121 protein-coding genes, 3 tRNA genes and 1 pseudogene (2 of these 125 only partly in view) are annotated in these 110979 nt (G+C 51.7%); 66 read left to right on the plus strand and 59 right to left on the minus strand.

The window, feature by feature from the left end; genetic code table 11:
* On the plus strand, window positions 1-977 hold the 3' portion of the coding sequence (locus ACMYUL_RS10475) for a leucyl aminopeptidase (RefSeq protein ID WP_415770421.1). Its footprint begins 433 nt before the window's first position; the window shows 977 of its 1410 coding nt (coding positions 434-1410); its start codon lies beyond the left edge, outside the window; its stop codon occupies window positions 975-977.
* 107 nt (window positions 978-1084) lie between these two features.
* Here the strand turns inward: ACMYUL_RS10475 and ACMYUL_RS10480 are convergent, their stop codons facing one another.
* On the minus strand, window positions 1085-1447 hold the full coding sequence (locus ACMYUL_RS10480; RefSeq protein ID WP_070514012.1) for a nuclear transport factor 2 family protein: 363 nt from the start codon (window positions 1445-1447) through the stop codon (window positions 1085-1087).
* 154 nt (window positions 1448-1601) lie between these two features.
* Between ACMYUL_RS10480 and ACMYUL_RS10485 the strand changes: the two genes are divergently transcribed.
* Together ACMYUL_RS10485 and znuD are read left to right on the plus strand one after the other, a co-directional pair.
* Window positions 1602-2078: a cupin domain-containing protein gene (locus ACMYUL_RS10485; RefSeq protein ID WP_070602951.1), complete on the plus strand. Its 477-nt coding sequence runs from the start codon at window positions 1602-1604 to the stop codon at window positions 2076-2078.
* Between the two features lie 303 nt (window positions 2079-2381).
* Window positions 2382-4670: a TonB-dependent zinc receptor ZnuD gene (gene znuD, locus ACMYUL_RS10490; RefSeq protein WP_415770423.1), complete on the plus strand. Its 2289-nt coding sequence runs from the start codon at window positions 2382-2384 to the stop codon at window positions 4668-4670.
* A 172-nt stretch (window positions 4671-4842) separates the two neighbouring features.
* Here znuD and ACMYUL_RS10495 read toward each other — a convergent pair whose 3' ends face one another.
* The 8 genes from ACMYUL_RS10495 to ACMYUL_RS10530 form a co-directional block, all read right to left on the minus strand.
* On the minus strand, window positions 4843-6099 hold the full coding sequence (locus tag ACMYUL_RS10495; RefSeq protein WP_415770425.1) for a D-amino acid dehydrogenase: 1257 nt from the start codon (window positions 6097-6099) through the stop codon (window positions 4843-4845).
* Window positions 6100-6176: 77 nt separating this feature from the next.
* Window positions 6177-7568, minus strand: a complete 1392-nt coding sequence (locus ACMYUL_RS10500) for an alanine/glycine:cation symporter family protein (protein WP_415770427.1) — start codon at window positions 7566-7568, stop codon at window positions 6177-6179.
* A 440-nt stretch (window positions 7569-8008) separates the two neighbouring features.
* Window positions 8009-8677 (minus strand): DUF3108 domain-containing protein, encoded by a 669-nt coding sequence (locus ACMYUL_RS10505; RefSeq protein WP_415770429.1) that lies wholly within the window; start codon window positions 8675-8677, stop codon window positions 8009-8011.
* Between the two features lie 50 nt (window positions 8678-8727).
* Window positions 8728-9765: a tetratricopeptide repeat protein gene (locus ACMYUL_RS10510; protein WP_415770430.1), complete on the minus strand. Its 1038-nt coding sequence runs from the start codon at window positions 9763-9765 to the stop codon at window positions 8728-8730.
* Between the two features lie 37 nt (window positions 9766-9802).
* Entirely contained in the window at window positions 9803-10429 is a 627-nt protein-coding gene (purN, locus tag ACMYUL_RS10515) for a phosphoribosylglycinamide formyltransferase (protein WP_415770432.1), read from the minus strand.
* A gap of 294 nt (window positions 10430-10723) precedes the next feature.
* Window positions 10724-11557: an FKBP-type peptidyl-prolyl cis-trans isomerase gene (locus tag ACMYUL_RS10520; protein WP_415770434.1), complete on the minus strand. Its 834-nt coding sequence runs from the start codon at window positions 11555-11557 to the stop codon at window positions 10724-10726.
* A gap of 130 nt (window positions 11558-11687) precedes the next feature.
* A complete protein-coding gene (locus tag ACMYUL_RS10525) occupies window positions 11688-12128 on the minus strand; it encodes a DNA polymerase III subunit chi (protein WP_342030934.1) in 441 nt (146 codons plus the stop codon).
* A gap of 222 nt (window positions 12129-12350) precedes the next feature.
* Window positions 12351-13010, minus strand: a complete 660-nt coding sequence (locus ACMYUL_RS10530) for a DUF1287 domain-containing protein (RefSeq protein WP_342030935.1) — start codon at window positions 13008-13010, stop codon at window positions 12351-12353.
* A gap of 459 nt (window positions 13011-13469) precedes the next feature.
* On the opposite strand from ACMYUL_RS10530, the gene htpX reads away from it, so the two are divergent.
* The 4 genes from htpX (at window position 13470) to rlmB (ending at window position 16622) form a co-directional block, all read left to right on the plus strand.
* The gene (htpX, locus tag ACMYUL_RS10535; RefSeq protein ID WP_009312191.1) at window positions 13470-14309 is read left to right on the plus strand and encodes a protease HtpX; all 840 of its coding nucleotides are present in this window, start codon (window positions 13470-13472) and stop codon (window positions 14307-14309) included.
* Between the two features lie 419 nt (window positions 14310-14728).
* Window positions 14729-15439, plus strand: coding sequence for an AzlC family ABC transporter permease (locus ACMYUL_RS10540; protein ID WP_070513304.1), 711 nt, complete (start codon window positions 14729-14731; stop codon window positions 15437-15439).
* On the plus strand, window positions 15436-15744 hold the full coding sequence (locus ACMYUL_RS10545; RefSeq protein WP_070498831.1) for an AzlD family protein: 309 nt from the start codon (window positions 15436-15438) through the stop codon (window positions 15742-15744). The genes ACMYUL_RS10540 and ACMYUL_RS10545 overlap by 4 nt, the downstream gene beginning before the upstream one ends.
* A gap of 128 nt (window positions 15745-15872) precedes the next feature.
* Entirely contained in the window at window positions 15873-16622 is a 750-nt protein-coding gene (rlmB, locus tag ACMYUL_RS10550; RefSeq protein ID WP_070513302.1) for a 23S rRNA (guanosine(2251)-2'-O)-methyltransferase RlmB, read from the plus strand.
* Between the two features lie 372 nt (window positions 16623-16994).
* Here the strand turns inward: rlmB and ACMYUL_RS10555 are convergent, their stop codons facing one another.
* Together ACMYUL_RS10555 and ACMYUL_RS10560 are read right to left on the minus strand one after the other, a co-directional pair.
* Window positions 16995-17948, minus strand: coding sequence for an L-lactate dehydrogenase (locus tag ACMYUL_RS10555; RefSeq protein ID WP_070498829.1), 954 nt, complete (start codon window positions 17946-17948; stop codon window positions 16995-16997).
* A gap of 64 nt (window positions 17949-18012) precedes the next feature.
* Window positions 18013-18171 carry a LysR family transcriptional regulator gene (locus ACMYUL_RS10560; protein WP_070498828.1) on the minus strand — a complete coding sequence of 53 codons (159 nt, stop codon included), beginning with the start codon at window positions 18169-18171 and terminating at the stop codon, window positions 18013-18015.
* A 238-nt stretch (window positions 18172-18409) separates the two neighbouring features.
* Here ACMYUL_RS10560 and ACMYUL_RS10565 point away from each other — a divergent pair, with 238 nt between their 5' ends.
* The 5 genes from ACMYUL_RS10565 to ACMYUL_RS10585 all read left to right on the plus strand — a co-directional run bounded on the left by ACMYUL_RS10565 (window position 18410) and on the right by ACMYUL_RS10585 (window position 22751).
* Window positions 18410-19639: an AAA family ATPase gene (locus ACMYUL_RS10565; protein WP_070498827.1), complete on the plus strand. Its 1230-nt coding sequence runs from the start codon at window positions 18410-18412 to the stop codon at window positions 19637-19639.
* The gene (locus tag ACMYUL_RS10570; RefSeq protein ID WP_070498826.1) at window positions 19633-20205 is read left to right on the plus strand and encodes a DUF4276 family protein; all 573 of its coding nucleotides are present in this window, start codon (window positions 19633-19635) and stop codon (window positions 20203-20205) included. Before ACMYUL_RS10565 ends, ACMYUL_RS10570 begins: the two co-directional genes overlap by 7 nt.
* Before the next feature lie 391 nt (window positions 20206-20596).
* Window positions 20597-21382: a 4,5-DOPA dioxygenase extradiol gene (gene ygiD, locus ACMYUL_RS10575; protein ID WP_070498825.1), complete on the plus strand. Its 786-nt coding sequence runs from the start codon at window positions 20597-20599 to the stop codon at window positions 21380-21382.
* A 218-nt stretch (window positions 21383-21600) separates the two neighbouring features.
* Window positions 21601-21951: a helix-turn-helix domain-containing protein gene (locus tag ACMYUL_RS10580; protein ID WP_415770440.1), complete on the plus strand. Its 351-nt coding sequence runs from the start codon at window positions 21601-21603 to the stop codon at window positions 21949-21951.
* Window positions 21855-22751 (plus strand): IS3 family transposase, encoded by an 897-nt coding sequence (locus ACMYUL_RS10585; protein WP_415770442.1) that lies wholly within the window; start codon window positions 21855-21857, stop codon window positions 22749-22751. The genes ACMYUL_RS10580 and ACMYUL_RS10585 overlap by 97 nt, the downstream gene beginning before the upstream one ends.
* Before the next feature lie 83 nt (window positions 22752-22834).
* On the opposite strand, the gene ACMYUL_RS10590 is transcribed toward ACMYUL_RS10585, so the two are convergent.
* The 5 genes from ACMYUL_RS10590 to pdxH form a co-directional block, all read right to left on the minus strand.
* Complete coding sequence (locus ACMYUL_RS10590; protein WP_415770444.1) at window positions 22835-23761, minus strand: aldose 1-epimerase; 927 nt, start codon at window positions 23759-23761, stop codon at window positions 22835-22837.
* Window positions 23762-23838: 77 nt separating this feature from the next.
* Entirely contained in the window at window positions 23839-24252 is a 414-nt protein-coding gene (locus ACMYUL_RS10595; protein ID WP_070498823.1) for a hypothetical protein, read from the minus strand.
* 281 nt (window positions 24253-24533) lie between these two features.
* Window positions 24534-26126 (minus strand): vWA domain-containing protein, encoded by a 1593-nt coding sequence (locus ACMYUL_RS10600; RefSeq protein WP_415770446.1) that lies wholly within the window; start codon window positions 26124-26126, stop codon window positions 24534-24536.
* Between the two features lie 408 nt (window positions 26127-26534).
* Window positions 26535-27584, minus strand: coding sequence for a pseudouridine synthase (locus ACMYUL_RS10605; protein WP_342030939.1), 1050 nt, complete (start codon window positions 27582-27584; stop codon window positions 26535-26537).
* 234 nt (window positions 27585-27818) lie between these two features.
* A complete protein-coding gene (gene pdxH / locus ACMYUL_RS10610; RefSeq protein ID WP_107842909.1) occupies window positions 27819-28451 on the minus strand; it encodes a pyridoxamine 5'-phosphate oxidase in 633 nt (210 codons plus the stop codon).
* A gap of 123 nt (window positions 28452-28574) precedes the next feature.
* Between pdxH and dut the strand changes: the two genes are divergently transcribed.
* On the plus strand, window positions 28575-29027 hold the full coding sequence (gene dut, locus ACMYUL_RS10615; RefSeq protein WP_342030940.1) for a dUTP diphosphatase: 453 nt from the start codon (window positions 28575-28577) through the stop codon (window positions 29025-29027).
* A 136-nt stretch (window positions 29028-29163) separates the two neighbouring features.
* Here the strand turns inward: dut and ACMYUL_RS10620 are convergent, their stop codons facing one another.
* From ACMYUL_RS10620 to ACMYUL_RS10675, 12 genes are all read right to left on the minus strand, one after another.
* Window positions 29164-30102: a glycosyl transferase family 2 gene (locus ACMYUL_RS10620; RefSeq protein ID WP_070513273.1), complete on the minus strand. Its 939-nt coding sequence runs from the start codon at window positions 30100-30102 to the stop codon at window positions 29164-29166.
* The gene (locus ACMYUL_RS10625) at window positions 30099-30833 is read right to left on the minus strand and encodes a glycosyltransferase family 2 protein (RefSeq protein WP_070513271.1); all 735 of its coding nucleotides are present in this window, start codon (window positions 30831-30833) and stop codon (window positions 30099-30101) included. The genes ACMYUL_RS10620 and ACMYUL_RS10625 overlap by 4 nt, the downstream gene beginning before the upstream one ends.
* Window positions 30834-30847: 14 nt before the next feature.
* Complete coding sequence (locus ACMYUL_RS10630; protein WP_415770450.1) at window positions 30848-31936, minus strand: class I SAM-dependent methyltransferase; 1089 nt, start codon at window positions 31934-31936, stop codon at window positions 30848-30850.
* Window positions 31937-32091: 155 nt separating this feature from the next.
* Complete coding sequence (locus ACMYUL_RS10635) at window positions 32092-33849, minus strand: AMP-binding protein (protein ID WP_415770452.1); 1758 nt, start codon at window positions 33847-33849, stop codon at window positions 32092-32094.
* A gap of 42 nt (window positions 33850-33891) precedes the next feature.
* Window positions 33892-34851, minus strand: a complete 960-nt coding sequence (locus ACMYUL_RS10640; protein WP_415770454.1) for a hypothetical protein — start codon at window positions 34849-34851, stop codon at window positions 33892-33894.
* A gap of 64 nt (window positions 34852-34915) precedes the next feature.
* The gene (locus ACMYUL_RS10645; RefSeq protein WP_415770456.1) at window positions 34916-35749 is read right to left on the minus strand and encodes a Fic family protein; all 834 of its coding nucleotides are present in this window, start codon (window positions 35747-35749) and stop codon (window positions 34916-34918) included.
* Window positions 35718-35912 (minus strand): hypothetical protein, encoded by a 195-nt coding sequence (locus ACMYUL_RS10650; protein ID WP_415770458.1) that lies wholly within the window; start codon window positions 35910-35912, stop codon window positions 35718-35720. Before ACMYUL_RS10650 ends, ACMYUL_RS10645 begins: the two co-directional genes overlap by 32 nt.
* A 13-nt stretch (window positions 35913-35925) precedes the next feature.
* Window positions 35926-36465, minus strand: coding sequence for a hypothetical protein (locus ACMYUL_RS10655; protein ID WP_415770460.1), 540 nt, complete (start codon window positions 36463-36465; stop codon window positions 35926-35928).
* Between the two features lie 72 nt (window positions 36466-36537).
* Complete coding sequence (locus ACMYUL_RS10660; protein WP_003685738.1) at window positions 36538-36789, minus strand: acyl carrier protein; 252 nt, start codon at window positions 36787-36789, stop codon at window positions 36538-36540.
* Window positions 36790-36801: 12 nt separating this feature from the next.
* Window positions 36802-37062: a phosphopantetheine-binding protein gene (locus ACMYUL_RS10665; RefSeq protein WP_003779133.1), complete on the minus strand. Its 261-nt coding sequence runs from the start codon at window positions 37060-37062 to the stop codon at window positions 36802-36804.
* A complete protein-coding gene (locus ACMYUL_RS10670) occupies window positions 37059-37817 on the minus strand; it encodes a lysophospholipid acyltransferase family protein (RefSeq protein ID WP_415772955.1) in 759 nt (252 codons plus the stop codon). Before ACMYUL_RS10670 ends, ACMYUL_RS10665 begins: the two co-directional genes overlap by 4 nt.
* Window positions 37814-38572 (minus strand): beta-ketoacyl synthase chain length factor, encoded by a 759-nt coding sequence (locus ACMYUL_RS10675; RefSeq protein ID WP_415770462.1) that lies wholly within the window; start codon window positions 38570-38572, stop codon window positions 37814-37816. The genes ACMYUL_RS10670 and ACMYUL_RS10675 overlap by 4 nt, the downstream gene beginning before the upstream one ends.
* Before the next feature lie 111 nt (window positions 38573-38683).
* Here ACMYUL_RS10675 and ACMYUL_RS10680 point away from each other — a divergent pair, with 111 nt between their 5' ends.
* The 3 genes from ACMYUL_RS10680 to ACMYUL_RS10690 all read left to right on the plus strand — a co-directional run bounded on the left by ACMYUL_RS10680 (window position 38684) and on the right by ACMYUL_RS10690 (window position 41202).
* Window positions 38684-39172 (plus strand): hypothetical protein, encoded by a 489-nt coding sequence (locus ACMYUL_RS10680; protein ID WP_003764606.1) that lies wholly within the window; start codon window positions 38684-38686, stop codon window positions 39170-39172.
* 63 nt (window positions 39173-39235) lie between these two features.
* Entirely contained in the window at window positions 39236-39964 is a 729-nt protein-coding gene (gene fabG / locus ACMYUL_RS10685; RefSeq protein WP_003757552.1) for a 3-oxoacyl-ACP reductase FabG, read from the plus strand.
* Window positions 39958-41202 carry a beta-ketoacyl-ACP synthase gene (locus ACMYUL_RS10690; protein ID WP_415770465.1) on the plus strand — a complete coding sequence of 415 codons (1245 nt, stop codon included), beginning with the start codon at window positions 39958-39960 and terminating at the stop codon, window positions 41200-41202. Before fabG ends, ACMYUL_RS10690 begins: the two co-directional genes overlap by 7 nt.
* 87 nt (window positions 41203-41289) lie before the next feature.
* Here the strand turns inward: ACMYUL_RS10690 and ACMYUL_RS10695 are convergent, their stop codons facing one another.
* From ACMYUL_RS10695 to ACMYUL_RS10715, 5 genes are all read right to left on the minus strand, one after another.
* Window positions 41290-41460, minus strand: a complete 171-nt coding sequence (locus ACMYUL_RS10695) for a rubredoxin (RefSeq protein WP_003757556.1) — start codon at window positions 41458-41460, stop codon at window positions 41290-41292.
* 85 nt (window positions 41461-41545) lie between these two features.
* Window positions 41546-42634: an acyl-CoA dehydrogenase family protein gene (locus ACMYUL_RS10700; RefSeq protein ID WP_415770467.1), complete on the minus strand. Its 1089-nt coding sequence runs from the start codon at window positions 42632-42634 to the stop codon at window positions 41546-41548.
* Between the two features lie 151 nt (window positions 42635-42785).
* Window positions 42786-43334 carry a carboxymuconolactone decarboxylase family protein gene (locus ACMYUL_RS10705; RefSeq protein WP_415770469.1) on the minus strand — a complete coding sequence of 183 codons (549 nt, stop codon included), beginning with the start codon at window positions 43332-43334 and terminating at the stop codon, window positions 42786-42788.
* A gap of 261 nt (window positions 43335-43595) precedes the next feature.
* Entirely contained in the window at window positions 43596-44534 is a 939-nt protein-coding gene (gene hemC / locus ACMYUL_RS10710) for a hydroxymethylbilane synthase (RefSeq protein ID WP_415770471.1), read from the minus strand.
* 46 nt (window positions 44535-44580) lie between these two features.
* Complete coding sequence (locus ACMYUL_RS10715) at window positions 44581-44958, minus strand: hypothetical protein (protein ID WP_415770473.1); 378 nt, start codon at window positions 44956-44958, stop codon at window positions 44581-44583.
* 174 nt (window positions 44959-45132) lie between these two features.
* Between ACMYUL_RS10715 and ybeY the strand changes: the two genes are divergently transcribed.
* Window positions 45133-45648: an rRNA maturation RNase YbeY gene (gene ybeY / locus ACMYUL_RS10720; RefSeq protein ID WP_203026471.1), complete on the plus strand. Its 516-nt coding sequence runs from the start codon at window positions 45133-45135 to the stop codon at window positions 45646-45648.
* A gap of 1 nt (window position 45649) precedes the next feature.
* A complete protein-coding gene (locus ACMYUL_RS10725) occupies window positions 45650-46474 on the plus strand; it encodes an HlyC/CorC family transporter (RefSeq protein WP_003757575.1) in 825 nt (274 codons plus the stop codon).
* Window positions 46475-46661: 187 nt separating this feature from the next.
* Here the strand turns inward: ACMYUL_RS10725 and rnr are convergent, their stop codons facing one another.
* Window positions 46662-49151, minus strand: coding sequence for a ribonuclease R (rnr, locus tag ACMYUL_RS10730; protein ID WP_415770476.1), 2490 nt, complete (start codon window positions 49149-49151; stop codon window positions 46662-46664).
* Between the two features lie 93 nt (window positions 49152-49244).
* On the opposite strand from rnr, the gene ACMYUL_RS10735 reads away from it, so the two are divergent.
* The 4 genes from ACMYUL_RS10735 to dnrN all read left to right on the plus strand — a co-directional run bounded on the left by ACMYUL_RS10735 (window position 49245) and on the right by dnrN (window position 50368).
* Window positions 49245-49331, plus strand: a tRNA-Leu gene (locus ACMYUL_RS10735).
* Between the two features lie 41 nt (window positions 49332-49372).
* A tRNA-Leu gene (locus ACMYUL_RS10740) sits at window positions 49373-49459 on the plus strand.
* Window positions 49460-49553: 94 nt separating this feature from the next.
* Window positions 49554-49644, plus strand: a tRNA-Ser gene (locus tag ACMYUL_RS10745).
* Between the two features lie 250 nt (window positions 49645-49894).
* A complete protein-coding gene (dnrN, locus tag ACMYUL_RS10750; protein WP_415770477.1) occupies window positions 49895-50368 on the plus strand; it encodes an iron-sulfur cluster repair protein DnrN in 474 nt (157 codons plus the stop codon).
* Window positions 50369-50463: 95 nt separating this feature from the next.
* On the opposite strand, the gene ACMYUL_RS10755 is transcribed toward dnrN, so the two are convergent.
* From ACMYUL_RS10755 to ACMYUL_RS10765, 3 genes are all read right to left on the minus strand, one after another.
* Window positions 50464-53862 carry a TonB-dependent receptor domain-containing protein gene (locus ACMYUL_RS10755; protein ID WP_415770479.1) on the minus strand — a complete coding sequence of 1133 codons (3399 nt, stop codon included), beginning with the start codon at window positions 53860-53862 and terminating at the stop codon, window positions 50464-50466.
* A gap of 643 nt (window positions 53863-54505) precedes the next feature.
* A complete protein-coding gene (locus ACMYUL_RS10760) occupies window positions 54506-55267 on the minus strand; it encodes an endonuclease/exonuclease/phosphatase family protein (RefSeq protein WP_039405542.1) in 762 nt (253 codons plus the stop codon).
* 163 nt (window positions 55268-55430) lie between these two features.
* Window positions 55431-56984, minus strand: a complete 1554-nt coding sequence (locus ACMYUL_RS10765; RefSeq protein ID WP_415770481.1) for a glycosyltransferase family 2 protein — start codon at window positions 56982-56984, stop codon at window positions 55431-55433.
* 431 nt (window positions 56985-57415) lie between these two features.
* Here ACMYUL_RS10765 and ACMYUL_RS10770 point away from each other — a divergent pair, with 431 nt between their 5' ends.
* Window positions 57416-57610: a hypothetical protein gene (locus ACMYUL_RS10770; RefSeq protein WP_311152551.1), complete on the plus strand. Its 195-nt coding sequence runs from the start codon at window positions 57416-57418 to the stop codon at window positions 57608-57610.
* Window positions 57573-58388 carry a hypothetical protein gene (locus ACMYUL_RS10775; RefSeq protein ID WP_311152550.1) on the plus strand — a complete coding sequence of 272 codons (816 nt, stop codon included), beginning with the start codon at window positions 57573-57575 and terminating at the stop codon, window positions 58386-58388. Before ACMYUL_RS10770 ends, ACMYUL_RS10775 begins: the two co-directional genes overlap by 38 nt.
* 50 nt (window positions 58389-58438) lie before the next feature.
* On the opposite strand, the gene ACMYUL_RS10780 is transcribed toward ACMYUL_RS10775, so the two are convergent.
* The 9 genes from ACMYUL_RS10780 to ACMYUL_RS10820 form a co-directional block, all read right to left on the minus strand.
* Window positions 58439-58705, minus strand: coding sequence for a pyocin activator PrtN family protein (locus tag ACMYUL_RS10780; RefSeq protein ID WP_415770484.1), 267 nt, complete (start codon window positions 58703-58705; stop codon window positions 58439-58441).
* 2 nt (window positions 58706-58707) lie between these two features.
* The gene (locus ACMYUL_RS10785) at window positions 58708-58947 is read right to left on the minus strand and encodes a hypothetical protein (protein ID WP_003757614.1); all 240 of its coding nucleotides are present in this window, start codon (window positions 58945-58947) and stop codon (window positions 58708-58710) included.
* A 106-nt stretch (window positions 58948-59053) separates the two neighbouring features.
* A complete protein-coding gene (locus tag ACMYUL_RS10790; protein WP_003757615.1) occupies window positions 59054-59194 on the minus strand; it encodes a hypothetical protein in 141 nt (46 codons plus the stop codon).
* A gap of 2 nt (window positions 59195-59196) precedes the next feature.
* Window positions 59197-59394 carry a hypothetical protein gene (locus ACMYUL_RS10795; protein ID WP_049224627.1) on the minus strand — a complete coding sequence of 66 codons (198 nt, stop codon included), beginning with the start codon at window positions 59392-59394 and terminating at the stop codon, window positions 59197-59199.
* Between the two features lie 11 nt (window positions 59395-59405).
* Window positions 59406-59621, minus strand: coding sequence for a hypothetical protein (locus ACMYUL_RS10800; RefSeq protein ID WP_070656654.1), 216 nt, complete (start codon window positions 59619-59621; stop codon window positions 59406-59408).
* A 125-nt stretch (window positions 59622-59746) separates the two neighbouring features.
* Window positions 59747-59947, minus strand: a complete 201-nt coding sequence (locus ACMYUL_RS10805; protein WP_070656653.1) for a hypothetical protein — start codon at window positions 59945-59947, stop codon at window positions 59747-59749.
* Window positions 59948-60173: 226 nt separating this feature from the next.
* Window positions 60174-60662 carry a hypothetical protein gene (locus ACMYUL_RS10810; RefSeq protein ID WP_070656652.1) on the minus strand — a complete coding sequence of 163 codons (489 nt, stop codon included), beginning with the start codon at window positions 60660-60662 and terminating at the stop codon, window positions 60174-60176.
* On the minus strand, window positions 60655-61797 hold the full coding sequence (locus tag ACMYUL_RS10815) for a HigA family addiction module antitoxin (protein WP_070656651.1): 1143 nt from the start codon (window positions 61795-61797) through the stop codon (window positions 60655-60657). The genes ACMYUL_RS10810 and ACMYUL_RS10815 overlap by 8 nt, the downstream gene beginning before the upstream one ends.
* A 395-nt stretch (window positions 61798-62192) precedes the next feature.
* The gene (locus ACMYUL_RS10820; protein ID WP_070656649.1) at window positions 62193-62834 is read right to left on the minus strand and encodes a helix-turn-helix transcriptional regulator; all 642 of its coding nucleotides are present in this window, start codon (window positions 62832-62834) and stop codon (window positions 62193-62195) included.
* Window positions 62835-63287: 453 nt separating this feature from the next.
* Here ACMYUL_RS10820 and ACMYUL_RS10825 point away from each other — a divergent pair, with 453 nt between their 5' ends.
* Complete coding sequence (locus ACMYUL_RS10825) at window positions 63288-66128, plus strand: DUF5906 domain-containing protein (RefSeq protein WP_415770489.1); 2841 nt, start codon at window positions 63288-63290, stop codon at window positions 66126-66128.
* 398 nt (window positions 66129-66526) lie between these two features.
* Here the strand turns inward: ACMYUL_RS10825 and ACMYUL_RS10830 are convergent, their stop codons facing one another.
* Complete coding sequence (locus ACMYUL_RS10830) at window positions 66527-66943, minus strand: type II toxin-antitoxin system HicB family antitoxin (protein WP_415770491.1); 417 nt, start codon at window positions 66941-66943, stop codon at window positions 66527-66529.
* Window positions 66944-66978: 35 nt separating this feature from the next.
* The gene (locus ACMYUL_RS10835; RefSeq protein WP_009174526.1) at window positions 66979-67155 is read right to left on the minus strand and encodes a type II toxin-antitoxin system HicA family toxin; all 177 of its coding nucleotides are present in this window, start codon (window positions 67153-67155) and stop codon (window positions 66979-66981) included.
* 441 nt (window positions 67156-67596) lie between these two features.
* On the opposite strand from ACMYUL_RS10835, the gene ACMYUL_RS10840 reads away from it, so the two are divergent.
* The 28 genes from ACMYUL_RS10840 to ACMYUL_RS10975 all read left to right on the plus strand — a co-directional run bounded on the left by ACMYUL_RS10840 (window position 67597) and on the right by ACMYUL_RS10975 (window position 93255).
* On the plus strand, window positions 67597-68580 hold the full coding sequence (locus ACMYUL_RS10840; RefSeq protein ID WP_415770493.1) for a phage antirepressor N-terminal domain-containing protein: 984 nt from the start codon (window positions 67597-67599) through the stop codon (window positions 68578-68580).
* 133 nt (window positions 68581-68713) lie between these two features.
* Window positions 68714-69094 (plus strand): hypothetical protein, encoded by a 381-nt coding sequence (locus ACMYUL_RS10845; RefSeq protein ID WP_049224640.1) that lies wholly within the window; start codon window positions 68714-68716, stop codon window positions 69092-69094.
* 189 nt (window positions 69095-69283) lie between these two features.
* Window positions 69284-69946, plus strand: coding sequence for a hypothetical protein (locus ACMYUL_RS10850; RefSeq protein ID WP_415770495.1), 663 nt, complete (start codon window positions 69284-69286; stop codon window positions 69944-69946).
* Window positions 69947-70042: 96 nt separating this feature from the next.
* Entirely contained in the window at window positions 70043-70534 is a 492-nt protein-coding gene (locus ACMYUL_RS10855) for a terminase small subunit (protein WP_415770497.1), read from the plus strand.
* Window positions 70494-72521 (plus strand): phage terminase large subunit family protein, encoded by a 2028-nt coding sequence (locus tag ACMYUL_RS10860; RefSeq protein WP_415770499.1) that lies wholly within the window; start codon window positions 70494-70496, stop codon window positions 72519-72521. Before ACMYUL_RS10855 ends, ACMYUL_RS10860 begins: the two co-directional genes overlap by 41 nt.
* A 211-nt stretch (window positions 72522-72732) precedes the next feature.
* The gene (locus tag ACMYUL_RS10865) at window positions 72733-72939 is read left to right on the plus strand and encodes a hypothetical protein (RefSeq protein WP_415770501.1); all 207 of its coding nucleotides are present in this window, start codon (window positions 72733-72735) and stop codon (window positions 72937-72939) included.
* A gap of 2 nt (window positions 72940-72941) precedes the next feature.
* Entirely contained in the window at window positions 72942-73196 is a 255-nt protein-coding gene (locus ACMYUL_RS10870; protein ID WP_070656639.1) for a hypothetical protein, read from the plus strand.
* 8 nt (window positions 73197-73204) lie between these two features.
* Window positions 73205-74767, plus strand: a complete 1563-nt coding sequence (locus ACMYUL_RS10875) for a phage portal protein (protein WP_415770503.1) — start codon at window positions 73205-73207, stop codon at window positions 74765-74767.
* A complete protein-coding gene (locus ACMYUL_RS10880) occupies window positions 74748-76640 on the plus strand; it encodes a phage major capsid protein (RefSeq protein ID WP_415770505.1) in 1893 nt (630 codons plus the stop codon). The genes ACMYUL_RS10875 and ACMYUL_RS10880 overlap by 20 nt, the downstream gene beginning before the upstream one ends.
* Before the next feature lie 57 nt (window positions 76641-76697).
* Window positions 76698-76925, plus strand: coding sequence for a hypothetical protein (locus ACMYUL_RS10885; protein WP_049224990.1), 228 nt, complete (start codon window positions 76698-76700; stop codon window positions 76923-76925).
* On the plus strand, window positions 76918-77220 hold the full coding sequence (locus tag ACMYUL_RS10890; RefSeq protein WP_415770507.1) for a hypothetical protein: 303 nt from the start codon (window positions 76918-76920) through the stop codon (window positions 77218-77220). The genes ACMYUL_RS10885 and ACMYUL_RS10890 overlap by 8 nt, the downstream gene beginning before the upstream one ends.
* Window positions 77201-77620, plus strand: coding sequence for a hypothetical protein (locus tag ACMYUL_RS10895; RefSeq protein WP_003757674.1), 420 nt, complete (start codon window positions 77201-77203; stop codon window positions 77618-77620). The genes ACMYUL_RS10890 and ACMYUL_RS10895 overlap by 20 nt, the downstream gene beginning before the upstream one ends.
* 31 nt (window positions 77621-77651) lie before the next feature.
* A complete protein-coding gene (locus ACMYUL_RS10900; protein ID WP_003757676.1) occupies window positions 77652-78293 on the plus strand; it encodes a phage tail protein in 642 nt (213 codons plus the stop codon).
* Between the two features lie 63 nt (window positions 78294-78356).
* On the plus strand, window positions 78357-78668 hold the full coding sequence (locus ACMYUL_RS10905) for a phage tail assembly chaperone (RefSeq protein WP_003757678.1): 312 nt from the start codon (window positions 78357-78359) through the stop codon (window positions 78666-78668).
* Window positions 78669-78715: 47 nt separating this feature from the next.
* The gene (locus ACMYUL_RS10910) at window positions 78716-78988 is read left to right on the plus strand and encodes a DUF1799 domain-containing protein (RefSeq protein ID WP_003757680.1); all 273 of its coding nucleotides are present in this window, start codon (window positions 78716-78718) and stop codon (window positions 78986-78988) included.
* Window positions 78981-82178, plus strand: coding sequence for a phage tail length tape measure family protein (locus tag ACMYUL_RS10915; RefSeq protein ID WP_415770510.1), 3198 nt, complete (start codon window positions 78981-78983; stop codon window positions 82176-82178). Before ACMYUL_RS10910 ends, ACMYUL_RS10915 begins: the two co-directional genes overlap by 8 nt.
* A 21-nt stretch (window positions 82179-82199) precedes the next feature.
* The gene (locus tag ACMYUL_RS10920; protein ID WP_003757683.1) at window positions 82200-82532 is read left to right on the plus strand and encodes a phage tail protein; all 333 of its coding nucleotides are present in this window, start codon (window positions 82200-82202) and stop codon (window positions 82530-82532) included.
* The gene (locus ACMYUL_RS10925) at window positions 82529-83251 is read left to right on the plus strand and encodes a phage minor tail protein L (RefSeq protein ID WP_002217456.1); all 723 of its coding nucleotides are present in this window, start codon (window positions 82529-82531) and stop codon (window positions 83249-83251) included. The genes ACMYUL_RS10920 and ACMYUL_RS10925 overlap by 4 nt, the downstream gene beginning before the upstream one ends.
* On the plus strand, window positions 83248-84003 hold the full coding sequence (locus ACMYUL_RS10930) for a C40 family peptidase (RefSeq protein WP_415770513.1): 756 nt from the start codon (window positions 83248-83250) through the stop codon (window positions 84001-84003). The genes ACMYUL_RS10925 and ACMYUL_RS10930 overlap by 4 nt, the downstream gene beginning before the upstream one ends.
* The gene (locus tag ACMYUL_RS10935) at window positions 84000-84722 is read left to right on the plus strand and encodes a tail assembly protein (protein ID WP_070857234.1); all 723 of its coding nucleotides are present in this window, start codon (window positions 84000-84002) and stop codon (window positions 84720-84722) included. Before ACMYUL_RS10930 ends, ACMYUL_RS10935 begins: the two co-directional genes overlap by 4 nt.
* A gap of 135 nt (window positions 84723-84857) precedes the next feature.
* Window positions 84858-90182 (plus strand): phage tail protein, encoded by a 5325-nt coding sequence (locus tag ACMYUL_RS10940; RefSeq protein ID WP_415770515.1) that lies wholly within the window; start codon window positions 84858-84860, stop codon window positions 90180-90182.
* A 70-nt stretch (window positions 90183-90252) separates the two neighbouring features.
* The gene (locus ACMYUL_RS10945) at window positions 90253-90699 is read left to right on the plus strand and encodes a hypothetical protein (RefSeq protein ID WP_415770517.1); all 447 of its coding nucleotides are present in this window, start codon (window positions 90253-90255) and stop codon (window positions 90697-90699) included.
* 16 nt (window positions 90700-90715) lie between these two features.
* Entirely contained in the window at window positions 90716-90922 is a 207-nt protein-coding gene (locus ACMYUL_RS10950; RefSeq protein ID WP_049224973.1) for a hypothetical protein, read from the plus strand.
* Between the two features lie 67 nt (window positions 90923-90989).
* Window positions 90990-91361 (plus strand): hypothetical protein, encoded by a 372-nt coding sequence (locus ACMYUL_RS10955; RefSeq protein WP_240600288.1) that lies wholly within the window; start codon window positions 90990-90992, stop codon window positions 91359-91361.
* Between the two features lie 63 nt (window positions 91362-91424).
* Window positions 91425-91850 (plus strand): hypothetical protein, encoded by a 426-nt coding sequence (locus ACMYUL_RS10960; protein WP_003757696.1) that lies wholly within the window; start codon window positions 91425-91427, stop codon window positions 91848-91850.
* Entirely contained in the window at window positions 91847-92122 is a 276-nt protein-coding gene (locus tag ACMYUL_RS10965; RefSeq protein ID WP_003757700.1) for a hypothetical protein, read from the plus strand. The genes ACMYUL_RS10960 and ACMYUL_RS10965 overlap by 4 nt, the downstream gene beginning before the upstream one ends.
* 138 nt (window positions 92123-92260) lie before the next feature.
* Window positions 92261-92734, plus strand: coding sequence for a D-Ala-D-Ala carboxypeptidase family metallohydrolase (locus ACMYUL_RS10970; RefSeq protein ID WP_003757702.1), 474 nt, complete (start codon window positions 92261-92263; stop codon window positions 92732-92734).
* A gap of 11 nt (window positions 92735-92745) precedes the next feature.
* Window positions 92746-93255 carry a hypothetical protein gene (locus ACMYUL_RS10975; protein WP_415770521.1) on the plus strand — a complete coding sequence of 170 codons (510 nt, stop codon included), beginning with the start codon at window positions 92746-92748 and terminating at the stop codon, window positions 93253-93255.
* An 82-nt stretch (window positions 93256-93337) separates the two neighbouring features.
* On the opposite strand, the gene xerC is transcribed toward ACMYUL_RS10975, so the two are convergent.
* On the minus strand, window positions 93338-94492 hold the full coding sequence (gene xerC / locus ACMYUL_RS10980) for a site-specific integrase (RefSeq protein ID WP_415770522.1): 1155 nt from the start codon (window positions 94490-94492) through the stop codon (window positions 93338-93340).
* Between the two features lie 137 nt (window positions 94493-94629).
* Between xerC and ACMYUL_RS10985 the strand changes: the two genes are divergently transcribed.
* Entirely contained in the window at window positions 94630-95616 is a 987-nt protein-coding gene (locus tag ACMYUL_RS10985) for a tRNA dihydrouridine synthase (RefSeq protein WP_415770524.1), read from the plus strand.
* 103 nt (window positions 95617-95719) lie between these two features.
* Here ACMYUL_RS10985 and ACMYUL_RS10990 read toward each other — a convergent pair whose 3' ends face one another.
* The gene (locus tag ACMYUL_RS10990; protein WP_003779169.1) at window positions 95720-96892 is read right to left on the minus strand and encodes an alpha-hydroxy acid oxidase; all 1173 of its coding nucleotides are present in this window, start codon (window positions 96890-96892) and stop codon (window positions 95720-95722) included.
* 352 nt (window positions 96893-97244) lie between these two features.
* Between ACMYUL_RS10990 and iscR the strand changes: the two genes are divergently transcribed.
* The 10 genes from iscR (at window position 97245) to iscA (ending at window position 102688) form a co-directional block, all read left to right on the plus strand.
* On the plus strand, window positions 97245-97691 hold the full coding sequence (gene iscR / locus ACMYUL_RS10995; protein ID WP_003764827.1) for a Fe-S cluster assembly transcriptional regulator IscR: 447 nt from the start codon (window positions 97245-97247) through the stop codon (window positions 97689-97691).
* A gap of 29 nt (window positions 97692-97720) precedes the next feature.
* Window positions 97721-98935 (plus strand): IscS subfamily cysteine desulfurase, encoded by a 1215-nt coding sequence (locus tag ACMYUL_RS11000; RefSeq protein WP_415770526.1) that lies wholly within the window; start codon window positions 97721-97723, stop codon window positions 98933-98935.
* The gene (locus ACMYUL_RS11005; RefSeq protein ID WP_415770528.1) at window positions 98920-99612 is read left to right on the plus strand and encodes a hypothetical protein; all 693 of its coding nucleotides are present in this window, start codon (window positions 98920-98922) and stop codon (window positions 99610-99612) included. The genes ACMYUL_RS11000 and ACMYUL_RS11005 overlap by 16 nt, the downstream gene beginning before the upstream one ends.
* Before the next feature lie 179 nt (window positions 99613-99791).
* Window positions 99792-99920, plus strand: a complete 129-nt coding sequence (locus ACMYUL_RS11010) for a hypothetical protein (RefSeq protein WP_002234986.1) — start codon at window positions 99792-99794, stop codon at window positions 99918-99920.
* 50 nt (window positions 99921-99970) lie between these two features.
* Window positions 99971-100156 carry an antitoxin VbhA family protein gene (locus tag ACMYUL_RS11015; protein WP_415770530.1) on the plus strand — a complete coding sequence of 62 codons (186 nt, stop codon included), beginning with the start codon at window positions 99971-99973 and terminating at the stop codon, window positions 100154-100156.
* Window positions 100153-100755, plus strand: a complete 603-nt coding sequence (locus ACMYUL_RS11020) for a Fic/DOC family protein (protein WP_415770532.1) — start codon at window positions 100153-100155, stop codon at window positions 100753-100755. Before ACMYUL_RS11015 ends, ACMYUL_RS11020 begins: the two co-directional genes overlap by 4 nt.
* Before the next feature lie 38 nt (window positions 100756-100793).
* Window positions 100794-101180 carry a Fe-S cluster assembly scaffold IscU gene (iscU, locus tag ACMYUL_RS11025; protein WP_415770534.1) on the plus strand — a complete coding sequence of 129 codons (387 nt, stop codon included), beginning with the start codon at window positions 100794-100796 and terminating at the stop codon, window positions 101178-101180.
* A gap of 267 nt (window positions 101181-101447) precedes the next feature.
* Window positions 101448-101696, plus strand: coding sequence for a recombinase RecA (locus ACMYUL_RS11030; protein ID WP_415770536.1), 249 nt, complete (start codon window positions 101448-101450; stop codon window positions 101694-101696).
* A gap of 14 nt (window positions 101697-101710) precedes the next feature.
* On the plus strand, window positions 101711-102307 hold the full coding sequence (locus tag ACMYUL_RS11035) for a hypothetical protein (RefSeq protein ID WP_415770538.1): 597 nt from the start codon (window positions 101711-101713) through the stop codon (window positions 102305-102307).
* 60 nt (window positions 102308-102367) lie between these two features.
* A complete protein-coding gene (iscA, locus tag ACMYUL_RS11040) occupies window positions 102368-102688 on the plus strand; it encodes an iron-sulfur cluster assembly protein IscA (protein WP_009312130.1) in 321 nt (106 codons plus the stop codon).
* Here the strand turns inward: iscA and ACMYUL_RS11045 are convergent.
* A complete protein-coding gene (locus ACMYUL_RS11045) occupies window positions 102648-102869 on the minus strand; it encodes an alternative ribosome-rescue factor A (protein WP_049223989.1) in 222 nt (73 codons plus the stop codon). The two genes, iscA and ACMYUL_RS11045, sit on opposite strands and share 41 nt — an antisense overlap.
* A gap of 82 nt (window positions 102870-102951) precedes the next feature.
* Here ACMYUL_RS11045 and hscB point away from each other — a divergent pair, with 82 nt between their 5' ends.
* Complete coding sequence (hscB, locus tag ACMYUL_RS11050) at window positions 102952-103458, plus strand: Fe-S protein assembly co-chaperone HscB (RefSeq protein ID WP_415770540.1); 507 nt, start codon at window positions 102952-102954, stop codon at window positions 103456-103458.
* Window positions 103459-103657: 199 nt separating this feature from the next.
* Here the strand turns inward: hscB and ACMYUL_RS11055 are convergent.
* Window positions 103658-103813, minus strand: a pseudogene (locus tag ACMYUL_RS11055) (IS5/IS1182 family transposase); the annotation flags it as partial.
* Between the two features lie 18 nt (window positions 103814-103831).
* Window positions 103832-104857 (minus strand): lipopolysaccharide heptosyltransferase II, encoded by a 1026-nt coding sequence (gene waaF / locus ACMYUL_RS11060; RefSeq protein ID WP_415770542.1) that lies wholly within the window; start codon window positions 104855-104857, stop codon window positions 103832-103834.
* 224 nt (window positions 104858-105081) lie between these two features.
* Between waaF and ACMYUL_RS11065 the strand changes: the two genes are divergently transcribed.
* Window positions 105082-105510 carry a hypothetical protein gene (locus tag ACMYUL_RS11065; protein ID WP_415770544.1) on the plus strand — a complete coding sequence of 143 codons (429 nt, stop codon included), beginning with the start codon at window positions 105082-105084 and terminating at the stop codon, window positions 105508-105510.
* 109 nt (window positions 105511-105619) lie between these two features.
* Here the strand turns inward: ACMYUL_RS11065 and ACMYUL_RS11070 are convergent, their stop codons facing one another.
* From ACMYUL_RS11070 to ACMYUL_RS11095, 6 genes are all read right to left on the minus strand, one after another.
* Window positions 105620-106084, minus strand: a complete 465-nt coding sequence (locus ACMYUL_RS11070) for a low molecular weight protein-tyrosine-phosphatase (protein ID WP_415770546.1) — start codon at window positions 106082-106084, stop codon at window positions 105620-105622.
* Between the two features lie 7 nt (window positions 106085-106091).
* On the minus strand, window positions 106092-107192 hold the full coding sequence (locus ACMYUL_RS11075; RefSeq protein WP_415770547.1) for a conjugal transfer protein: 1101 nt from the start codon (window positions 107190-107192) through the stop codon (window positions 106092-106094).
* A 154-nt stretch (window positions 107193-107346) separates the two neighbouring features.
* Window positions 107347-108204 (minus strand): ABC transporter ATP-binding protein, encoded by an 858-nt coding sequence (locus tag ACMYUL_RS11080; RefSeq protein ID WP_415770549.1) that lies wholly within the window; start codon window positions 108202-108204, stop codon window positions 107347-107349.
* A gap of 207 nt (window positions 108205-108411) precedes the next feature.
* Complete coding sequence (locus ACMYUL_RS11085; protein ID WP_415770551.1) at window positions 108412-109392, minus strand: alpha/beta hydrolase-fold protein; 981 nt, start codon at window positions 109390-109392, stop codon at window positions 108412-108414.
* 30 nt (window positions 109393-109422) lie between these two features.
* The gene (locus ACMYUL_RS11090) at window positions 109423-109869 is read right to left on the minus strand and encodes a sel1 repeat family protein (protein ID WP_415770553.1); all 447 of its coding nucleotides are present in this window, start codon (window positions 109867-109869) and stop codon (window positions 109423-109425) included.
* Between the two features lie 134 nt (window positions 109870-110003).
* Window positions 110004-110979, minus strand: partial view of a GlxA family transcriptional regulator gene (locus tag ACMYUL_RS11095; protein ID WP_415770555.1) — the 3' portion only. Its footprint extends 11 nt past the window's final position; the window shows 976 of its 987 coding nt (coding positions 12-987); the start codon falls outside the window, past its right edge; its stop codon occupies window positions 110004-110006.

Below are 110979 nucleotides of genomic sequence, written 5' to 3' on the forward strand. Positions count from 1 at the left end.
TCAAAGAAGCCCTGCGCGTCGCCGAAGCGCAGGTTTACGGACAAAGCCTCTGCCGCGATTTGGGCAACGCCGCGCCCAACGAATGCACGCCCGAATTTTTAGCGCGCACCGCCAAAGCCGAAGCCGAAAAACTGGGCGCACACGCCAAAATCATCGAAAAAGACTACATCAAAGAAAACATGGGTTCGTTTTGGTCGGTCGCCAAAGGCAGCGTGGAAGACCCCTATCTGATTGAATTGAGCTATTTCGGCGCTGCCGACAAAGAAGCCGCACCCGTCGTCTTGGTCGGCAAAGGCATTACCTTTGACACCGGCGGCATCTCCCTCAAGCCCGGTCTGAACATGGACGAAATGAAGTTTGACATGTGCGGCGCGGCAACCGTCATCAGCACCTTCTGCGCCGCCGTCAAACTGCAACTACCGATCAACCTCATCGCCGTCGTCGCCACCTGCGAAAACATGCCTTCCGGCGCGGCAAACAAACCGGGCGACGTCGTGAAAAGCATGAAAGGTCTGACGATTGAAGTGTTGAACACCGATGCCGAAGGTCGTCTGATTTTGTGCGACGCGCTCACTTACGCCGAGCAGTTCAAACCCAAAGCCGTCATCGACGTCGCCACCCTGACCGGCGCGTGCATCATCGCCTTGGGTCATGACGTCAGCGGCGTGATGGGCAACAATCAGGATTTGGTCGACAGCTTGCTCGCCGCCTCCCGCAACGTGGACGACAAAGCATGGCAACTGCCGCTCTTTGAAACCTACAAAGACCAGCTCAAATCCAATTTCGCCGACATCCCCAACATCGGCACGCCCGGCGCAGGGACGATTACCGCCGCCACCTTCCTGTCTTACTTCACCGAAGACTACCCGTGGGCGCACCTCGACATCGCGGGTACGGCATGGAAATCCGGCAGCGAAAAAGGCGCGACCGGCCGCCCCGTTCCCTTGTTGCTGAACTATCTGCGCAATGTGAAATAAGCCTTGACGCCTGCGGGGCGAAGCAACCTACCCCGCAGGTCGTCTGAAAACGGGACTGTATCAACTAATGCAGGCTGTCCGAAAACAAATAGAGTTTGGTAATTCAATTATGCAGCGTTGTTGTTCATCGTCCAGCAGTCGGTAATCTTACCGTCTTTGATTTTCAAGAAATCCGTACCGACTTTGACGGCGGTTTGGTTGCCGAACGTAGCGGTTACACGCCAATAGGCGGAAATTATGTCGCCGTCGCGGAACGGACCAAGCACAATTTCATAATGCAGATCTGCTTTAGCACGAATGGTGGTTATCCAAGCCTTTGCGCTGGCTATGTCAGTTACGGGCGTTGGTGGTGGAGTGGAATCAGCGGTCAGATGTGCTTTGAAGTTGTTTGACAGCAGTTCATCAGCAATGTTGAGATCGCCATTCCACATCTGTGTCCATGCAGTATAGATTTTTTGTGTTTCGGTCATGCTTTTGTCTCTTAATGATGTTGGGTAATAGGGAACATCCTGTGCTGAAAAGCTAGGAAATGATGCTATGTAATATTACCTATCGTCAATATCAGAATCTACCTGAATGCAGCCTACGATTTATCCGACACAACCCAACAAACGGAGAACCATGATGAAACCGCTATTTGCCGCATTGTCCGTCGCCTTTCTGCTCGGCACGACCGTCAGCGTCCACGCTGCGGAACAGACAAAACCTACCGACCGCAGCGTCCAAGTGTACAAAAAAGCCGACTTGGCGGAGTGGAACCGCGAAAATGCAGCCGGAGGCAAAGGCCCGCTGCTCGGCCGTTTCGCCTTCAACCGCCACCAAACCGCCGCCCAAGACGCGTTTAGAGAAATTGGCTGGCTGACCCTGCCGCCGGGCGCATCCATCGGCGAACACAAACACACCGACAACGAAGACGTTTACATCATCGTATCGGGCAAAGGCGTGTTCACCGACAGCACGGGCAAACAGACACCAGTCGGCGCCGGCGACATTACCATCGCCCGCCCCGGTCAGTCCCATGCGCTGAAAAATATCGGCAAAGAGCCGCTGGTCTTCCTTGACTTGATTGCCGAAACCGCCGCAGTCAAAGCTGCCAAATAGCAGTCATCAAACCGACAAGGTCGTCTGAAAACGGAATCTGGTTTTCAGACGACCTTTTTGTTGTTTAAGCAACATGATTCCTTCCAAGCAAACAGGTGGGGTGGCGAGTCGCCGCTGCTTTCGCCTTTCTTATCATTTTCAATATTTTGGGTTTCAGACGACCTTTGGTTTTTCGCTGTTTGTATAGGCTTTGGCTTGGCTGTTTTGCTGCGTCAAATCCAAGTCGTTTTTCAAATTCTTGTCATATTAATGATGTGATGTTATATAATAACAATCTATTTGAAATATGACGGGAAACCAAAAATGACACATACCACACTCAAACCCATTGTTTTAGCATTACTGATCATCAATCTTCCAGCCGTCGCACAAGCGCATGAAACCGAGCAGACGGTGGACTTGGAAACGGTCAACGTCGTCGGCAAAAACCGTCCGCGCGCCACTTCGGGGCTGCTGCACAGTTCGACTGCCTCCGACAAAATCATCAGCGGCGATACGTTGCGGCAAAAAGCCGTCAATCTCGGCGACGCGCTCAACGGCGTGCCGGGCGTCCATGCTTCGCAATACGGCGGCGGCGCGTCTGCGCCTGTGATACGCGGGCAGACGGGCAGGCGGATTAAAGTATTGAACCATCACGGCGAAACCGGCGACATGGCAAATTTCTCGCCCGACCATGCCCTGATGGTGGACACCGCCTTGTCGCAACAGGTCGAAATCCTGCGCGGACCGGTAACGCTGTTGTACAGCTCGGGCAATGTGGCGGGTTTGGTGGATGTTGCCGACGGAAAAATCCCCGAAAAAATGCCTGAAAACGGCGTATCGGGCGAACTGGGGCTGCGCTTGAGCAGCGGCAATCTGGAAAAACTCACGTCAGGCGGCATCAATGTCGGACTGGGCAAAAACTTCGTGTTGCACACGGAAGGGCTGTACCGCAAGTCGGGCGACTATGCCGTACCGCGTTACCGCAAGGAAGAAGGTCGTCTGAAACGCCTGCCCGACAGCCACGCCGATTCGCAAACGGGCAGCATCGGGCTGTCTTGGGTTGGCGAGAAAGGCTTTATCGGCGCGGCGTACAGCGACCGTCGCGACCGCTACGGTCTGCCTGCCCACAGCCATCTCTACGACGACTGCCACGCCGACATCATCTGGCAGAAGAGCTTGATTAACAAACGCTATTTGCAGCTTTATCCGCACCTGTTGACCGAAGAAGACGTCGATTACGACAATCCGGGCTTAAGCTGCGGCTTCCACGACGACGATAATGCACACGCGCATACCCACAGCGGCAGACCGTGGATAGACCTGCGCAACAAACGCTACGAAATCCGCGCCGAATGGAAGCAGCCGCTCCCCGGTTTCGAAGCCCTGCGCGTGCATCTGAACCGCAACGACTACCGCCACGATGAAAAAGCGGGCGATGCGGTGGAAAACTTCTTCAAAAACAAAACGCAAAACGCCCGCATCGAATTGCGCCACCTGCCCATAGGTCGTCTGAAAGGCAGTTGGGGCGTGCAATACCTGACCCAAAAATCCAGCGCGCTTTCCGCCATTCCCGAAACCGTCCAACAACCGATGCTGATCGACAACGATGTGCATCATTACAGCTTTTTCGGCGTAGAACAGGCAAATTGGGACAATTTCTCGCTTGAAGGCGGCGTGCGCGTGGAAAAACAAAAAGCCGCCATCCAGTACGACAAAGCCCTGATTGATCGGGAAAACTACTACAACCAACCCTTGCCCGACCTCGGCGCGCACCGCCAAACCGCCCGCTCGTTCGCGCTTTCCGGCAACTGGTATTTCTCGCCCCAACACAAACTCAGCCTGACCGCCTCCCATCAGGAACGCCTGCCGTCAACGCAAGAGCTGTACGCACACGGCAAACACGTCGCCACCAACACCTTTGAAGTCGGCAACAAACACCTCAACAAAGAGCGTTCCAACAATATCGAACTTGCGCTGGGCTATGAAGGCGACCGCTGGCAATACAATCTGGCACTCTACCGCAACCGCTTCGGCAACTACATCTACGCCCAAACCTTAAACGACGGACGCGGTCCCAAATCTATCGAAGACGACAGTGAAATGAAGCTCGTGCGCTACAACCAATCCGGCGCAGACTTCTACGGCGCGGAAGGAGAAATCTTCTTCAAACCCACGCCGCGCTACCGCATCGGACTGTCCGGCGACTACGTCAGAGGTCGTCTGAAAAACCTTCCGTCGCTGCCCGGCAGGGAAGACGCCTACGGCAACCGCCCACTCATTGCCCAAGCCGACCAAAACGCCCCGCGCGTTCCCGCCGCACGGCTCGGCCTCCACCTGAATGCCGCGCTGACCGACCGCATCGATGCCCATCTCGACTACTACCGCGTGTTTGCCCAAAACAAACTCGCCCGCTACGAAACGCGTACGCCCGGACACCATATGCTTAACCTCGGTGCAAACTACCGCCGCCGCACCGGCTACGGCGAGTGGAATTGGTATGTCAAAGCAGACAACCTGTTCAACCAATCCGTTTACGCCCACAGCAGCTTCCTGTCCGACACCCCGCAAATGGGACGCAGCTTCACCGGCGGCGTGAACTTTAAGTTTTAAACGAGACAGATTTCTTGCGAAACCTTAAATGTTTCCAAAGGCTGAAAGTCAAGTTTGCTTTTGGGGATGTCGGGTTTCGTGGGGATGTGAGAAAGGTCGTCTGAAAAACCATATTGGGTTTTCAGACGACCTTTAAGTTTGTAGTGCCGCTCAAACCTTGTCGGTTTAAAGCTCAAGACTGATAGCGCGACAGGCTCAAGTCGTCGCTGCGGATTTCGGTGTCTTTGCCGCACACGATATCGGCAGTTAATTTTGCCGAGCCTAGCGACATGGTCCAGCCCAAAGTGCCGTGACCCGTATTCAGGAACAGGTTGTCAAAGCGGGTGCGGCCGATTAGCGGCGTGCTGTCGGGCGTCATCGGTCTGAGGCCGCTCCAGAACAATGCCTGATTCAAGTCGCCGCCTTCGGGGAACAAATCGTTGACGACCAAAGCCAGCGTTTCGCGGCGTTTTTCGGACAGTTTGATTTCGTAGCCGGACAATTCCGCCATGCCACCGACGCGGATTCTGTTGTCGAATCGCGTGATGGCGACTTTGTAGCTTTCGTCCAAAACGGTGGAAACCGGCGCGCCGTCGGAATTTGTAACCGGCAGGGTCAAGGAATAGCCTTTGACGGGGTAAATGGGCAGATTGAGATCCAACTGCGCCAAAACCGTCCTGCTGAAGCAGCCGAGCGCGCAGACGAAGGCATCTGCTTCAAACCGTTCTTTTTCGGTTTCGACTGCGCTGATGCGCTGTCCGTTGTGTTCGATGCGGCGGATGGTTTGGTTGAATTGGAACTGTACGCCTTTTTCCAGACACAGTTGGTACAGGTTTTGGGTGAAGAGGTGGCAGTCGCCGGTCGCATCCGCAGGCAGGTGCAGTCCGCCGGCAATTTTGGCAGTAACGCGTGCAAGTGCGGGCTCGAATTCTGCGCATTCTTCAGATTTCAGACGACGGTAGGGCACACCGTATCGTTCCAAAACGGTAATGTCTTGTTCTGCCGCTTCGACTTCTTTGGCTTGGCGGAAAATCTGCAAAGTCCCTTTTTTGCGTCCTTCAAAATTCATGCCGGTTTGAGCTTCAAAACGGCGGAACATCTCGCGGCTGTATTCGGAAATCCTGACCATGCGCTCTTTGTTGGTTTGATAGCTGGCGGCGTTGCAGTTTTGCAGCATTTGCCAGAGCCATTCGATTTGATACAGGCTGCCGTCGGGGCGGAACAGCAGGGGAGGATGGCTTTTAAACAGCCATTTCAGTGCTTTGGTCGGAATGCCGGGTGCCGCCCAAGGCGTGGTATAGCCGTAAGAGAGCTGTCCGGCATTGGCGAAACTGGTTTCCATTGCCACGCCTTCGGCGCGGTCGATTACGGTTACCTCATGTCCGGCTTCCGCCAAATACCACGCGCAGGACACACCGGCAACACCAGCACCTAAAACAAGCACTTTCATCTTGTTCCTCCTCTGACTTTTTTCAAAAATACAGATATCAGGTCGTCTGAAACACATTTTTCAGACGACCTCAGGCATCAATGCGGCAACTCTCCGTTTCTGACTTTCTGTTTGAAGTCACGCGTTTCATTGACGATTACTTTAGCCATTAAAAGGAGTGCGATCAGGTTGGGCAGCGCCATCAGACCGTTGAAGGTATCTGAAGCCAGCCATACCAAATCAAGGCTCAAGACTGTACCCAGCATAACGGAAGAAACATAACCGATGCGGTACAGACCGGCAAATTTCTCGCCGAATACATAAACCGCGCATTTCTCGCCGTAATAGCACCAGCCCAGAATGGTTGAGTAGGCGAAGAAAATCAGACCGATGGTGACAATCCAACCGCCGATACCGGGCAGCATTTTTTGGAAGGTGACGGTGGTCAGTGCCGCGCCGCTCAATTCAGGTTTGACAAACTCGCCGCCTGCGCCGAGCAGGCCCATCACCAAAATGATACCGGTAATCGAACAAACGACGATGGTGTCCAAAAACGTGCCGGTCATGGAAACCAAGGCTTGACGGACGGGGTGGTCGGTTTTAGCGGCTGCGGCGGCAATTGGTGCAGAACCCATCCCCGCCTCATTGGAGAACACGCCGCGCGCCACGCCGTAGCGGATAACGGTACCGATAGCACCGCCGGCGACTGCTTTCGCGCTGAACGCGTCGGAGAAAATCAGGTTGACGGCAGGCATCAGTGCATCAGAATTAATCACGATAATGGAGATACCGCCCACCACATAAAACACTGCCATGGCAGGTACGATGAAAGAAGCGGCTTTGGCGATGCCTTTAATTCCGCCCAAAACGACGATGGCAGTCAGAACCGTCAACGTAATGCCGGTATAGACAGGATTAATACCAAAGCTCGTCTGAACCGCTTGAGCGACCGAGTTGGACTGTACGGAGCTGCCGATGCCGAACGAAGCGAATGTGCCGAATAAAGCGAACGCCAACGCCATCCATTTCCAGTTTTTACCCAAACCGTTTTCGATGTAATACATAGGTCCGCCGGACATTTCGCCTTTGGAGTTGGTCACGCGGTATTTCACCGCCAATACGCCCTCACCGTATTTGGTTGCCATGCCGAAAATGGCGGTCATCCACATCCAAAATACCGCGCCCGGACCGCCAGTTACTACGGCAGTCGCCACACCGGCAATATTACCCGTACCGATGGTGGCGGACAGGGCGGTCATCAAAGCGGCGAAATGGGAAATATCGCCTTCGTGGTCTTCGCCGTCTTCATGCTTCTTTGACGGAACGAAAGCCTGCTTCAGCGCATAGCCCAACATGGTGAATTGCAAGCCTTTCAGCATGACGGTCAGCAAAATGCCCGTGCCGACCAGCAGCACCAGCATGACAGGCCCCCAGACCCAGCCGCTGATGGTTTCAAAAAAGGCTTTGAGATTGTCTAAAAACCATTGCATGAGTTTCTCCTTTGTCTGTTTTATATTTTTTACGCACTACTATTTTTTGTAGTGTCATGTAATTTCAGCACAGAATGTTCAAGAATACAATATCTCTCTTTTTGAAAAGATTTTCGATGTCATACCTTAAACGGCGGCTAAATCAGTTAGAACATATTGTTTACAATCTGAAAAATAATGTGAATACAGCTTAAGCCTGCCAGTCTGTAAACGCATATCTTTCAACTAAAAAATCGCAGGTTGTCTGAAAAATGGCGGTCGCTTTTTGAGAAAAATACGCCATAGGCGAATCGCTATGGCGTGAGGGTTGAAAAGTCATGTGTGCGGCAATAAAAAACTGCACCTTAACGGGTTGGAAGGAATATCCAACTTTTTAGGTGCAGTTCAGTTTTCAGACGACCTTTGGGAAACGGTCGGTCATTTGGGATGGTGTGTCGCCGTTATGGTTTGACGGCTTTGCCGTCGATGGTGACGGATGTGAGTTTGAGGTCGTAAGTTTTGCCGTCGTCGGTGTATTTGATTTCGGCAGGGATGTTGTTGAAGGCGGGGGCGAACGAATAGGTGACGGTGTCGTCGCCGCGCTTGACACGGTATTTGTTGACTGTGGTGGTGCCGCCGCCGATTTTGTAGTTTTCGCTGCCGACTTTGTTCATGCCGCTGACGGGGTAGAGTTTTTTGCCGTTGGTGATGCTCAGGCCGGAAGGCAGGCGGGCATCGTTGGCGGCAAGCTGCCAAGCCAGCGTAAAGAGGTCGAGTGTCGTGCCGCCGGTTTTGGCGGTTTCGCTGGAGCCGACTTTGCCGTAAGTGATGCTGTTGCCGCTGAATTTGGCTTCGGCATAGAGTTTGCCGCCGCGGACGTCTTTATAGTATTTGGGACGGAGGGTGTTGCCGCTGATGGTGCCGCCGGATTCGAAGCGGATGCTGTACATCGGGACTTTGATTCTGGAAACGATGGTGTATTGATTGCCGCTGCGGGTGAAGGTCATGGTGGCGGGGATGCCGTAGCTGCCGGAATATTTCAGGGTGGCTGATTTTGGCAGCTCTGCGGCATAGACGCTTGTGGCGCTCAGGACGAGACCGGCGGCGATAAGCAAGGCTGGTGTTTTCATGATATTTCCTCCTGTTTGGGTCGTCTGAAAGGGTTTCAGACGAGCTTGGTTTATTGGAGATTGCCCGAACCGAACATAAATTCTATCTGGCTTTGGTAATGGCTGTTGCCGTTGCGTTTGTCGAAGTCGGCGGCAAGTTCGCGGGCATGTTGCGCCGCATCTTCGTCAAAGGGGTAGAGTGCGATGAGGTAGTCTAAATAGAGCATATTGTCGTTTGGGGCATATCGAATGATGGTGTCGCCGTGCCGGTTCATCAAATCGAGGGCGCGTTGCGACTGTCCGAGTTTGTACGCCAGTTGGGAAAAGAGGGGGATCAGGCGGACGAACTCTTCGTCTTCTTCGACGTTGATTTTGTCTATGGCTTCGTCCAAAAGGCGTTCCGCCTCCTCGTATTTGCCCAGCCTTATCATGCTGTCGATGACGGGGTAGTAGGTGAGGTGCGGCACTTCGGCGCAGGTCATTTCGCCCGTTAAGATGGGCTGGGCGGCGTCGATGGCTTTTTGGTACTGTCCGATAAAATGGTAGAAATTGACCTGCTCGGACTGTTCGCACGCGGGGCAGTCGGAAAATTCATCTGCGGCGGTTTGCTGCCATTTTTGGAAATTTTCTTTGGCGGCGGCGTGGTCTCCGGTCAGGATGTTTTGCAGCATCAGGGTTTTATAAAATGATGAAAGACTGAACCGCATGTTTTCATAGTGGTAGCGCATTGTTTCGTTCGCTTCCTCGATTTCCTTTTTGTCGAGAAAGAGGTCGCGGGCAAGAGTGGGAATGATCCATTTGAATTTCCACTGGCAATCGATTAAATCGTAGAAGCCTTCGGGAAAGCCGTTGTCTTCAGGATGCTGCTCGTAGCTTTCGTCACAGCGGTCCAAGTGATGGTCGATCAGCCAGTTTAGGCAGTGCAGCTTGAAACCGGGTGAAAAGGAATGGTTGCTGAGTACGTCGCCGACAACAAAATTGCACAATGCCAACGTTGTTTCAGGGTTGTTTTTGAGGCTTTGGTTGAATAAATCGATAGCTTTGCTTTGGCGTTGACGGTAGTCGGATTCGGAAATGATATCCAAAAGGGTCAACTGGTTTTGGCTCATGGTTTTTCCTTATGTGGTACTGCTGCTTAGGCGGGGATTACGCGAGCAGGGTTTGTCCTTCGGCGTTGCGTTCTGAATTGAACACGCGGTTGCCTTCGATTTTCAGACGACCTGCGACGAAATCGGCAACGGCTTGCGGGAATAGGCGGTGTTCGACGGTAAGGACGCGGGCGGCAACGTCGTCGGGCGTGTCGCCGTCAAGTATCGGCACGATGCCTTGCGAAATAATCGGGCCGCAGTCCAGCTCGGGTGTAACAAAATGGATGGTGCAGCCAGCAACACGGCAGCCGGCTTCAAGGGCGCGTTCGTGGGTATGCAGGCCGGTGAAGGCGGGGAGGATGGACGGGTGGATGTTGATCAGGCGGTTTTGGTAATGGGCGCAGAATTCGGGCGTGAGGATGCGCATAAAGCCTGCGAGGACGACCAAATCAGGTTGATAGGCATCGATTTTCTCCATCATGGCTTGGTCGAAAGCAAGGCGGCTGGGGAAGTCTTTGTGGTTGAGGCTGTCGGTAACGATGCCGCGCTCGGCTGCCCAAGCCAGACCGGCAGCGGTTTCGCTGTTGCTGAGGACGGCGGCGATGCGGGCGTCGGGAATGGCGGCATTGACGATGGCCTGCATATTGCTGCCGCGGCCGGAGATAAGGATAACGATGTTTTTCATGGGGTCGGTTGTATTAGGTTGGTACGTTTTATTGTATAGCAAAACAAAATCGGAATGCTATGGCGCGGGTTTATTGGGGGTTTGATGGGATAGGAGGTCGTCTGAAACGGGGTAAACCATGTTTTTCGAATATATAGTGGATTAAATTTAAATCAGGACAAGGCGACGAAGCCGCAGACAGTACAGATAGTACGGCAAGACGAGGCAACGCCGTACTGGTTTAAAGTTAATCCACCATACAGAACAGAAATGCCCGAAACGAATTCGGTTCGGGCATCGGGTTAAAGCGCAGGCTTATTGGACTTTTTGAATGTCAACTTGACCGGGAGCGGGTTGGAAATCTTCGGGTTTGCCGATTTTAACCAGCTTCACGTCAAATACTAAAGTGGAATTCGGACCGATTTTTCCGCCCGGCATGACTTGGTCGCGGTAAGCGAGTTTGGATGGGATGTAGAAGGTGGCTTCGCTGCCTTCTTTCAAGAGTTGGATGCCTTCGGCCCAGCCGGGGATAACTTGGCTGACGGGGAAGGTGACAGGACCGCCGGCTTTGCTGCTGTCGAAGACGGTACCGTCAATCAGGCGGCCTTCGTATTCGACAACAACGATGTCGTCTTTTTTAGGCTGTTTGCCGTCACCTTCTTTGGTGATTTTGTATTGCAGGCCGGAAGCAGTGGTTTTCACACCTTCTTTAGTGGCGTTTTCTTTGAGGAACGCTTCTCCTTTTTCCAGGTTGGCTTTGGCGTCAGCCTGAAGTTTTTCCACCGCTTTGGTTTGTTGTTCTTTCATGAATTTCACCATGATTTCTTGTGCTTGGGCCTCAGTCATTTTGCTTTCTTTGCCTTCGTAAGAAGCCTGTAAGGCTTCGATGAAGACCTTCATGTCGATTTCCGTGCCCTGATCCTTCATTTGTTTCAATAAGTTGCCGGTGTCCATACCTATTGCGTAGCTGGCTTGTTGGACCGGTGTGCCGATAGAGGATGCGTCTTTTGCGGCAGATGCGCCGGAAGCTGCGGATGCAGATGCGGGCGCGGAGGCTGAAGCAGGTGTATTGGCGTCTTTTTTGTCGCAGGCGGTCAGTGCCAATGCGGCGGCGATTGCCAATGCGCTGAATTTGAAAGTTTTGTTCATGATGTTTTCGTCTTTTAAAAGGGGTCAGTAAAGGAAAGTCGGGATTATAGCCCAGTTTGAATCAAAAGGAATCAAGGCTGTTTAAATTTTCGGCTTATCGTGTAAAGCCGTTTTCAGACGACCTTGGATTTTAGGCTTTACCTGTCATATTGTGGTGTTCGATAGAAAAGCCGCTTTTTTTGTATGCGCTGAAGCGTTCGCGGGCGTCGGCGAGTTCTTCCAGACTGCTGCCTACGATTTCAAGCACGCGGGCGGGAATGACAGGGGCTTCGTTCCAAAAGTCGGGAGAGAGATTGAGGATGGTAGCATTTTCAGGGACGGCGGGCAGGGTGTCGCCGAACGCGAGCCATACGGGTGTTTCAGACGACATGGGTTGGTCGGGTTGCCAAATTTCATGCGGAATGAAGCTTTCGGGAATTTGCTGCCAAAGGTCGCGGTCGAGGCGGCGGATGGTTTCATCGGAATCCGACCAGACCAATATCTGCCCGCCGTCGCGTATGGCGCGCGCAATCAGGCGGCAGGCGAAGGCGGCGGGGTCGGCGGCGTGGGTGTAGAAAGTGGCTTTAGGCATGATGCACGGGGCAGGGGAGGAAATGGGGGATTATAGTGAAAACGTTGTGAAAGGGCTATGGTAGGGCTGCCTTACCGGCTTGGTTATTAAACGTATTGATCAGCCGTCTCCTGCCTGCGTCAGAATATTCAGGCATCCGGACGCTTGTCAGGATGCCTTGTCAAAGAATATCGGGTTTTCAGACGACCTTTGGGGATTAGCGTTGATAGTGCGACAGAAAGTTTACTTAACAGGAAGTCTGAAATGTCCGGTAATGGTATAGCGGTAGAGGATGTCGTCTTCGCGGGTTCCTAAACCGATATTGTGAATAATCAAGGGTCTGTCTCCGATTTTGCGGTCGGAGACGATGCCGATGTGGGGGCGGTTGCCTTTAAGCTCCCAAGTCACAATGTCGCCTGCCTGATAATTCGTATCCTGTACCGCCCAGCCTTGGCGTGTGAAATAAGTCATGAGGTTGGGCACCCGGCGGTGGTCGATGTTGGCATCGGGTTGTTTCAAGCCCCAACGGTTGGGGTAGGCGGAGAAGTTCCGGCTCATGTCTTGATGGACAAGTTCTTGCAAATCCATATTTTGGTCGCGCAGGGCGCGGATGATGACGTCGGTGCATACACCTTTTTTCATCGGTACGTCACCCATCGGATATTTGAGTTTGGTGTAGGCAGAGTCATAACGCAGGGTCTTGCCGATTTGGTTGCGCGCAGATTGAACGATTTTCGGGGATGGTCGGTCGGGTTGGGTAATGGATTGTGAAGAGCCGGTACGGATAAGTGGGATGGTCGGACCGTAAGGGCTGTGATAAAACCAAAAAGCCGCAGCCGTAATCAAGGCAATGGCAACCGCAATGCTGGCAAGAACGAGATTGAGGGAGGTTTTGCGTTTCATGATTTGCGCACGGATTTAATGTAAATGTTATATGCGTTATTTATCAGATTTCGGGGTGGGGTGGCAATCAAAAGAGGAGTAACGGTCTTTATTAGGTATATTCGGACGGGTAATCAATACGTTTTTGAGGGGGAAATGGCATTTTGTTAACGCTAAATCTCCTGTTTAGTCAAAATGATACTTTGGTTTTGCATACCTTTTCCAAGTACGGCATTTTAGAATCCGCCTCTTTTTGAGAAAATACCGCAGCATTAGCAGTAATGCGGTATAAGTCTTACAACCTGATTGTGAATTCGCTCGAAAATTTTAGGGCAAACCGATAATTTGAATTCCAACCGGTTTCGATATAAAGCGTAGCGTGCAAAGTAAACTTCAATATTCCGATATTGTTTAATTTTGTTGTTCTTTTATATCAATCAAAAACATAAACCAACCATACCCAAAAAAGGAATCTCCCCGGTGAAACGAATCTTCTTGTTTCTCGCAACCAATATTGCCGTTTTGGTCGTCATCCGCGTTGTTTTGGCCGTACTTGGCATACACAGTACGGATCAGGTCGGCAGCCTGCTGGTGTACTCGGCCGTCGTCGGCTTTGCCGGTTCGATCATTTCATTATTGATGTCCAAATCCATCGCGAAAAACTCTGTCGGTGCGGAAGTCATCGTACAGCCGCGCAATCAAGTGGAAGCGTGGTTGTTGGCGACTGTGGAAGCACAGGCGAGGCAGTGGAGCCTGAAAACGCCGGAAGTGGCGATCTACCATTCCCCCGAACCCAATGCTTTCGCAACCGGTGCCACGCGCAACAGTTCGCTGATTGCGGTGAGTACGGGTTTGCTTGAGCGCATGACGCGGGACGAAGTCGAAGCCGTTTTGGCGCATGAAATGGCGCACGTCGGCAACGGCGATATGGTAACGTTGACGCTGATACAAGGTGTGGTCAATACGTTTGTGGTTTTCCTTGCCCGCATCGTTTCCGGCATGGTTGCCCGCAATAACGACGGCAGCACTTCGCAAGGCACATATTTTTTAGTCAGCATGGTATTGCAGGTTGTGTTCGGCTTTTTGGCAAGCATCATTGTCATGTGGTTCAGCCGTCAGCGTGAATACCGTGCGGATGCGGGAGCCGCTAAACTGGTCGGCGCGCCTAAAATGATTGCCGCGTTGCAACGCTTGAAAGGTAATCCGAGCGATTTGCCGCAGCAAATGAATGCGATGGGTATCGCCAGCGACGCCAAAGATTCTTTGCTCAGCACCCACCCCTCTTTGGAAAACCGGATTGCCCGTCTTAAAGCTTTATAATCAGGGCAGGGATTCACATAATGGAAAGATGATCGGATGATCGAAGGTCGTCTGAAAATGTGAATCGCCCAACCAACTTCGGATATTCTTGAAAACCTGTTCATTCGGTTTGTATCAGCCGGATTCTGTCATATTGCAGAATCCGGCTGTTTTCATTTCAAACTGTATTTTGGGTGTTCCTGTAAATGGACCTGAAAGCAATACGGCGTTTCCTTGTTTGCGATTTTGTCTTGCCCTCCTGATTGTTGACGATTTCACTTATATAGTGGATTAAATTCAAATCAGGACAAAGCGACGAAGCCGCAGACAGTACAGATAGTACGGCAAGGCGAGGTAACGCCGTACTGGTTTAAAGTTAATCCACTATAATACCTTCCCTCATTTTTCATCTTCACACTCTATTTAAATTTCTCACCAAAATGACACACCCAAATTCCCCGCAATCCGAATTTTTACGCGGCATCAAAGAATGTTCGCCCATGCTCATCGGGCTTTTGCCGTGGGCGTTGATATTGGGTATGCAGGGCGGTCAGAAGGGCATGAGTTGGCTGGAAATGCTGATGATGACGGGCATGAATTTCGCTGGCGGCTCGGAATTTGCGGCAGTCAATCTGTGGGCAAATCCGTTGCCGATTTTGCTGATTGCCACCGTTACCTTCATGATTAATTCGCGTCATATCCTGATGGGGGCGGCAATCGCGCCTTATATGCGGGATATGCCGTTGAGAAAAGCCATGCCTGCGTTGTTTTTTATGTGCGACGAAAGTTGGGCAATGGCGTTTGCGGAAATCCAAAAACGCAAGGCGATGGGGCTGCCGGCATTCAATATGCCGTTTTATGCGGGCGTGTGCTTTATCCTTTATACCACTTGGACGGGTTTTGCAGCGTTTGGTGCGGCGGTCGGTCCGATGTTCGGCGATGTCGCGGCGTGGGGCTTCGGCATGGCGTTTCCCGCCGTGTTTTTGGTGCTGCTGCGCGGAATGTGGAAAAGCTTTAAGGCGGCACGCCCTTGGTTTGTCAGCCTGATTGTGGCGTGCGGGACTTATTTGTCGGTGGATGGGCATTGGTATGTGCCGATGGGCGCGATGTCCGGCCTGCTTGCCGCCTATCTTTGGGGAGAGAAGGAATGAAGGATTTGCTCTCTTGGCAGTCGTTCCTGCTGTTTGCCGGTATGCTGGCGGTAACGTACTCCACCCGCCTTATCGGTTTTTTCGCCTTGCGCAACCGCACTTTAAGCCGCCGCGCGCAAATCGTGATGGAAGCCGCGCCGGGTTGCGTGTTGATTTCCGTCATCGCGCCTTATTTCGTTTCCGACAAGCCGCACGAGTTGATTGCCATTGCGCTGACCGTGCTTGCCGCAAGTAGGTTTTCCATGTTGGTTACCGTGTTGATCGGCGTGGGCAGTTCTGGGTTGTTGGGGTATTTGATGCGCTAGGCAGTTGAGTTTGAGTGAAACCGGTTATCTGTTTTCAGGGTGCGCAGCCTCCTGACGGGACGACCTTCCCCTTTCAGACGACCTTATCTTGTTATAATGTCGTCTGAAATTTTTTATAAAGCAAAATCATGGCAAACCAAAGACTCATCTACGGCTTCCACGCCGTCAACGCCCGCCTGTGGCAAAACCCGAAATCGATTACCGAACTCTACGTCCAAGAAGGCAAAAACGATGCCCGCACGCGCGACGTGTTGGAGAAAGCGGCAAACGAAAACGTGCGCGTACACTTCGCCGATGCCGACCGCCTCAACGCCATTAGCAAAGGCGCGCGGCATCAGGGCGTGGTCGGATTTATCGACGCTTCCAAAAACCACGTCCACCTCGAAGACGTATTGGAAAACCTGAGCGAACCGCCGTTATTGCTGATACTCGACGGCATCACCGACCCGCACAACCTCGGCGCGTGCCTGCGTACCGCCGACGCAATGGGTGTACACGCCGTCATTGCACCGAAAGACAAAAGCGTGGGACTGAACGCTACCGTCAGCAAAGTCGCCTGCGGCGCGGCGGAAACCGTCCCCTACATCACCGTAACCAACCTCGCCCGAACTCTGCGCGAGCTGAAAGAATACGGTATCTGGATTATCGGCACCGACATGGGCGGCGACGCCGACCTCTACCATTGCGACCTGCCCGACAGCGCGGCATGGGTGATGGGCAACGAAGGCGAAGGCATGCGCCGCCTGACACGCGAGCATTGCGACATGCTGGTGTCGATACCCATGTTCGGTACGGTCGAAAGCATGAACGTCTCCGTCAGCGCGGGCATGGTGTTGAGCGAAACGCGCCGTCAGCGGGTGTTGAAAGCAGAGAAATAACGCTTAGGTTTGTGAACAGAAAACGTCGTCTGAAAACTGGAAATTTGGTTTTCAGACGACGTTTGTTATAGGCGGATTAGCACCGTCATTCCCGCGCAGGCGGGAATCCATCGTAAGACCTAAGAAACCTTTATTTGAAAAACAGTTTCCGAATTTCAAAAATGGATTTCCGCCGTAGCCTGTCTTCGCGTAGGCGGGGGCGGGAATGACGACAACCGGTAAATTGCGTATCGAAAATAAAGTAACTTAGATATAGGTATTTTTAATTTGAATTTACAATATTGACGGATTAACTTCCCCCTACATAGCAAACGTCGTCTGAAAACTGGATTTCCAGTTTTCAGACGACGTTTTACTTAGAGGCGATTCTATTTACCCGACCATTTTATCGACTTTGTGTTGATAGCTTTTTAACAGCTCCGCCGAGCGGGCAAAGCGTTCGGCTTCGTCGTCTGAAAGTTGCAGGTCGATGATGCGGACTGCGCCTTGGCGGTTGACGACGGTCGGTACGCCGATATACACGCCGTTTTGTCCGAACTCGCCTTCAAGCAGAGTGGAAACAGGCAGCACGACGCCTTGATTGTGCAGGATGGCGTTGGAGATACGGCTCAAGCCCATGCCGATGCCGTGGCTGGTCGAGCCTTTGGCGGCGATGACTTCGTAGGCGGCATTGCGCACGGTGTTATAGATTTTGTCCATACGCGCCTGCCCGTCTTCTGATTGTTCCAACATCTTCTGAACCGACATACCGGCGATGTTGGCGGTGCTCCAAAGCGCAATGATGCTGTCGCCGTGTTCGCCGATCATCATGGCATCGACGCTCCAAGGCGCGACGTCGAACTCGTTGCCCAGACAGACGCGGAAACGTGCGGAGTCAAGGATGGTGCCCGAGCCGATAACGCGCTCTTTGGGCAGTCCTGAAAAGCGCAAAACAGCATAAGACAGTACGTCCACAGGATTGGAGGCAACCAAGAAGATACCGTCAAAGCCGGAAGCCATGACTTTCGAAACGATGTCGCGAAAGATGCGCAGGTTTTTGTCGATTAAGTCCAAACGGGTTTCGCCGGGAGCCTGCGCCGCGCCCGCACAAATACACACGATATCTGCATCCGAGCAATCATCGTAATCGCCGACGTAAATACGCGCGGGCGAAGCGGCATAAGGCATTCCGTGGCGGAAGTCGCGCGCCTCGCCTTCCGCGCGCGTACGGTTGATGTCGATTAAAACCATGTCGTCGCACAAGGCTTGGTTGAGCATGGAATAGGCATAGCTGACCCCAACCGCGCCCAAGCCCACAACAACCACTTTATTACCAACTTTTTTCATATTTATTCCTGTTTGTTTGTGAATAGGAATTATTAATAACACTTGGACAAGGTGCCGTCAAATTTCAGACGACCTCCACCCGCAGCGCATCCACAATCAGCTTAAACACATTCGAATGCCCGCGACGGCTGGGGTAATAGAGATAAAGCGGATCGTAAGTGATGGCGTATTCAGGCAACAGCTCGACCAGTTGCCCGGAATTGAGTGCATCTGCCAAGCTCATACTGTGCTACCCACGAGATGCCGAGGTCGTCTGAAAAGAGTTTCGGAAAAATTTTTATACCAATATTTTAAAAACTGCTTTCTAGCAAAGTCGATACTTATCTGAGAATTCATGTAAGAATAATGTTCTTTAAAACAATAGTATAACTTGATTTTTGCACAAGAAAAAGGTTGCCGTCCTATGAAATGCTCTGTATGCTTTCAAACACGTTTTGTTGATAAATTCAAGAGAATTAAAAATGAAAATTAACTATTTGGAAATTAAAGGATTCAAAAGTATCCAAAATGTAGAGCTAAAAGATGTTTCTCCTTTTATGGTTTTAGCGGGGGCAAACGGTACGGGTAAAAGCAATTTTGTCGATGCCTTGGCATTTTTATCAAAAGTGATTGATATGGGAGTGAGCAAGGCGATATCTGAGTTTGGTAGTATAGAAAATTTAATTAGTCCTAAACATAAGGCTGGAGACATTAGCTATAAGATAGAATTTGAAATTGAAAAACAAATTTATCAATATGAAATAATGATTGCTTTGAAAAATATCGCTTCTAGAGTCAAAGAAGAGTCGCTAAAGATTCTTAAAAGTGGGGAAATAATCTTTGACAGTGATAAAATCCGCAAAGAACTAGAAGCAAAGAAAGAAAGTAATACATCAGATGATTTAATTGGTGCAGGGTTACTAGGTGCATTGGGGGGGCTTATCTGGGGCGCGATGAAAGATAGCGATCAAATCGGTCAGGATATAATCAATGGTGTGGCGACAGGTATCGGATTAAAATTATTAACCGATGAAAAATATTCATCTGACGACAGTTTTCTCCGACAAAATAAAGAATTTCAAGGTTTAAAAAACGTCAAAATATTCCGTATTGACCCTTTTACCATCAAAAATCGCCGCAGTACCGGCAACAATCCGGGGGAGCTTAATCGTGACGGTAGCAATATTGCTGCAGTTCTGGAAAAACTTGAAAAAGACAATGAATTACGCGAGCAAATCATTGAATGGATGAGCGTGATTGTGCCCGAAATGAAGAAAGTTTCTGTTAGAACACAAAATATAGACAGTTCAAAAGGGCTATTTTTCGAGGAAGACAGCGGTAATCGTTTCCCCGCCCATATGGTTTCGGACGGCACAATTTATGCCTTATGTTTGTTAGTTGCCGTTTTAACGCGTGTGAAACAGCCCGGCATTACCATCATTGAAGAACCCGAACGGGGCTTACACCCGAAAGCTATTAGTGAACTGATTGGTTTTATTCGTGAATATGCAAGCCCTCACCACCCCATTATTCTTACAACTCATAGTGAATCGGTAGTGCGCAGCCTAGAATTGGAAGAATTATATTTTGTCAGTAAATCTCAAGGCAAAACCCAAATTAAAGATGTTCGGAAGTCGGGTGTCGATAAAAACAAAATTCCATTAGATACAGCTTGGCTGACTAATCTGCTGGGGGGAGGATTGCCATGGTAAAAGTTGGATTTATTGTTGAAGGGTCATGCGAAAAGATTATTATCGAATCAGAGGCATTCAAGAACTTTTTACACAGGAATGGTTTTGAGTTGGTTGAACCTGTTGTTGATGCCAAGGGCGCAGGTAATTTATTGCCTCGTAATATTGAGCCCTTTATTGGTGTTTTGGAAGCAAAGGGAGCAGAAAGACTGTATATTTTGACGGATTCGGACGGACTCCCTGTTGAAGATGTTAAGGAAAGAATCAATCACGCGAAAATTACTGCCTATTTTATTGCGGTTAAAGCGATAGAAGCATGGTTTCTAGCAGATACTCAAGCCATGAAAAAATTTTTAGAAATTGAAGATTTTGCGGGAGAACAGTTTCCGGAAGAGACGCCCGAATTGCCTTGGGACAGAATCAGCAAAATTGTCAAAGAAACTGGTTCTGCCAGAGGACCGGGAAACAAAGTTGGCTTTGCTCAGAAGATGATTAAATATTGGGAATTTTCAATCGAAAATGCTGCCACGCATCCAAACTGTCCGAGTGCAAAATGTGTTGTTGCACATTTTCAATCTAATAGATAAAAATCGTCTGAATGTATAGTTTAAAGATGGCCAATAATATTGCTCTACCATCTCTATATTGAAAATTCTTCTAATCTTTCTAAGATAAAAATGTCGTCTGAAAACCAAGTTTATTTTTCAGACGACATTTTTTTATAATTTGCTATTAACAAATGATATTCTGACGTTGAGTTATCCGTCATAGAATGCAGTGCTCTTAGGCAGATTTGTTCGATTGATTTAGGTATTGCCGTTGAAATCGGAATCTTCGGACCTCTTTTTAACTTTGCAGCAAAGCTAAAAAATACTTCATCATTTTCTACTGGGAAAATATGTTGTTCATAAATTGAGATTTATTGCTTAATCATTTATCCGTACAATCTGCCTCATCAAATATTTTAAGGAGGCAGTGATGAAAAAAATGCCTGTATTGTTTGTCGGGCATGGTAGTCCGATGAATGTGTTGGATAAGGAAAATCCTTTCAACCAAAATCTCAGCCTGATTACGCAAAAATTTGCCAAACCGAAAGCGATTTTGATGATTTCGGCGCATTGGTACAGCAGCGGTTTGCAGGTTTCATCGGGCGAACAGCCTGAAATGATTTATGATTTTTACGGATTTCCTGAAGCACTCAGTCAGGTGCAGTATCCGGCGCCTGGTTCGCCTGAGTTGGCGGAACAAGTGCGGTCGTTATTGCAGCCGGAAAATGTGGAGCTGAACCCGACGCGCGGTTTTGATCATGGCACTTGGGCGGTATTGAAATTTCTGTATCCCGATGCCGATATTCCCGTGGTTCAGCTCAGTCTCAACCGTTTGCAGTCGGCGGAATGGCATTTCAATTTGGCAAAAAAATTATCCGCTTTGCGCGAACAGGGCGTGTTGATTATCGGCAGCGGCAATATTATCCATAATTTGAGCGTGATGAGCAGGGCGCATATCAATCAAATCGGCGCGGGCTATGATTGGGTGTTTGCTTTCCGCGAAGCGGTCAATCAGGCGATTGTCGAACAGGATGACGACACGTTGATCCATTACGAAAGACTGGACGAAAAGGCAATGCTCTCCGTACCGACGCCGGATCACTATTTACCTTTTCTTTGCATTATGGCATTACGCGAACCGGATGATTCCATTACATTTTTCAACGACAACCTTGTCGCCGGTTCGCTTAGTATGACTTCGCTTTTAGTGGGGTAAAAGAAAAATATGGCAACGCTATTTCGGTCAGGTTATGATTCAATACAGCATATTTGATTGAAAATGCTAGGTTTACTGACTCGGGTTATTTTTTGTTTTCAGTCAAAGAAACCAGTGCATCAATTGATTAAAAGGTCGTCTGAAAACCTGATTGGGCGTTTGAACTGCACCCCAAAAGTTGGACACATCCCCTCCAACTCACAAGGTGCAGTTTTTTTATGACCAAATATACATTACACTTCAAATACCAAGCCGTACTCCACTACCTGCACATACGCAGCCAACAGCGTACTGCAGATCATTACGGCATCTCCCGAACCCACCTGCGACGATGGATACGTGCCTATCAAGAAGGCGGCATCGGCGCACTCGAACATCCCCAATCCAAAACCATGACCGACCACCGCAAAAACCCCTTCATCGCCGACAAACCCGACCAAGAAAAAACACAGGCAGAACTTATCGAAGAGTTGTGCTATATGCGCGCAGAGGTCGCCTACCTAAAGGAGTTAAAAGCCCTCAGCCAAAAGCGGACCGAAAAGGACAAAGCCAAACCGTCCAAACACTGAGGGCGCAACACCCGCTCAAATACCTGCTGCACATCGCACACCTGCCCAAAAGCAGCTTTTACTACCATCACCAAGATCGACCCGATCCCGACGAGGCCGACAAAGCCCTCCTTGTCGAAACCTACAAACGGCATAAAGGACGCTACGGACAAAGGCGCATTGCCGCAGCATTGGATTGGAACCGCAAAAAAGCAGCGCGGTTGATGAAGCAGTTGGAACTGAAAGCCCTCATACGGGCGAAAAAAGCCTACCGCCATCCCGCCATGGGCGAGATATCGGAACACCTCCTCAAACGCCTATTCACAGCCGAAAAGCCCAACGAGAAATGGCTGACCGACGTGACCGAACTCAAAGGAAAGGACGGCAAACTGTACCTCTCGCCAATCTTGGACCTGTTCAACCGAGAAATCGTCGCCTACGCCATGAGCCGCAATGCTAACAGCGAAATGGTGAAGGAAATGCTCGAAAAAGCCGCACCCCGGCTGACCGGCGAAGGAACGATGCTTCATTCGGACCAAGGCGTGCTGTACCGTACGGCGGGATATAGGGAATTGCTTGCGGAGCATTCCATGGTTCAAAGCATGTCGCGTAAGGCGAACTGTTGGGACAATGCGCCGATGGAGAGTTTCTTTGCGGTGTTGAAGACGGAGTGTTTCTATAACGCAGGTAAATTGACGGTGGACGAATTGATGAAACAGATAGATGACTATATGGATTACTACAACCGCGAGCGTTGCAGTTTGAAATTGAAAAAGCTGAGTCCTGTCGCATACAGAACCCAGCTTACACAGAGCGCCTGAATAGGCTTTTATGAGTGTCCAAGATTTGGGGGCCAGTTCAGTTTTCAGACGACCTTTGCTTTGCCGGTGAAGATTCGGGTTGTTTACGGACGGTTGGCTGCTATATGGTAGCGCGTTTCAAATGCGGCTTCTTCTCCCGTGTCCAGCTTGATTAACCCTAAGCCGTTGTTGAAACAGTCGGGTGCGCCGCTGAGGTTTTCGATGGCGATGGAGTCGCGGGTCGGCGGGGTGAAGATTTGCAGGTAGGGATAGGATGTGTCAGGGTAAATGCTCAGGGTCAGTCCGTTGCCTGAAAGTGTGCAGGCGGCGGGTTTGCTGCGTGCCAAGACAAAGCTGTTGTCCAATTCGATGCCTGTCAGGCTTGAGGTCGTCTGAAAACGGGTATCGTCGATGATGCTGCCGTCAGGAACCAAATCGGCATCGAAGCCCAAGCGTTTGCTGCTGTCGATTTCCAGCGACCAATCGTCGGCTTTGCCGCCGAGCGTGAAATAGGGGTGCCAGCCGTCTGCGAGCGGCATGGCGGTTGTGCCTTGGTTGTGTACGGTGGAGCGGATGCTTAAGCCGTCTGCACTGAGGCGGTAGCGGACGGTCAGGCTGAAGGGGAAGGGGTAGCCGCTGTCGTCTTGTGCGTAATCTGCGCGGATTTCGACTTCGGCGGATTGGTCGTCGGCATGGCTGTTGATGAGGGCAAACTCGCGGTCATACATCAAACCGTGTGCCGCGTGTTCGGCGAGTTTGAATTTGCCGCACTGATAGGCTTTGCCGTCAAAGCTGTATTTGCCGTGGCGCAGGCGGCAGGCGTACGGGTTGAGTTTGCCGCTGCGGAACCATTCGGTCAGGCTCTCGCGGGCGTGTTGCGGGGTGTCGTAGGCTTTGACGATGTTGAACCATGTGCCGTCGGGGCGGCGGATTTCGTAGCGGTTGAGCAGCCCGCCGTAAAGATAAATTTCCGCGCGCAAATCGGGGGAGGCGAGCAGCAGGCGGTCGTTGTCGGTTTTGAGTGTGAACATGAAGCAGCTCCTGATTGGGGTTGGGGCAGGGTGTATAAAAGGTCGTCTGAAAAGTTTTCAGACGACCTTTTTAGATTTTAACGCTTTTCTAAAAGCTTGACTTCCGATTCTTCCAAAACTTCCACTTCTACCACGGGAATCTCGATATCTGCTGCGGTTGACGGTTTCAAAAGATCGAATACGGTGTTCTTTACTGCTGTTTCAATGCGGGAACGCATCGCCCATATAAATAAAAATAATAAGATAAAAAATGAGGTAAAGATAAACAGACCGTATAGATAGCTGCCTAAAAGCTGCCCGATATATAGAGAAAGGCTGAGTAAAATTAAAACGGTTGCTGCTCCTCCTGTAATCGCTGCAAGCAGATAAAACGCACTTGGCGCTGCGTATTCCGAGGCGGTTTTTGCCAATTGTTCTTGTTTTTCCTGAATGCTGTTAGAAATGGGATCAATAAAGGCTTCCCGAAATTTCCGTTTTATGAAACCAAACATAATTTTCCCTTTTTATTGATATGAAAACGTATGGCATTATCCTGGAAATCACAAATTTATGCCAAATTATCTGAGGAATGAAAACATAGCTGATGCATTCAACAAACCGATTTCATCCTGTTATCTATATAAATTTTGTCGCCATGAACGATGTATTCTGAAAATGAATAAGCTGAGTCCTGTGGTGTACAGAACCCAGCTTATGCGGACTGCCTGAACAAGTTCTTCTGAGCGTTCAGTATTCGATTGATGCAGCCGTTTCAGACGACCTTTTTGAGATTTTACTCTTTAACTAAAGGACCTGATGTTCCTCCTTGTCCTGCGGCGGTGCGCACCAGTTGGAGAAACTCTGATTTCAGACCGAATGGATCATCGCCTTGGACTTTTTGTACCATGTTTTCGATGTCGTTCCAGTTGAGTTTGCCGTTGTATTCGCCGCCGCGCAGGGCTTGGGCGTAGGAGGCGGCGGCAAGGGCGAGCAGGGTGTCTTTGTCGGCTTGGTCAAGCGGTTTGCTGCCGACGGGGACGGCTTGCTGCATCAGCTGGCTGTCTTTTTGTCCGGGCAGTTTGTAGCGCACTTTAACAAAGGCGTATTCGTTTTTGCTGCCTTTGGCGGCAGGGGTTTTTTGATAGCGTGATTCTTCAAGCCAGCCTTGTTTGCCCTGCGGAATGATTTCATAGATGGCGGTCACGCTGTGGCCCGAGCCGATGTCGCCTGCATCGACTTTGTCATTGTTGAAGTCTTCATTGCGCAGGGTGCGGTTTGTATAGCCGACCAGGCGGTATTCTTTGACGGTGGCGGGGTTGAATTCGACTTGGATTTTGACATCCTGCGCTACGGTTGCGAGTGTGGAGGTCAGCTGCTGTTGCAGGACTTTTTTCGCTTCTTTTTCGTTGTCGATGTAGCTGTAATTGCCGTCGCCCGCATCGGCGATTTGTTCCATCATGTCTTCGTTGTAGTTGCCCATGCCGAAGCCTAAAGTGCTGAGTGAAACGCCGCTTTTGCGTTTTTCGGCAACCATGGATTTGAGGGTTTCGGTGTCGGATACGCCGACGTTAAAGTCGCCGTCGGTTGCCAGTAGGATGCGGTTGATGCCGTTGGGTACGAAGGCTTTTTGTGCTTGCTCGTAAGCCATTTGCAGTGCGGATTCGCCGTCTGTCGCGCCGCCCGCACGCAGTTTGTCAATGGCGTTTAGGATGGTTTCTTTATCTGCACCTGATGTGGGCGGGAGTACCAGATCTTCGCCAGACGCATAGGTAATCAGGGTCACTTTGTCTTGCGGGCGCAGTTGTCGGGTTAGGATGCGCAGGGTTTCTTGAACCAGCGGAAGTTTGTTTTCTGCATCCATACTGCCGGATACGTCCACAAGGAAAACGAGGTTGGCAGGAGGCAGGTCTTTCTTTGCGGTGTCTTGTGCTTGGATACCGATTTTGATCAACTTGGCTTCCGGTTGCCATGGAGAATCAATGGTTTCAGTGTGAACGGCGAAAGGATGCTCGTCGGTAGGAAGCGGGTAGTTGTAGGGGAAATAATTGACGATTTCTTCAATCCGCACGGCGTCTTTGGGCGGCTGTTCGCCGTTGGTCAGGAAACGGCGGACGTTGGCGTAGCTTCCGGTATCGACATCGATGCTGAATGTGGATACAGGCTCTTGGGCAACGGATTTGACCGGTTGGTCGGGTTGGTCTTGGTAGCGTTCGGTGTTTTCTGCAAGAGACAGATTTTCTTCAGCAACGGCGGCAGTAGACAATGCTGCGTTGTGTGGACTCTGAAGACTGTCAGGTGAAGAACTTGAGTGTTCGTGTGAACCGGAACACGCTGCCAACGCTGCTAACGTGAGTATGGAAACGGTTTTTAGAAAAAAACGCGACATGATTTAAGCTCCATAGAAATATCACATGCTGATTGTTAAAAGTATTGATAGCAGTGTATTGGCAGATTCAACGATAGCGCAGGGTCACTTTTTATTTGGATTTTATAGTGGATTAAATTTAAACCAGTACGGCGTTACCTCGCCTTAGCTCAAAGAGAACGATTCTCTAAGGTGCTGAAGCACCAAGTGAATCGGTTCCGTACTATTTGTACTGTCTGCGGCTTCGTCGCCTTGTCCTGATTTAAATTTAATCCACTATAATGTGTGAAGAGTGGGTTAAGTTTAAATCAGGACAAGGCGGAGCAACGCGGTACTGGTCTAAACTTAACCCACTATGTTTATGACTTGGGCAAGATTTTGTCGGGCTGAGACGATTTTGTAAAGGTCTCAGCCCTGATTTATCTTACATTAACTTTTCTTCCGGCGACGTTCGCCCGGCAGCAGCATGTCCGCCCATTTGATGATGTTGGCGACTTCGGCGGGGTTGAGTTCGTAGAACTGTCCGCGTTTGAGGCGGTTGGGCAGGCCGATGGGGCCGAAGCCGACGCGCACGAGGCGGCTGACGGTGAGGCCTTGGCTTTCGAATATGCGGCGCACTTCGCGGTTGCGGCCTTCTTTAATCACGACGTTGTACCATTTGTTCGCGCCTTCGCCGCCTTGTTCGTAGATGCGTTCGACTTTTGCCAAGCCGTCTTCGAGCATCACGCCTTCTTCGGTGAGGCTGCGCATTTGTTCGGTGGTCAGCCCGCCCAGTACGCGCACGGCGTATTCGCGTTCGACTTCGAAGCTGGGGTGGGCGAAACGTTGGACGAGTTCGCCGGAGGTGGTCAGGATGAGCAGGCCGCTGGTGTTGATGTCCAAGCGTCCGATGGCGACCCAGCGGCTGCTGGCGGCCTGCGGCAGGCGGTCGAAGATGCTGACGCGGCCTTGCGGGTCGTCGCGGGAAACGATTTCGCCTTCTTGTTTATAATACAGGATGATACGCGGCAGGCGGTCCGCCCATTTGAGTTTGATGATGCTGCCTTTGACGGTAACGTGGTCGTCGGGGGTGACTTTGTCGCCCAGTTGCGCGGTTTTGCCGTTGACCGTTACCCAGCCGTTGTTAATCCATTCTTCCATTTCGCGGCGTGAGCCGACGCCGGACGCGGCAAGCACTTTTTGCAGGCGTTCGGGTTCCATGCGCGACAAGTCGCTGCGGCGTTCTTTCAAATCGCGCGCGTGTTCCATGATTTTTTGGTTGGGATTGCGGACGACGAGTTTTCTGGCTTTGGCGGCGCGCTGTTTGGGGGCGTTTTGCGGCTTGAGGTCGTCTGAAACTTTTTGTCCGTAAGGTTTGGAAGCGGTTTTGCGCGTTTCGTCTTTGGGACGGGCTTTGCTTTTGAAAGGTTTGGCGGTTTTCTTGGCAGACGGGGCTGCGCCGTCGCGCCATTGGCGTTTGCTGGTGGGTTGCTTGGACATGGGGTTCTCCTAACGCGTTTGATGGCAGCGGGTTGAATTTGAAGCAGGACAAGGCAAGTCAAATTCAACCCGCTGCGGAAAACGGTTCTTCTGCGGCGGTGGCGGCAGGATAAGTTACGGATAAAAGGCCGCCTGAAAACGAATGAAACGAGTTTTGCTAAAACGTTTTTATATTTCAGACGACCTTTTGCTGGAGTCGGGATTTTACCCTATCGGCTTGAAGCTGTGGAAAGTTTAAGGCGACAGCCGCTCGCGTATCCAGTTGCCGTCAACCAAGCGGTATTGGATGCGGTCGTGCAGGCGGCTGGGGCGGCCCTGCCAGAATTCGATGCGGTCTGGGATGACGAGATAGCCGCCCCAATGCGGCGGACGGGGGACGTGCAGCGGGTGTTTTACACCTACGGCAGCAGCTTTGGCGACCAATGCCGCCTTGCTCGACAATACTTCGCTCTGCGCGCTTGCCCATGCGCCGATGCGGCTGGTGTAGGGGCGGCTGTCGAAATATTCGTCCGATGCGGCGGCATCCAGTTTTTCGATGCGCCCTTCAACGCGCACCTGACGCTCCAGCTCCGGCCAGAAAAACGTCATGGCGGCAAACGGATGCGCGTCAAACGAGCGTCCTTTGCGGCTTAAGTAATTGCTGAAAAACACAAATCCCTGCGGATTGACTTCTTTCAGCAGCACCATACGGCTGTTCGGCCTGCCGTCTTCGCCCACAGAGGCGACGTTGACGGCGGTCGGCTCGTTGACTTGCGAATGAATTGCCTCGTTCAGCCATTGCTCGAACTGGACAATCGGGTCGGCACGGCATTCCGATTCCGACAGTTCGCGCTTGCTGTAATCTTCGCGGATATTGTGCAAATCCATGATGTCCTCCGATATTCACGTTTATTTGAATGAATCATACCCCGTTTTTTCAGACGACTCCAACGATAGGGCGGGGGAATATGTGTATAATCCGCGTCAAATCAAATAAAACGGAAAAAAATCATGCAAACCGAAGTCGAACTGAAAATCCTCAATCCGAAAATGGCGGACAAACTGCCCGCCTACGCCACGCCCGGTTCCGCCGGACTCGACCTGCACGCCTATTTGGACGAAGCCGTGACCCTGCAACCGGGCGACACCTATCTCGTTCCGACCGGTCTGGCGGTGCATCTTGCCAATCCCGACTACGCCGCCGTTTTGCTGCCGCGTTCCGGTCTGGGACACAAACACGGCATCGTCTTGGGCAACTTGGTCGGACTGATCGACTCGGACTATCAGGGCGAACTCAAAGTCTCCGTGTGGAACAGGGGTAAAGAAGCGTTCACCATCGAACCGATGGAACGCATCGCGCAAATGGTGATTGTCCCCGTCGTCCAAGCATCGTTTAAAGTCGTGGACGAATTTGCCGCCAGCGAACGCGGTGAAGGCGGCTTCGGCAGCACGGGCAAGGCGTAAACCGCCTGTTCACATACAAAGGTCGTCTGAATTTGAGTTGTGTAGAGAATAACCGCGTTGTTCGCAGAACCCGGCCTACACGGAGCGCCTGAATAGGCTCTTATTGAATGCCCGAGATTTAGGGGAGGTTCAGGATTCAGACGACCTTTTCTTCTTCCTCGTTCCAAAAATCATAGAAATTAAACCATTGCAGCGGATTTTGCGCGCATTCTTGCGCCAAGATATCGGCGAAGCCCTGCATGGCGGCGGTAACGGCGGCTTCGCGGTTGCCGCGTTTCCACTCGGAAGTGTCGGTGAAGCGGCGTAGTTTCAAATGGTAGCGGCCGTTTTGTTTGACGCAAAACAGCGTGTTCACCTGTGTTTTTAAGAGCGCCGCCAAGAGCCATGCGCCTTGCGGCATGGGGGCGGTATGGCCTAGAAAGTTGATGTCGGCGGTTTTCTCGCCGCGAACGGGTACGCGGTCGGCGGCAATGGCTATCCATTCGCCGTCTTCGATGCGGCGGTTCAGTTCCATCATCAGAGTGGGATCCAAATCCGTAACCTGAATCAGGCGGATGTGTTCCGCGCCCGCTTTTTGCAAGGCTTCGTTGAACGCCTGCGCGTGTTTGCTGTGTACCAACACATTGAGCCTGAAGCCTTTATGGTGCGACACCAGCGCGCGGCAGACTTCGGTGTTGCCCAAGTGGGAGCAGGCGAAAATCTGCCCGCGTACCGAATTGCTCACTTGCGTATAAACGCCGTCCGGGTCTTCGAGTACCAAATCTTCATAACGGATTTTGCGCTGCCACACGGCAAAACGGTCACATATTGCCTCACCGAATGCGATAAATTGTTTGAATACGCTGTGTTTCGGCAAAACGGTATCGGGAAAGGTCGTCTGAAGACGGGTTTGATACCGCAGGATATGGCGGCGCGGTTTGGGTGCGGTGGCGTAGAAATACAGTACCACAAACCAGATGCACGGTCTCATCAGGAAGGCAGGCAGATAGCGCACCATCAGCGTGGTCAGGGCGAGAAACAGGCGGCTGCCGCGTTCGGGCTGCGCCGCCCAATGGTTTTGCGTGTTGTCGGTCATGGTTTCAGACGACCTTTCCCAAATAGAGCGTCCACACGCCGCCGCAACATTCCTAAAAACAGCCGCGTGTGCATTTTGCTGATGCGCACGTTGTCGGCGAAGGCGTTGAAATGGGACACGCCGTCGGCGGCGTATTGCACGGGCGTTTTAATCCAAACCAGCTTGACGCCGCGCCAGTACAGGCGGATGAGGATTTCCGTGTCGAAATCCATGCGGTCGCCCACGGTTTCTTCGCGGACGACCGAAAGCGCGGGGGCGAGCGGGTACAGGCGGAAGCCGCACATGCCGTCTTTGATGTCGCAAGACCAAGTGTGCAGCATGTTCCAGAAGTCGGTAATCTTGCGCCCGTACAGCCGCGCTTTAGGCGCGTCGCCGCCGTATTGCGGCCAGCCGCAGACGACGGCTTCGGGGTTTTGTTCCGCCGCCGCCAAGAGTTTGGGCGTGTCGTCCAGATGGTGCTGCCCGTCGGCATCAACCTGCAAAACATGGCTGAAGCCGTTTTCTTCAGCGTATTTCAAACCGGTTTTGACTGCCGCGCCTTTGCCGCCGTTGATGGGACGGTAAAGGACGCGGATGCCGTCTGAAACCAATGCCTGCAATACGGGTTTGCATTCTTCGCGCGAACCGTCGTCCACAATCAATACGTCCAAACCGAAGCCGTGCATGGTCTGTGCGACGCGGGCGATGGCGGCGGGGTGGTTGTAGTGGGGGATTAACACTAGGGTTTTCATGGGAATACCGTTTTTCAGACGACCTTCTCGCAGCGCAAGATGCTGTGTCCGCGTCCGATGCCGTCTGAAATTTCCGCCACTTTCAATCCGGCGTTTTCAACGCAGCGTATCAGGTCTTCGGAATAGAAGATTTTGCTGTTGCCGTTTGCCATGGCGGTGAAATACAGGCTGGTCATGGTCAGGCAGTAGGCGGCGGTTTCGTATTGCTGCCTGTCCCAGCAGGGTTCCATGATGTAGAGGCTGGTGTGGCTGCCCATGGAAGCGGCGGCGCGGCGCAGGATGCAGGTGACTTGTTCTTCGCTGAAGCAGTCTAAAAACTGGCTCATCCAAATCGCGTCGAAACCTGTCGGGAAGGGGACTTCGGGGTCGAGCAGGTTGGCAGGGTGGGCATGGATGCGTTCCGCGCCGGTTTTGCCTTTAGTCGCTTCGCGCATCAGGGCGATTTGTTGCGGCAAATCCATGATGGTGACTTCGACTTCGGCGTTGTAGCCGACGCATTGTTCCGCCCAGCGGCCGGTGTTGCCGCCGACGTCGAGCAGTTTTTTAACCGGTTTGGCGAACACGGTTTTCAAGGCTTCGGCAAAGGAATTGTCGGAATAATAGTGGTCGAAGGCAAACCATTTTTCCTGCGCGACGCTCGGCAGCGACGACAAGCCTTCGTAAATCGTCGGCCAGCTGCCGAAAACTTTCAGCCCTTCGGGTTTGCCCGTTTGCAGGGTTTTTTCCAAGTCAAACATACCTTGGTAACAGATTTCCTGCGTGAAATCCATGTTCACACGCGCCATTTTGTCTTTTAGTAAAAACCAGCCTGCTTTGCTGATGAAATAGCGGTTGTCGCGGGTATGTACCGTGCCGATGGAGAGCGAGGCTTCCAGCAGCACTTGCGCGGCGTAACCGCTGATTTGGGCTTTCTCGGCGATTTCGGCTTGAGTAAGGCCGTCTGAATGGTCGTTCAGCAAATCCAAAATGCCGAATTTCACCATCAGGCGGGATACTTGGAACACAATCGGCGCAAAGGCGATTTCCTGCGCCAAACGCTGCGCTTCGCCTGCGGACTGGTGTTCTTCGGAATAACGTTGTTCTAGTGCTGGAAAAAGGTGCATATTTTCTATCTTTTCATTTGATTATGGGTTGTTATTAGGTTTGCGGCTATTTAAAAAACGGGTCATGCCGAGGCCGCATATTTTTGAGCGGGATTATCCCTGATTTGCAGGTTTTCCTCTTCCCGCAGGAGAGGGCGGAACCTAAAAAAGCATTTTCAGACGACCTCGAACACAATCCGCCCCGATGCGCACGGATTGTCGCCGTTGCTGACTTTAAAGCTCAATTTGTTTTTGGCTTCATCGTATTTCAGCTCCACCGACACTTCGTCATGCGGACGGACGAACTGCTGGTATTTCAGGTTTTCCACACGGACGACGCGCTGCCTGCCCCACGGATGACGCGCCGCCAGATCGCGCACCCATTGCAGCTCGACGACGCCGGGTACGAGCGGGAAGGTGGCGAAATGGCCGCCGAAATAGACCAAATCAAGCGGCACGCGGCCGATGAAGCTTTCGGCGGCGGTTTCTTCTTCAGCTGATGTTTTTGACCAAACGGGCGATGTTTGGGCGACGGTAAAGGCCGTCTGAAAATCGGCGGCGGCGATTTTTGCCTGAGCGTTGCGCGGCAGGCTGTCGGCGAAACGCCAGTAACGGGGCAGGGCGATGGTGTCTTGCGTGGCGGCAAGGTGGCGTTTGAGCGCGTCAGCGACGGCGGCTCGGCCTTGGTCGCGCAGGGCGGCGATACCGTCCGCGTTCAACGCCGCCCATATGGCGATGCGCTGATGTTGCGGATGGCGGCCGCAATGGGCGTCGGCGATCCACGGATGCCGTAAAAGTTCGTGTTCGATTTGGGTCAGCGACACGCGTTTGTCCTCGAATTTGATGATGCGGTCTTGGCGGCCGAGCAGCAGGAAACCGTCGTATTGCGGCTCGATTAAATCGGCGGTCTGGCGGCGTTCGGGCGACCACGGCGAAGATGCCCACAATGCGCCTTCTTCGTTCTGCCCGATTTCCACACCGGCAAACGGCCGCCATGCGCGGCTTTTCCGACGCGACGCAATCACGCCGGTTTCGGTGCTGCCGTACACTTCAAACGGGCGGACGGCAGCCTGTTGCAGCAAATCCGCCGTGGCTTCGGGCAGCGCGCCGCCCGCCGACACGATGCCCGCGATTTTATGGCCGATGCTCTGCCAGTTGCGGTTTTCGCCCAAGCGGTTGAGCACCGCCGGACTGGCAATCCACACCACTTTTTCATGCGCCGCCGTACTGGCGAGCAGGTTTTCCGGATAAACCGCCTGCCGCCGTTCCATAGGCCAGCCCATTGTCAGCGCAAGCGCGAAACGGAAAGTGAAGCCGTAAAGGTGTTGCGGAATGACGCTGCCGATAACCGTTTCCTCGCCGCGTCCGAATGGCAGCGCGTCCGCCAACATCAAGGCTTCCGCCTGCATCTGTGCGGCGGTTTTCACAATCACCTGCGCCTCGCCGCTGGAACCCGACGTTTTCAGCCACGCCTCGGCAAAGTCGGGAATCAGATGGTTTTCAGGGGCGGGCATCGGGTTTTCAGGCGACGTGTGTGCAAGCAAATCGGGCAGGTGCCATACGGGTGGGTTGGATTGCACATCCAACGGCTGTCCGGATTCATCGCGTTGTTCGGTTTGACTGCCCAACTTGCTTTGCAAATCTTCGGAATCCGTCAAAAACACATCCGCCGTCCGCACCCAGTCCAAATTGTCCCGCGCCAGATTCGGCAGCAGCAACACCCGCCCGCCCGAATGCCACACCGCCAGCACGGCGCAGGCAAACAGCGCAGCATCGTCAAACCACAACGCGGCAGTTTGCACGTTTGCCGTTTTCAGACGACCTGACAGCCGGAAAACCGCACGGTTGAAATCAGCGCGCGTCCAATTTGGATGGGTAGCGATAAGGTCTTGTTGGGGTAGAGTGGGGGAGAGGATACTTATCAGAGGTAGCATAATAATCTCATCGTAATTTTGTATTGATTTTAAAGATTTCAACTACTTATTTTTTTCTTCAGTCTCGATGATTAAATCTTCGTTCGGAATCCCGATTCTTTTTTCCGACTCTCCTTCTTGAAAAGAAATAATAGTTGTTGTGCCAAAGCCTCTGAAAAGAATTTTGATATTGGTAAATGCAGTAAAATCATTAAGTTGATTTTCTTTTTTTAGTATAAGTGATTTGGGCAGAATGTTGGAATATGGTTTTTTAATATATATAGCTGAAGGTTTCTCTAACCTAATTTTAGCTAATCTCATGGATGAATCCAGTAAGAATCCAGACATTGGAAAATTCCCTATCAAGATAGGCAATATAATAATAAATACTGGAATAAACATATGTAATTTCTGTATATTTTGTTTGGATGAATTTTTTTGTAGAAGTGGATATTTAATTCCATCTGCTTTGTAATTTTTAATCAAAATGTTATTTTCTATATAACTGAATTGTCTCTGGGAATCGTTCCACATAGAGTAAAATATGCATTGAGCAATGGACATTAAAACAAGTGTTATAATTATATAAATGTCTTGGCTAACTTCGTAAGTTATTATGAGTATAATTAAATAAATTATGGAGAAAGGTAATACAGGAGATTCAATTTTGGCTAGTTTGTAATATGATTTATACCCCTTTTTTCCTTTTTTTATTCGATGAATATTATAAATCTTAATTATTTTTTTAGTATAACTTCCAAAAAAATAATTAATTAACTGTGTCAATACTATTCCAAATGAAGTGCTCAATACGGCAAAAACGACATAAATTATAGTAATACAGGCTGAAACAAGAAGAAATAATAAGCCATCTCCTAGCGATAGATTAGATGGTATATGTCCAATTTTAATGAAATATAAAATAGAAGAAGTTCCTCCAATTAAAAGGCTTAACTTAAAAATAATAGATAAGGAATTAGCAATATAATCAAAATAAGCGGGAGAGTTTTTATTAGAGTTCATTTTGAAAGTACTTAGTATATGAATAATAAAAATCTATTTCTGATAACTACAAATTAAAAAATATTCAATCCTGCGTTTTTTTCTTTCCACTCAACCTGTAAACACGCTGCTTGTTTTCCCCTTCGGCTTCCAGCAACCCTTCGGATACCAAATCCGCAAGATATTTGCGTACGGTAGCAGGAGATTTGCCGGTCAGCATTTGAAGCTGACTGTTGGAAATATGGGCATGGGTTTGCAGGTGGTGGAGGATGAGGTCGTAGATTGCCTGTTTTTTACCGCTTGTTTTACCGCTGATTTTATCGCTTATTCCATCGGTGCGGTAGGTTTGCAGCGTTTCTAAAATCATGTCCAGCATAAATTCGATAAAGACGGTGGAGTTGTTGGCGCGGTCTGCTTCTGCAAGTACGCGGTAATAGCCGGGCTGGTTGCGGTAAACGATGGTTTCGACCGGCAGCCATGCAAACAGCGGATTCCAGCGGCTGAGCAGTACGCTTTGCCACAATCTGCCCATGCGCCCGTTGCCGTCTTCAAAAGGGTGGATGATTTCGATTTCATAATGGACGACCATGCTTTTGACCAAAAGCGGGGTATCGTCGGTTTTTGCCCACCTGAACAATGCTTTCATCAGGTCGGGTATCAGTTCGGGACGCACTCCCATGTGGAGCAGCAAACCGTCTGATGCGAAAACGCCGACATCTTTGCTGCGGAAGCGTCCCGACAGGCGAACCAAGCCTTTTGTCAGCAGTTTGTGCGCTTTGAGAAAATCGCGGACGGCATATGGGTTGTAGCCCATAATTTCTTCGTAAGCTTCGTAAGCGTTTTGTACTTCGCGGATTTCTTTCGGGTCGCCCAAAACGCGTTTGCCGTTAACCAAGTCGGTTACTTGCTCTACAGTCAATAGAGTTGTTTTCAATTGCCAGAGAAGATTGGATCAAACGGATACGGTTTTCCTTACGCAGGTGCAGATTGCGTTCGTATTGCCATTGCAGGCTGCCTGCAAGCCGTGAGATTTCGACCATATTGTTCAAGATGCGGTTGGTCATTTGAAACGGCGGTTTCATCAGTTGGTATGTCCTATACTTTCAATACGGCTTTCCGATACACCCACTCTCCGGCAAACAAAAGTCCCATCAACACATACGACACGATGCCGGTATAAGCCGCCCACCAGTCATAATATTGCAAGCCTGCCAGAATGGCGGCGGTTGCGCCGTTGAAGATGAAGAAGCCGCACCAGATTTGCGTAACGCGGCGGGTGTGGCGCACGCCTTCGGGCGGCAGGTCGGGGTGTTGCAGTCGGGCGAGGCGTTCGATGACGGTTTGTTTGGCAAACAGGCTGCTGCCGAAAACGGCAAGCATCAGCGCGTTGACGGCGACGGGATACCAATACATCGAGTCGGGTCGTCTGAAAATCAGTACGGCGGCGAAAAAGGCGGCAAGGATAATCGCCGTAATGCGTTGGGCTGTGGTTTGCGGCATGGCGGCGCGTATCAGCCACAGGACGCACATGGCGGCGGCAAGCCAAAAAAATGCGCCGTTTTCCCTGCCGTAATACCATAGGAGCGGGTAGGCGATGCTGGCGAGGGTCAGTAGGAGTTTTCCTAATATTTTCATGGTTGTTATTGATGTTCAGACGACCTTGCCGATTGACAAGGCCGTCTGAAAATATGCCGGTTTAAATCAGAATCAGGAATCTTGCGCCTGTACTTTCAAAACCGCCTGAACCACATCTTCTACGGTGCGCACGTTGCGGAAGTCTTCGGCTTGCAGTTTGCGGCCGGTTTCGCGTTTGATGTGGTCGATGAGGTCGATGGCGTCGATGCTGTCGATTTCCAAATCTTCGTAGAGGTTGGTCTCGGGTTTGATGCGTTCGGGTTCGATTTCAAACAGATTAACCAGTGCATCGGTCAGAAGGGTGCGTACTTCTTGTTCGGTCATATCGCTTCTCCTTTATGCTTGACGGCTTTTGACGAATTCTGCCAGTGTTTTGACGTTGGCGAAGTTTTCGCGCAGGTTGTCGTTTTCGCCGTCGAGCTGGAAGCCGAAGGTTTTTTGCACTGCCAAACCGAGTTCCAGCGCGTCGACGGAATCCAGCCCCAAGCCTTCGTCGCCGAAGAGCGGGTCTTCGCTGCCGATGTCGGCGGCGGTGATGTCTTCCAGCCCCAAGCTGTCGATGATTAATTCTTTGATTTGGTTTTCTAAGTTATTCATGTGGTTTTCCTTGTGAAATAGTCTTGAAGGTATTCGTTTAAACGCCTTGCGGCGATGGGTAGGGGTTTTTCCGCCAGCCATTCTTCGGGCAGGATGTCGTCGCCGACGGTGATTTCATAGTGGATTTTGTGCGGCGGTATTTTGTACCAAGGCTGGTCTTTTTTGAAATTGGGCGGCGTCATTTTGATGCACACGGGGGTGATGACCGATGCGCTGCGCAAACCGAGCGATACCGCGCCACGGTGCATTTTAACCTGTCCGTCCCAGCCTGTGCGCGTGCCTTCGGGGAAAATCAGCATACTTTGCCCGCTTTTGAACACGGCGTCGATTTCTTCCAACATTTCCATGCTTTCGTCGTTGGGGATGTAGCCGGAAGCGATAATCTGGCTTTTCATGCTGGGGTTGTTCAACAGGTCTTTTTTGACCAGCACGTTCGGGTCGGGAAAGTGGCTGACCATCAAGACGACATCCAGCAGCGAGGGATGGTTGGCGAGGACGAGCTGCCCCGGCCTGCCGAGTTTTTCCAAGCCGTTGAAGTGGACGCTCAATACGCCCGACCATTGCAGATAGCCGACGAAAAAGCGCCAGACTTTCCCTATCATGCGCCGCGCTTCAAGCTGGCGTTTGATGTCGCCTTTGGTGGATTTGAGCGTGTAGGGCAAAAGCGCGATTTTGAACAATACGCCTGCAACGCCGAAGAGGATGAAGCCGAACAGGGTGGCAAAGAAACGGCGGCAGTAGTCTAGGGTTTTCATGGTTTTTTGCACCATGTCCATCGGCGTTTTTCATGTTGCCACTCTGCCGAAAGGTCGTCTGAAAGTAAGAAACGGACCCAGTCGAGCGCGCCCCAGTAATCGGCTGACAGCAGGTCGGACGGGTTTTCAGACGACGTGTCGTCGACATCGAGACTGAGCGTGTAGCCGTCTCCCTGCGTCAATACAAGCGACAGGGCGTAGGCAAACGGGGCGCGTGTGGCGTGGACGGGGTAGTCGTCGGACAAAGGGTCGTCGGCGATTAAGACCAATACGGATGGTGCGCCGTCTTGCAGCAGGGCATAGGCTTCTGCCAAAGTGGTTTCGAAATTGTCGCTGCCGGCGGCGAGGGCGGTGTGTTCGCTCATGTCGCCGCGCAGCATGGACCATTGTCCGGCGGGAGCGTTGTGGACGGACAGTCCGAAGGAGGTCGGTGAAACGCTGTCGGTTTGCAACAGTCCCAGCCATAATTCGAAACTGCGGTTGATTTCTCCGTCATGCGAGGCGTAAACCAACGGGCTGCCGGGGTATTGTTCCGCCAATTCCCACGAGGCGTCGCAAATCAGGCGCGCGGCTTTGCCCAAACGGCGGCGCTGCAGGGCGGGCAGGAAGGCAAGCGCGGGTTTGTGGTCGGGCAGCCCGTCGGCGTCTAATGCGCCTGATGCCCATTGCCGCCATTGTTCGGGCGTGGCGATTTTACTGCTTGAGGCGTGCCAAGCGGCGATATTGAAAGAAAAACGGCAAATGTTGGATGACATGATGGTTTTCAAAAGTTTACATTGTGATGTATTTTAACGAAATAGCTTAACACATTCTAGGGTCTGATATAATCGCGCTATTCTAACGTATTCTGTTTTCAGACGACCTTTATGACTGTAAATTTAATTTGCCCCATTCACGATGTTGCTTCTTTATTGCCACACAGCGGCCATATGGTGTTGCTCGATTGTGTGACGGAATACAGTCCGAAACACGTTTGCGCCCAAGCCGCTGTGGGGGAAAAACACATTTTGTTGGTTGACGGGGCATTGCCGGTGACATCGCTGATGGAAATCATGGCGCAGGGCATAGGCGCGTTTGCAGGTATACAGGCTTTGGAAGCGGGTGAGCCGGTGCGGCTTGGCTTTTTATTGGGAACGCGCAAGCTGGAATTGTTTGCCGATAGCCTGCCCGTCGGAACGCAGATGAAGGTGGTCGCCAATCTGTCGATACAGGACCCGGGCGGCATGGGCGTATTCGATTGCGAACTGCATTGGACAGATGCGCCTGAAGATGCCCGCGCCAAGCTGCCTGCGGACGGACTGGTGGCAAAAGCCTCGTTGAACGTGTACAGTCCGAAAGACGGAAAGGTCGTCTGAAAACAGCCTTCTCTGTCCAGATGATGACCAATAAGCAGACCGCGCCAACCAATAGGAAACATTATGAGCGAAACCATCTTGATTACCGGCTCCAACCGGGGCATAGGCAAAGCCGTCGCACTCGGTTTGGCTGAGGACGGCTTTGATATAGTCGTCCATTGCCGCAGCCGCCGTGATGAAGCCGAAGCCGTAGCGGAAGAAATCCGCGCTTTGGGCAGACAGGCGAGGGTGTTGCAGTTTGACGTGTCCGACCGCGCAGCCTGCCGCGATATTTTGACTGCCGACATCGAAGCAAACGGCGCGTATTACGGTGTGGTGTTGAACGCCGGACTGACGCGCGACAATGCTTTCCCCGCGTTTTCAGACGACGATTGGGATTTGGTGCTGCGAACCAATTTGGACGGTTTTTATAATGTGTTGCACCCGTTGACCATGCCGATGATACGCCGCCGCAAAGCCGGACGGATTGTGTGCATGGCGTCGGTGTCCGGCTTGACGGGCAACCGCGGGCAGGTCAATTACAGCGCGTCCAAGGCGGGCTTAATCGGCGCGGCAAAAGCCTTGGCGGTCGAACTGGCGAAACGCAAAATCACCGTCAACTGTGTAGCGCCGGGTTTAATCGATACGGAGATTGTCGATGAAAATGTACCTGTCGAAGAAATTTTGAAAGCCGTCCCCGCCGCGCGTATGGGGCTGCCGGAAGAAGTGGCGCATGCGGTGCGCTTCCTGATGGATGAAAAAGCGGCGTACATCACGCGTCAAGTGATTGCGGTGAACGGAGGTTTGTGTTGAATACCAGAAGAGTCGTAGTAACGGGCATAGGCGGCATTACCGCCTTCGGCCGCGATTGGCAAAGCATACAGGCGGCGTTTAAAGCCGAAAAAAATGCCGTCAAATATATGGATTGGCGCGGACGTTTCCCTGAATTGGAAGCGCAACTGGGTGCGCCGATTGAAGGCTACACCCCGCCCGAACATTGGACGCGCAAGCAGCTCAGAAGCATGGGGCGCGTGTCGCACCTGTGTGTCGATGCGGCGGAGCAGGCCTTGACGGACGCAGGTTTGCTTGGAGACAAAAGCATCACCGACGGACGCATGGGCGTGGCGTGCGGTTCGTCTGTCGGCAGTACCAAAGACATCGGCGACATGGGCGAACTGCTGACTACGGGTACATCGCGCAATTTCAACGCCAATACTTATGTGCGCATGATGCCGCATACGACCGCCGCCAATATCGGCATCTTTTTCGGATTGAAAGGACGTATTATCCCGACATCGAGCGCGTGTTCGTCCGGCAGCCAAGGCATAGGCTATGCCTATGAGGCGATTAAATACGGCATGATAGACATGATGCTGGCGGGCGGCGGCGAAGAATTTTGTCCGTCCGAAGTGTATGTTTTCGACTCGCTCTACGCCGCCAGCCGCCGCAACGGCGAACCCGAACTGACCCCGCGTCCTTACGACAGCGGACGTGACGGCTTGGTCATCGGCGAAGGCGCAGGGATTTTTGTGTTGGAAGAATTGGAACACGCCAAACGGCGCGGTGCGAAAATCTATGCTGAACTCGTCGGCTACGGCGCCAACAGTGACGGCAGCCACGTTACCCAGCCGCAAAAAGAAACCATGCAGAAATGTATGGAACTCGCGCTGCAAGACGCGGGCATTACGCCCGACAAAGTCGGCTACGTCAGCGGCCACGGTACGGCGACCGAAAAAGGCGACATCGCCGAAACGCTGGCGACCGAAGCCGTGTTCGGATTCATTCCTATGAGTTCGCAAAAAAGCTATCTCGGCCATACGCTCGGCGCGTGCGGTGCGCTGGAAGCGTGGTTCACCATTGAAATGATGAACAGCGGCTGGTTTGCCCCGACCGTCAATCTGAACGACATCGACCCGCGCTGCGGCAAGGTGGACTATATTTTGAGCGGCGGCCGCGAAATCGAAACGGATTATGTGGTCAGCAACAATTTCGCTTTCGGCGGTGTGAATACTTCGCTGGTGTTCAAACGATGGCGGGATGAAAACGCTTGATCGCAGCCGCGTCATCACAAAATCAAAAAGGTCGTCTGAAAACGTTTGACTCAACGTTTTCAGACGACCTTTTTAGTTTGTATAAAGCTATATCACGAAGTCCAGCAGATAAAAGTCTTCTTTGCCCACACCGCATTCGGGGCATTTCCAATCGTCGGGGATGTCATCAAATTTGGTGCCGGGGGCGATGCCGTGTTCGGGGTCGCCGAGGTCTTCGTCGTAAATCCAGCCGCAGGGGCCGCACATGTATTGTGCCATGGTGTGTTCCTTCTAATGGTTGAGGTCGTCTGAAAACGGTCGGCAAAAGGTTTTCAGACGACCCCTTGTTGGTCTGTTTCAGCCCTTATGCCGCTTCCAGCGCCGCGATTTCTTTGCGCAAGTGTTTCAACGCGGGGGTAACGATGGCGACAAACATGGCTTCGCGGACGCGGCGTTGGGCGGGGCTGCGCATGAGGTAGCCTTTGGCACCGGCGTGTAAGGCGGCGGATTGGGCGGCGGCAAGCGTCAGCTCAGCGGCGGCGGCGCGCAGTTTCAGCGTGGCGAGGTTATCGGGCGTGTTGTTCCAAGCCAAGTCTGCCAGTCGTTCGGTGGTTTGCCATGCCTCGTCCAAGGCGGCCTTGAGGCTGTCGTAGCTGTCGTCGAGATAGCTGTTGACCTCGGCGTTGACGACGTTGGCGATGCGGATGATGCCGAGGCTGCCGTCGATCACACCCGCGCCGATGCCGATTTGCAGCAGGATAAAGCCGGACTTGATGGTGGCGATGTAGTCGGAGAACTGTTCGGGCGCGGCGATCACATCTTCGTCAGGGATGAATACGTCTTTGAAGTTCAGGCTGAACGTGCGCGTGCCTTCGAGGGCGCAGAATTCGGGGCAGGCTTGCAGGGTTACGCCTTCCCATTGTCCGCCAGTGATGAACATGACGTAGCTGTCGCCGATTTGGGCGGTATTCACCCAGATGTGGTCTTCGCCGATGTTGGATACCCACGGCAGCGCACCGTTGACTTTGTAGCCGCCGTCCACGCGCTCGGCTTGAAGGTTGTGTTTTTCAATGCCGGCGAGGTGTTTGACGGTATTGGACATGCCCGTACCCGCCAATACTTTGCCTTGCAGGATGTCGGCGAGGTATTTGTCTTTGACGGCTTGGTTGGGCGTTTGGTGCAGATACCACGCGCAAGCCGCCTGACACCATGCGCTGAACGAGGTCGCGCCGCATTCTTTGCCGACTTCGCGCAGGACTGCGGTTTGTGTCGCCAAACCCAAGCCGTTGCCGCCTTCCGCTTCTGTACCGACTGCGCCGAATCCGCCGATGGCGCCGAGTTCGCGCATAAAATCTTCGGGATACAAACCATTGCGGTCGATTTCGTCCACTAAGGGTTTGAGTTTGGTTTTGACGAGTTCGGCAACTTGAGACAATAAGGTTTCACGGTTCATGGTCTTATCCTTGAAAATGTGTGCGGACGGCGCGGGGGCGTTCCGTTGGAAAGGGGAAGCAGTCCGTTACAGGGACGGCGTTTTTGAAAAAGGTCGTCTGAAAACGGGCAAACGGTTTTGCCGCCGCTTTTCAGACGACCTTGGGTCAGAATCAGGCGAACGCCTGCAATTCAGGGTTGATTTCTGTTTGCGCGACGTTGTTGACGTAGTTGCACAAAGTAGCCAGGGCAACGCCCATCACGACTTCGACAGCCTGCTGCTGGTTGTAGCCGGCGTCGAAGAAGGCTTTGAGTTCGGCATCGGATACCGCGCCTTTTTTCGCCATCACGGCTTGGGTAAACGCGGCGAGCGCGCCCAGTTTGGCATCGTCAAATTCGCCTGCCGCCAACGCGCGCGAGGCTTTGATGGATTGTTCGGACAGGAGTTTTTTCAGGGTTGCCAGTTTGGTGTGGCCTGCCACGCAGAAACCGCATTCGTTGGTGCGGGCGGCGATGATTTGGATGACTTCGACTTCACCGGGAGTCAGGCTGTTGGCGGCGTTCAATTTGCCGACTTCTTGATAAAACGCCAACGCTTCAGGCGCGTTTGCCAATACGCCGATGAGGTTGGGGATAAAGCCGTTGTTTTTCAACGCGGCTTCGACGCGGGTTTTTGCTGCTTCGGGAGCGGTTTCGACGGTGTGTACGGTTAAGCGTGCCATATTGGTTTCCTTTTTATTTGCGATTTGTCAAAAGATGGAGGGCATAGTAGGGAAACAAATCCCAAAGTTGAAAGACCTGATAATTATTTTGATAAAACCAATAGTTATAAACGTCCAAGAAATTGATTAGATTTATATAATTATTTAATTACATCGATAGTTTTCAAATATAGATGTAAATGGAAGGAAATCAGAAATCAAAAGAAAGGTCGTCTGAAAACCAAAATACAGTTTTCAGACGACCTTTTCTTGCGAACCGATTTATTCGGCTTGTTCTTTCAAAACGGTTTCAATCAATTCCTGCGCGCCGTCGTCCGCCAGCTTTTTGGCGACCGCGCGTCCGAGCGCATCGGCGTAGGCGGCGGGGGCTTGCGCGTCTGCCTGCAAGATTATCGAGCCGTCGGGGTGTCCGACCAGCCCGCGCAGGGTGAGCAGGCCGTTTTCTTCAGTGCAATACGCGGCAAGCGGCACTTGGCAGCTTCCACCCAAAGCGCGGGCGAGGGCGCGTTCGGCGGTAACGCAGGCGTGTGTGACATCGTGGTTTAAGGGTTTCAAGACGTCGAGAAGGTCAGTGCGGTGTGCGGCGATTTCGATGCCCAACGCGCCTTGTCCTGCGGCGGGCAGGCTGTCGGCTTCGGAGAGGATCAGGCGGATGCGTTCGTCCAGTTCCAAACGCTGCAATCCGGCGGCGGCGAGGATGATGGCATCGTATTCGCCGTTGTCGAGTTTGGACAGGCGGGTTTGTACGTTGCCACGCAGGGGCTTGATGATTAAGTGCGGATAGCGGGCGCGCAACTGGGCTTCGCGGCGCAGGCTGGATGTGCCGACGACGGCGCCTTTGGGCATTTCTTCCAAACGCGCGTATTGGTTGGATACGAACGCGTCAAACGGATTGGCGCGCTCGCCGATGGCGGCAAGGGCGAAGCCTTCGGGCAAATCCATCGGCACGTCTTTAATCGAATGCACGGCCAAATCGGCGCGACCGTCCTGCAAGGCTTGTTCCAACTCTTTGATAAACAGGCCTTTGCCGCCGATTTTCGACAGGGTTTTGTCCAAAATCTGGTCGCCGCGCGTGGTCATGCCCAAGATTTCGACTTCGCAGTCGGGATACAGGGTTTTCAGACGACCTTGGATATGTTTTGCCTGCCACATGGCAAGCAGGCTTTCGCGGCTGGCGATAACGAGTTTTTTCGGGTTCATTTGCAGTTTCTGATTTTCTAATTCATGAGGCGGGAAGTTCGACAGTCTAACACAAACTTTCTACGGTAACCGCCTGACTGTACTTGCCCAAGGGGCCGAATCCGTTGCCTTGGTTTTGCTCTTTGGTCAGCACTTTTCCCTGAATGCAGATATTGTTCAGGGTAACGTTGTATGAGCCGGAACTCAGGCGATTCTTTTCTACTTGATCCATCAGGCTGTCGCCGCCGTTGATGAAATAGGTCTTCCCGTCGGCGGTAAATTCAGCCTGTTCGAGCGAATAATGGACTGTCCCTGTCATTTTGACCGTATCGCCGCTGTTTTTTTCTGCCGTCGTTTCTGTCGGTTTGGCAGCCGACGTTTCGATTTTGTTTTGCGGGGAGCAGGCTGTCAGGGCAATCAGTATGGAGAAAAGAAATTTGTTCATTTGCAATTACCGTGGTTGATAAAGGTATTTCGCTGCGAAGCTGTCGGAGAAGCCGTTGCACTATATCTGTTGCAACGAAATAAACTATAATGTGTACCGGCATGATGGTAGTCCATACTGCCGTAAAATAAAACTTATTCTCTAAAAACATTTTAACCCCAACAGCCTTACAGCATGAAACGCGCCAAAAAATATCCCTTCTTATCGTTGCAGCGGCAACGTTTCTGCCTGAATTTTGAAAACGCCTCAACCGCTGCTGACCTTCCGAGCGAACGCGATTTTTACCGCTGGGCATGGGCAGCGTTGAAAAACGAATACCGCCGCGCCGACATCAGCCTGATTCTGCTGGACGAAGAAGAAGCCCGCGCCTACAACCGCGATTACCGCGGCAAAGACTACGCCACCAATGTGTTGAGTTTTGCCTTGAACGAAGGCGAAATCCTGCCCGATCAGTTTTCAGACGAGCTTTGCGGCGATTTGATCATCTGCCCGCAAGTCGTATTGAAAGAAGCTGCCGAGCAGGGCAAAACCGCCGAGCAGCACTTTGCCCACCTGACCATGCACGGCACGCTGCACCTGATGGGTTACGACCACATAGAAGAGAACGAGGCCGAAGAAATGGAGGCGCTCGAAATCCGCCTGATGCAGGCGGCAGGTTATCCCAACCCTTACCAAGAGGACGAATACTGAAATGGACGACACCCGGTCGAAACCGACATTTTTCGAACGTTTGATTTCCCGACTTGCCGGCGAACCCGATTCCGCCGAAGACGTACTCAGCCTGCTGCGGCAGGCGCACGAGCAGGAAGTGTTTGACGCGGATACACTTTTGCGGCTGGAAAAAGTCCTCGACTTTGCCGACTTGGAAGTGCGCGATGCCATGATTACCCGCAGCCACATGAACGTTTTGAAAGAAAACGACAGCATCGAGCGCATCACTGCCTACGTCATCGAGACCGCCCATTCCCGTTTCCCCGTCATCGGCGAAGACAAAGACGAAGTCCTCGGCATCCTGCATGCCAAAGACCTGCTCAAATACATGTTCAATCCCGAGCAGTTCAACCTCAAATCCATCCTTCGTCCCGCCGTCTTTGTACCCGAAGGCAAATCGCTGAACGCGCTTTTGAAAGAATTCCGCGAGCAGCGCAACCACATGGCAATCGTTATCGACGAATACGGCGGCACGTCGGGTCTGGTAACTTTTGAAGACATTATCGAACAAATCGTCGGCGACATCGAAGACGAGTTTGACGAAGACGAAAGCGCGGACAATATCCACGCCGTTTCCACCGAACGCTGGCGTATCAACGCCGTAACCGAAATTGAAGACATCAATGCCTTTTTCGGTACGGATTACAGCAGCGAAGAAGCCGACAGCATCGGCGGACTGGTCATTCAGGAATTGGGACACCTGCCCGTGCGCGGAGAAAAAGTCGTTATCGGCGGTTTGCAGTTCACTGTCGCCCGCGCCGACAACCGCCGGTTGCATACGTTGATGGCGACTAAGGTGAAATAACAATTTACTTGAAGAACAAATGAAGCAAGGTCGTCTGAAAACTTGGAAACAGGTTTTCAGACGACCTTTTGGTCTTGAATTAAGGAGAAATGGAACGGTGGTTATGTAGAAATGTAGATGATGAACAACCGCCGTTTTTTATCGCACCTGTTCGTTAAACAGCTTTTGAAGTTGGCCCAAAGACAGACTATTTAGCCTTGCTTCTGCCTTTGCGCTTGGTTGGCGCGGTATCCGGATTTTTCACCTTGATTTTCACGCTTTTGCTTGGCTTCTTGTCTTTGCGTTTGGCTTTTTCCGTTGCCGTTTTGGCTTTGGCGGTTTTCTTTTTGCCGTTTTCAGACGACGTTGCTGCGCTGGCCGGTTGGGCTTTGCTGCGGCGTTTGGCGGCGGGTTTTTCCTGTTTTACAGGCGTTTTCATCGCGTCGTCGATTTCTTTCGCCGTCAGTTTGCGCTTGGTTTTCGAGCCGGTTTGGGCGGTGGTTTTGGCGCGGCGTTTCTTGCCGCTGCTTCCGCCGCTGATCAAGGTCAGGTCGATTTTGCTGGTGTCCAAATCGGCGCGCGCTACTCGGACGCTGACTTTGTCGCCCATGTTGAAACGGACGCCGCTGCGTTCGCCTTCTATCGCCATGATTTCGGGGCGGAAGTTGAAATAGTCTTCGCCCAAATCGCTGATGTGTACCAAGCCGTCGATGTGGATGCCGTCTAAGGTAACGAAGAGGCCGAAGTTGGTCATGCCGGAGATTTTGCCTTCGAATATTTCGCCGACTTTATCGCGCATGTAATAGGTTTTCAGCCAGTTTTCCACGTCGCGGCTGGCATCGTCGGCGCGGCGTTCGCAGAACGAGGTGTGTACGCCCAAAGCCTGCCAGCTTTTGTTTGGCGTGTAGGTTTGTTGGTTCAACACGGCTTTGATGGCGCGGTGGACGGTCAGGTCGGGATAGCGGCGGATGGGGGAGGTGAAGTGGGCGTATGCTTCGTAGGCAAGGCCGAAGTGTCCGTCGCAATGCGGTTCGTAAACTGCCTGCTGCATGGAGCGCAGCATCATGACTTGCAGTAATTCGGCATCGGGTCTGCCTTTGAATTGTTCGGCAAGTGCGGCATAGTCTTTCGGTGTCGGGTTGTCGCCGCCGCCCAGTTGCAAACCCAATAAGCCGAGCTGCTCGCGCAGGGTGGCGAGTTTTTCGGGTGTCGGACCTAAATGGTTGCGGAAGAGGGCGGTGTGCTTGTTCTTCATCAGGAACTCTGCCGCGCAGACGTTCGCCGCCAACATGCACTCTTCAATCAATTTATGGGCGTCGTTGCGGACAACGGGCACGATTTTTTCGATTTTGCCGTTGTCGTCGAAAAGCATTTGGGTTTCGACGCTTTCAAACTCCATCGCGCCGCGTTCGAAGCGTTTTTTCTGAAGGATTTTGAAGAGTTTGTAGAGAGTGTCGATTTGGGCTTTGTGCGGATGGTCGAGGTCGTCTGAAATCCAATCCCAGACTTGGTTGTAAGTCAGGCGGGCATGGGAACGCATAACCGCAGGGTAGAAGCGGTATTCTTTAATATTGCCCGCGTAAGTGATGACCATGTCGCACACCATGCACAAACGCTCGACATCGGGATTGAGCGAGCAGATGCCGTTCGACAGGTTTTCCGGCAACATGGGAATCACGCGGCGCGGGAAGTAGACGCTGGTGCTGCGTTCCTGCGCATCCGTATCGATAGCGTCATCGGGGCGGACATAATGGCTGACATCGGCGATCGCCACGACCAAACGGTAATTGCGTCCGATTTTCTCAGCAAACACGGCATCGTCGAAATCGCGCGCCGTTTCGCCGTCAATCGTTACCAAAGGCAAATCGCGCAAATCGACGCGGCCTTTCAAATCGCTTTTACGAACATGGTCGGGGATTTTTTTCGCGGCTTTGGCACACGCTTCGCTGAATTGGTGCGGCAAATGGTGTTTGCGCACAGCGATTTCGATTTCCATGCCGCTGTCGGCATAATCGCCCAATACTTCAATGATTTTCGCCACGGCAGGGCGGTTTTGTTCGGGATAAGTCTCGATTTCGCCAACGATGACCTGACCGGATTCGGGTTTGAAATGCGCGACGCTGTCAGGTTCCAAGACGATGCTTTGATTCAAGCGTTTGTCTTCCGCTTCCAAAATCGCCACGCCGCGATCCATATAGAAACGCCCGACCACTTTGCTTTGCGCGCGTTCGACAATATCTAAAACCGTTCCTTCGCGGCGGCCTTTGCGGTCGATGCCGGCAGGGCGGACGGTAACGATGTCGCCGTGCATGATGCCGCGCATTTGGCGTTCGTATAAAACAAAGTCGCCGTCTTTGGTGGGCGTGAGCGGTACGGCGAAGCCGAAGCCATCTTTGTGCGCTTCGACACGGCATTTAACTAAATCCAATTTGTCCGCCGCGCAAACCGCGCCGCGACGGTTGATTAAAACCTGACCGTCCCGCGCCATCGCTTTCAGACGACGTTCGAAAAATTCGTACTCTTCTTCCGTAATCGACAACTCGCGTGCCAAGACTTCGATTTTGGACGGCACGCCTTTTTGTTCCAATAATTCAATGATCCACTCCCTGCTTGGCAGCGGATGTTCGTAACGTTGTTTCTCCCGTTTCAAAAACGGGTCTTTTTCTCGTAAATTTAAAGATTTAATATTTTTGTTCATTTTATTTGTTGACATTCTTTTTCTAAAATATATAATGACCGCTTCTTTGCGAAATAGTCAATCACTGTAACGCAAAATAGGAAATAAAGCAAAGCCCAGGTGGCGGAATTGGTAGACGCGCTAGCTTCAGGTGCTAGTGTCCTCACGGGCGTGGAAGTTCGAGTCTTCTCCTGGGCACCAAAATTTTTGGTCGCGCCGCTTTGCTTATCTCCATTCTAATTGCCCAGGTGGCGGAATTGGTAGACGCGCTAGCTTCAGGTGCTAGTATCCTCACGGGTGTGGAAGTTCGAGTCTTCTCCTGGGCACCAAATCAATTATCCGGCTTATCCGGATTTTTTATTGAATAGATTTATTTGTCTGATTAAGATACAATATCAGACAGTAAAATATGTTTAATTCCACAGAGAGGTGGATGAGTGGTTTAAGTCGCACGCCTGGAAAGCGTGTATACGTGAATAGCGTATCGAGGGTTCGAATCCCTTCCTCTCTGCCAGATTCCAAACAGCCCGTCTTGCTTAATCAAGACGGGCTTTTTTCTTGCCTTCAATTCAGGTGACAAGCTGCTTCAGTCTCTCTTTGAAAAAGAAATTACTTTTATTCTCAATTTGTTATACGTTCCGGTTCCATCTATACAAATCAGTTTTGCAGGTGTATCCTTCACTCGTTTCATACATTCATAAAAAATCCATCTTTAAAAAGGTCGTCTGAATTTGCCGACCTGATACAAACCCAAGGACACTGCCATGACTGATTTTACCGTATGGGAAACTGCGCCGTTTGGTGCAACCATCGACCATATCCTGCAACGTTACCACGATGTACACCGCGGGCAATTTGAAGAGCTGGTTCCGTTGGCTCAAAAAGTCGCAGAGGTACACGCCGACAGTTTTCCGGCTGAAGTGCCGGAGTTGCTTGCCTATATGCAAAACGAACTGTTGATGCACATGATGAAGGAAGAGCGCATGCTGTTTCCGATGATCAAACAAGGCATCGGTCGTGGAGCGGCAATGCCGATTAATGTGATGATGCACGAGCATGAGGAACACGACCAAGCCGTAGCCAAGCTGCTTGAATTGACCAATAATCTGACTGTTCCCGAAAACGCTTGCGGAAGCTGGACGCGCCTGTATACATTGGCACGCGAAATGGTGGATGATTTGACCAATCATATCCATTTGGAAAATGAAATCCTGTTCCCACGCGTATTGGCTTCTTAAAAATAAAGCTGGTCCAAAGGTCGTCTGAAAATTGTTTTTCAGACGACCTTAATGTTTTGCCAGTACGCAAAGAGGCTGTTTTCTGTTAGATGAAATTACCATTTCCCCGTCAAACCGATGCGCAGGGTACGGCCCGGGGCGGGCATGTAGGAACGGCTCATGGGGTCGAGGTAATAGCGGTCGGTCAGGTTGCTGCCGGTGAGTTCCGCGCTGAAATGTTTGTTGAATTTGTAGCGCACATAGGCATCCACGACAGTAACGGGCTGCCAGTTGGCGTTGCCGTTGTCGCTGCGGAAGACTTCACTGTTTGCGCCGTCGCGCTGCAGGTAGTAGTCGTGCCAGCGGGCGGAGGGCTGTTGTTTGTCTTCGACGCGGCTGTGGAAGGTCAGGCGCGAACCGATTTCGAGTTTTTCGTTTAGAAACCTGCCGCCGAGGTTGGCAACGACCGACCAGCGCGGCTGGATGCGGTTGATCAGCCAGCCGCCGGAGAGGCCGCCGTTTTGGCAGTAAGGCACGGGGAAGGTGCGGCCGTGGTAGATGTATTGTTCCACATCGTATTGTTCTTCGACGGCGCGGCGGTCGCAGACTTCGTTTTTCATGTTCCGCACCACGCCCAAGTCGCCGAATACTCTGCCGTTGTCGAAGCGGGTTTGCAGCTCCAGTCCGCTGATGACTTGTTTGTCGTAATTGCTGATTTGCCAGGTGGCGTAGTTGCGGTCGATGACGTTGCGGGTTTTGTTGTGGAAGTAGGTCAGGCGAACGTCCGCATAGCGCATTTTGGGCAGCAGGCGGGTGAAGTCGTGGCTGAGGGAGATTTCCCAATTTTTGGCGTGTTCGGGTTTGAGCGGGATCAGGAGTCTGCCAAACGGGACGCTGAAACCTTTGGCGATGCTGTGGTTGCCGAAGCCGAATGTACCTTCATACATGCTGGGGAAGCGTTTGAATTCGGTATAACGGGCGAACAGGCGGGTGTTGTCGCCAAGCTGGACGGTGGCGGAGAACATGGGAGCGAAGGCATGGCCGCGTTTGTCCCACATTTTGTGCAGCTCTTCTTCGGTCAGGTGCCGGTATTCGATAGCGGGATTGTTGATATCGGTTGTTACGTCTGCCTTATAACGCTTTTCGACTTTGCCTGTGGCAGGGTTGACGCCGGTTTCGTTTAAGAAATTAAGCGCGCCTGTTCGGACGGGGTTTTCTTCGGGATGCGAACGCCGCCAGTAGATACAGTTTCCATTTGCTTCGTTTGCGGTGCAGTTGGGTATTGATTTCCAGCCGCTGCTTAGATCGTCCGCTTCCATAAAACGGTTGCGCAGCTCTGTTAGTTTTTCGGATTCTTCCGGAAATTGGGGCCGGTTATCTTGCCAGCGCTGAGTTTCTTTGGCCCGGTTTTCCAATGCCCAGGCAAGGTCTGGAACGGGCAGGCTGTTTATCCAATTCCAAAAACGCTTGTCGTAGGCATCCCATTCGGCTTTTGCCCGTATGGTTGCCGGGTCTTGATCGTAGGCCTTTTGCTCGGCATGATATTGGTCGGATAATTCCCGATAGGCACGGTATTCTTCCGGCGTGGCAAGCCGATATTGCAGGTATACGAAATCCCTGCTGTTGTCTGACAAGACGTCGAGTTTGTTTCCTTGTTCCAACCATGCGCGGTTTTTGTCGATGTAGCTGCGGAGAAAGTTGTCGGTTTGGTGGTAGTCGGTATAGCGGCCGCCCGCGTTCAGTGTCAGCCAGGAAGTGGGCTGATATTTGAAGTTGAAGCCGAGATTCCATTCATCGCGCTTGCCTTTGCGCGGCATGGTCAGGGCGAAGTTGGAATTTAAGGTAGTCTCAGGGTCTTCCCAGAACAGTTTTTGGGATTCTTCTTCGGGCAATGCGAGTATCCAGCTGGTATCGCTGCCGCCTTTGAGTTTTTCGCGTTGGTAGTCGCCCGTCAGTGTCAGTTCCAATTTGTCGGATAATTTCATTTTATTGGACAGGTTGATGCCCAGGCGGTTGTTTTTGGCGCGGTAGGCGGCGGCATTAAAAACGTTGAAACGGTTGTTGGTATTGGGCGGCAGTTTGTCCCATTCGGGTTCTTTGCCTTTGTAATACCAGTCTTCGGCGTATTTTTCGTTGAATATTTTGTCGAGGAACAGGGTGGATGCGGGATAGCCGCCGGTGGAATTGGTTTGCGAATTGTTAAACGTCCCCCAAATCCCCGCCTTCAAATCTATCCAGCGGTTGTTTTCGGGTTTCCATGTGTAGTCGAGGTTGACGGCGGTCTGCTTCACCCATGCCTGCGGCCATTCAGCCATCAGCGTGCCTTTGGTGAGCTTGCTCATGTCGGTTTCGGCCGAACCGTCGGGTTTGAGTTTGCTTCCGCCGATGTTGCCGAACAGGATGCTGTACGGCATAACTTCGCCGAAACGGGCATGGGTGCGGCGTATGCCGAGCTGTATTTTTTGGTTGTCGGGCAGTTTGAACGTGCCTTTGCCCAGCCACGAACGCATATTCAGGGAGGTGTTGGCCACTTCGCCGGACGGATGGTAATACGTACCGACATTGGCGGTATATTCCTGAATATCCGTAACTTTTTTGGTAAATTCTTCCTCGGTCATAGAGCTGGCATTGGGGAGGTAGCCGTAGCGTTCTGCCCCCTTGCTGCCGGTAAAATAATTGCCTTTGTCCCGCCAGGCGTAGGCAATCAAGCCGTCAAACACTTCGCCGCGCATACCGGCAGAAAGACGGAATGCGTTGTCTTTAAACAATTTGCCACGCCCGCCAAAACGCTGTTTCTGGCGGTCGCTGTCGTCCAGCATAATCGCCCAGTCCATACGGTCGAAGGAGTAGGGACTCGGGTAGCGGCGGTAGTCTTTGTTCCATGATGCAGCATGGGCGTATTCGCGCTGTTTGATGCTGTTGTTGCCGGTTTCCATTTTGACTTCCATGCCGAATTTTTGGTCTTTCGGCACAACGTCATCAATTTCCAGCGTTTTCATGCTGACCGAGCCGCCTATGCCGGTGCGGATGTCACGGTTTGTTGATGCGCCTTTTTCCACATAGACGCTGCTGACGAGATTCGGGTCGATGTAGTTGCGGTTGGATACGCCTTCAAAACCGCGCCATACACTGATGGCTTGTTCCGTACCGTCTAACGTTACCGGTACTTTGCCTTCGCCTTGAATGCCGCGTATGTTGGGGTCGAGCGCACCGCTGTTGCGCGCATCGCCGCTGAACACGCCTGCCATACCGCCGATTAAATCGGCCACGCTGCTGCCGCGGTAGGTTTCGATTTCCTGCTTGCCTTTGTACATATTGCTGATATCGCGGCTATAGACTTGGGTGTAGCCGCTTTTATCCCGGTTGCGCTGTGCTTTGACGGTAATGGTATCCATCTGCACGCTTTGGGTGGGGGTAGTATTTTCCGCCCATAACGGTGTATGCCACAGCATACTCAAGAATAAAACCAATATTTTGGGTGTAGAGGGGAATTCGATGGATTTGACAGGTTTCATGATGGATTTTCCTTTGTTCGCAACAGCTTGAAAATAGGCGAAATCTGAAATGCTTCCAGATAGCATCGGAAAATAAAACGTGAACCGAATGTAATGGGATTGCAGCCAATTGATTAAATGGTTTGTTCGAACCGTTGATATGGATGCGCTTGCTTCACGAAAGGGAATGGCATTTTGATAAAACAAAGGAAAATATCCATAGTTTACCGATTGTGTGGAAAGGAATGGCGGACAAAATGCTTTGTTTCTTTAAGAGCTGCAAAATAACATAAATTGATTATGATTATTATTTATATAATAATTTTAACTAAAACCCGATAATGTGTAAACAGACGCCAAGCAATATAACTTTGGCATTTTGGTATCTCGGAAAATTATAGTGGATTAACTTTAAACCAGTACGGCGTTGCCTCGCCTTGCCGTACTGTCTGTACTGTCTGCGGCTTCGTCGCCTTGTCCTGATTTAAATTTAATCCACTATATATTTTTGAATTCGGGCGAGCCGGGGTTGTATTGGATTTCGTAAAAAGTTTGCTGAGTTTGAAGTTGATTGAATAATGGCTTGAATTTGATTTGCCGACATAAAAAGGTCGTCTGAAAATCCCGATTTCAGATTTTCAGACGACCTTTGGCATTGGTGCGGTCAAGGCAGTTTGGGTCTGACTTTGACGCTCAAGGGCAAGTGGTCGGAGAGGCGTTGCCAGTTTTTGCCGTTGTGGATTTGGGAGTCTAGGACTTCCAAGTTGCGGGTATAGACGCGGTCGAGGCTGAGGACGGGCAGGCGGGCGGGGAAGGTTTTGGGGCGTTTGCCGTTGCTGTCCACGAATACTTCGTTCAGGTTCAAGGCGTTGCCTAAGGACAGGGCGGATTTTTGCCGCCAGTCGTTGAAATCGCCGGCGAGAATCAGCGGGCTTTGCGGGTCGATGTGATGCACGACGTATTCGAAGATGGCGCGATATTGTTTGGCGCGGTCGGGTTCTCGCAGGTTGAGGTGGGCGCAGAGGCAGACGAGCGGGGTTTCCCAGCCTTCGGGCAGGACTTCGCAATGGAGTACGCCGCGCTGTTCGAGTTTGTTGACGCTGATGTTGAGGTTGTGGCGGGTTTCCAGCGGCAGGCGGCTGAGGATGGCGTTGCCGTGGTGGCGCTGCGGGTATACGGCGTTTTTGCCGTAGCTGCGGTTGTAGGAAAGGCGGTCGCCGAGGATATCGTAATGCGGTTTTTCGGGAAAATCGGGCAGCCTGCTGCTGCGGGTCAGGTGTTGACCTTGCACTTCCTGTAAAAACAGGACATCCGAGCCTATGCCGCGAAGCTCTTCCGCCATGCTGTCCACTTGGACTTTGCGGTTGAGCGCGGACATGCCTTTGTGCATGTTGTATGAGGTGATGGTAATCGGGCGGGGGGACATGATGTGTAACCGTAGTGTGTGAGTAGTTTGTCGTTGTATTAATAGTATAACACTGCAAGTGTTTGGTTTCAGTAAAGATTTGATGGTTGAACGGCTGCTTGAAGGTAAAACGTCGTCTGAAAGGTTTCAGACGACGTTTGAGGGGGGACAAGCGCAAAACGGTTTATTTTATGAACTCGTCCATGCCGTCTTCGCAGCGGATTTTTTGTTCGGACAGCGTGGCTTTGAGCAGGGCGTCGTTTTGCGGCAGGGCGTCGCGTTCGGCTTCGTGGTGCCAGAGGTGGTAGGCGATGCCGGCAAATTTGAGGTTATGGCGTTTCATGCCGTTATGGAAGAGGCGGGCGACGAACTCGCTGTCTTCGCGTCCCCAGCCGACAAAGCGGTTGTCGAAGCCGTTGACGGCCAGCGCATCGCTGCGGAAAAAGCCCATATTGCAGGTTTTGATGCCTTTGTGTTTGCGGCTGCTTTGTCTGCCGATCAGGGCGGACAGGCTGCGGCAGCGCAGGGCGGAGAGGCGTTTTTCTATGCCTTGGCTGAACGCGGACAAATCGGGCAATTCGCCGGAATCTAAAATTTCCTGGGTGCGGCTTTGGGTCAGGATGACGCGCGAACCCTGTATCAGCCTGCCTTTGCGTGCGAGCTTGAGATGGTCGGCGATGAAGGACGGGTCGAGTATCATGTCGCCGTCGATAAGGATGATGTAGTCGCTTTTTGCCTGCGCTAGCGCGCGGTTGCGTGATTCGGCGGCACGGAAGCCGTCGTCCGGCCGCCAAGAATGTTTGACGGGGATGTCGGTATGGCTGCGGATGAACTCGACGACTTCGGCGGTGTCTTGGCGCGAACCGTCGTCCGCGACGATGATTTCGTCGGGCAGGCGGGTTTGCGCGAGTGCGGATTTCAAAACCAGCTCCAGCGCGTCGGGACGGTTGTAGGTGGTAATAATCAAGGCGACGCTGATATTGCGGTTGCGCTCGTAAAGTTTGACATATTTGTAGTACGAACCTTGCGCATTGGCGATGGAAATGGTCAAGCCGTCCGCGCCGTAGGCGAAACCGCGTTTGAGCAGGTAGTTTTTGACAAACGATACGCTGCCGTGCAACAGGGCTTTGAAGGGTGAGCTGTCTTTTTTGTAGCGGTTTTCTTCGGCGTAGAGCGAGCTGTATTGCTGCATTTTTTGAATCAGCCCTTCGGCGTTTTCAAAGGAATAGTGTTTCAGACGACCTTCGAGCGGACGGACGTTTGAATCGGGCGGCAAGATCAGCGATTCATGCACCTGACGGTCGGAAAAACGGGTAAAGCGTCGGTGGTAAAGGCGCGGGATAATGTCGGGATACCAGCCGCAGGCTTTGATCAGGCGGCCGTTGTAGTGGTTCAGGCGCGAGAGCGAGAAGATGTTTTGTTCTTTGTTTTCCGCCACGGCTTTGCGGATGGCGGCAACCAATTCGCTATCCGCCACTTCGTCGCTGTCTATGCTGAATATCCAATTGTTTTGCGCGAGGCGGGCGGCAAGGTTTTTCATCGGGCCGAAGCCGATGAAGTCGTATTTGTAATAACTGACGTTGGTGAAACGTTCGGCGATTTCAAAGGTGCGGTCGGTCGAGCCGTTGTCGAGCAGCAAAACTTCGTCGAAGTCTTGAAGCGCGGTCAAGACTTCGGTCAGATAGCGTTCCGAGTTTTTGACCAACATGGCTGCTGTGGCGGGAATTTTCGGGTTCATGATGAGGTCGTCTGAAAAGGGGTCGTCTGAAAAATCAAAATCGGGAGATCAAGGCAGTTCGGCAATGGCGGCGGTCAGTTCTTCGTGGAAAGCGTGTATTTTAACCGATATACCGCTACAATACGCATTTCCTTTTTTCAGACGACCTCCTCCGATATGCAGCTTATCCTTGCGCCCATGCAGGGGCTTTGAATATGGGTTTTATGTTTCAATAAAATCAATTAATTGTAATTTTGTTGAAGGTTATGGTGTAAATATGGTTCAAAAAATACGCCATTATCAAATCATATCGAATGAGCATGTTTTGTGGATGTGTGATTGCAAAAGTTGTGAATCTGAAATTGCATACAGTCAGGTTTCGGTTGTTTGGGTGCATAAAACCAAGTAAACTAAAACTGTTTGATTGGAAAATGCTCCGCAAGGAGGAAATTATGTTCAAAAAATCACTTTATAAGGCTGCTTTGGCGTATTTCGGCGATAAGGTGGGGAGTCAGGAAAAAAAAGCGATTGCAGAAGGCATTGCTGCTGCTGCCCGCAATAGTGCTGAATTTGAACGGAAAAAGGCTTTGATTGAAAAGGAAATCCGTGATGGAACGGCAAGAAGCAGAGGAAAACTGCCTGTATGATTTTATCTACATCAATCATGATGTATTGGCATTTTACAATGCGCAGTTGGATAAGGACGGTTTGCTGACGCAGAGTGTGGTTACGCATAGTTCGGAAGACCAGAACAAGCAAAATCTTAAGGGCGGTCTGGCTGTCTTTAGCGGAGGGGTCGAAAATAGCAGCAATATTAAGTCTTCCCGCCAAAACAGCTTTGATACATCTAAGAATATGCCATTAAGTGTTATTCGTGAATTGAATGCGCGCGGGTTGATACGAGATAATATTGAGCAGGCGAAGCCGGGACAGGTTGTTTTGTTTTCGGGTAGGATGCAGATTGTTGATTTGGCTTTAATGAATAGTATGGTCAAGCCATCGATGGAAATGCAATTGGCGTCTATGCCCAATTCTACCGAAGCACACCGGCGCAAGCGGCGTGAAAAAGAGGCTGAAATAAAAAGTACGGCCGCTATGATGGAGTCGTTGCCGAAATTGCTGCAAATACGTGTTTTCGATGATGAAAAGTCAGTGTGGTGTGCGGTCAGACATGATGATATGCTGCCCAATACTTCGGCTCTTGCTTTGAAACATGACGTTACCATTCCGGGTGAGTGGCATGTGGTAGCGGTTTTGGATGCTTTGCCAAATGATAATAATGATTTGGACAAGAAGGTTTTTGAGTATATGACAGATATGGATACTAGTTACTTTACAGCGTTTCTGCATCTGCGTACGGTTATGGGGCGTCGGTTTAATGAATACGGTATCACGCCGCTAGTTATTTTTAGAAAGATTGCTTGAGGTTACTCTGAATAAAATTGAGGCCGTCTGAAATTCAGACGGCCTTTTTGTTATCCATGTATTTTCCGCCATTCGGTTTTTGCCTGCTGTTCGCGTTGGTCTAGCCAGTCGGCGATGGCGGAAAGACTGACGAATTGGCTGCTTTTTTGACTGTTGTCCGTATTGATGACCGGCCATGGGAGGGTTTGGGTTTTGGCGCGGCGGCGCGCGGTTTTTTCGTTTATGTGCGGTAACCAGTCGGCAGTGGCCTGTTCGAGGGTGATGTGGGTTTTGCCGTAGATGAGCATGAGCCGTTGGCGGGTAGGTAGGTTTTCCATTTTTAGTGTGCCTTGTGTTGTTGTCTTATTCTTTCTGCGTAGTCTTCCGCATCTGTTCGGGTGGTGAATTCTTTCAGAACTTTGGTGCTTCGTCGTCTGCCTGCGTTATTCTTTGTCCAGTGTTTTTTGTTATATTGGGGAGGTTGGTATTCGATTACCTGCCATTTGCCGTCGTGATGCCGGAAGCCTATATTGGGTTGGGTGTTAATTTGGGTATGCTGTATGCGGTCTGTCAGGGTCATTTTGTGTCTTTCGTGGTGCCGTCCGCCCACCGTTTGAATTTAATGCCGGTGGTGCGCTCGGTGATGATTTGAAGGATGATTAGTATCAGGGCAATGATGGGTGGCATTATTCTTCTTCTTGGAAGAGGATTTCTAGTATTTTTGTAATTCGGTTCTGTACCATTATTTCTACTGTCAACATGATGAGTGCAGCCATCAGTACGGCAATAATAATAATGGCGGTGGCGATGTTGATGATGTTTTCCATATTTACTCTCCGTAAACGATGCCGCGCATACGTTCTTCTGTGGTCATGCGTTCGTAGGTTTTTTCAAGTTGCAGGGTTGCGAAGTCGGCAGCGTCCTGTTGTTGGCGGATGAGGCGTTGGGCTTCGGTTTCTTGAGAAGGTTGAGGTGTGGTGCAGGCTGCAAGTATGGCAAGCACAACTGCTCCGATTGGGGCTTTCATTTCATACTCCGTCAGCAGGCTTTTTGCAGATCGTTTTGAGTTAGGGCTGTCAATGCTTGTTTGACTGCCGCCATGGGGGTTTTGTACTCGGGAACAAGTCCGACAATGAGTTCGCCGTCGGTGTTGATGATGTCGCAACCGTAGTGCTCTACGGGGTGGCCGTGGGCAGTGCGGGTAGTTTCGGCGGTTACGCGGATGTCGATGGAGTATTCTTCTGTGATGGTCATTTTGGGGTCTTTCGGGGTTAGGTTTTTGTGGAGGTCGTCTGAAGATTCACGCTTTCAGACGACCTTTTTTATTAAAGAGGGGGTGGTTAGGTTGCCGGTATCGCGGAATGACAATACCGAGGAGGTTATTTAATTTTGAGAATTTCCAAAGATTCCACGGCGGCGCGGGCTATTCCAAATTCGTTAAGTGCGGCAAAGCCTTCGGCTGGTATGGCGGATGCTCCGTAATTGATCTTTGGAATAAAATTTTCGTCCAGGGCGACGGCGGTTCTTGCGAGATTTAGCAAAGCGTCGAAATTTTCTTTAGGGATGGTGATGGTTTCCATGTCGTTACTCCATGTGGCTGTTGTTTGTTTCGATGGATGTAGTTTAGTAAACACTTAATTCATAGTCAAGTAAAAAGTTTATTGTTTGTTCAATAAATATTAAATTATCTGATTTTTAAGGGAATTTAATTTGCAAAAAAAAATGCCTAACGGGACTGGCGGTAGGCGGTTTTGGATGTCCAGGTGAAAGAAAACCGCCCAGTGGGCGGTTTTTCAAGGGGAGGGATTAGGCGGCGGTTTCGGGGTTGTCCCGTAAGTATTCAGCTTCTGCTACGTCATCCTCGAAATTCAACGATAGAGGAATTGCGCTGCCTTTTTTGTCGTTGCATACATCGACATCGGTTTTTAGCTGGAAGCAGTCGCCGACGATTTGCTGACGCCGCTGCGAAAATGCTTTATGAAAATGTTCTACGGGGACATTGGGGTCGTCCAAATCTGCCCACAATGTGAGCTGTTTGCCGTTAATGCTTTCTCTTACCGCGTGTTTGGCACGATAGCTGCGTCCTTTAGGGTCTGCACGCAGCTCTTCTCTGAAGTGGCGTGAAAATGTATTGGCGGCAAGCTGGATTTCATCGCGCATATTGGGTTGGTAAAGTTTGTTGTCCAATGCCCATCCTGCCAAATCATGCACATCTACTCTTCCGTCTTCAATGCCTTTGGCCTGTTTGTATTGTTCTACGATTTCTGCGATTCGTTTTTTTGTGGCGTTACTCATCATTACTCCTATTTGCAAAACCCCAGCCGTCATAGGTTGAGCCGTTTAAAATGAAATTCCGTACCGGAACAAGATGTTTGCGCAATTGCTGATATTTTCCTGTGCGGTTGTGAAGTTGCCCGACTACCAAGCCCGGGTGTATTTCATTGACACCTGCAAAGGCAATAATTTTCCTTTCGGAAAAAATATAGGCACCTACGCGGACAATATAGCTGTCAAGTTTGGCGGCGGGGACGCAAAAATCTGCCGCTGCTTTGTTTGCCAAATGTTCCGATTCGGGTAGCCCGTCGATCTGAATGCCGATGTCTTCATCAATGACAGCCTGGTTTTTGCCGTCTCCGTTTAGGATGTGTTCCAATTCATGCCGGAGGGTAAACCAGAAATTGTCTATGCGGTCGTAGCGCAAGGTCATGCCGATAACCGGCTTTTGATTGTCCAGCCAAAAACAGGCGGCATCCAGTTTGCTGTTGGGCAAGCTTTCGACAAAGATTAATCGGACGCCGCATGCAGACAGTATTTTGGGAACGTGGCGGACTTCTTCTGCCGAACGGAGCAGACCGGACAATTCGTCAATGGCTTTTTTTACAGCCGCATTGCTGAATTTTCCCGTTGTCAGTTGTTCGGCTGCCAACTGTCTGACTTTAAACAGCCATGCCAAGTTGGTAGTGCTGATTGTTTGTTGGTAAGCCGCGACATTTTGCTTGGCGCAAAATTGGAATTGCGGTGTTTGGTTGATTGTCTCGAGATTGAAGAAGTTTTTTACAGCACTTTCTAACTCTTCAAACGTTTTACCGGCAGTAATCCACCCGCGTCTGACCATCTCTTTAACCGGATAGTTTTGATAAAGTGCTGCCCTTAGCGGAATATCTTGATACTTGTCTGCTTCTAGCATCGAGAGTTGGAAGCGTGATTGAAGATTAAGCCATGTTTCAGCCGAAATACCCAGTGCTTGAGAGAGCTGCATGGCGGTATCGGGGGTAATACCCAGCTTTCCGGTAATAATCTGATTGATGGTTTTTGCCGGCCGCTGAATAATTTCCGCCAAGTCCGCCTGCGTCAGGTTGCGAGCTGCCAGTTCAGCCTTCAGGACTTGTCCTGCGTGTATCGGTTGGGCGGGTAGAATTTGAGTGTTCATTTTGGGTCTTGTGAATCAAGTTTGTGCAATACAATCTGCTTGTTTTCAATACTGATAATTAATTTATATTTTTGATTGACGGTTATGGAATGGAAGTCCGAACCATCGTTACACGGCAGTAAGTCCAAAAAGCGGGCTTGATGAAGATCAGATACGTTTTGGGCAGACAGCAGATAATTCACAATCAGCCTGTATGTGGCAGTCGCCTTTGTGCCTATCTGCCCGTCTTGAAAGAACGGATCAGTGAATAGCAGGTATAAGTAATCTGTTTCGAACTTCAACTGCATGTCAATATCTCTATTATATCAAATTTACACTTAGTGTAAATCTATAAATCCGTAGATTTAAGATTCTTAGATTAGGTTAGCCGCCCTAGATTCGGGCGGCCTTTTCTGCTACATCTCTTCGAGCTTCCACGCGCCTTTGATTTTGCCGCAGATTTTAAGCTGTTCAAGGTCGTGTTTCTCTACAGTTTCGGTTTCGTAGCGTTTGTTATCGCTTAGAATTTTGACGCCGCCGGTAACGGTACGTTGCAGGCGTTTGGCGCGCAGGCCGTCGGAAACATGAATCAGGTATACGCCGTCTTCCATCATTTCAGTAACGGCGGTGTCGACAAATATAACGTCGCCTTCATCAATAGTTCCTGCCATGCTGTCGCCGCGTGCGGTGATGATTTTGATGTGGGACAGGTTTCCGCCGAATTTGTCTTTTGCCCACAGGCGCGATACGTTGACGTAATCGACGACTTCCGCGGGCAAGTTTTCGATACCATTGCCGCATGCCGCTTCGATGTTGAGGCGTTCAAAGCGGATTTGTTGATCGTCATCTGAACCAATCGTACTGTTTGGCGTGGAATCCAAATAATATGGTCCCATGCCGTAGTCTTCTTCCAGTCGCCTGCTGACTTTTTCGCCAAAAGATGCTTTGCCGCTCATCAATTGGGACAAAAGGCTTTTGTCTTTTGTCGGTAGGGTTTTGTCTTCAAAGAATTTTTTTAAATTCTCAATCCGTATTTCTTTCAATTCTGACTTATTCATAGCTATCTCCCAGCAGTAATATTCATATTCTATTTAGTTTCTACTAAACAAACAAATAATAAATATATTTGCTTTTGTGTTTAATGACTGCTAAACTTGTTTAATGTTTGGAAATGGAGCAGATATGACTCACGCTGAATTTATTAAAACGCTTTCGACTAAGCGTGGAGCAAGGTCGGAATATGCCCAAAAGTTGGGTTTGTCTCTGTCGTTTTTGTGGCAAATCGAAAACCGAAGGGCGGTAACACCGAAGCGGTGCTACGAAAATGTAATTTTGCTTACTAATGGTCGGGTTTCTGTATCCGACCTGATTTCCGAAACGAGATCATAGCCTTGGTACGGATTTCTCATTTTTCCCCCCATTACTGATTAACGCGCAATCAGTGATTCAGCCTGCCCTCTCAAGGGGGGGCAGGCCTTTTTTACGCCTAAAAAATGTGCAGGACAACGGATATGGAAAACAAACTGGATTTTAAAACGGTTGCCGATGCGGCTTTGAATGCGGTGGACAACCTGCTTGCGGAATGGCTTCCGTCAGGCAAATATAAAGGGCATGAGTTCTTCGCTCTGAATCCGACGCGGGCGGATAAGCATCTTGGCAGTTTTGCGGTCAATACGCATTCGGGCGCGTGGGCGGATTATGCGACGAACGATGCAGGCGGCGATTTGGTCAGCCTCTATGCCTATCTTTTCTGCAACGGACGGCAGGGGGACGCGCTAAAAGCGGTCGCCGAGCGTCTGCGCATCGGCAATTTCGGAGCGGTCGAAAGGAAGGAATGGGACGGCGAGCCGAAAACGGGCAAGTCGAAACGAGAAAGCTGGCAGCCTATTGCGCCGTTTGATGAAGGCCGTCTGAAATATCTGGAAGGCAGTCAGGTTTACCGTCTTTGTAAAAATGAGCGGGCGGAAGGCTTGCGGGCAGTGTACCGCGATACGGACGGCAAGCCGCTTTGCGTTGTGCAGCGCTTTATCGACCAGGACGGCGGGAAATCCGATTTGCCGTTTGCGTGGGCGAAAAACAGCGAGGGTGTAGAGAAGTGGACAAGCCGCCGCCTTAAGGATCCACAGCCGCTGTTCGGGCTGGATGCTTTGGCGGAAAGACCTGATACGCCTGTTTTGATTGTCGAGGGCGAAAAGTGCAAGCTGGCGGCAGAGGCGTATTTTGATTTGAAGGGCTGGGTTGCCGTGTCTTGGCTGGGCGGTTGCAACGGCTGGAAAAAGGCTGATTGGTCGCCGCTTGCCGGGCGCAATGTGCTGATTTGGCCTGACTGCGATTCCCAGCGGGAAAAGCTGTCGAAGAAGGATGAGGCGGCGGGTGTGAAGCCGTCGGATATGCCGTATCTGCCGTGGCGCGGACAGCCCGGCATGAAGGCGGCGCTGGGGATTGCCAAAGTTCTCAAGGAGTCGGGCTGTACGGTCAAAATCGTGAATATTCCGAATCCGGGCGTGTGGCCGTCGGGCTACGATATTGCAGACGTGATTTCGGATACCGAGCCGCTGACGACGGTGCGTGAAATGATGGCGGATACGCTGGTTTTCCCGTTTTCAGACGACATTGACGGGCAGCCTTTCCCGCGCCTATCCGATAAGGAGCGTGCGGCGCAAAATGCGCCCACGGCAACGAAAGGGGGCGGCGGGGACGGTGATGATGCGGAATACGACGGAGAAAATCCGCGTTTGGCGGAATTGTTGAAAAATTACGCGCAAATCGGGTTGAAAGAGAAGGTTTTGAACTTGGAAACAGGGGAATCTTTCAGCCGAAGCCAGTTGGAAAAAGTGTTTTCGCGTCCTGCCGTGCTGACTTGGTTTCATCTGCACGATAGAAACAAGCTATCGGAGCTTGAGGCGGGGATTTTAATCAAACAGAAAAAATTGGAGGCGATGGCGGATGTCAGCCCCGTTTTTAAAAACGCGCTTGCCCGCTATATCTACCTGGACGGGACGACGGACGCCTACGACAGGCAGTTGGAAGCCATCGTGTCGCTGGCGGCGGTCAAGGCTGCCGTGCCTGAAGAATTTGACGACTGGAGCAAGTCGCCCGCTCGCCTCGTCTGTCCGATGAGTAATTATGTGTTTGAGCCGGATATGCCGCAAGGTGTGGTGTATAAAAACGAGAAATTAAGCCATATCAATGCGTTCAAGGGCTTGCCGAAAAAGGCCGAAGCGCCTGAAAAGCCGTTCGCGCCGGAAACGCCGCTGGCTGAATTGGAAAAACATTTTCCGAAATGTGCAAACATTATCGGGCTGGTACGGCATTTGTGTTCGGGCAACGGCAATTTGAGCGAGGCTTGCACGGAATGGGTTCTAAACTGGCTTGCCTGCCGTTTCAGACGACCAGCCGAAAAGCCTGCTACGGCATTGGTGTTTATCTCCGAAACGCAGGGAGTGGGCAAATCGACGTTTGGCGAGAAGGTCGTCAAAGAGCTTTTCGGCGAGTATCTGCGCCAACTCGACCAAAACGCGCTGGAATCACGCTTCAATGCGTCGCTGTTGTTTGCACTGGTTACGATATTCGAGGAAATCAGTCCGTCGGACGAGCGGCTGAATGTCATCGGCAAACTGAAAAACATGATTACGTCGGATGTGATTATGGTGGAGCGCAAAGGGCGCGATGCGGAAAAACACAACGACTTCAATTCTTTTATCATTTTTTCGAACGACGAGCGGTCTATCCCCATCGAAAGCAACGACAGGCGGTTTATGGTCTTGTCGTGCAACCGCAAGTATTCGGACGCGCAATACGAGGCATTGCAGACGGAAATCGACAACGGCGGAGTGGACGAATTCGCGCGGTTTCTCTATGCACTGCCGCTGATGTATTCGGACGGTGATACGCGGCGGGTGTTTACGCCGCATACCAAACCGCTGACGACAGAAATCAAACGGCGGATGATCAACCTGAACAAGCCTTCTTGGGAAGCGTTTCTGGACGACTGGTGGCGCGGCGATTTGGGCTTGCCTTTCATCTCCTGCGCGGCAGGCGATTTGTGGTCGGCATACAAGAAATGGTGCATAGATACCAAGACTTTCCATATGCAGCAGAAGAATTTTTATGCAAATATGGCAAAACGCTTGGCGGATTTGCGAAGCACGGTTACAATCCACGGACAGCCGAAAAAAGTACGGTTTTTCGCCATACCGCATTCGTGGCTGTCGCCCGACAATCAGGAGAAGTTTCCGCCGCCGAATACCGACAAGACAGAACGTGGTTCTGACGGGTCGGTTTCCAAGGCAGATTATTACGGCAGGCAGATAGAAGCATTTGCCCTTGCCTCGGATTCTGACCGGTTTTAGGCGTTTGGACGGGGTTGGACACCGTTTGGACGGGGTAAGAGTCGGAAAAAATCCCTTTAAAAACATCGTTTAGACCGTTTGGACGGTTTGGACAGGGTAGTTATCCCATACGCGCGAAGATATACATTATCTTCGCGCTTTTATTTTTTCTTTTTTATACACCTTGTCATATTTTGTTTTTATTTTTTTCTTCTTATACGCGGATTTTTATAAAAAAGTATGTCCAAACGGTCTAAACGATGATTTTAAAGGGAAAAAAGGTGTTTTAAAAGTTGTCCTACCCCGTCCAGCCCTGTCTAAACTTTGATTTTTAAGGTTTTTTTAAATTTCCTGCTTAATTGCCGATAAAAAAGCCGTCTGGAACATTGTTCAGACGGCATGGGCAGGCGTTGCGTGGGTCAGGCAAGGCGGATTTCAAGCTGTTTGCCCAGTTGCGCCAAAGCGCGGACGACTGTATCGATTTTGGTTGCATGGTGCAAGCCGGTAATCCGCTGAACCTCTTGCGGCGTGGTTTCCAGACGTCTTGCCAGTTCAGATTTGCTGACATCCTGCGCCAGCATTTCATTGAGCAGCAATACTTTCGAGTAGACGGACAAGGGCAGTGCGACCAAGCGTTCGCCTTCTTCGGGGGTGGACGGCAAGGGTGCGGGGCGTTGGTCTTCAAAATAGAAATCCATTGCGGACTGCAACACGTCTTCCGCCATTTCGACCGCTTCGGTCATGTCGTCGCCCTGCGTAATGGCTTCGGGAATATCGCGGAAGGTAACGACATAGCCGCCTTCTTCGGCGGGGGTAAATTTTGCGGGATAGTACATACTTCACCTTTCTGCAAGCCCTTGCGGGCTTGCCCTTATTTCAAACCGAGCTGTTTTTTGATTCCTTCGACCAAGCCCGTTTTCAGCTCTTTGGACGGGTGGCGGGGCAGATGCGACTGCTTGCCCTTGTAATACAGCTTGATGTGCCGGGTGCCGTCTTTGGTTTCAACGCCTTGTGCCATCAGCCATTTTAAAAATTCGCTCTGCTTCATCTCATCGCCTGCTCCTGTTGTTCGGATAGGTGTATTATAAACAAAAATGTTTAAATAGCAAGTATTTTTTTAAACATTTTTGTGTAAATATACGCAGGGGCGGGGCAAATAAACGGGTCGTCTGAAGCCCGATTCGTCGGGCTTTTTTCATGCCGTCTGAAAATTCCCCTTGACTGCGCGGCGGCTTTTAGTTAAAGTTCGGTTCGTGGCGTAAGAACCACCAACAAGCGGCTATCGCACCGTTAAGGCGATATTTTGTTTCATAGGTTTCTATTCTGGTTGTTTGTTTCGATACCCCAAATAACCAATGTTTCTTATGGACGCGTGGGCGACGAATACAAGACCCGTTTTCGGGGAATAAGTCCGCCCATCTTGTTGAGGGTTCTTAACCGCGCGTCCGCCCAATTCGGGCATTTAAGAAACTTCAACAAGGAAATCATCATGAACCAAGTTCAAAACATTCAATTTCACGGTCAAACCGTTCCCGTTTTTACCCAAAACAACACCCACTATGTCGCGATGAAACCGATTGTCGAGAACATCGGCTTAGATTGGGAATCTCAACGGAAAAAAATCCAACGCAACGAAATTTTGAAATCAGCCACCGTCATGATGACGGTACCTGCCGCCGACGGCAAACCATATGAAACCAACTGCCTGCCTATCAGCTATCTCAACGGCTGGCTGTTTGGTGTGGACGCGAACCGTGTGAAACCGGAAATCCGCGAACGGCTGCTGACTTATCAGCGTGAATGCTTCGATGTCCTGAACGCGCATTTCAACCGCCCGCGCGAACAGCTTACCGTCCCCGCGATTCCCGATCCGTTCCGCATCAAAGAGGAGGATGCGCGCCATGAGATGCAGAAAATATTCTTCACCATCGAGTCTGCGCTGCATGATAACGGTGTGATGCACCCGGATACGTTCCGCGATTACAGCCACGGGAAAACGGGCAAGCGGGTCATCAGTCTGAACTTCTGGAAAATGTCGTTGGTCATCCGCCGTATCATTGAGGATATTCCGAAAATGGTTATCGACCGCAGCCCTGAAGTGCGCCGCCTGATTGATGAGGCGCGATATGATTTGAACTGCGATGCACTGCCCGCGCCGGAAGAAAATCAGTCTGCTGCTCCTAAGAAGCCTGCCGATTCAAGCGATGCCCAATGCAGAAAACGCGAGATTGCGGAAAGCCACAAATCCGCTATCGCCCGCCTGCTGACATACGACGGCGATACGTCGGAAATCGGGCTGGCGGAATGCGCGGCGGCAAACGAAATCATCAACCTGTCCAGGGTAGTCAGCGACGCCTACGAAAACTTTATGTTCTCCAATGAAAACCAAAATTTGACGGACGAGGATTTCAAATGTGCGATGCTTGAATTGGCGCGCCTGAAAAATACGGTGATGGAGCTGTCCTGCTGCTGATTTTTGCTGTCTGATTATGCCGTCTGATGGGTTTCAGACAGCATTTTTTGTTATAATATGCGCTTAAAAATTAAAGCCCTGCGGACTCCGACGGGGCTAGGGATGGTCGGTGCGCGAAGAAATCGACTGATAAATGACTATTGATGATTTGCTTGCCCGTTGGGGCTTTTGGCGTTCGGTTCGGGATGATAACGGACTGGGTTATGCATCCAGTGCGGCAAACCGTGCAATGGCAGGCGATGCGAATACGGGCGGAACGCGTCCGTTGCTGCCTTATGGGGTGGACGCGGATTCGGTGTTTTCTGCGGTGGACAGGGTGGTGATGGGTTTGCCGCGCTTCCATCAAGAGGTGCTTAAGGTACAGTATTCGGGCGGATTCGCTACCCGTAGTGCGAAAGTCAAGGAGTGCGGGTGCAGCGGGGCTTCGTTCTACCGCTATCTTTCGGACGCTGAAGCTATGCTGGCTGTGCGTTTGAGGGACGGTGAGGTGGGCAGGCTGTTAAACGGCCGTTAAAAAAGGCTTGCAATCTTGAGACTGGAATGTTTAAATTATGGAAAACTGCGGTTTCGTGCGTTCAGGTGCGATGCCGCGTTTTTTTTCAGGGCGACGCTTTATGTGTCGTCCTGTGTGTTGAAACGTTGAATCCTTATCTGTTATTAAAGGTCGTCTGAATTTCAGACGACCTTTCTTTTTGGAGATGTCATGCCGGCAATTCGTGTCGATGTCAGCAAAATGGTCGCACGCTTGGATGATGTCCAACGCCGACAAGTCCCGTTTGCCGCTAAAAATGCGGTGAATAAACTTGCTGCACAGGCAATCGGCAATCTGCAAGATGAAATGAGGGATTCGTTCTTCAACCCGAAGCCGTGGACGTTGAACAGTCTGTTTGTCAGACAGTATGCGACCAAGGAGGAATTGACCGCCGTGGTCGATTTCAAGGACGGTGCAAAGGATAGAAGCGCAGGCAAATATCTGACGGCGCAAATTTATGGTGGAAGCCGTCGGGCGAAAGGTATCGAGGCGTTTCTGGTTTCGCGGGGATTGATGCCCGCGGGGTATCGGATTGTGCCGTCAGATGCGGTAAGGCTTGACCGTTTCGGCAATATCACGCTGGCTGCGTTTCGGGCAATGGTGCGCGGATTGAACGACGGTACGCATTTCGCCCTGCTTAAACGACGCGGCAAACTGTCTCCGGGAATTTATAAACGACAAAAAAGAAAAGTAAAAGCCTTGGTTGTGTATGTGTCAGCGGCACAGTATGAAAAACGTCTCCGGTATTTTGAGGTTGCTGAACAAGCTGTCGTCAGTAATCAGCAAGCAGTCTTTGCCGAAGAACTTGAAAAAGCATTCGCCACAGCCCGATAAGGTACTTCCTGGACTTTCAGCCACGCGGGTAATTCGAGCCGCGATTTCTGTTAAGCGACAGGTTGTCTTAGCTTCCTTCCTTTGGAGTCATGTATTGTGATAGTAAATAAAAAAGAACTTGCCGAAATTATCGGCATATCCGAACGGTCGCTGACTGAATGGCAAAAAGAAGGATTGCCTGTTGCCAGTTATGCCGACAACCGTGGTCAGGCAAATGAATACGATACCGTTGCGGTTATCCGCTGGATGTTTCAGCGGGAGCTGGAACGGCTGAACAAGGAAAAGCCGCGCGATCGGCTGGATAGGGTGAAGGCTGAATTGGCTGAACTAGAGCGGGACGAAAAATTAGGACAGCTTGCGCCGGCCGAGATGTTTGAGCGCGCATGGGGCGACCATGTTTTAGCGGCGCGGACGGAATTTTTAACGATGCCCGAGCAGTTGGCGGCTGAACTGACGGCGACGTCGGGCGTGGAAATAGACCCTGATACCATTGCGGCGTACATCAACAGGGCGTTGGAAAAATTATCGAATTACGGAGCAGAAAACGATGGAGATGACAGCCGCAACCATGCAGGCGCGGATGGCTGAAACAGTGGCGCGGGTGTTGCGGCAGGCGTGCCGGAAATGGGCACCGCCGCGCAAGATTAAAACCCGCGACTGGGCGAACAAGTACCGCTATCTTTCCAGCATAGAGGCCGCCCGACCGGGCAAATACGTTTTGGACGTAACACCGTATCTGGCATGGGAAAACAGCCCGCTTGATGCGCTGGACGACCCGTCCGTGCAAGTGGTTGTTTGCCAGAAATCGGCGCAAGTGGCGTGGACTTCGGGTGTGCTGGGTAACTTTTTGGGCAAATCCATCGATGCCGAACCCAGTCCGATATTGGTTCTGTTCCCGAAAGAGGGGGCGGCTAAAGAGTACATGGACGAAAAATTCGTTCCGATGGTCGAAGCGACGCCCGCCTTGCGCGAGAAAGTCGATACCCGTATCCGCGCACAAGGGCAGCGGCAGTTATTCAAAAAATTCCCCGGCGGTTTTCTGAAGCTGGTGGGCAGTAACAGCCCCGCCAGTGTGAAATCGTCGCCGGTGCCGATTGTGTGTGTGGAAGAGCCGGACGACTGTAACCTGAACCTGCGGGGTCAGGGCGACAGTATCAAGCTGGCGAAGGAGCGAACCAAAACCTACCGCCGCCCGAAAATCGTATTAGGCGGCACGCCGACTATTGCGGGCGTCTCGACAATCGCCGCCGAAATGGAGTTGTCGGATAAGCGTGTCGGCATGGTGCCGTGCCACGAATGCGGCGAAGCCCATGTGTTGAGCTTCGATTACCTTTCCTGCGACGAAGACCCGAACGGCAACCATCCCGTTTTCGGCAAAAAGCTGCCGGAAACGGCGCATTACACCTGTCCGAACTGCGGCGCGGTGTGGAACGACATGCAGAAAAACCGTAATGTGCGTCGCGGTTGGTGGCAGGCGACCGCGCCTTTTCACGGCACGGCAGGTTTTTACCTGAACGAGCTATACAGCCCGTTCCCCGGCAGTGTGTTTTCCGAACTGATGAAAAAATGGTTGACCGCGCAATACGAAGCGGACAACGGCGATATATCGCCGATGATTGCCTTCGTCAATTCGTCCATCGGAATCCCGTTCGAAATGACCAATGACGGCGTGAAGGAAGACGACCTGGCAGAACGCGGCGAAGACTACGCCGAAAACACCGTTCCGCGCGGCGGTCTGATTCTGACTATGGGCGTGGACGTGCAACATGACCGGCTGGCCGTCATCATCCGCGCATGGGGGCGCGGCGAGGAAAGCTGGCTGGTTTGGTGGGGCGAAATCCACGGCAACACGGTGGACGTCAAATCCGACGTGTGGCGCAAACTGGCCGAGATGATTTTTCAGACGGCCTACAAACACGAAACCGGCGCGGGAATGAAAATCGCGGCGGTATCGATAGACAGTTCGGACGGCAATACCTCCGACGCGGTGTATCACTTTGTGCGCGGCTGCCGCGGCGTGAAAGCGGTGAATGTGATGGCGGTCAAGGGCAGCACCAACCCCGATAAAGAGATTTTCAGTCGGGCGCGGGCGATTGACTTGAAGCACAAAAACACCAAGGCCGACAAATTCGGCGTGCAGGTGTACAGCGTCGGCGTATCGCGGGCGAAAGACTTGCTGATAGACGAGCACGCTCGAATCAATCTGGAAGGAAGCGGGGCAGGGCGGATGCACTTTTACAAAGATGTCCGCGCCGATTACTGCGGCCAGTTGTTGAGCGAAGTCAAAGTACCCAGCCGCATGAACAAGCACAAAAAGGTTTGGCAGAAGAAAGTCGGCGTACGAAACGAGGCGTTGGACTGCGAAGTCTATGCCCTGCATGCCGCCCGCTCGGTCGGCACGCATACCATGTCGGCGGCAAAATGGGCGTTATACGAAAACGCGCTGTTGCAGTCGGAATTGTTTGCCGAACCAAAACCCGTCGAAAAGGTGCAGGAAAAAACGAAGGCGGACAGCGGCAGCGGTTTTGCGGCAACCAGACGCCGTAAGGGCGGTAACTTTGTTACCAATTATTGATTCAGGCCGTCTGAATAGATGGCTGTCCAGCCGGTTAAGCGTCAACCGGACGTCAGAAAACGCTTTTCTGCTACATTTCAGATTAGGGCTTGATACGACGTTGCCCGAAGTTAGAGGGTGCGGCCAAGGTTTGCGGCCGCCTTTTAAGTGCAAACCAAGAAAAAGGCCGTCTGAACAGCAGATTTCAGACGGCCTTTATACGGCTATAACCATGAATGAAAAAGAACAGGTTCTATCACACATTCGGACGCATCCGGGTTGCACATCGACCGGTGTTGCCAATGAGGTGTATGGAAAGCAGAAGTGGAGCGGCTGGATTTTTGCCCGCCGCGATATTGATACGCTGATTGAGGAAGGCTTGGTGGAAGAGCGTTTTGAGCAAGGCGTCAGTAAATTTTATGCAAAAGAGGCCGTCTGAAAATGAACGGTAATGAGTATGCGGTAGAGCTTGAAGAAGCGCGAGAAATTCTGAACAGCCTTCGAAAAGCCTACAAGGAACATGCGGCAGGCAGGGGCATGACCAAGCGGTACAAAATCAAAGACCGCGAAATGGAATTTTCCAGCCTTGCCGATTTGTTGAAGCAGATACGGTTCTGGCAGCAGGAAATCAAGCGGCTGGAAGCGGCGGCGGGTATTTCTCCGCGCCGTTCAGGCCGTATCATCACGCGATTTTAGGATGAGCTATGGCAAAACAATCAAATGCCGCGCCGCAAAAGCGCGGTTTTTTTGCGCGTTTGTTCGGCGGGCGGGAAGCCGCACCGAAAACAGCCCGCCGCAACTTTGCCGGAGCGCGTCCGGTCGGGTCGCTGGCTTCGTGGCAGCCGCAAAACTGGTCGGCGGACGCTTTGGCGCGGTCAGACCTTGACCGCCTGCGCGCCCGCGCCCGCAGCCTTGCTCGCGACAACGACTACATGCGCAAGTTTTTGAACATGGTCGAAAGTAACGTTATCGGGCGCGACGGTTTTGCCCTGCAAATGCGTGTTTTGCTGGATAACGCCGACAAGCCCGATGCCTTGGCGAACAAAGCCATCGAAGCAGCGTTTTCCCGCTGGGCGCGGCGCGGGGTGTGCGACGTTACCGGCCAGATGTCTTTTACCGACCTGCAACGGCTGCTGATTCGCAGCGTGGCGCGGGACGGCGAAGTGCTGATTCGTCATATTTCAGGGTTTGATAATGATTACGGCTATGCGTTGCAGATGCTGGATATTGACCGTTTGGATACGGGATACAACGTTCCGCAGCAAAACGGGCGCACCGCCGTGCGCATGGGTGTCGAGTTAAACAGCTATTCCCGTCCTGTGGCGTACTGGTTGCGTACGGCGCATCCGGGCGAATCATACGGACAGACGAATACGGGCAATTTACGCGAACGGGTGCCGGCGGAGCAAATCAGCCATATTTTCCTGCACGACCGCCCAGAGCAGCGGCGCGGCTTTCCGTGGGTGGCTTCGGCCATCATCGGTCTGCAAAACCTGTCGGGCTATCAGGAAGCGGCCATTATCGCCGCCCGTGTCGGCGCATCGAAAATGGGCTTTTTCAAACAGACGGAAGACGCCGACAACTTCATGCCGCCGATTGACGGGCAAGAGGTCGATAACGGGCGCGGCAGCATCGATTTAATCGATTCGGTCGAGCCGGGCACATTTCACGAACTGCCGCAGGGTTACGACTTTACGCCGTTCGACCCGGATTACCCGCACGCCAATTACGACGCATTCGTTAAAGCCAGCCTGCGCGGTATCGCCAGCGGTTTGAACGTGGCTTATCACAGTTTGGCGAACGACCTTGAGGGCGTGAACTTTTCCAGTATCCGCAGCGGGACGCTGGAGGAACGCGACACATGGATGACGTTGCAAAACTGGTTTGCCGAAGCGTTCTTGTATGACGTATTCGACCGCTGGATTGAGGCGGCGTTGCTAATGGGCGCAATCAAGATGCCGTCCGGCAAATCGCTGCCTGCCGGCAAGCTGGACAAGTTCAAGGCCTGCAACTGGCAGGGGCGCCGCTGGTCGTGGGTTGACCCGCTGAAAGATATTAATGCGCATAAAGAGGCGGTGGCGCTGACGGTCAAATCCCGCCGCGATATTTGCGCGGAAATGGGTTTGGATTTTGAAGATGTTATTACCCAAATCGAACAGGAAAACCAGATGTTGGCAGGAAAAGGAATCATTGTCGACGTAAAACCGGCCGCATCGGCGGCAGAACCGGAATCGGAGGATAGCCCGAATGAAGAAAATGAAGCCTGATAAGGCGCAAATGCAGCAAATGAGCCGCTTTGCCGTATTTCAGCGCGAAAGTGTTGATGTTGAAAAACGGACGGTCGAAGTGGCGTTTTCCAGCGAAGAGCCGGTAGAACGCTGGTTCGGCGAAGAAGTATTAAGTCATGCGGCGGGTGCCGTTGACTTGAGCCGTCTGAACGACGGTGGCGCGGTGCTGTTCAATCATGGCTGGAGCGACCAAATCGGCGTCATCGAACGTGCTTGGATTGATGCCGACAAGCGCGGCCGTGCCTTGGTACGTTTTGGCAACGGTGCGAAAGCGGCGGAAAAATTCCAAGACGTGCAAGACGGCATCCTACGCCATATCAGCGTCGGCTACCGCGTGGAAGACATGGTATTGGACAATCCCGATGCAGACGATGAGGACTACCGTTACATCGTTACCCGCTGGATGCCGTATGAAATCAGCTTTGTAACCGTTCCGGCCGACCCGACAGTTGGTGTCGGCAGATCGGCGGAACCATTTATTGAAAACCCTGTAAACCCAACCCCTGAAAAAGGAAATCGAAACATGGATAAAAATCAAATTCCCGCTGCGGTGGAAACTCCCGCTGCTGCAATCCCTGCCATCGCAGCAACCGATACCAACAACACTGCCGAACGCGGTATGCAGAATGAACGCGCCCGCGTTTCCGAACTGTTGGCCATTGGTCGCAGTTACGCCGCCCACGGCGGTATCGAAGCCGTCGAAAAGGTTATTAAAGAGGGTGGCAGTGAAGCCCAATTACGCGCCGCTATCATGGCAAACATGCAGACGAAGCCGACCGTTACCGCCGGTGAAATCGGCATGACGGATAAGGAACAGCGTGAATTTTCCCTTCTGCGCGCCATGTCTGCCGCCGCAACCGGCAAATGGGACAAAGCGGGCTTGGAACGCGAAGTGTCGGAAGAGTTGGAAAAACGACATGGTCGCGCAGCGGCAGGCTTCTTTGTACCGACTGATTTGATTGCCCGCGCTTACAGCAAAGGCAATGCGGCAAACGGCGGCAACGTCATCGAAAACGACTTCCGCGAAGACTTGTTCATCGAACTGCTGCGCAACCGACTTGCCGTTGCCCAGTTGGGCGCCACCGTACTGGACGGCTTGGTCGGCGACATCACCATTCCGAAACACCTGACCGGAAACACCGTTCAATGGGTGGATGAAAACGGCAGTGCGACCGAATCGAACGCCACTTTCGGACAAATGAGCCTGAAACCGAAAACCGTTACCGCCAATACCGAATTGAGCCGCAAATTCATTTTGCAATCCTCGCTGTCTGCCGAACAGTTCGCCCGCAGCGAATTGTTGAAAGCGATGATGCTGGGTATCGACTTGGCGGCCATCAACGGCAAAGGTACCGGCAACGAACCGACCGGCATCCTGAACACTGCCGGCATCGGCGCGGTGGAAATCGGTGCGAACGGCGGTGCGCCCGAATGGAAGCATATCGTCGCTTTGGAAAGTGCCATTGCCGCCGCCAATGCCGACATCGGCGATTTGGCCTACATCACCAATGCCCGCGTGCGCGGTTTGCTGAAAACCAAGCTGAAGGCCGACGGCGTGTCCGGCTACATCTGGCAGGACGGCGCAACGCCGTTGAACGGCTACCGTTGCGCGGTATCAAACCAAATTCCGTCCAACCTGACCAAAGGCACGGCGGCCAACAAATGCAGCCCGCTGATTTTTGGTAACTGGTCTGATCTGATGATTGCGCACTGGGGCGTTTTGGATGTGATTGTTGATCCGTACACCAAGTCTACTGCGGGCGCGGTACGCATCACCACGTTGCAAGATGTGGATATTGCCGTCCGTCATGTCGAATCCTTTGCAGCCATTAAAGACATCGTGGCTGCTTGATTGTGAAACCCAAGGTCGTCTGCATTTCAGACGACCTTATTGATTGAGGTATTAAAAATGGCAAAAATCAAAATTATCCCGACCCGTAGTTTTTTCGATGGTGAACAGACGTTTGCCGCAGGGAAAAAATATTCGGTGGACGAATCTGCGGCGGCTGTCTATATCCGCGAAGGTTGGGCGGTAGAAGCGCCTGCCAAAGAGGCCGAATCCCCTGTTGCCGATGGCGGCGAAGCTGAAGATAGCGGTAACGCATCCGGTGAGGGCGGTGAGGACGGCAGTGTTTAACGAGCCGCTGAACGTGTTTACCAATCCTGCTGATTTCGGTGAAACCGTGATGATTGGCGGTAAAGAGGTAAACGCGATATTTGACCGTGAATTTATGACGGATAGCGGGTTTGGTGTTGCCGTTGCCAATGCCGACCCGCAAATCATCGTTACTGAAGACGACCTGCCGGAAGACGTGAAGTCGGTGGTTGTTACCGTGCGCGGCAAACGTTATGCGGTGGCGGAAACCGATTTTGACGGTTGCGGAATGGTTGTTGTGCAATTGAGGGCGATACATGACAAGCCGACTTACTGAAATCCGCAATGCGGCGACAGATGTGCTGAAAACGAAGTTCCAGCGCGTGTATTCCGGGCGTGGTTTCGCGCCTGCGCAATCGCAGTTGCCGTGTGTTGTGGTGTACGTTGACAGTCGCCGAACAGAACAGGAAACGTTTGATTTTCCGCCTACCTACCGGCATACGGTGCGGCTGGTTACGTTGGTTTGCGTGCAGGCTGCTTCCGGTGCGGACGAACTGGCGGAAGAGATGCTGTCTTTGATTGGGCAGTTGTTTGCCGAACATTCCGATTTGGGTGTTGGTGATTTGGAAAATCTGGTGCCTGATTTGCTGAATATCGATTCCGACGAAAGCGGCGAAGCCGTTACCGTCTATTATCAGCAAGGATGGCAGGCAATTTATTTTGATACGGCAGTCTGATTTCAGATTGCCTTTAATTTGGAGTTAAAGTATGGCAGTGAAATTACCGAACGGTGCGACCGTTCACATTGCGACCGCTTTGGCGGCGGAGAAAAAAGCTACGGTGGCAACTAATGCTGCCGAATGCGTCCTGACGGTAGCAGGACACGGGTTTGCCAACGGCGATTTGGTTTTGTTTAAAAGCGGCTGGGGAAAGTTGAATGAACGCGTTTTCCAGATTGGCGATGTCAAAACCGATACATTCAAGCTGACCGGCATTGATACTTCCAATGCAGATGAGTTTCCGGCAGGCAGCGGTATTGGTGCTGTTCAGAAAATTACCGATTGGGTGCAAGTTTCGCAAATTGTAGAATTTTCGACCAGTGGCGGCGAGCAGCAATATGTAGATTTTGGTTTTCTGGAGGACGATTTTGACCAGCAAATCCCGTCCACGAAATCAGCTATGTCAATGTCGATTAAGATCGCTGACGATACTTCGTTGCCCGGCTACAAGGCGGCTGCAAAATGCAGCGATAAAGGCGGCAAGTGGCCTTTGAAAGTGGTTTTGAAAGGTGGTGGGCTGATTTGCTATAACGGTTATCCCAGCATGAATAAAACCCCCGAATTGGTTCGTAACCAAGTAATGGCTGTAACGTTGTCCTACGCCATTTCCGGCGAAGTAAACCGTTATTGATTTTATCGGCATATCAAGGTTGTCCGAGTTGCTCGGGCAACCTTATTTATTTGGAGTATTGAAATGGCAAAACTTACTTTGAAGCCTGATGCAACTTTCCGACATACCGTGAAAATCCCTGTTCCCGGTGCAGAGCCTGCGGACGTCGAATTTGAATTTAAGGCGCGCGGCCGCAAGGCGATGAAAGAATTTACCGAAAAGCATAAAGACGGCTGGACGGCAGATACCGTCTTGGATTGTGTTCAAGGCTGGGATTTGGAAGAAGCATTCGACCGGCAGAATGTCGAAATCCTGCTGGATAGCTATCCGATGGCGGTGTTTGCCGTCGTCAACGGCTATGTTGAGGAAGTCTTCAATGCCCGCGAGGGAAACTGATTGCCGCCGCGCGTGCGCTTTATGAGAAGCAGCCTGACGCGGCGGAATTGAATGTATTCGGATTTTCGGCGGACGATTTTTCAGAAGAGGAGACCACTTTTGGCGTATGGCCGTGCAACTGGCAGGCGGTGCAACTGTTTATTGCAGTATCGACGCAGTGGCGTATCGGAATGTCGGGTGCGACGGGGTTGGATTATTCCGCCGTCGCAGCGGTTATGGAATGCGGCAATATCAAGCCGAAGAAACGGAAAACACTGTTGGAGAAAGTCCGCATGATGGAGCTTGAAGTGTTGTCAATGTGGGCAGGCGAACATGAATAACGAAACCAAGATTTATATTACCGCCGAAACAGGCGGTGTCGTCAGCGGCGTAGAAAAGGCAAAACAGTCCATTAAGTCTTTGGGGGACGTGGCATCTTCCCAGGGGCGGCGTATTTCTGACGGATTGGTACATAGTGGCGACGGCGCAGAGAAATCGTCGACGGTAGTGTCGGCGGCATCGAAGCGGACGGAACGGTCTTTGGCTTCTCTGGAGAATGCCATCCGCCGCGATATAGCCGTTAAGATTGCAGGCGGTAAGGCAAACCGAGAGTATTACGAAGAGCTTGCGCGCCAGCGCGGTATCGATATTGCACGGCTTAATCCGCTACTGTCCCAATTGGACAGGCATAATACGCAGACCAATCGCGCTACACAGTCTGTCAAGCAGTTCAATAACGCATTGCGGCAAACCCCGGCACAAATTACCGACATCGTTACCCAGCTTGCAGGCGGGCAAAGCCCGTTTCTGATCATGATGCAACAGGGTGGGCAGTTGCGTGATATGTATGGCGGCTTCGGCGGTATGCTTAAGGGGCTGGCCACGGTCATTTCCCCTATGCGCCTTGCTGTTGCGGGGTTGGGCGGCGGCATTGCGGCATTGGGTTATGCGATGTATCAGGGTGCAGAGGAATCGCGCGAATACCGTAAAGCCTTGATACTTGCCGGAGATGCAGCAGGGATTACTGCAGACAGGATGCAGGAAATCGCTGTTTCGGTCGGGGCAGCGACGGGCGGCTATGCTGATGCGCGTGCTGCAATTACGGCCTTGGTCTCAAGCGGCAAGGTTGCAGCGGACAATTACGAACAGTTCGCCCGTAGTATTACCCTCCAGTCGCAGGCAACGGGACAAAGTATTGACGATTTGGTTGATAAATATACTGAAATCGCCAAAGACCCGCTGAAAGCCGTGGTGTCCCTATCAGCCACCTACCGAACAATGACTGCCGATGTTTACGAGCAGGTCAAGGCTTTGCAGGCACAAGGTCGGGAGCAGGACGCGGTTGCATTGGTGCAACGGAAATTTTCCGAAGAGTCGGAAGATATGGCAAAACGCGTACTGGGCAATCTTGGATTGATTGAGCGGGCGTGGAAAGATATTAAAGAAAGTGCGTCGGAGGCATGGGATGCTGTTAAATCCATAGGCCGGGACAAGACCAAGCTGGATGAAATCGCCGCGCTGGATTCGTTTATTTCCCAAATCGAAACCAACAAGAAACATCCGGTTACGCAATTGTTTTGGGGTGAAGAGGGCGAGCGTAAGTTGCAGGAAGCCTATGCGCGGCGTGCTCGGTTGCGTGCCGAAATCGACAAGGAGGCAGCCGCTGCTGAAGCTTTGCGGCAGAAACAGGAGCAGAACCAAAACCGAACCGAAGGTATAGCAGAGTTGGAGGCTGTTTCGGAACGTTATGCCACTCGAGAGCAGCAACGGCAACGCGAGCTGCTGAAAAACGACGAAGCACGGAAAAAGGCGTTAGACGGCATCACTGACGCGAAAAAGCGGCAAGAAATCATTAATAAGCACGCGGCAAATGCCAAGCTGATTAATGAAAGTTTTGCCGAGAAAAAACACGGCGGGCCTAAAAAAAACAAAATTGAGAAAGAGAAGTTTACTGTTAATCAAACCGTACTTAGTCAGGCAGCACGGTTTGATTATGGAGGTCTAGAAAAACGCTACGGATTACCTAGAAACCTGCTGGCTGCAGTGTCGATGCAGGAGTCGCGCGGAAATGTGAATGCGATTTCACCAGTTGGCGCGCGCGGTACGATGCAGTTTATGCCTGGTACGGCGAAGCAGTACGGTGTTGATGTTCGTAGTGTTGCATCTTCTGCTGATGGGGCGGCTCGTTATTTGCGGGATTTGCTGAAACGGTATGACAACAATATTGTCAAAGCGTTGACTGCTTATCATAGCGGCGAAGGGAATGTAGATAAAGGCCGTATCGGCCCTATCGGCAGAAAATACGCTCCTGAAGTAATGGCACGCATGAATTGGCTTAGTGGCGGTAAAGGTGAAATAAGTCATGATCCTCGCCGTGATTTCGTCGATATACCGTCTTCCGGCTACGAAAAATGGAGGGAGGATTTTAACCGCCGTCATGCCGAGGCCGAGGCGAAGAAGGCTTTGCAAATCTTGAATGCCAACCGTGCCGTAGGGGAGCAGTTGAAGCTGCTTGCCGACCCAACTTTCGGCGATTGGACGAAGGAGCAGCAGGCTGCTGCGCGGGCGCTTGCCGAACAGGTCGATGCGCAGGATAGTTTGACGGCTGCTTCCAAAAAATATTCCGACATAGTGAAGCAAATGACCGACGATTCGAAAGAAAAATTGGATGACAGGCTGTTTGAAATTTCGCTTATCGGCAAAACCCGTGAAGAAATCGAGAAACTGACGCTGGCGAGACTGTGGGACAGACAGATAGCGAAAGCCCGTGAAGAAGGTGCGCCGTTGGAAAGTATCGATTTATTGGAGCGCGGCAAGGCGGAAGGGATGAGCAATCTTTCTCAAATGCAGAAGGCGCGTGCAGACAGCGACAATGATTGGCGCGGCGGTATCGAGTCCGGCTTGAAAAGCTACATCGATTCATTCGGAACAATGAGGCAGGCGATGGAAAATGCCACCGTACAAACCTTCGACAAAATGGGGGATGCGCTGGCAGACTTTGTTGCCACAGGCAAACTTGATTTTCGAAGCCTGACTGTTTCCATTTTGCAGGATTTGTCAAAAATGCTGATTAAAATGGCGATTGTCAATGCAATGAAGTCGGCGTTGGGTTATGCCGACGGCGGTATTGTCGGCGGCGGGAGTACGCAGTTTGACGCGTTGTTTTCCGGCGGTGGTTATACTGGCTACGGCGGGAAGTATGAGCCTGCCGGCATTGTCCACAAGGGCGAAGTCGTATTTTCCCAGCGGGATGTACGTAATCACGGCGGCGTTGCGGCTGTTGAGCGGCTGCGGTTGAATGGTTATGCCGGCGGCGGCGCAGTAGGACTGCCGTCTGTTTTGACCGGAGTCCGTCCGGCCGGGGCTGGAGGCATGCAGGTCAACATCACTATAAATCGGGACGGTAGCACCGAATCGGATAGCAGTGCCGATACGGAGATGGCGAAGCATCTTGCCGCCGCCATACCGGGCATGGTGGAACAGTGGTATGTCAAGAATGTGTACCGTGAAAACGGTACTTACCATAAATAGGTCGTCTGAAAGGAACCGATCATGACTGAAACATTCCGATGGCGCGTTGCTTCGGACAATAAGGCTGTACATAAATTCGATGTCCGTTCCGTCCGCTTTGGCGACGGCTACGAGCAACGGCAGCCTAAATCTTTGAAACCGAAGCTGCGAAGCTGGGAGATCAAGATAGTCGGACAAAAGGCTTTGATGGCAGAAATCAAAGCCTTTTTTGATGCCCGGCGCGGTGTTGAGCCGTTTAATTGGAGACCGCCCGACGGCGTGCCTGTATTGGTCAAGGTATCGGAATATCAGGAAACGGCGAAGGGTGGCAAAGCCTACGAATTGAGCTGTACGTTTGAGGAGGTGTTTTCATGAATCCGCGTATAAAGGCCATGTCGGGCGTGATGCTGCAAGCCTTGTCTGCCGCGCAGCAGGATGTTTTGGTCGATTTGTGGCAAGTGGACTTGCGGCCGCTGGGCGGTCGGGTTTTCTATTTCTGCAATCAGGTCAATGAGCGGGGTACGGCGGTTGTCTGGCAGGGACAGGCATATGAGCCTTATCCGATTAAGGCTGACGGCTTTGAATCAACTTCGCAAGGCGCGGGCAACCGTCCGACGCTGACGGTATCGAATCTCTTGGGTTTGATTACGGGCGCGGCGGATCAGTTCGGTCAGCTCGTCGGCGTGCTGGTTGTGCGCCGCCAAACCTATGCCAAGTTTTTAGATGCGGTCAATTTCCAGTCCGGGCGCAATCCGACCGCAGACCCGATGCAGGAAGTCGTCGGCAAATATTTGGTTGAACGGATGACGGCATTGAATGCAGAAACGGCAACCTTCGAACTTGCCGCGCCGTCCGAATCGGATGGTTCGGTCATTCCCGCCCGTATTATGCTGGCAAATACCTGCTGCTGGCAGTATCGCGGCGAAGGGTGCGGTTATACGGGGCGTGCGGTTGCCGACCGTTTCGATATGCCCACGGACGATGCGTCCAAAGACGTATGCAGCAAAACACTGACAGGATGTAGGGCGCGGTTTGGCGCGACGGCAGTTTTGCCGTTCGGCGGTTTCCCGTCTAGCGACAAGGTAACGACATGATGGATTTGGATTTGTTAAGTGAAGAAGTACGGCGCGAAATGCTGGCATGTGCTGAAGAAGCCGTACCGTCTGAAATGTGCGGGGTTTTGGTTTTCAGTTATGAAGGCTATGAGTTTCTGCCTTTGTCCAATTGCGCCGAAAATCAGCATGAAACCTTTGAGATTTCCGCTGACGACTGGATGGCGGCGGAACACGTCGGCGAGATTGTGGCAGTCGTGCATTCCCATCCGCGCGGCGAACCGTTTTTATCGGGTGCGGACAGACAGATGCAGGTCGAAACGGGCTTGCCTTGGATATTGGTTACACAAGGTCGTCTGAAACTGTTCCGCCCCGTTCCGCATTTGCGCGGGCGTGTCTTCGAATACGGCAAGACGGATTGCGGCACGCTGGTGCGTGATGCCTTCATGTTGATGGGGCTGGTTTTCCCCGACCATCCGCGTGGCGATATAGATGAGGACGCGGCGGCGGACTTTTTGGAAAAGCATTTGGAAAATTGCGGGTTTTCCCGTATTTCAGACAGCCTTTGCGCCGGTGATGTGGTCTTGACGGCAACGGGCGGGCATGCGTCCCATGCCGTCCTGTATTTGGGCAACGACTGGATGTTGCACCATGCCTACAATCAATTGAGCTGCCGTGTACCTTATACCCGCTATTGGGCGGATGTTACGCACAGCGTTTGGCGGCATCCCGATTTCGAGCCGGCCATGATGCAGGCACTTGAGAACGATTTTATCCATATGGAGCAAGCATGATTACTGTTTGTCTGTACGGCGGCCTTCGCGAATACGGCCGCCGTTTTGTTTTGCACGTCGAGACGCCAGCCGAAGCCCTGCACGCTCTGTTTACCCAAATCAAAGGCTTGCGTCGGCGGATTCGGGACGGGGTGTATCAGGTGCGGTTTGACGGTAAAGACCAGTCGGAAGAAACGATAGGTAGCGTGTTCAGACGGCCTGCTGACGGTGTATTGCACATTGTTCCGCACGTACAGGGTGCAGGTAAAAATGGTGGGTTGATTCAAACCGTTATTGGAGCGGTTTTGATTGTAGTCGGCGCGTTTACGAGTTGGGCCGGTGGTACGCAGCTTATCGCCGTCGGTATCGGCATGGTGGCGGGCGGTGTAGCCCAAATGTTGACCAAGCAGCCCAAATTGAATGCCGGCGGCAAGGGGGTGGAAGAGAGTAAGAATTCTGCTTTTTCCAACCTTGCCAATACAGCGGCACAGGGTCGCCCTGTGCCGTTGGCTTACGGGCTTTGCTACTGCGGCAGCCGTGTTGTATCGCAGGGTGTGCAGTCCCGCCGTATCGAACCGTCATCGACGGCGGCTTCGTCAGGTGCGGTGTTGAATTTGGGTTTGTCCAAGACATTCGTTCAAGGTGTAGCAGCAACCGCGCCGAACGGGCAGAAATACCGTACCGACTTTTCAGACGACAGCGTGCGGGCGCGCAATTATAAGGCGGCGTTTTCGGGCTGAAACGTCGTCTGAAAAAGCGAAACGCCGCGAAGGGGCAAACTTCGCGGCGTGTCTGTTTTTGTTTGTGTATTTTTGGGGTTTGATCGGTATTCTGAATACCGTGAAGTAAGGTTTTGAATCAGGAAAGGAAATAGTATGGGCGGCAAATCGGGCGGAGGACAACGGACACCTTATGAAGCCCCAAACAGTTTATCCAGCGCCCAGTCGCTGCGGATTATTGATGCGGTATCCGAAGGTGTGGTTTCGGGGTTTGCCAACGGCGATGATGCACCGTTCAAAAGCGTGTATTTTGATGACACTCCTGTCCAAAACTCCGACGGCAGCTACAATTTTAATGGAGTTACGGGTTATTTCCAGCGTGGCGAGCAAGACCAGTCCTATGTTCCGGGTTTCGATGCTTCCGAGCGCACCGTAGCCGTTTCGGCTGCGGTGAAGCAGAATCAGCCGATTGTTCGCGCCGTCACCGACGAATTGGTCAGCCGTTTGCGGATTACGGTCGCTGTCGAGCGGAATGCGCAGGTTGAAGACAATGGCGACACCGTGCCTGCAGATACCTTAATGCGTGTTGAGTTGATAAACAGCAATGGTGTGCAGGCATCAAATCAGGTGCGTTTCAATGAAAAATCCAGCGGGACATATTATCAGGATGTCGAATTTGATGTAGTGCCGCAAGTGCCGTTCAATATCCGTGTTTTCCGAATTTCGCCTGATTCCAAGACCGATAAGGTCAGCAACAATACCTATTTTTCGTCCTACGTTGAAATCGTTGATGCGAAATTGAGCTATCCGCATACCGCGTTTGCGGCATTGTCGATTGATTCGGCGCAATTCGGGAATCAGATTCCGCGTCGCAATTATTTGATGAAAGGCCGCTTGGTCAAAGTGCCGTCCAATTACAATCCTGAAACCCGCCAATATACGGGTGGAACATGGGATGGCAGTTTCAAAACCGCATGGACAAACAACCCGGCATGGGTTTTTTACGATGTGCTGACCCAGCCGAGATTTTCCACGCTGGCACGTCGTCTGAATGTGGCAGACATAGACAAATGGAGTCTGTACCAAATCGGGAAATATTGCGACGAGCCGGTCGATGACGGCTTCGGCGGCAAAGAGCCGCGTTTCGTCTGCAATGCCTATATTACCGACCTGATGCAGGCAGGTGAATTTTTGAACAATCTTGCCAGCGTCTTTACCGGTTTACCGGTTTGGAACGGACAGCAAGTATCCGTCGTCATGGATGCCGACGCCGATCCGGTGGCGCAATATACCAATGCCAATGTTAAAGACGGCCTGTTTAATTATGCGGGTGCAGCGTTGAAGTCCATTCATACTGCTGTTCATGTGCAGTATATAGACAAATACGATGGCTATCGCGCTAAAACAGAATATGTAGCCGACAACGAAGCCATCGCCCGCTATGGTTTGAATATCAAGCAGATTACTGCGTTTGGCTGCGATTCGCGCGGGCAGGCGGCACGTTTCGGCGCATGGACGCTGCAAACTGAGTTGCGGCAGCAGAACGCTGTAACGTTTGAAATCGGGCGTGAGGGGTTGAAGCATCTACCTTACGACATCGTGCAGATTATGGACAATCAATACGCGGGTGCAGAGTTGTCTGGACGTGTTGCCGCCATTTCGGGCAATGTGCTGACGCTGGATCGACCTGTATCCGATGCGGTCGGAGCCTTGGTGTTTTATTCTGAAGGCGGTAGTCTGAAATCAGCGAAGATAACTGCGGCAGCAGGCAATAAGGTTACTTTGGAGCGTGAGGTGCCGTTGCAGGCTGGCGATACGTGGGTTTTATCCGGCAAAGTCAAGCCGCGCCTCTACCGTGCCATCGGCATCAAAGAGAATACGGATGCGGGTACTTATACCGTTACCGCGTTGCTGCATGACCCGAAAAAATATGCTGCTGTGGATAGTTTTGCGCATTTTGACCATGAAATTACCACGCTGCACAACACCGCCCCTGTGTTGACCGATGCGGCTGTCAATACCGACGGTGGGACAGTTGTGATGACATGGGACAACCTGGCCGCAAACGGTCAGGTTTTAACTTACGATATTAAGATTTACCGTAACAACAGCCTATACCGCCATATCCCTGATGCACAGACAGCGGAAATTCGTCTGGAAAATCTGCCGAACGGAAATTATCGGGCGGAAATACGCGGCCGTAATGCACGGGGTGTACTGTCTGCACCGTTGGTTAAGGCTTGGAGTATCGACTATGCAGTTACCGGATTGAGGACGACGCCGAAAACACTGTCTGTGGCCGTGGATTGGGTGTTGCCGCAAACCGTTGTTTCCGAGTTGGTTTCCGAGCTGTGGTATAGCAAGACCAACAATCTTCAGACGGCAACGAAACTCGCGTCGCTGGCGTATCCGCAAAACAGCTATACCTTAACCGGCGTCGGCGTTGCCGACGTTTATTATTTCTGGGTGCGCATTCGTGATATTGCAGGAAATACGGGGGAATTTACCGCTGCCGTACAGGGTAGGGCAGACAACAATCCTGCGCCGATAGTGCAGCAGATTCAGGGGGCAATCGGGAAGTCTGCATTAAGCAGGGAGCTGATAGATACGCTGAATCGGGATATGGCTGCGGCAGCGGGATTGAAAGTGTCAGCAGAGGCAGCGGAACGTGCTAAAGCCTTACAGGAGGAAGCACGGGCGCGGACGGCGGCAATACAGGCAGAATCGTCTGCCCGCACTGCCGAGCTTGCCAGAAAGTCATCCGAAATCGGTACGCGTATTGCCGCAACAGAAGCTGTCAATGAGCAGCAGGCGCAGCAAATCCAAACTGTTACGTCTGCGCAAGGCAATACCGCCGCCGGGCTGGAAGCCGAAAAAAAAGCCCGTACCGATGGCGACAGAGCCGAGGCGCAGGCGCGTGAAACACTGGCTGTCAGACTTGGTAATGCAGAAAGCGGTATTTCGGCATTGCGGGAAACCGTAACACGTCAGGATGCCGCCCGGGCGTCTGAAATCAACACGTTGACGGCGAAGCTGGAGAATGTTGAGGTCGGCGGACGGAACTATGCCTTATCGACGGCTGCGGCGGATAAGGTTCTTACGGTAAGCGGCAACAATCAGACCAAATCCGTTACATTGGATGTGTCTTCAAGTTTGGATTTAAAACAAGGGGACGCGCTGATTATTGCTTGTGATCTCGATATTGTTAATGCGACGTCCATGTACGGCAAACCGTATCCGCGCATCGGTGTTGAGCTTTCTGTCACTTATTCGGACAACACGATAGGCTATTTTAGTGCATGGTATGACGAAGCAGTCAAAGATGCACCGAAGACGCTGAAGCGTCGTCTGGTTGCAAAACATACGGTGGCGAAAGATGTGAAGGCCGTCCGCGGGTTGATTGTGCAGGCACGATACCAAACATCGGAATCCATCAAGGTTTCTAATGTGAAGCTGGAGCGCGGAACGGTAGCAACTGACTGGAGTCCCGCGCCGGAGGACAGTAACGCCGATGCGTCTGCGTTATCGGCTTTATCGGCTGAATTGACTGCCTATAAAGCAGCACAGGTTGAAACCGATAAGGCGCAAACCGAAGAAATTCGTGCAGCTAAGGCAGTAGCATCCGGAAATCAGGCAGAGATCACACGCTTGCAGACTGCCAAGGCAGAGAAGGACGAAGTTGCCACTATCGCCCGCAGCGCATTGTCGGCAGAATGGAAGCGTGATGCTGATAATGCCAAAACGGCGGCGGTTGCAGCGGCAGTGGCAGATGCCAAAGTTAAGGCAGATGCAGCACAGGCGGCGGCAGAAAGAGCGGCACAGGCCAAAGCAGATGCAGCACAGGCGGCAGCGGCGGCGGATGCCAAGAACAAGTCTGATGCGGCCAAGGCGGCGGCAATTGCCGATGCGGCAGCCAAAGATGCACAAATCAAGCGCGAAGCGGCGGCAGATGCCAAAGCCAAAGCAGATAAAGCCTTGGCGGATGCCAAGTCCTACTCGGATACGGCATCGGCAAAAATTGACCGTCTTGCAGAAACCGTCAGTCGAAATGATGCTGCCCGGTCGTCTGAAATCAACACGTTGACGGCAAAGCTGGAGAATGTTGAGGTCGGCGGACGGAACTATGCCTTATCGACGGCTGCGGCGGATAAGGTTCTTACGGTAAGCGGCAACAATCAGACCAAATCCGTTACATTGGATGTGTCTTCAAGTTTGGATTTAAAACAAGGGGACGCGCTGATTATTGCTTGTGATCTCGATATTGTTAATGCGACGTCCATGTACGGCAAACCGTATCCGCGCATCGGTGTTGAGCTTTCTGTCACTTATTCGGACAACACGATAGGCTATTTTAGTGCATGGTATGACGAAGCAGTCAAAGATGCACCGAAGACGCTGAAGCGTCGTCTGGTTGCAAAACATACGGTGGCGAAAGATGTGAAGGCCGTCCGCGGGTTGATTGTGCAGGCACGATACCAAACATCGGAATCCATCAAGGTTTCTAATGTGAAGCTGGAGCGCGGAACGGTAGCAACTGACTGGAGTCCCGCGCCGGAGGACAGTAACGCCGATACGTCTGCTTTATCGGCGTTATCGGCTAAAGTTCAGCAGGCCAGTTCTGCTGTTGCAGAGATAGGAGGGAAAATACAGTCTTTGTACACGCTGAAGACTGAGGCAATAGCAGGCGGCCGTCGTGCAGTTGCAGGGGTTGCATTGGGAGCCGATGGAAAGACGGGAAGCGGCGAAATCCTCCTGATGGCAGATAAAGTTGCTTATGTCGATCCGAAAGATAAGACGGTTACGCCCGCTTTCGTTACCGTTATCGAAAACGGCAGGGCGAAGCAGGCGTTGAACGGTGATTTGTTTGCTTCAGGTTCCGTCTTGGCGAAGCATCTTGCCGCCAACCTAACCGTCGAGGCACCGACGTTGAATGGTGCAACCGTCAATGCAGGTCTGATCAACGGCGGTACGATACGTGGTGCGAGAATCGAAGCTGTGGATTTGGAGGCCGCTAATATCATCGGAGATGTCGTGGCGGTCAGGACGTTTGAGCTGAAGCAGTCGCCATTAGGCTATCAGGAATTGATATGCCAAATCCCTGATAGCCGAAAAGCACGTCGGACGGTCATCGTACCGCCTGTTTTTGCTGTTGCAGAAAACGGTGCGGTTGTCAGCCTGCAACTGTACATGGATGGTGTGATTCAGCGGGAGGTTACGATTCAGTCGCCTGAAAAGAGGATAGAGCGTAACGAAAAATTTTCCGTATGGGTTCCGGGTGGACCGCCGTTGTATATGAGGACTCCGCAAGATGTGCCTCTTAGTTTTTCCGTCCCATTCCATCTGCCAAAGATAGGCAGTATATCTTTCCAGAAGGGTATCGATGGTGCAGCGCATTCGTTGCATATCCTCTGCCGCATTAGCGGCAATTTTGATTATTCGCCCCTGGGCGATTTATCGGGTATCGTCTGTCTTATTGTTTAAATTTTAGCCGTCCGAAAGGGCGGCTTTTTTCTGCCTGCCTGAGGGTGGGCTTTTTTTATGGAGGTTTATTATGGATCAGGCAAAACGTACAGCCTATGTTAAAATCATTAACGCTTTATTCGACGGAGCCGTCAAGGTGCAACCCGGTCAAATTACCGAAACCGTCGTTGATATGGCGGACAAGATGTTTGACGAAATTGCGACCTGCCATGAGCGCATCAAGCCGATGGCGGTGTTGGCAGACGGTATTGCAGGAAGTATTGTCAAACTTGCGCCAAACGAAATTCCGCTTATTTTTGGGAATTCGTCGTTTGGAAGCTATCTGAAAAGTAAAACCCGTGATGAAGTGTTTAAAGTGTTGAAGCAAAGCAAGGTTAATAATGCCGTTAAAGTCCTTGAGGCATTTTACGAAAGCTGGTTAAAGTACACTGTAAAAGACCGCCGTCTGAAAGTCTGCATCGTAACCGCGCAATCCCGTTGGCGTTCGCGCTTTGAAATCGAATTGCTGGGAATTTAAACAGGAGCAGAAGTAAATGAAAGCAGTCAGGGATATAGCCTTATGGCTGGCAGTAACGGTTTGGATCAACTTTTTCCCCGACCGTTACCGCTATGATACCGTTCCACAGGGACGGCACGGATACTGGCATGCAGACCATCCGTGGTATCCCTATGCGCGCTTTCTGCTGCCTTTATTTTTAGCCTGTATCCTTTTCTACCGTCATTTTCGGAAACGGAAATAGATACGGCTGCAAAACCGAAACCGTCTGAATGGTTCAGACGGTCTTTTTTTATCCAAAGGAAACCATCATGTCAAAAGACAAAAATCAAATCATCGTCGGAATCAACCGTGAAATCATCGATACCGAAACCGACAGTTCTGCCGAGTTTCACGTCATCCGACATATATCGCTGGATTATGCAACCGGCTTTAATGTGGTGTCGTTAGACAGCTATGTACGCAAATCGACATTTGAACGTCGCGGGCGTTCGGTCGGTTCGATGCAGTTGAATATTCCGGGCGTGCCGCCGCGCGGTACGGATGTATTGGACTGGGCATACCAGGCTGTTGTGGCGGCGGTTGAAGAGGGTGCGGTCGATGCCTACGGTCAGCCTATTTCCGCCAACAGCCTGACCGGCGCGGAGTTGGTCTATGCCGATTTGCCTGAAGCAGCCATCTGATTCATAACACGGAAGGTCGTCTGAAAAACAGTTTCAGACGACCTTCGCATAAGGGAAAAGAAAATGTCTGAACCGATTATTACCCCTGCCGCCGTTTATACTTTTGGCGGCGTGGTCGGCGCAGGTCATCTGTTGGGGATGCCTGTCGATGCAGTCGTGCTGGGCGCGGTGGCTTCGGCGGCGGTAACGATGATAAGCGAGCCGAAAAGCCGCTGGATGGTGGTGGCCTATATCGTTATCGGCGGGCTTTTGGGTGGCGCTTTTGCCCCACCGCTGACGCATTTCTTAATCGGCGAAGTAGTTGGCAGCCATCCGTCGCTGGGTGAGCAGCGCATACAGTTTGCACATGCCTTTGCCCCCGTCGTTGTCGGCTTGTTGTGGCAGGTATTGTTGAGATTTGCCCGCGCCGTCTGGCCATCGTTCGAAAAGCATGCAGACGATATTGTGGAGTGGCTGCTGAACCTTCTGCCGTGGAGACCGAAAAAATGAAATTACTTTTGATTCTTTCTGCCGCCCCATCACTGATTTCGGCGTACTTGATGATTTGTCGTCTGAATGGGCGCAAATGGAGTGCATTGTCGCCGGAGGCGTGGGCGTATCTCGCCTTTTTAGGTGGAGCGATCTATACCTTTTACATAGTCTTTGCTTACGGACTGACGCCGAGCTTAGGCAAATTTATGATGGATATTGCCGCCTGTGTATATTTCGGCAGCCGTTCGGTACGGGTTGTCAAATGGCAGCATCGGCATGGTTTGAAATAGTTTGCCTGAAAAAAGTAAAACGCCGTGGAGCATACAGCTTTGCGGCGTTTTTGTATCAAAACTTTGTATGCAGAATTATTGAGATAGCCGCCTGTTGTTTAGGCGGCTTTTTATTTGAAAAGAACATGGAGAACCGAAATGCAAGTTACCAAAAATTTCAGTCTGCGCGAGTTGACACGCAGTGAAACCGCTCGTCGCGCAGGAGTGCCGAACGAACCGTCGCCCGCCGAAATGGACAACATTTATTACACCGCACAGCAGCTTGAAAAAATCCGCGAATACGTCGGTCGCCCGATTATCGTAACAAGCTGCTTCCGCAGCGAGCGGGTGAACAAATTGGTCGGTGGCAGCCCGACATCGGCGCACCGACACGGACTTGCCGCCGATTGCGACGCATCGGGCATGACCTCGCTGGCATTTGCCAAACTATTAATCAAAATGCGTGATGAAGGCGCGCTGAAATTCGACCAGTTGATACTCGAATTTCCCGAGCGCGGGGACGGCGCATGGGTACACATCGGTTTCCGACGCAGCAGCCCACAACGCAACCAGATACTGACCGCAACCAAGAAAAACGGCAAAACCGTGTATCTGCCCGGGCTGCATCCTTGAGGTCGTCTGAAATGGATATTTTATTGAAATACTGGAAGCAGGTAGGCGTGTTGCTGCTGATAGTCCTGATTTTTACCGCATGGCATTTCGACCGTGCCGAAAAATACCGCATGGGACGGGAGGCCGCCGCTGCCGAAATTTCCAATCGTCTGAAAGACGGCTATATCGAGCAGGCAAAGCAGGCGCGTTCTGCCGAGCAGAAGGCTGCCGCCGCGTTTGCCGAACAACAAACCAAATTAGAAGAGGAAAAACAAAATGCTGAAAAAACTGTTGCCGCTATGCGTCTTGAGCTTAACCGCCTGCGCCACTACGCCGCCGCCCAAAATCGCAGCAGAAACCTGCCCGCAACCACTACCGCCGCCCCCGCATCTCATGGCGCGTCAGATTCCCAAGGCTGGCTATTATTCGGACAGTGCGCTGAAAAATATGCAGGACTGGCAGAAACAGCCGACGGACATGCAGCCGATTTAAGGGAATGGCAGGCATATGGTCATGCAGTAAGCAGCCAGCGTGCCGAATAAGCAACCGCCCGAACCTGTAAGAAAAGATTACAGGTTCGGGCGGTTTCAGCATTTAATCGAATAAGACGGCGCCGATGCGCCATCAAGAGGAATTTTCAGACGCTTTGGACATTGCTTCGGCAAAATCGAGCCGGCGCGGGCGGCGGCGTATATTGGTATAAACCCGCATGCTTTCCCAATCCCCGTGTAGCGTAACCTGCTGCATCAGCGGGATGGACAGCCCGTCTTCGGCAAGGCGCGTCGCTCCTTCGTGCCGTAAATCGTGAAACCTTAAATCTTCAATATGCAAGGCGCGGCAGGCGTTGGTAAATAGTGCGCTGATTGTTTTCGATTGATACCCGCCCAAAAGCAAATCGGGATTTCCCTGCATCTGTCTTCTGATTTTCTCGCTCTGCAAAGCCTCTATCAGCGGTATTAACTCGTCCCTGACTTCAAATTTCTTATGATTTCCCTTGCTTCCGCGCGGGTGTTTTACATCTTTTACCAGCCATTGACGCGTTTCCAAATCCAAATCCGCCCATGCCAGCCGTCCGATTTCTGCCTGCCTGCGACAGGAATATATGGCAAACCACATAATCAGGTGCATAGGCACGCGCATATCGTTCGAGCTTCTGCGGTTCCACGAAAAATAAAAGTAATCTGTCAGCTTCTGCAATTCTTCTGATGTCGGCAGTCTGTCGCGCTTTTCCGCTTTGCCAATGACCCGCGCGCGCCGTAGGCCTTCAATCGCAATATCGATTTCAGACCAAGTAACTGGATAGCCCCAAACAAAATGGGCATGCTTCAAAATCGAGCGCAAATATTGCAGGTCTGAATTGATGGTGGATGGCTTGACCGGAAGCAGACCCAATTCATCCGATCCGCGTTGGCGGATAAAGGCATAAGACGTGAAATCCTCGCGCCGCAACCGATCGATGCGCTTGTCGGCAATCTCAAAATTCATCACGAAATTCAGTGTCCTGAACTTCGAATCACTATACTCTGTTCGCACCTCGTCCGCATACCGCTTGGCGGCCTCCCGAAGGGTAGGGCATAATGTTTGCCGTTTCTCGCGGAAAAGCAGTTCAGGGTGCATTTCAAGCTCTGCCTCTCTTAATTTCAGCCATTCGACCGCCATAGCCTTTTTAGAAAAGGTACGACTTTCCGAGAAATCAGGGTAGCCCGCCTTTTTAATCCGTATCTGCGCCCGATATACGATGGCACCTGACGGATTGGTTCGTTTTGTTATCGTTCCCATTATTTGCACCATATCCAAATTAAATAAAAATGGTGCATATATGGTACATTGAAAATGCTAAAACGTGCAGAAATAGGGCGGAATAATACAAAATAAACACTTTTAAAAATTAAATAAAATCTAATGAAAACAATCAAATGACTGAATTTAAAGAAAAATGCAGAATCGTGCTTGCTCCGATGCAGGGGCTGGTGGACGATGTGATGCGCGATTTGCTGACCCGTATCGGCGGCTACGACGAATGCGTCAGCGAGTTCGTCCGCATTACCCACACCGTCCATTCCCGTTCCACCTGGCTCAAATACGCCCCCGAAATCGCCAACGGCAACAAGACCCCCGCCGGTACGCCCTGTACCGTCCAGCTTTTGGGTAGCGATGCCGACAATATGACGGTCAACGCCTTGGAAGCCGTCCGCTTCGGCGCGGACAAAATCGACCTCAATTTCGGCTGTCCCGCCCCCACAGTCAACAAACACAAAGGCGGAGCCGTCCTGCTCAAAGAGCCCGACCTCATCCACTATATCGTCAAAACCCTGCGCCAACGCCTGCCCGAACACATCCCGCTTACCGGCAAAATGCGGCTCGGTTACGAAGACAAAAGCCTTGCGCTCGAATGTGCCGCCGCCATCGCCGAAGGCGGAGCCTGCGCCCTAACCGTACACGCCCGCACCAAAGTCGAAGGCTACGAACCACCCGCGCATTGGGAATGGATACGCAAAATCCGCGAACACGTCGCCATCCCCGTAACCGCCAACGGCGACGTGTTCAGCCTCAAAGACTATATCGATATTAAAGAGATGACGGGCTGCAACAGCGTCATGCTCGGCCGCGGCGCCGTCATCCGCCCCGATTTGGCGCGCCAAATCAAACAATACGAAAACGGCGAAACCGTCCGCGATACCGATTTCGCCGAAGTTTCGGTGTGGATAAACCAATTTTTCCATTTGTGTCTCGCCAAAGAAGCGAACAACAAATACCCCGTCGCCCGCCTGAAACAATGGCTGGGCATGATGAAGAAAGAATTTGGAGAAGCTCAGGAATTGTTTGACGCGGTAAGGGCGGTCAAAGACGCGGAAGAAGTCGCGCGGATTTTGGCTGCATTTGAAGACAAGATGAATGCCTGATAATGATGAGGTCGTCTGAAACCGTATTTCAGACGACCTTTTTATATGAAAAAGCAAACCGGCAGTTAATTTGTTTAATCGCCGGTTTGGTGTTTAAAAACAATCAGAACTTATCGTTTGACCAGCGCGTGCTTTGCAGGATGCTGGCGTCAACGTCTTGAATATTGCGATGGCCGGTAAACGCCATGGAGACGTCCATTTCTTTATACAGGATTTCCAGCGCGCGGGTAACACCTTCTTCGCCGTATGCGCCCAAGCCGTAGAGGAACGCCCTGCCTATCATCGTGCCTTTTGCGCCCAAAGCCCATGCTTTGAGGATGTCCTGACCGCTGCGGATGCCGCTGTCCATCCACACTTCGATGTCGCTGCCGACTGCGCTGACGATGTCGGGCAAGGCTTTGATCGAGGATACGGTATCGTCGAGCTGGCGGCCGCCGTGGTTAGAAACGACCAATGCGTCCGCGCCGCTTTTCGCTGCTTTTTCCGCATCTTCAGGTTCCATAATGCCTTTGATAATCAACTTGCCGCCCCACAAATCTTTAATGCGGGCGACGTCGTCCCAGCTCAGGCGCGGGTCGAATTGTTCGGACGTCCACGAAGACAGTGAAGACAAATCGCCGACGTTTTTAGCGTGTCCGACGATATTGCGGAACGTTCGGCGTTCCGTGTTCAGCATTTTCATGCACCATTCGGGCTTGGTCGCCAGATTGATTAAATTGGCGATGGTCGGTTTCGGCGGTGCGGACAGGCCGTTTTTGATGTCTTTGTGGCGTTGGCCCAAAACCTGCAAATCGGCGGTCAATACCAATGCCGAACATTTGGCATCCTTCGCGCGCTTAATCAGGTTTTCCATAAACTCGCGGTCGCGCATCACATAAAGCTGAAACCAAAACGGCGCGCTGGTGTTCTCGGCAACGTCTTCAATCGAGCAGATGGACATGGTCGAGAGCGTAAACGGAATGCCGAACTTCTCCGCCGCCCGCGCCGCCAAGATTTCGCCGTCAGCGTGCGCCATGCCGGTAAAGCCCGTCGGCGCAATCGCTACCGGCATTTTCACATCCTGACCGATCATTTTGGTCTCTAAACTACGACCTTCCATATTGACCAATACCTTTTGTCGGAAGCGGATGTCTTTGAAATCCGAAGTGTTTTCGCGGTAGGTAGTTTCCGTCCAAGAACCTGAATCGATGTAATCGTAAAACATGCGCGGCATTTTGCGCTTGGCGACAAGGCGCAGGTCTTCGATACAGGTCATTTTGCTCAAATCGCGTTTCATTGTTGATTGCCTCTGTTAAGGGGTTGCTTATGGGTTGGGTCGTCTGAAACGGGTAGGGCGTTTTCAGACGACCTTTTACAATACCATAATGATTTAGTATGAATTAGATAATCTATATCAATCGCAATTATAAAGCAAATGGTTTTAACCCCGCCAAAAGCGGGGTAATAGCACTTTTCAGACGACCTCGGATTCAAGTTTCAGATAAAAAAAGAGAAATCTTTAGGGAGATAAAAATCAATTCGCACAGTCATTTAAACAAACAATCGGGAGATGCCCGAATATACTTGACTGAATCACTCAGATATTAGACAATCGCACCACTATAAAAAAGCCGACACAGGCACCTACCATGAGACTGACCACAAAAGGGCGTTTTGCCGTTACCGCCATGATCGATTTGGCGATGAACGCGCAAACCGGCGCTGTCAAACTCAGCGCCATCAGCGAACGCCAAAGCATTTCGCTTTCCTATCTCGAACAACTATTCAGCAAACTGCGGCGTGCCGGGCTGGTTGAAAGCCTGCGCGGCCCCGGCGGCGGCTACATCCTCGCCGCCCCTCCCGCCCAAATCAATATCGCCCAAATCATTTCCGCCGCCGAAGACAAGCTGGACGCCACCCAATGCAGCAGCAAAGCCAACTGCCACCACGGCGCGCCCTGCCTGACGCACGACCTTTGGGAAAACCTGAACAAAACCATCAACGATTACCTCAGCAGCGTTACCCTGCAAAGCATCATCGAACAGAAAAACAGCGATGACGGCAGCCACGTCATCCAATTTACACATATCCATTAAGTACATTACAGAAAAAGAAAGAGCAAACCATGACCGTCAAAACCCCCGTTTACCTCGACTACGCCGCCACCACCCCCGTTGACAAACGCGTTGCCGAAAAAATGATTCCCTATCTGACCGAAACCTTCGGCAACCCCGCATCCAACAGCCACGCATTCGGCTGGGAAGCAGAAGAAGCCGTCGAAAAAGCCCGCGCCAACATCGCCGCCCTGATTAACGCCGATCCCAAAGAAATCGTCTTCACCAGCGGCGCGACCGAGTCCGACAACCTTGCCATCAAAGGCGCGGCAAACTTCTACAAAACCAAAGGCAAACACCTCATCACCGTCAAAACCGAACACAAAGCCGTGCTCGACACCATGCGCGAACTCGAACGCCAAGGTTTCGAAGTAACCTACCTCGGCGTACAAGAAAACGGTTTGATTGATTTGGAAGAACTCAAAGCCGCCATCCGCGACGACACCATCCTGATTTCCGTGATGTGGGTGAACAACGAAATCGGCGTAGTGCAAGACATTCCCGCCATCGGCGAAATCTGCCGCGAACGCAAAATCATCTTCCACGTCGATGCCGCCCAAGCCTGCGGCAAAGTGCCTGTGGACGTTGAAGCCGCCAAAATCGACCTGCTGTCCATGTCAGGTCATAAAGTGTACGGACCCAAAGGCATCGGCGCACTGTACGTCCGCCGCAAACCCCGCGTCCGCCTCGAAGCCCAAATGCACGGCGGCGGCCACGAACGCGGCTTCCGCAGCGGCACCCTGCCGACCCACCAAATCGTCGGCATGGGCGAAGCCTTCCGCATCGCCAAAGAAGAACTCGAGCAAGACATGGCGCACTACCGCAAACTGCGCGACATTTTCCTCAAAGGCATCGAAGGCATCGAAGAAGTCTATATCAACGGCGACCTCGAACACCGCGCCCCGAACAACCTGAACGTCAGCTTCAACTTCGTCGAAGGTGAAAGCCTGATTATGGCGGTAAAAGAACTCGCCGTATCCAGCGGCTCCGCCTGTACCTCCGCCTCGCTCGAACCCAGCTACGTCCTGCGCGCGCTCGGACGCAACGACGAACTGGCACACTCATCCCTGCGCATCACCTTCGGTCGCATGACCACCGAAGAAGAAGTGCAATTCGCAGCAGAACTGATCAAATCCAAAATCGGCAAACTGCGCGAACTGTCGCCGCTGTGGGAAATGTTCAAAGATGGAATTGATTTGAACTCGATTGAATGGGCGGCGCATTAACAAAGAGAAAAGGTCGTCTGAAAATCCTAAAAGACCTTTTCAGACGACCTCCTTCCAGAAAAATACTAAAAATGACTATAAAAAATAAAACACGCTACTTACTTTCTTGTCTGATGCTATGTTCTGCCCCGCTGGTTTCAGCACAGACACAACCCGATTGGTCAACTATATTTAAATCATTTGAAAACGGCTGCCAATTCGATAAACGTTTGGTAAACCTGTTGGAGTCATTTAGTGATGTAAGCCACGACTGGAGTGATAAGGACTCTAAATATCAAAACCTGCGGTTGAATTATCCCAATAGAGTCAATCTGCCAAAGACTTACCGCAGTCTTGCGCATCCGCCGATGACTTTGCACCGCGCGGAGTTTAGTGAAGATGGAGAACCGTTCATTCTTGATCAAACCCGTTTGAAACTCAGCGGTACTTACTATGGCTTGCCTGTGGTTCATATCAGCCAGACATTCCAATTAGAAACTGCAGGTTACAGCTACACCCGTTTGTTGTTGGATGTACCTCCGGAACAGGCACGCAAAGTGTTAAAAGGAAAATACCGCCCTGTTCGAAGATACAGTTTGATTTTAGAAGAATACGAAACCCTGCAAGCAAAACTGAAACCGATTAATGTTAACGGGAAAACACAAACAATTTTGGAATGTGCTTTTGTAAATGGCTGATGAAAAAATTGTAATAACAAGCGTAGGTTGGGTTGAAAACCCAACAAGCCTATCAATCTGCCCGAAATGTTGGGTTTAACAACCCAACCTACCTATAAATAAAAAGGTCGTCTGAAAATCCCAAGAGACCTTTTCAGACGACCTAAAAGCCACCACATTAAAATCAAGGATACAAAAACATGAACGAACAAGATTTAGATTTGGACAATCTCGACAACCTGCTTGAAGATTTTGACGGCGTTACCGTAGAAGGCGGCGTCGATTCGGAAAACGACGACGGCTGCGAAGGCGGCGCGTGCAAAATCTAAGGCAGCAGGAGTCGTCTGAAATATTGTTCGTAAGCAAAATAAGGAATCCCATGTCCCTACAAATTCAGGAACAGCATCATTTGCCGCAAACAACGCATTCCATTATCGGCTCATGGCGGATGGAGCAGTTGAACATTAGCCCGGAGACCATACATGATATGCAGCGTTTGGTAGAAGGCGAAATCAGCTTGGATGACGCTTTGGACGGCATCAAACAAAGAATGGCGGAAAAATGAACAAATACGGCGGAGAAGACGCTATTTATATGAATGGGGGCGTATTTAAAAACAAGCTCTCCATCCAAGATAGTGAATTGCTGGAAACCGCTGAAAAAGAATTTTCCGCCGTTCGAGCCCAATATCTGCTTTTGCAACCCATTACGGGTAATTTCGATTTGGCGCATTTACAGACCATTCATCGCGAACTGTTCGGCGATCTTTATGATTGGGCGGGTGAAATCCGGCGGATTGATATTTCCAAAGGTAATACCCGTTTTGCCAATTTTGCTTTTATCGAAAACGAAAGCCGTAAACTTTTAGAGAAGCTGCGAAGCGAAAACTATTTGCAGGGCTTGGATAAAGATAAGTTTGCAGAGCGTGCAGCCTATTATTTGGGCGAGTTGAACGTCCTACATCCTTTCCGCGAAGGAAACGGCAGAACATTGCGTCTGTTTATAACGCAATTGGCAATGAAAAACGGTTTGCAGATACATTGGCAAAATATCTCTGCCGAACAAATGATTCAAGCCTGTATTCAGGCATACCATGCCGATAGCAGTTTATTGGCACGATTAATTTTAGACAATTTAGAACAATCGTCTTTTTCAGACGACTAAAACATCAACAAACTACGATATTTTAAGGAAACCACATCATGGCATACAGCGATAAAGTAATCGATCACTATGAAAACCCCCGTAACGTCGGTACTTTCGATAAAAACGACGAATCTGTCGGCACCGGCATGGTCGGCGCGCCGGCCTGCGGCGATGTCATGCGCCTGCAAATCAAAGTAAACGACGACGGCATCATCGAAGATGCAAAATTCAAAACTTACGGCTGCGGCTCGGCCATCGCTTCGTCCAGCCTGATTACCGAGTGGGTCAAAGGCAAAAGCTTGGATGACGCGCTGGCAATCAAAAACAGCGAAATCGCCGAAGAACTGGAACTGCCGCCGGTAAAAATCCACTGCTCCATCTTGGCTGAAGATGCGGTGAAAGCGGCTGTTGCCGACTATCGCAAACGTCAGGAAAACAAATAACCTGATTCAGCGGGCGCTTTGTCGGCGGACGTTTGTAGGATTTCTGAAAGCCCTAGGGGTTTCGGAAAAACAAACCCGACGGCTTGTTCCCTTCTCTCTTGGATGAGGGAAGTCAAGGACACAGAAACTTAATCCTTTTGAAGTTGTCCCCAAATTGGGGACTGCCTGCCAATCTATCCCCTCTCCCCGCGGGAGAGGGTTAGGGAGAGGGCAATGAGCCGCAGGCTTATATTTAGTCGATATGCCTGCAAGATCAAAGGAGACAACATGCCTTTTACCGATGAAGAAGTCCAATCCCTGCTTGCCGTCAAAGGCATAGGCAAAACCGTATTGCAGCGTTTGCAGCAAATGGGTTTGGATGATGTCGCCACGCTGGCGGCAGCGGATTTGGACGATGTTTTGGAACAGGGCGCGAAATTGACCGGCTCGACCTGTTGGAAAAACAGTCCGCAGGCCCGTGCAGCCATACAGGCTGCCGTTACTTGGGCGCAGCAGCAACAGGCAACGGAAAATTGAACAAGGTTAGATAAATGGGAAAATGCGGTATCGCGAAAATACTGTTTTACACATATAGTTTGATACTGCTGGTCGGATATGTTTTATTTGCAGTTGTGAATTACTATCCTCCTGCGCAAGACATTGTTTTAAAGGAAGGTATACGGGTAAAATTATCCTACGTTGCGCTCCAAAACAGTCAACCGCCCCTTATCACGATTGAGCGTGAATCTGGGCAGGCGAAATCGCATGAAGCGAGTGTGGAATCCTCGCCTGACGACATTACTTATCAGGTCTATACGCCACAAAGCACAAGCAAAAGTACAGCACATGTGCGACGATGGATAGATGTCCGTTGCTTTGAGTGCACGGACACGCCTGTCGGGTTAAATCATATCGAAGTGGAAATCTTGTCTTTGCGTCCTGAGATACGGGGTAAAACTGCACGGGTGTATATAGTCTCTCGGACTGGGTTGGATTCTGCATTCCGTACGCCGTTCAACCTCAATTGGACAGGCAGTATTTATGGCTGGCTCAGTCTGTTAGCACTCTTCCCCGTTTGGCTGGGTATTTGGCTGATTTGGGCGGTCTTGCTGTATCGTCAGCGGCGCCGCAGTTTACCGAAAAATTAACTCGGGTTTCAGACGACCTAAAAACAAGTATTTTCAATCTATATAAAAAGGACAAATATTTTGATTACCATCACAGAAAACGCAGCCAAATACATCAACAACTACCTGACCAAACGCGGCAAAGGCTTGGGCGTGCGCTTGGGTGTGAAAACCAGCGGCTGCTCGGGCATGGCATACAACCTCGAATTTGTCGATGAAGCGAACGAGGACGACTTGGTTTTCGAAGAACACGGCGCGCGGGTTTATATCGACCCGAAAAGCTTGGTTTATCTGGACGGCACGCAAGTCGATTACACCAAAGAAGGCTTGCAGGAGGGTTTCAAATTTGAAAACCCGAATGTCAAAGACTCTTGCGGCTGTGGCGAGAGCTTCCACGTTTAAGACATAAAAATGGCGGGACAGTATCAAAACCGTCCCGCCATTTTTTCGCTTCCTGTCTGTTGTAGCTGCCTTTGCCTTTTCTTTTCCGTTCCACCTTGTGTCGGAACAAATCGGATTTCACTAAGGCTTTTAAAGCATTGTCGCGTATTTTGCCTTTATTGTGCTGTACTTTACTGCTCATATTCAGTCCTTTGGGTTAAGAATCAGCGGATTATAAGGCAAAATCGGGTTTCTGCCGAAAATTTCACATTAATTATCCCGCCATGTCCCAATATTTCACACTCTTCCAGCTTGAACCCGCTTTCGATATCGATGCCGAAAGCTTGGAGCAAACCTACCGCGCCTTGGCTGCCCGTTTTCATCCCGACAAATTCGCGTCCGCTTCCGCCTTCGAGCAAAAGCAGGCAGTGATGATGTCTTCCACCATCAACGATGCCTACCGCACTTTGAAAAATCCCATCGACCGCGCCGCGTACCTTTTGAAAGCGCAGGGCATTGATGCCGATGCGCCGGAGCATACCTCTTTCGCTCCCGAATTTCTCATGCAGCAAATGGAATGGCGCGAAACGCTGATGGATGCGCAAATGGAGCAAAACAACGAAGCCCTGCGCGCGTTGGACCAAGAAATCAGCGGCGAACAAGACAAGCTGTATCAAGATTTGCGGACTGCCTTTGCAGGAAATGACTATGAAGCCGCTGCACAATGGGTGCGCCACGGCAGGTTTTTAAACAAACTGCGCAACGAAATTGCCGCCGCATTGCAAGATTGAAGACAAAGCTTTTGAGCGAATCTATAGTGGATTAAATTTAAATCAGGACAAGGCGACGAAGCCGCAGGCGGTACAAATAGTACGGCAAGGCGAGGCAACGCCGTACTGGTTTAAATTTAATCCACTATAAAAGGTCGTCTGAAAACCGGAGTAAGGTTTTAGACGACCTTTTGTCGTATGGCGGCTCTTTTAATGCAGGGCGGTGAAGTGGCAAACCGATAAATGCGGTTTTGTATAGTGGATTAAATTTAAACCAGTACGGCGTTGCCTCGCCTTGCCGTACTATTTGTACCGCCTGCGGCTTCGTCGCCTTGTCCTGATTTAAATTTAATCCACTATATCGTTTGCGATTCAGGGCTTATAGGTTGATGACTTATTCGGATTCCGTTTCCGCCAATTCCTCCGCCGCTTTTTGAACCATGTCCGGCGTCAGTTTGTTCAGGCAGTCGGTGTGTCCCAACGGGCATTCGCGGTTGAAGCAGGGCGAGCATTCGAGGTGCAGGCTGATGATTTTGGCTTTTTGGCTCAAAGGCGGGGTGTGGTCGGGGCTGGACGAGCCGTAGGCGGCGACGAGTTTGCGGTCGAGGGCGGCGGCGAGGTGCATCAGGCCGCTGTCGTTACAGACGACGGTGTCGGCGCAGGAAAGCAGGTCAATCGCTTCGGAAAGGTTGGTTTTGCCGCAAAGGTTGGTACAGAGGTCGTCTGAAAGTCGGTTGATTTCTTCGGCGATGTCGAAATCTTTTTGCGAGCCGAACAGCCAAACCTGCCAGCCTTGCGCCAGATAGCGGTGGCCGAGTTCGGCGAAATGGCGCGCGGGCCAGCGTTTGGCAGGGCCGTATTCCGCACCCGGACAGAAGGCGAGAACGGGTTTGTCCGTGTTTAAGCCATATTTGGCAAGGGCGGCGGCGCGGCTTTCTGGGGAAATGGTGAAACGCGGGTTGTCGGAATGTCCGTTGAAGTCCGCCTGCGTCGGATGGGCGAGGGCGGTGTAGCGGTCAACCATCAGGGGCAGGGCGGCTTTGTCGAGCTTGCGGATGTCGTTGAGCAGCAGATAGCGCGATTCTCCGACGTAGCCGGTGCGCTGTTTGATGCCGGTGGCGAAGGCGATGAGGGCGGATTTCAGCGAGCCGGGCAGGACGATGACTTGGTCGTAACCTTGTTTGCCCAGTTCGCGCCCGATGCGCCAGCGTTTTTTCAGATCCAACGCGCCGTGTCCGAACGGGTTTTCAATGACGCGGCTGATTTCGGGCATACGCTCGAACACCGCCATCGACCATTTGGGCGCGAATGCGTCTATGGTGCAGCCGGGATGGAGTTCATGCAGGCGGCGGTAAAGCGGCTGGGTCATGACGCAGTCGCCGATCCAGCTCGGGGTGATGATGAGGATTTTTTGGGACATGGTGGTAGGGTAGGTTTGTATTGCGCGATATTGTATAGGAAACCAAGGCGCATGGGGTTGGCGAGTGCGGTTTGACGGTGTTGTTGTCTCAAGGGCGGGAGGTCGTCTGAAAAAGCGGGTTGAAATCAGCGGCATCATGTTGACTGAATAAGGGTTTTGAATAAAAATCGAACCCTTAATATAAATGGGCTTGAAAATGCCGCTTTGAGGAGGTTTGAACAATCGTGGTTTTCCAATTTCAAGACACGCAACAGCGGATTTTTTCTTTATTGACCGTGGTGGTTGTGATTGTAGTCGCTATGACCGTATGGTCTTATGCTTGGGCGCAATATTTTGATTTAGGGATGAATGAACCGAAAGACGCGCTCGAAGTTGCCGGATTTGCTTTGTTGGTGCAATTTTTTCTCTGCCTGCCTTATCTTTATTTCAAGAGATATTTTCTTGCCTCTCTTTTGGTAACATCGCTCTTTAATGGCTTGTATCTGTTTTGGTATTGGAGCAATTCGACGCCGCCGTGTTGCGGAGACATGGCGCAAGGCTTGATAAGTATGCTGTTTATGTTTGCTGCTGGTGTCTATTTCGTTGTCTCCTGTTTGATGATTATTGCGCGTTTGAATGCTAAAAAGGTCAAGAAAATCGGACAGCCCTCATAAGCCTGCATAAATAAAGATAGAGAAAAAGGTCGTCTGAAACTCAAATTTGAGGTTTCAGACGACCTTTTTTACTGAGTTGTGTTCAACTTTAAATGTTGTGTCAACCGATTCAAACCAAGCCAAGCTTTTTCAGCAGCGCGACGCTGCCTGCGTCCACAAGCCTGAAGGTTTCGTTAAAGTCACCGGTGTGCCACGGGTCGGGGACGTGGCGGTAGCCGCTTTCGGGGATGAGGTCGGTGAGTTTGAAGATTTTGTCAGGGTATTTGCCGAACATTTTTTCCAATTCGGCGAGGTTGTTGTCGTCCATGGCGATGATGACGTCGAATTCATCAAAATCTTCGGAACGCACTTTGCTGCTGGTAAAACCTTGATGGTCGATGCCGTGGGCGGCGAGGGTTTTGCGCGTGCCTTGGTGCATGTTTTCGCCGTCGTGCCAGCCGGATGTGCCTGCGCTGTCGGTGCGGACGCGGTGGGATACGCCTGCTTCGCGGGCGCGGTGGCGCAGGACGTATTCCGCCATGGGCGAGCGGCAGATGTTGCCGAGACAGACGAAGAGTACGGAATGGTTTTTCATAGGCGGTTTAGGCGTGTTCGGAGAAGAATGGATTGTGTCCGTCTAGGGACAGGGATTGCGCGTAGGTCGGCAGGTCGGCATTTTCCGGCAAAACGTCGTGCAGGATGCGGATATGCTCGACGCGGCATTCCGCCATCAGGTCGAGGAAGTTGTGTTGGATGACGGCGATGTTGTCGGAAGATGAAAGGTTCCACACGAACACTTGCGGGACGACTTCAAACGCGCTGTCGGTCGCGTTGAAGCCGAACAAAATCTGCCCGCCCGCCCTTGCGGCGATGACGATGCCGACGCGCGGACTCTGCATACGGATGGCGCGGATGGCGTTGGTGGCGAATACGTCCATCGCCATGCGCTGACGGGTGTGGCTGCCGTCGGTCAAGGCTTGGAGCGGGGTGTTCGGGGATAGCGGATTGGTGAAAAGGGTAACCCCGTCGGCGGCAAGGCTTTCCTGCCAAACCTGCATCAGCGGCAGGCCTGCCTGTTGCAGGTTGACGCCCAATGCGGTTTGCAGGTTTTTATCGCCGTAGCCCAGCGCATACACGACGTGGACGGACTGCCCTTCGGGGCAAATCAGCGGTTTGTCTTCAAAGGTTTGCAGGAATGCGGCGGCGGATTCGCTGTTTTGTTTCGCGTTCCACCATTGTTCGGGCGTGATGCCGCTCAGGTCGTCTGAATGGGCGAGGAAGGGCAGCCATTGGGTGTTTTGCGTTAAGGCGCGCAAGTGCGGATAGTTGGACAGACAGGCGGTCAGTGCTTCGGTAGGCAGCGTCAGGGGCAGCGTGCGCTCCTGTTTGCAGCCGGCGACGATGACAACGGGCAGGGCAAACCATTGGGCTTCGTCGTCGTTTTCGGCGGATAAGACTTGATTGATGCTCTGTATCAGCGCGTTGTAGGTCTCCGCATCGGGTGCCATGGTCATGGCGACGGACAGGTTGACGTAGTAGTTTTGATGGAGCTGGCTGCGGATTTCGGTTTGCAACTGTCCCACAGCGATCTTGCGGGTTGCGGCGGTCGTGCCGTGTGCGAGCAGGGAGGCGTTTACCAGTAAATGGTTTTTAACCGGAGTTTGTGGATAAGGGCGTGTGTCGTGGAGGATGAAGGTGTTCATATGGATATAAATCGGTGGTTGTCCGGACAGCTCGGATTATAACAATATCGGGATACGGATTGGGAAAAGGTCGTCTGAAAACGACGCTTCGGCAGCGTTCAAACAAATATTGCAGGCTGCTCAAACCATTTTAACGTTTTCAGACGACCTCTTTTCAATCTTCTTTGTTTTCTTCTTTTGCCCAATGCTCTCTTACCCGCGCTTTGCCGTCCGCGTCCAAACGGCGGTAAAGGTTGATGACTTCGTCGGCGGAGGCGGTGTTTTCCGGCTGCGCCGCGCCGAACAGGGAGCGAACATAATCATCCGCCGGATGGTTTTGAATATCCTGCGGCGTATCGACCTGCACCAGCCTGCCTTGGTGCATCACGCCGATGCGGCAGGCGAGTTTGGCGGCTTCGTTCATGTCGTGGGTAACGAAAACGATGGTGGTGCCGAGTTTTTTGTGAATTAGGGACACAGTTTCCTGAAGGGAAGCGCGGGCGAGCGGGTCAAGGGCGGAGAAGGGTTCATCCATCAATAAGATGTCGGGTTGGGCGGCGATGGCGCGCAGGATGCCGATGCGCTGCTGTTCGCCGCCGGAGAGTTCATGCGGATAGCGGTTTAGGTAGGTTTCGGGCGGCATACCGACCAGCTCGAGCAGTTCGTTCACGCGCGATGTGCGCTTCGGTTTGTCCCAGCCTAAAATGTCGGGCATCAGCTCGATGTTTTGCCGCACGCTCATGGTGGGGAACAGGGCGATTTGTTGCAGCACATAGCCGATGCGGTGGCGCAGCCCGCGGATGTCGTAATCTTTGATACGTCTGCCGTTGAAATAAACATCGCCGTCGGTCGGCTCGGTCAGCGCGTTAATCATTCGCAGCGTGGTGGATTTACCGCTGCCCGAACCGCCCACCAACACGAAAAACTCGCCTTGGTAAATGGTGAGGTTCAGTTCGTTTACGGCGGTGTGGCTGTCGTAGCGTTTGCTGACGTTTTTGAATTCGATTAAGGGAGTATGTTCAGGCTGCATCATAAATATCCTTTGCAACTTCGACAAAACGGCGTGGTTCATGTTCCGAAAACTTTGGTAGGTCGTCTGAAACGGCGGCGGGTTAGGCAGAGATTTTGGTGGAAGTTGGGTTTTTAATCTGACCTACTTGCTGGGTCGAAATAGGCTAAGGATAGCTGAAAAGTGGCTTTAGGGGAGAACGGTTTTCAGACGACCTTCAAATCAAAAGACTTATTTCCCCCGTTTCTGTTGCATCAGCCAATCGCGGGCGGGTTCGAGCAAATAGGCGTAGTCAAACGAATACATATGTTCCGCGCCTTTGTGGGTGGTGTTTGCGGGAATCACCGTATTCGGCGTGAAGCGGATGAAGTTGATGCGTTTGCCTTGGGCGAGCATTTGTTGGACTTTTGCGTCTTGTTCCGCCTGCGGCAGTTTGGCGGAAAACTCGGTTTCGGCGTAGGCGACTTTGTTTTGTTGCAGCATTTCGCCGACTTGCGCCATACCTGCCGATGCCTTCGGGTCGGCGGCGGAAACGGTGTAGATGAATTTCGCCTGCGTCAGCGGTTTCAACACATTGATGTCCCATTGGCTGCCGACGAACATGGAAGCGGCAAAGAAATTCGGCTCGATGCTGTTGAGATAGAAGGAAATCATGCCGCCCATGGATTGGCCTGTGGTGTAAACGCGGTCGGGGTCGATCGGTTTTTGAGTCATCAGGCTTTTGACGAGACGCAGGGTCATGCCGACTTCGTCTGAAGTTTGCCATTGGTCATTGACCGCCGTTTCGGTGTAGGACGGCACGAGGACGAAGGCGGGGTGTTTCGCCTGCGCTTCGTCGGTTGCCCAAATAATGCCGCCGTAGCCTTGCATCAACGGGGCTTTCACGCCTTTGCCTGCGGTGCTGGCGTCGGCAATGAACATCACCAGCGGGTATTGGCGGCCGGGTTCGAGGTTTTTGGGCGTGTACAGGTTGTACTGCATTTCTTTGCCCGTTTGCGGATCTTTGAAGGTCAGCACTTCAAAACGAGGGGCGATTTGCTCGCGCAGGGCGAGCAGGCGGCTGTCGTAGGATTTGTCCGCGCCGCCGTATTGTTTGTCCCAAGCGGGATTTTGCGCGCTTTGGGCGGCGGGGCTGTTTTCAGCGGTGTTTTGCGTGGCGGTGCAGGCTGCCAGCAGCAGGCCGGCGGCGATGACGGCGGCGGTCTTTTTCATGGAAACTCCTTGAAAGATTGAGGGAAACAGTTAATTTGTTTTTACGCCCAAGCGGTTCAGCGCGTCAATGGCGGGCTGGGAAACATGGTCGCCGCGTGCGGCGGATTTCTGATACCAGCGCACGGCTTGGGTCATGTCTTTTGCCGTGCCAATGCCGTTTTCGTAACAATAGCCCAACCAGTATTGCCCCGTGATGTCGCCCGCTTCGGCTGCCTGCGTGAAGTAGGCGAAAGCGGTTTGCGCATTTTGGGCGACGCCTTCGCCGTTCAGATACATCAAGCCCAGATAGCGCGGCGCTTTCATATGCCCCGCCTGCTGCGCCTGCTCAAAATAGCGTTTGGCGTGTTGGTAATCGTGCTTCTGATACAGAGCGATGCCTTCGTCCAGCAGGGCTTTCGCCTGTTCGTTATGATGCGGAACGGAGGAGCATGCGGCAAGAAGGGCGGAGATGGTAAGAGCGGATAGTTTGGATTTCATGGGCGTTTCTTTAAAAGTGGGGGAAAGGGTAGTTTAGAAATATCATGCGTTTACGGCAAGTGGCAAGTGCAGGCTGCTTTCAGACGACCTTCAAAGCAGCCTGCACTCAGGTGTTTTGGATTGACTAACGCGAGCTATCTGCCAAATACTTTCCGCCAGGCATTCGGATTGATTTTAAACTTGGCTTTGAACTGCAAACGTAGGTTTGACGCGCTGCCGAAGCCGCTTTGTTCGGCGATGCGTTCTATCGGCAAATCCGTATTTTCCAATAAATCCTGCGCCTGCCATAGCCGCTCTGCTGTGAGCCACTCACCGAAATTCATGCCTGTTGCTTGAGAAAAATGGCGGATAAAGGTACGGCGGGAAACGGCTAATTTTTTTGCCAAATCGTCCAAGCGGTATGGGGTCGCAAGGTTTTGGCGCAGTTCGTCCAATAAGTGATTGATTTTGTCATCGGCGGTACGACGTTCGACAGGTCGGTGGATAAACTGTGCCTGCCCGCCTTCGCGGTGTGGTGCCGCAACCAAGGTACGGGCAAGATCGTTGGCAACGGTTGCACCGTGGATTTTGCGGATGAGGTACAGGCAGCAATCCAGCCCGCCCGCCGCACCTGCCGATGTTAAAAAGTTGCCGTCTTCCGCATAAAGGCGGTTGGTATCCAGATGAATTTTAGGGAAACGGCGGACAAAGTCGTCTTCGGCCAGCCAGTGGGTGGCGGCGGTTCTGCCGTCTAAAAGTCCTGTGTAGGCAAGGGCGTAAGTGCCGTAACATAGGGCGGTGATATGCGCGCCACGTTGTACTGCTTTCTGTAAATGTGCGCTCAACTCAGGTGTCGGGGCTTCTTCAATATTGCGCCAGCCTGCGATGACGATGATGTCGGCTTCTTCCGTCAAATCCAAGCCGCCGTGTACGGGAATGCTTGCGCCCAGTGCCGTGATGACGTCTTTGCTGTCATCGGAACAGATTTTCAGGTCAAAGAGCGGATTGTTCCGATAGGTCGTCTGAAAAACAGAAAAGGGAATGTTGAAGACAAAATCATTCATGCCCGATTGAGCATATAGCACGATTTTGGGGACAGTTTGATTTTGGCGAAACTCGTTACGCTCGTTT

The sequence above is a fragment of the Neisseria sp. CP9 genome, from assembly GCF_047758525.1.
Taxonomy (GTDB): Bacteria; Pseudomonadota; Gammaproteobacteria; order Burkholderiales; family Neisseriaceae; genus Neisseria.

Bases quoted from the DNA above. Each gene is read 5' to 3' on its own strand.
- ACMYUL_RS10480 (WP_070514012.1), bottom strand. From the start codon at position 1,447: ATGACCGAAACACAAAAAATCTATACTGCATGGACACAGATGTGGAAT.
- ACMYUL_RS10485 (WP_070602951.1), top strand. From the start codon at position 1,602: ATGAAACCGCTATTTGCCGCATTGTCCGTCGCCTTTCTGCTCGGCACG.
- znuD (WP_415770423.1), top strand. From the start codon at position 2,382: ATGACACATACCACACTCAAACCCATTGTTTTAGCATTACTGATCATC.
- ACMYUL_RS10495 (WP_415770425.1), bottom strand. From the start codon at position 6,099: ATGAAAGTGCTTGTTTTAGGTGCTGGTGTTGCCGGTGTGTCCTGCGCG.
- ACMYUL_RS10500 (WP_415770427.1), bottom strand. From the start codon at position 7,568: ATGCAATGGTTTTTAGACAATCTCAAAGCCTTTTTTGAAACCATCAGC.
- ACMYUL_RS10505 (WP_415770429.1), bottom strand. From the start codon at position 8,677: ATGAAAACACCAGCCTTGCTTATCGCCGCCGGTCTCGTCCTGAGCGCC.
- ACMYUL_RS10510 (WP_415770430.1), bottom strand. From the start codon at position 9,765: ATGAGCCAAAACCAGTTGACCCTTTTGGATATCATTTCCGAATCCGAC.
- purN (WP_415770432.1), bottom strand. From the start codon at position 10,429: ATGAAAAACATCGTTATCCTTATCTCCGGCCGCGGCAGCAATATGCAG.
- ACMYUL_RS10520 (WP_415770434.1), bottom strand. From the start codon at position 11,557: ATGAACAAAACTTTCAAATTCAGCGCATTGGCAATCGCCGCCGCATTG.
- ACMYUL_RS10525 (WP_342030934.1), bottom strand. From the start codon at position 12,128: ATGCCTAAAGCCACTTTCTACACCCACGCCGCCGACCCCGCCGCCTTC.
- ACMYUL_RS10530 (WP_342030935.1), bottom strand. From the start codon at position 13,010: ATGAAACGCAAAACCTCCCTCAATCTCGTTCTTGCCAGCATTGCGGTT.
- ACMYUL_RS10540 (WP_070513304.1), top strand. From the start codon at position 14,729: ATGACACACCCAAATTCCCCGCAATCCGAATTTTTACGCGGCATCAAA.
- ACMYUL_RS10545 (WP_070498831.1), top strand. From the start codon at position 15,436: ATGAAGGATTTGCTCTCTTGGCAGTCGTTCCTGCTGTTTGCCGGTATG.
- rlmB (WP_070513302.1), top strand. From the start codon at position 15,873: ATGGCAAACCAAAGACTCATCTACGGCTTCCACGCCGTCAACGCCCGC.
- ACMYUL_RS10555 (WP_070498829.1), bottom strand. From the start codon at position 17,948: ATGAAAAAAGTTGGTAATAAAGTGGTTGTTGTGGGCTTGGGCGCGGTT.
- ACMYUL_RS10560 (WP_070498828.1), bottom strand. From the start codon at position 18,171: ATGAGCTTGGCAGATGCACTCAATTCCGGGCAACTGGTCGAGCTGTTG.
- ACMYUL_RS10565 (WP_070498827.1), top strand. From the start codon at position 18,410: ATGAAAATTAACTATTTGGAAATTAAAGGATTCAAAAGTATCCAAAAT.
- ACMYUL_RS10570 (WP_070498826.1), top strand. From the start codon at position 19,633: ATGGTAAAAGTTGGATTTATTGTTGAAGGGTCATGCGAAAAGATTATT.
- ygiD (WP_070498825.1), top strand. From the start codon at position 20,597: ATGAAAAAAATGCCTGTATTGTTTGTCGGGCATGGTAGTCCGATGAAT.
- ACMYUL_RS10580 (WP_415770440.1), top strand. From the start codon at position 21,601: ATGACCAAATATACATTACACTTCAAATACCAAGCCGTACTCCACTAC.
- ACMYUL_RS10590 (WP_415770444.1), bottom strand. From the start codon at position 23,761: ATGTTCACACTCAAAACCGACAACGACCGCCTGCTGCTCGCCTCCCCC.
- ACMYUL_RS10595 (WP_070498823.1), bottom strand. From the start codon at position 24,252: ATGTTTGGTTTCATAAAACGGAAATTTCGGGAAGCCTTTATTGATCCC.
- ACMYUL_RS10600 (WP_415770446.1), bottom strand. From the start codon at position 26,126: ATGTCGCGTTTTTTTCTAAAAACCGTTTCCATACTCACGTTAGCAGCG.
- ACMYUL_RS10605 (WP_342030939.1), bottom strand. From the start codon at position 27,584: ATGTCCAAGCAACCCACCAGCAAACGCCAATGGCGCGACGGCGCAGCC.
- pdxH (WP_107842909.1), bottom strand. From the start codon at position 28,451: ATGGATTTGCACAATATCCGCGAAGATTACAGCAAGCGCGAACTGTCG.
- dut (WP_342030940.1), top strand. From the start codon at position 28,575: ATGCAAACCGAAGTCGAACTGAAAATCCTCAATCCGAAAATGGCGGAC.
- ACMYUL_RS10620 (WP_070513273.1), bottom strand. From the start codon at position 30,102: ATGACCGACAACACGCAAAACCATTGGGCGGCGCAGCCCGAACGCGGC.
- ACMYUL_RS10625 (WP_070513271.1), bottom strand. From the start codon at position 30,833: ATGAAAACCCTAGTGTTAATCCCCCACTACAACCACCCCGCCGCCATC.
- ACMYUL_RS10630 (WP_415770450.1), bottom strand. From the start codon at position 31,936: ATGCACCTTTTTCCAGCACTAGAACAACGTTATTCCGAAGAACACCAG.
- ACMYUL_RS10635 (WP_415770452.1), bottom strand. From the start codon at position 33,849: ATGCTACCTCTGATAAGTATCCTCTCCCCCACTCTACCCCAACAAGAC.
- ACMYUL_RS10640 (WP_415770454.1), bottom strand. From the start codon at position 34,851: ATGAACTCTAATAAAAACTCTCCCGCTTATTTTGATTATATTGCTAAT.
- ACMYUL_RS10650 (WP_415770458.1), bottom strand. From the start codon at position 35,912: ATGAAACCGCCGTTTCAAATGACCAACCGCATCTTGAACAATATGGTC.
- ACMYUL_RS10655 (WP_415770460.1), bottom strand. From the start codon at position 36,465: ATGAAAATATTAGGAAAACTCCTACTGACCCTCGCCAGCATCGCCTAC.
- ACMYUL_RS10660 (WP_003685738.1), bottom strand. From the start codon at position 36,789: ATGACCGAACAAGAAGTACGCACCCTTCTGACCGATGCACTGGTTAAT.
- ACMYUL_RS10665 (WP_003779133.1), bottom strand. From the start codon at position 37,062: ATGAATAACTTAGAAAACCAAATCAAAGAATTAATCATCGACAGCTTG.
- ACMYUL_RS10670 (WP_415772955.1), bottom strand. From the start codon at position 37,817: ATGAAAACCCTAGACTACTGCCGCCGTTTCTTTGCCACCCTGTTCGGC.
- ACMYUL_RS10675 (WP_415770462.1), bottom strand. From the start codon at position 38,572: ATGTCATCCAACATTTGCCGTTTTTCTTTCAATATCGCCGCTTGGCAC.
- ACMYUL_RS10680 (WP_003764606.1), top strand. From the start codon at position 38,684: ATGACTGTAAATTTAATTTGCCCCATTCACGATGTTGCTTCTTTATTG.
- fabG (WP_003757552.1), top strand. From the start codon at position 39,236: ATGAGCGAAACCATCTTGATTACCGGCTCCAACCGGGGCATAGGCAAA.
- ACMYUL_RS10695 (WP_003757556.1), bottom strand. From the start codon at position 41,460: ATGGCACAATACATGTGCGGCCCCTGCGGCTGGATTTACGACGAAGAC.
- ACMYUL_RS10700 (WP_415770467.1), bottom strand. From the start codon at position 42,634: ATGAACCGTGAAACCTTATTGTCTCAAGTTGCCGAACTCGTCAAAACC.
- ACMYUL_RS10705 (WP_415770469.1), bottom strand. From the start codon at position 43,334: ATGGCACGCTTAACCGTACACACCGTCGAAACCGCTCCCGAAGCAGCA.
- hemC (WP_415770471.1), bottom strand. From the start codon at position 44,534: ATGAACCCGAAAAAACTCGTTATCGCCAGCCGCGAAAGCCTGCTTGCC.
- ACMYUL_RS10715 (WP_415770473.1), bottom strand. From the start codon at position 44,958: ATGAACAAATTTCTTTTCTCCATACTGATTGCCCTGACAGCCTGCTCC.
- ybeY (WP_203026471.1), top strand. From the start codon at position 45,133: ATGAAACGCGCCAAAAAATATCCCTTCTTATCGTTGCAGCGGCAACGT.
- ACMYUL_RS10725 (WP_003757575.1), top strand. From the start codon at position 45,650: ATGGACGACACCCGGTCGAAACCGACATTTTTCGAACGTTTGATTTCC.
- rnr (WP_415770476.1), bottom strand. From the start codon at position 49,151: ATGAACAAAAATATTAAATCTTTAAATTTACGAGAAAAAGACCCGTTT.
- dnrN (WP_415770477.1), top strand. From the start codon at position 49,895: ATGACTGATTTTACCGTATGGGAAACTGCGCCGTTTGGTGCAACCATC.
- ACMYUL_RS10755 (WP_415770479.1), bottom strand. From the start codon at position 53,862: ATGAAACCTGTCAAATCCATCGAATTCCCCTCTACACCCAAAATATTG.
- ACMYUL_RS10760 (WP_039405542.1), bottom strand. From the start codon at position 55,267: ATGTCCCCCCGCCCGATTACCATCACCTCATACAACATGCACAAAGGC.
- ACMYUL_RS10765 (WP_415770481.1), bottom strand. From the start codon at position 56,984: ATGAACCCGAAAATTCCCGCCACAGCAGCCATGTTGGTCAAAAACTCG.
- ACMYUL_RS10770 (WP_311152551.1), top strand. From the start codon at position 57,416: ATGTTCAAAAAATCACTTTATAAGGCTGCTTTGGCGTATTTCGGCGAT.
- ACMYUL_RS10775 (WP_311152550.1), top strand. From the start codon at position 57,573: ATGGAACGGCAAGAAGCAGAGGAAAACTGCCTGTATGATTTTATCTAC.
- ACMYUL_RS10780 (WP_415770484.1), bottom strand. From the start codon at position 58,705: ATGGAAAACCTACCTACCCGCCAACGGCTCATGCTCATCTACGGCAAA.
- ACMYUL_RS10785 (WP_003757614.1), bottom strand. From the start codon at position 58,947: ATGACCCTGACAGACCGCATACAGCATACCCAAATTAACACCCAACCC.
- ACMYUL_RS10790 (WP_003757615.1), bottom strand. From the start codon at position 59,194: ATGGAAAACATCATCAACATCGCCACCGCCATTATTATTATTGCCGTA.
- ACMYUL_RS10795 (WP_049224627.1), bottom strand. From the start codon at position 59,394: ATGAAAGCCCCAATCGGAGCAGTTGTGCTTGCCATACTTGCAGCCTGC.
- ACMYUL_RS10800 (WP_070656654.1), bottom strand. From the start codon at position 59,621: ATGACCATCACAGAAGAATACTCCATCGACATCCGCGTAACCGCCGAA.
- ACMYUL_RS10805 (WP_070656653.1), bottom strand. From the start codon at position 59,947: ATGGAAACCATCACCATCCCTAAAGAAAATTTCGACGCTTTGCTAAAT.
- ACMYUL_RS10810 (WP_070656652.1), bottom strand. From the start codon at position 60,662: ATGAGTAACGCCACAAAAAAACGAATCGCAGAAATCGTAGAACAATAC.
- ACMYUL_RS10815 (WP_070656651.1), bottom strand. From the start codon at position 61,797: ATGAACACTCAAATTCTACCCGCCCAACCGATACACGCAGGACAAGTC.
- ACMYUL_RS10820 (WP_070656649.1), bottom strand. From the start codon at position 62,834: ATGAATAAGTCAGAATTGAAAGAAATACGGATTGAGAATTTAAAAAAA.
- ACMYUL_RS10825 (WP_415770489.1), top strand. From the start codon at position 63,288: ATGGAAAACAAACTGGATTTTAAAACGGTTGCCGATGCGGCTTTGAAT.
- ACMYUL_RS10830 (WP_415770491.1), bottom strand. From the start codon at position 66,943: ATGTACTATCCCGCAAAATTTACCCCCGCCGAAGAAGGCGGCTATGTC.
- ACMYUL_RS10835 (WP_009174526.1), bottom strand. From the start codon at position 67,155: ATGAAGCAGAGCGAATTTTTAAAATGGCTGATGGCACAAGGCGTTGAA.
- ACMYUL_RS10840 (WP_415770493.1), top strand. From the start codon at position 67,597: ATGAACCAAGTTCAAAACATTCAATTTCACGGTCAAACCGTTCCCGTT.
- ACMYUL_RS10845 (WP_049224640.1), top strand. From the start codon at position 68,714: ATGACTATTGATGATTTGCTTGCCCGTTGGGGCTTTTGGCGTTCGGTT.
- ACMYUL_RS10850 (WP_415770495.1), top strand. From the start codon at position 69,284: ATGCCGGCAATTCGTGTCGATGTCAGCAAAATGGTCGCACGCTTGGAT.
- ACMYUL_RS10860 (WP_415770499.1), top strand. From the start codon at position 70,494: ATGGAGATGACAGCCGCAACCATGCAGGCGCGGATGGCTGAAACAGTG.
- ACMYUL_RS10865 (WP_415770501.1), top strand. From the start codon at position 72,733: ATGAATGAAAAAGAACAGGTTCTATCACACATTCGGACGCATCCGGGT.
- ACMYUL_RS10870 (WP_070656639.1), top strand. From the start codon at position 72,942: ATGAACGGTAATGAGTATGCGGTAGAGCTTGAAGAAGCGCGAGAAATT.
- ACMYUL_RS10875 (WP_415770503.1), top strand. From the start codon at position 73,205: ATGGCAAAACAATCAAATGCCGCGCCGCAAAAGCGCGGTTTTTTTGCG.
- ACMYUL_RS10880 (WP_415770505.1), top strand. From the start codon at position 74,748: ATGAAGAAAATGAAGCCTGATAAGGCGCAAATGCAGCAAATGAGCCGC.
- ACMYUL_RS10885 (WP_049224990.1), top strand. From the start codon at position 76,698: ATGGCAAAAATCAAAATTATCCCGACCCGTAGTTTTTTCGATGGTGAA.
- ACMYUL_RS10895 (WP_003757674.1), top strand. From the start codon at position 77,201: ATGACAAGCCGACTTACTGAAATCCGCAATGCGGCGACAGATGTGCTG.
- ACMYUL_RS10900 (WP_003757676.1), top strand. From the start codon at position 77,652: ATGGCAGTGAAATTACCGAACGGTGCGACCGTTCACATTGCGACCGCT.
- ACMYUL_RS10905 (WP_003757678.1), top strand. From the start codon at position 78,357: ATGGCAAAACTTACTTTGAAGCCTGATGCAACTTTCCGACATACCGTG.
- ACMYUL_RS10915 (WP_415770510.1), top strand. From the start codon at position 78,981: ATGAATAACGAAACCAAGATTTATATTACCGCCGAAACAGGCGGTGTC.
- ACMYUL_RS10920 (WP_003757683.1), top strand. From the start codon at position 82,200: ATGACTGAAACATTCCGATGGCGCGTTGCTTCGGACAATAAGGCTGTA.
- ACMYUL_RS10925 (WP_002217456.1), top strand. From the start codon at position 82,529: ATGAATCCGCGTATAAAGGCCATGTCGGGCGTGATGCTGCAAGCCTTG.
- ACMYUL_RS10930 (WP_415770513.1), top strand. From the start codon at position 83,248: ATGATGGATTTGGATTTGTTAAGTGAAGAAGTACGGCGCGAAATGCTG.
- ACMYUL_RS10935 (WP_070857234.1), top strand. From the start codon at position 84,000: ATGATTACTGTTTGTCTGTACGGCGGCCTTCGCGAATACGGCCGCCGT.
- ACMYUL_RS10940 (WP_415770515.1), top strand. From the start codon at position 84,858: ATGGGCGGCAAATCGGGCGGAGGACAACGGACACCTTATGAAGCCCCA.
- ACMYUL_RS10945 (WP_415770517.1), top strand. From the start codon at position 90,253: ATGGATCAGGCAAAACGTACAGCCTATGTTAAAATCATTAACGCTTTA.
- ACMYUL_RS10950 (WP_049224973.1), top strand. From the start codon at position 90,716: ATGAAAGCAGTCAGGGATATAGCCTTATGGCTGGCAGTAACGGTTTGG.
- ACMYUL_RS10955 (WP_240600288.1), top strand. From the start codon at position 90,990: ATGTCAAAAGACAAAAATCAAATCATCGTCGGAATCAACCGTGAAATC.
- ACMYUL_RS10960 (WP_003757696.1), top strand. From the start codon at position 91,425: ATGTCTGAACCGATTATTACCCCTGCCGCCGTTTATACTTTTGGCGGC.
- ACMYUL_RS10965 (WP_003757700.1), top strand. From the start codon at position 91,847: ATGAAATTACTTTTGATTCTTTCTGCCGCCCCATCACTGATTTCGGCG.
- ACMYUL_RS10970 (WP_003757702.1), top strand. From the start codon at position 92,261: ATGCAAGTTACCAAAAATTTCAGTCTGCGCGAGTTGACACGCAGTGAA.
- ACMYUL_RS10975 (WP_415770521.1), top strand. From the start codon at position 92,746: ATGGATATTTTATTGAAATACTGGAAGCAGGTAGGCGTGTTGCTGCTG.
- xerC (WP_415770522.1), bottom strand. From the start codon at position 94,492: ATGGGAACGATAACAAAACGAACCAATCCGTCAGGTGCCATCGTATAT.
- ACMYUL_RS10985 (WP_415770524.1), top strand. From the start codon at position 94,630: ATGACTGAATTTAAAGAAAAATGCAGAATCGTGCTTGCTCCGATGCAG.
- ACMYUL_RS10990 (WP_003779169.1), bottom strand. From the start codon at position 96,892: ATGAAACGCGATTTGAGCAAAATGACCTGTATCGAAGACCTGCGCCTT.
- iscR (WP_003764827.1), top strand. From the start codon at position 97,245: ATGAGACTGACCACAAAAGGGCGTTTTGCCGTTACCGCCATGATCGAT.
- ACMYUL_RS11000 (WP_415770526.1), top strand. From the start codon at position 97,721: ATGACCGTCAAAACCCCCGTTTACCTCGACTACGCCGCCACCACCCCC.
- ACMYUL_RS11005 (WP_415770528.1), top strand. From the start codon at position 98,920: ATGGGCGGCGCATTAACAAAGAGAAAAGGTCGTCTGAAAATCCTAAAA.
- ACMYUL_RS11010 (WP_002234986.1), top strand. From the start codon at position 99,792: ATGAACGAACAAGATTTAGATTTGGACAATCTCGACAACCTGCTTGAA.
- ACMYUL_RS11015 (WP_415770530.1), top strand. From the start codon at position 99,971: ATGTCCCTACAAATTCAGGAACAGCATCATTTGCCGCAAACAACGCAT.
- ACMYUL_RS11020 (WP_415770532.1), top strand. From the start codon at position 100,153: ATGAACAAATACGGCGGAGAAGACGCTATTTATATGAATGGGGGCGTA.
- iscU (WP_415770534.1), top strand. From the start codon at position 100,794: ATGGCATACAGCGATAAAGTAATCGATCACTATGAAAACCCCCGTAAC.
- ACMYUL_RS11030 (WP_415770536.1), top strand. From the start codon at position 101,448: ATGCCTTTTACCGATGAAGAAGTCCAATCCCTGCTTGCCGTCAAAGGC.
- ACMYUL_RS11035 (WP_415770538.1), top strand. From the start codon at position 101,711: ATGGGAAAATGCGGTATCGCGAAAATACTGTTTTACACATATAGTTTG.
- ACMYUL_RS11045 (WP_049223989.1), bottom strand. From the start codon at position 102,869: ATGAGCAGTAAAGTACAGCACAATAAAGGCAAAATACGCGACAATGCT.
- hscB (WP_415770540.1), top strand. From the start codon at position 102,952: ATGTCCCAATATTTCACACTCTTCCAGCTTGAACCCGCTTTCGATATC.
- waaF (WP_415770542.1), bottom strand. From the start codon at position 104,857: ATGTCCCAAAAAATCCTCATCATCACCCCGAGCTGGATCGGCGACTGC.
- ACMYUL_RS11070 (WP_415770546.1), bottom strand. From the start codon at position 106,084: ATGAAAAACCATTCCGTACTCTTCGTCTGTCTCGGCAACATCTGCCGC.
- ACMYUL_RS11075 (WP_415770547.1), bottom strand. From the start codon at position 107,192: ATGAACACCTTCATCCTCCACGACACACGCCCTTATCCACAAACTCCG.
- ACMYUL_RS11080 (WP_415770549.1), bottom strand. From the start codon at position 108,204: ATGATGCAGCCTGAACATACTCCCTTAATCGAATTCAAAAACGTCAGC.
- ACMYUL_RS11085 (WP_415770551.1), bottom strand. From the start codon at position 109,392: ATGAAAAAGACCGCCGCCGTCATCGCCGCCGGCCTGCTGCTGGCAGCC.
- ACMYUL_RS11090 (WP_415770553.1), bottom strand. From the start codon at position 109,869: ATGAAATCCAAACTATCCGCTCTTACCATCTCCGCCCTTCTTGCCGCA.